Origin of the sequence: Halorhabdus salina (assembly GCF_013839425.1) — an archaeon.
GTDB lineage: Archaea > Halobacteriota > Halobacteria > Halobacteriales > Haloarculaceae > Halorhabdus > Halorhabdus salina.
This window is the reverse complement of record NZ_JACDNP010000003.1, coordinates 235,872-339,802: the sequence shown is the minus strand read 5'-3', so window position 1 is coordinate 339,802 and position 103,931 is coordinate 235,872. Positions and strand designations below refer to the sequence as shown.

120 protein-coding genes are annotated in these 103,931 nt (G+C 62.3%); 52 read left to right on the top strand and 68 right to left on the bottom strand.

What is annotated here, in order from left to right; all coding sequences use genetic code 11:
- Window positions 1-99: 99 nt before the first annotated feature.
- Window positions 100-726: an IS6 family transposase gene (locus HZR20_RS06345; protein WP_181685742.1), complete on the top strand. Its 627-nt coding sequence runs from the start codon at window positions 100-102 to the stop codon at window positions 724-726.
- 175 nt (window positions 727-901) lie between these two features.
- Here the strand turns inward: HZR20_RS06345 and HZR20_RS06340 are convergent, their stop codons facing one another.
- Window positions 902-1,825 (bottom strand): sulfite exporter TauE/SafE family protein, encoded by a 924-nt coding sequence (locus tag HZR20_RS06340; protein ID WP_181685741.1) that lies wholly within the window; start codon window positions 1,823-1,825, stop codon window positions 902-904.
- Between the two features lie 248 nt (window positions 1,826-2,073).
- Between HZR20_RS06340 and HZR20_RS06335 the strand changes: the two genes are divergently transcribed.
- Window positions 2,074-2,277 carry a hypothetical protein gene (locus HZR20_RS06335; protein ID WP_181685740.1) on the top strand — a complete coding sequence of 68 codons (204 nt, stop codon included), beginning with the start codon at window positions 2,074-2,076 and terminating at the stop codon, window positions 2,275-2,277.
- Here HZR20_RS06335 and nadC read toward each other — a convergent pair.
- Genes nadC through nadA form a run of 3 tightly spaced genes read right to left on the bottom strand, consistent with a single transcriptional unit; the run spans window position 2,274 to window position 5,727 of the window.
- Window positions 2,274-3,098, bottom strand: a complete 825-nt coding sequence (gene nadC / locus HZR20_RS06330) for a carboxylating nicotinate-nucleotide diphosphorylase (protein WP_181685739.1) — start codon at window positions 3,096-3,098, stop codon at window positions 2,274-2,276. The two genes, HZR20_RS06335 and nadC, sit on opposite strands and share 4 nt — an antisense overlap.
- Window positions 3,099-3,103: 5 nt before the next feature.
- Window positions 3,104-4,606 carry an L-aspartate oxidase gene (locus HZR20_RS06325; protein WP_181685738.1) on the bottom strand — a complete coding sequence of 501 codons (1,503 nt, stop codon included), beginning with the start codon at window positions 4,604-4,606 and terminating at the stop codon, window positions 3,104-3,106.
- A 2-nt stretch (window positions 4,607-4,608) separates the two neighbouring features.
- The gene (gene nadA, locus HZR20_RS06320) at window positions 4,609-5,727 is read right to left on the bottom strand and encodes a quinolinate synthase NadA (RefSeq protein ID WP_181685737.1); all 1,119 of its coding nucleotides are present in this window, start codon (window positions 5,725-5,727) and stop codon (window positions 4,609-4,611) included.
- Window positions 5,728-6,048: 321 nt separating this feature from the next.
- Here nadA and dpsA point away from each other — a divergent pair, with 321 nt between their 5' ends.
- Entirely contained in the window at window positions 6,049-6,597 is a 549-nt protein-coding gene (dpsA, locus tag HZR20_RS06315) for a DNA starvation/stationary phase protection protein DpsA (protein WP_181685736.1), read from the top strand.
- Window positions 6,598-6,632: 35 nt separating this feature from the next.
- Here the strand turns inward: dpsA and truA are convergent, their stop codons facing one another.
- A complete protein-coding gene (gene truA / locus HZR20_RS06310) occupies window positions 6,633-7,442 on the bottom strand; it encodes a tRNA pseudouridine(38-40) synthase TruA (RefSeq protein WP_181685735.1) in 810 nt (269 codons plus the stop codon).
- Between the two features lie 80 nt (window positions 7,443-7,522).
- On the opposite strand from truA, the gene HZR20_RS06305 reads away from it, so the two are divergent.
- Window positions 7,523-8,158, top strand: coding sequence for an HAD family hydrolase (locus HZR20_RS06305; protein WP_181685734.1), 636 nt, complete (start codon window positions 7,523-7,525; stop codon window positions 8,156-8,158).
- Window positions 8,159-8,233: 75 nt separating this feature from the next.
- Here HZR20_RS06305 and HZR20_RS06300 read toward each other — a convergent pair whose 3' ends face one another.
- The 4 genes from HZR20_RS06300 to HZR20_RS06285 form a co-directional block, all read right to left on the bottom strand.
- Entirely contained in the window at window positions 8,234-8,827 is a 594-nt protein-coding gene (locus HZR20_RS06300; RefSeq protein ID WP_181685733.1) for a DUF7411 family protein, read from the bottom strand.
- Window positions 8,827-9,183, bottom strand: a complete 357-nt coding sequence (locus HZR20_RS06295) for a DNA-binding protein (protein ID WP_181685732.1) — start codon at window positions 9,181-9,183, stop codon at window positions 8,827-8,829. Before HZR20_RS06295 ends, HZR20_RS06300 begins: the two co-directional genes overlap by 1 nt.
- 72 nt (window positions 9,184-9,255) lie before the next feature.
- A complete protein-coding gene (locus tag HZR20_RS06290) occupies window positions 9,256-9,717 on the bottom strand; it encodes a 30S ribosomal protein S19e (RefSeq protein ID WP_181685731.1) in 462 nt (153 codons plus the stop codon).
- A 63-nt stretch (window positions 9,718-9,780) separates the two neighbouring features.
- On the bottom strand, window positions 9,781-10,809 hold the full coding sequence (locus HZR20_RS06285; RefSeq protein WP_181685730.1) for a lysylphosphatidylglycerol synthase transmembrane domain-containing protein: 1,029 nt from the start codon (window positions 10,807-10,809) through the stop codon (window positions 9,781-9,783).
- 104 nt (window positions 10,810-10,913) lie between these two features.
- Here HZR20_RS06285 and thiL point away from each other — a divergent pair, with 104 nt between their 5' ends.
- A complete protein-coding gene (gene thiL / locus HZR20_RS06280; RefSeq protein WP_181685729.1) occupies window positions 10,914-11,792 on the top strand; it encodes a thiamine-phosphate kinase in 879 nt (292 codons plus the stop codon).
- Here the strand turns inward: thiL and HZR20_RS06275 are convergent, their stop codons facing one another.
- Together HZR20_RS06275 and HZR20_RS06270 are read right to left on the bottom strand one after the other, a co-directional pair.
- Window positions 11,793-12,941: a site-2 protease family protein gene (locus HZR20_RS06275; RefSeq protein ID WP_181685728.1), complete on the bottom strand. Its 1,149-nt coding sequence runs from the start codon at window positions 12,939-12,941 to the stop codon at window positions 11,793-11,795.
- A gap of 135 nt (window positions 12,942-13,076) precedes the next feature.
- Window positions 13,077-13,337: a DUF7123 family protein gene (locus HZR20_RS06270; protein WP_181685727.1), complete on the bottom strand. Its 261-nt coding sequence runs from the start codon at window positions 13,335-13,337 to the stop codon at window positions 13,077-13,079.
- Between the two features lie 342 nt (window positions 13,338-13,679).
- On the opposite strand from HZR20_RS06270, the gene pyrH reads away from it, so the two are divergent.
- From pyrH to HZR20_RS06250, 4 genes are all read left to right on the top strand, one after another.
- Window positions 13,680-14,372 carry a UMP kinase gene (gene pyrH, locus HZR20_RS06265; protein ID WP_181685726.1) on the top strand — a complete coding sequence of 231 codons (693 nt, stop codon included), beginning with the start codon at window positions 13,680-13,682 and terminating at the stop codon, window positions 14,370-14,372.
- A 60-nt stretch (window positions 14,373-14,432) separates the two neighbouring features.
- Window positions 14,433-16,073 carry a lysine--tRNA ligase gene (gene lysS / locus HZR20_RS06260; RefSeq protein ID WP_181685725.1) on the top strand — a complete coding sequence of 547 codons (1,641 nt, stop codon included), beginning with the start codon at window positions 14,433-14,435 and terminating at the stop codon, window positions 16,071-16,073.
- A gap of 47 nt (window positions 16,074-16,120) precedes the next feature.
- Window positions 16,121-17,827, top strand: a complete 1,707-nt coding sequence (locus HZR20_RS06255; protein ID WP_181685724.1) for a site-2 protease family protein — start codon at window positions 16,121-16,123, stop codon at window positions 17,825-17,827.
- 105 nt (window positions 17,828-17,932) lie between these two features.
- Window positions 17,933-19,699, top strand: coding sequence for a site-2 protease family protein (locus HZR20_RS06250; protein ID WP_181685723.1), 1,767 nt, complete (start codon window positions 17,933-17,935; stop codon window positions 19,697-19,699).
- 305 nt (window positions 19,700-20,004) lie between these two features.
- Here the strand turns inward: HZR20_RS06250 and HZR20_RS06245 are convergent, their stop codons facing one another.
- Entirely contained in the window at window positions 20,005-20,313 is a 309-nt protein-coding gene (locus tag HZR20_RS06245; RefSeq protein WP_181685722.1) for a DUF7521 family protein, read from the bottom strand.
- The gene (locus HZR20_RS06240; protein ID WP_181685721.1) at window positions 20,310-20,663 is read right to left on the bottom strand and encodes a winged helix-turn-helix domain-containing protein; all 354 of its coding nucleotides are present in this window, start codon (window positions 20,661-20,663) and stop codon (window positions 20,310-20,312) included. Before HZR20_RS06240 ends, HZR20_RS06245 begins: the two co-directional genes overlap by 4 nt.
- Window positions 20,664-20,790: 127 nt before the next feature.
- On the opposite strand from HZR20_RS06240, the gene HZR20_RS06235 reads away from it, so the two are divergent.
- The gene (locus tag HZR20_RS06235) at window positions 20,791-22,809 is read left to right on the top strand and encodes a heme-binding protein (RefSeq protein WP_181685720.1); all 2,019 of its coding nucleotides are present in this window, start codon (window positions 20,791-20,793) and stop codon (window positions 22,807-22,809) included.
- 185 nt (window positions 22,810-22,994) lie between these two features.
- On the top strand, window positions 22,995-23,345 hold the full coding sequence (locus tag HZR20_RS06230) for a hypothetical protein (protein WP_181685719.1): 351 nt from the start codon (window positions 22,995-22,997) through the stop codon (window positions 23,343-23,345).
- A gap of 10 nt (window positions 23,346-23,355) precedes the next feature.
- On the opposite strand, the gene sufU is transcribed toward HZR20_RS06230, so the two are convergent.
- Window positions 23,356-23,790, bottom strand: a complete 435-nt coding sequence (sufU, locus tag HZR20_RS06225; protein WP_181685718.1) for a Fe-S cluster assembly sulfur transfer protein SufU — start codon at window positions 23,788-23,790, stop codon at window positions 23,356-23,358.
- A 158-nt stretch (window positions 23,791-23,948) separates the two neighbouring features.
- On the opposite strand from sufU, the gene HZR20_RS06220 reads away from it, so the two are divergent.
- Together HZR20_RS06220 and HZR20_RS06215 are read left to right on the top strand one after the other, a co-directional pair.
- On the top strand, window positions 23,949-25,205 hold the full coding sequence (locus HZR20_RS06220; protein ID WP_181685717.1) for a hypothetical protein: 1,257 nt from the start codon (window positions 23,949-23,951) through the stop codon (window positions 25,203-25,205).
- A 472-nt stretch (window positions 25,206-25,677) separates the two neighbouring features.
- The gene (locus tag HZR20_RS06215) at window positions 25,678-26,994 is read left to right on the top strand and encodes a PH domain-containing protein (protein WP_181685716.1); all 1,317 of its coding nucleotides are present in this window, start codon (window positions 25,678-25,680) and stop codon (window positions 26,992-26,994) included.
- A gap of 259 nt (window positions 26,995-27,253) precedes the next feature.
- On the opposite strand, the gene HZR20_RS06210 is transcribed toward HZR20_RS06215, so the two are convergent.
- The 3 genes from HZR20_RS06210 to HZR20_RS06200 form a co-directional block, all read right to left on the bottom strand.
- Window positions 27,254-28,498: an aminotransferase class V-fold PLP-dependent enzyme gene (locus HZR20_RS06210; protein WP_181685715.1), complete on the bottom strand. Its 1,245-nt coding sequence runs from the start codon at window positions 28,496-28,498 to the stop codon at window positions 27,254-27,256.
- Between the two features lie 87 nt (window positions 28,499-28,585).
- Window positions 28,586-28,864, bottom strand: coding sequence for a hypothetical protein (locus HZR20_RS06205; protein WP_181685714.1), 279 nt, complete (start codon window positions 28,862-28,864; stop codon window positions 28,586-28,588).
- 14 nt (window positions 28,865-28,878) lie between these two features.
- Window positions 28,879-29,406: a DoxX family protein gene (locus HZR20_RS06200; protein WP_181685713.1), complete on the bottom strand. Its 528-nt coding sequence runs from the start codon at window positions 29,404-29,406 to the stop codon at window positions 28,879-28,881.
- Between the two features lie 330 nt (window positions 29,407-29,736).
- On the opposite strand from HZR20_RS06200, the gene HZR20_RS14500 reads away from it, so the two are divergent.
- The 5 genes from HZR20_RS14500 (at window position 29,737) to HZR20_RS06175 (ending at window position 34,849) form a co-directional block, all read left to right on the top strand.
- The gene (locus HZR20_RS14500) at window positions 29,737-29,910 is read left to right on the top strand and encodes a hypothetical protein (protein WP_258560370.1); all 174 of its coding nucleotides are present in this window, start codon (window positions 29,737-29,739) and stop codon (window positions 29,908-29,910) included.
- 191 nt (window positions 29,911-30,101) lie between these two features.
- A complete protein-coding gene (gene tgtA, locus HZR20_RS06190) occupies window positions 30,102-31,592 on the top strand; it encodes a tRNA guanosine(15) transglycosylase TgtA (RefSeq protein WP_181685712.1) in 1,491 nt (496 codons plus the stop codon).
- 27 nt (window positions 31,593-31,619) lie between these two features.
- Window positions 31,620-33,368 carry an archaeosine synthase subunit alpha gene (gene arcS, locus HZR20_RS06185; protein ID WP_181685711.1) on the top strand — a complete coding sequence of 583 codons (1,749 nt, stop codon included), beginning with the start codon at window positions 31,620-31,622 and terminating at the stop codon, window positions 33,366-33,368.
- A gap of 36 nt (window positions 33,369-33,404) precedes the next feature.
- Window positions 33,405-33,821 carry a VanZ family protein gene (locus HZR20_RS06180; protein WP_181685710.1) on the top strand — a complete coding sequence of 139 codons (417 nt, stop codon included), beginning with the start codon at window positions 33,405-33,407 and terminating at the stop codon, window positions 33,819-33,821.
- Window positions 33,822-33,883: 62 nt separating this feature from the next.
- Entirely contained in the window at window positions 33,884-34,849 is a 966-nt protein-coding gene (locus HZR20_RS06175; protein WP_181685709.1) for a DUF5787 family protein, read from the top strand.
- A gap of 1 nt (window position 34,850) precedes the next feature.
- Here the strand turns inward: HZR20_RS06175 and HZR20_RS06170 are convergent, their stop codons facing one another.
- The 5 genes from HZR20_RS06170 to HZR20_RS06150 form a co-directional block, all read right to left on the bottom strand.
- Complete coding sequence (locus HZR20_RS06170) at window positions 34,851-35,084, bottom strand: hypothetical protein (RefSeq protein WP_181685708.1); 234 nt, start codon at window positions 35,082-35,084, stop codon at window positions 34,851-34,853.
- Window positions 35,085-35,165: 81 nt separating this feature from the next.
- Window positions 35,166-36,044 carry an MBL fold metallo-hydrolase gene (locus HZR20_RS06165; protein WP_181685707.1) on the bottom strand — a complete coding sequence of 293 codons (879 nt, stop codon included), beginning with the start codon at window positions 36,042-36,044 and terminating at the stop codon, window positions 35,166-35,168.
- Between the two features lie 246 nt (window positions 36,045-36,290).
- Entirely contained in the window at window positions 36,291-37,388 is a 1,098-nt protein-coding gene (locus tag HZR20_RS06160; protein ID WP_258560369.1) for a Gfo/Idh/MocA family protein, read from the bottom strand.
- A gap of 67 nt (window positions 37,389-37,455) precedes the next feature.
- On the bottom strand, window positions 37,456-38,829 hold the full coding sequence (locus HZR20_RS06155; RefSeq protein WP_181685706.1) for an ATP-binding protein: 1,374 nt from the start codon (window positions 38,827-38,829) through the stop codon (window positions 37,456-37,458).
- 75 nt (window positions 38,830-38,904) lie between these two features.
- Window positions 38,905-40,683: a PAS domain S-box protein gene (locus tag HZR20_RS06150; protein WP_181685705.1), complete on the bottom strand. Its 1,779-nt coding sequence runs from the start codon at window positions 40,681-40,683 to the stop codon at window positions 38,905-38,907.
- A gap of 300 nt (window positions 40,684-40,983) precedes the next feature.
- Here HZR20_RS06150 and HZR20_RS06145 point away from each other — a divergent pair, with 300 nt between their 5' ends.
- Both HZR20_RS06145 and HZR20_RS06140 read left to right on the top strand, forming a co-directional pair.
- Window positions 40,984-42,003 carry a phosphoribosylaminoimidazolesuccinocarboxamide synthase gene (locus HZR20_RS06145; protein ID WP_181685704.1) on the top strand — a complete coding sequence of 340 codons (1,020 nt, stop codon included), beginning with the start codon at window positions 40,984-40,986 and terminating at the stop codon, window positions 42,001-42,003.
- 311 nt (window positions 42,004-42,314) lie between these two features.
- Window positions 42,315-42,536: a hypothetical protein gene (locus HZR20_RS06140; RefSeq protein WP_181685703.1), complete on the top strand. Its 222-nt coding sequence runs from the start codon at window positions 42,315-42,317 to the stop codon at window positions 42,534-42,536.
- A gap of 53 nt (window positions 42,537-42,589) precedes the next feature.
- On the opposite strand, the gene HZR20_RS06135 is transcribed toward HZR20_RS06140, so the two are convergent.
- From HZR20_RS06135 to HZR20_RS06115, 5 genes are all read right to left on the bottom strand, one after another.
- Window positions 42,590-43,564 (bottom strand): formyltetrahydrofolate deformylase, encoded by a 975-nt coding sequence (locus HZR20_RS06135; protein ID WP_181685702.1) that lies wholly within the window; start codon window positions 43,562-43,564, stop codon window positions 42,590-42,592.
- A 74-nt stretch (window positions 43,565-43,638) separates the two neighbouring features.
- Complete coding sequence (locus HZR20_RS06130; RefSeq protein WP_181685701.1) at window positions 43,639-45,519, bottom strand: NADH-quinone oxidoreductase subunit 5 family protein; 1,881 nt, start codon at window positions 45,517-45,519, stop codon at window positions 43,639-43,641.
- Complete coding sequence (locus HZR20_RS06125) at window positions 45,513-45,797, bottom strand: NADH-quinone oxidoreductase subunit K (RefSeq protein ID WP_181685700.1); 285 nt, start codon at window positions 45,795-45,797, stop codon at window positions 45,513-45,515. The genes HZR20_RS06130 and HZR20_RS06125 overlap by 7 nt, the downstream gene beginning before the upstream one ends.
- Window positions 45,794-46,333: an NADH-quinone oxidoreductase subunit J gene (locus tag HZR20_RS06120; RefSeq protein ID WP_181685699.1), complete on the bottom strand. Its 540-nt coding sequence runs from the start codon at window positions 46,331-46,333 to the stop codon at window positions 45,794-45,796. The genes HZR20_RS06125 and HZR20_RS06120 overlap by 4 nt, the downstream gene beginning before the upstream one ends.
- A complete protein-coding gene (locus tag HZR20_RS06115) occupies window positions 46,330-47,829 on the bottom strand; it encodes a complex I subunit 5 family protein (RefSeq protein WP_181685698.1) in 1,500 nt (499 codons plus the stop codon). Before HZR20_RS06115 ends, HZR20_RS06120 begins: the two co-directional genes overlap by 4 nt.
- Window positions 47,830-48,025: 196 nt before the next feature.
- On the opposite strand from HZR20_RS06115, the gene HZR20_RS06110 reads away from it, so the two are divergent.
- Window positions 48,026-48,508 (top strand): hydrogenase maturation protease, encoded by a 483-nt coding sequence (locus tag HZR20_RS06110; protein WP_181685697.1) that lies wholly within the window; start codon window positions 48,026-48,028, stop codon window positions 48,506-48,508.
- Window positions 48,509-48,514: 6 nt separating this feature from the next.
- Here the strand turns inward: HZR20_RS06110 and HZR20_RS06105 are convergent, their stop codons facing one another.
- The 6 genes from HZR20_RS06105 to HZR20_RS06080 are packed head-to-tail and all read right to left on the bottom strand — an operon-like array spanning window position 48,515 to window position 52,459.
- Window positions 48,515-48,874, bottom strand: coding sequence for a 4Fe-4S dicluster domain-containing protein (locus HZR20_RS06105; RefSeq protein WP_181685696.1), 360 nt, complete (start codon window positions 48,872-48,874; stop codon window positions 48,515-48,517).
- On the bottom strand, window positions 48,871-49,860 hold the full coding sequence (locus tag HZR20_RS06100; protein ID WP_181685695.1) for a complex I subunit 1/NuoH family protein: 990 nt from the start codon (window positions 49,858-49,860) through the stop codon (window positions 48,871-48,873). Before HZR20_RS06100 ends, HZR20_RS06105 begins: the two co-directional genes overlap by 4 nt.
- A complete protein-coding gene (locus HZR20_RS06095) occupies window positions 49,857-51,134 on the bottom strand; it encodes a hydrogenase large subunit (protein ID WP_181685694.1) in 1,278 nt (425 codons plus the stop codon). Before HZR20_RS06095 ends, HZR20_RS06100 begins: the two co-directional genes overlap by 4 nt.
- Complete coding sequence (locus HZR20_RS06090; protein WP_181685693.1) at window positions 51,134-51,607, bottom strand: NADH-quinone oxidoreductase subunit C; 474 nt, start codon at window positions 51,605-51,607, stop codon at window positions 51,134-51,136. Before HZR20_RS06090 ends, HZR20_RS06095 begins: the two co-directional genes overlap by 1 nt.
- Window positions 51,582-52,163 carry an NADH-quinone oxidoreductase subunit B family protein gene (locus HZR20_RS06085; protein WP_181685692.1) on the bottom strand — a complete coding sequence of 194 codons (582 nt, stop codon included), beginning with the start codon at window positions 52,161-52,163 and terminating at the stop codon, window positions 51,582-51,584. Before HZR20_RS06085 ends, HZR20_RS06090 begins: the two co-directional genes overlap by 26 nt.
- Before the next feature lie 5 nt (window positions 52,164-52,168).
- A complete protein-coding gene (locus HZR20_RS06080) occupies window positions 52,169-52,459 on the bottom strand; it encodes a hypothetical protein (protein ID WP_258560368.1) in 291 nt (96 codons plus the stop codon).
- Between the two features lie 272 nt (window positions 52,460-52,731).
- On the opposite strand from HZR20_RS06080, the gene purS reads away from it, so the two are divergent.
- Together purS and purQ are read left to right on the top strand one after the other, a co-directional pair.
- Window positions 52,732-52,983: a phosphoribosylformylglycinamidine synthase subunit PurS gene (gene purS / locus HZR20_RS06075; RefSeq protein ID WP_181685690.1), complete on the top strand. Its 252-nt coding sequence runs from the start codon at window positions 52,732-52,734 to the stop codon at window positions 52,981-52,983.
- On the top strand, window positions 52,980-53,654 hold the full coding sequence (gene purQ / locus HZR20_RS06070) for a phosphoribosylformylglycinamidine synthase I (protein ID WP_181685689.1): 675 nt from the start codon (window positions 52,980-52,982) through the stop codon (window positions 53,652-53,654). Before purS ends, purQ begins: the two co-directional genes overlap by 4 nt.
- A gap of 4 nt (window positions 53,655-53,658) precedes the next feature.
- Here purQ and HZR20_RS06065 read toward each other — a convergent pair whose 3' ends face one another.
- Complete coding sequence (locus tag HZR20_RS06065; RefSeq protein WP_181685688.1) at window positions 53,659-54,735, bottom strand: archaeosine biosynthesis radical SAM protein RaSEA; 1,077 nt, start codon at window positions 54,733-54,735, stop codon at window positions 53,659-53,661.
- 93 nt (window positions 54,736-54,828) lie between these two features.
- Here HZR20_RS06065 and HZR20_RS06060 point away from each other — a divergent pair, with 93 nt between their 5' ends.
- From HZR20_RS06060 to HZR20_RS06035, 6 genes are all read left to right on the top strand, one after another.
- Window positions 54,829-55,374 carry a mechanosensitive ion channel family protein gene (locus tag HZR20_RS06060; protein ID WP_181685687.1) on the top strand — a complete coding sequence of 182 codons (546 nt, stop codon included), beginning with the start codon at window positions 54,829-54,831 and terminating at the stop codon, window positions 55,372-55,374.
- Between the two features lie 93 nt (window positions 55,375-55,467).
- Window positions 55,468-56,703, top strand: coding sequence for a translation initiation factor IF-2 subunit gamma (locus HZR20_RS06055; protein WP_181685686.1), 1,236 nt, complete (start codon window positions 55,468-55,470; stop codon window positions 56,701-56,703).
- Complete coding sequence (locus HZR20_RS06050) at window positions 56,700-57,074, top strand: PIN domain-containing protein (protein WP_181685685.1); 375 nt, start codon at window positions 56,700-56,702, stop codon at window positions 57,072-57,074. The genes HZR20_RS06055 and HZR20_RS06050 overlap by 4 nt, the downstream gene beginning before the upstream one ends.
- Window position 57,075: 1 nt before the next feature.
- A complete protein-coding gene (locus tag HZR20_RS06045) occupies window positions 57,076-57,648 on the top strand; it encodes a DNA-directed RNA polymerase (RefSeq protein WP_181685684.1) in 573 nt (190 codons plus the stop codon).
- Entirely contained in the window at window positions 57,648-57,845 is a 198-nt protein-coding gene (spt4, locus tag HZR20_RS06040; protein WP_181685683.1) for a transcription elongation factor subunit Spt4, read from the top strand. The genes HZR20_RS06045 and spt4 overlap by 1 nt, the downstream gene beginning before the upstream one ends.
- A 132-nt stretch (window positions 57,846-57,977) precedes the next feature.
- Window positions 57,978-58,475, top strand: coding sequence for a GTP-dependent dephospho-CoA kinase family protein (locus HZR20_RS06035; protein WP_181685753.1), 498 nt, complete (start codon window positions 57,978-57,980; stop codon window positions 58,473-58,475).
- A 38-nt stretch (window positions 58,476-58,513) separates the two neighbouring features.
- On the opposite strand, the gene HZR20_RS06030 is transcribed toward HZR20_RS06035, so the two are convergent.
- A complete protein-coding gene (locus HZR20_RS06030) occupies window positions 58,514-58,816 on the bottom strand; it encodes a hypothetical protein (RefSeq protein WP_181685682.1) in 303 nt (100 codons plus the stop codon).
- A gap of 335 nt (window positions 58,817-59,151) precedes the next feature.
- Here HZR20_RS06030 and HZR20_RS06025 point away from each other — a divergent pair, with 335 nt between their 5' ends.
- Window positions 59,152-59,961, top strand: coding sequence for an amidohydrolase family protein (locus tag HZR20_RS06025; RefSeq protein WP_181685681.1), 810 nt, complete (start codon window positions 59,152-59,154; stop codon window positions 59,959-59,961).
- Between the two features lie 36 nt (window positions 59,962-59,997).
- Here HZR20_RS06025 and HZR20_RS06020 read toward each other — a convergent pair whose 3' ends face one another.
- Entirely contained in the window at window positions 59,998-60,900 is a 903-nt protein-coding gene (locus HZR20_RS06020; protein WP_181685680.1) for a glycosyltransferase family 2 protein, read from the bottom strand.
- Window positions 60,901-60,952: 52 nt separating this feature from the next.
- Entirely contained in the window at window positions 60,953-61,657 is a 705-nt protein-coding gene (locus HZR20_RS06015) for a class I SAM-dependent methyltransferase (RefSeq protein WP_181685679.1), read from the bottom strand.
- A 142-nt stretch (window positions 61,658-61,799) separates the two neighbouring features.
- On the opposite strand from HZR20_RS06015, the gene HZR20_RS06010 reads away from it, so the two are divergent.
- Together HZR20_RS06010 and HZR20_RS06005 are read left to right on the top strand one after the other, a co-directional pair.
- A complete protein-coding gene (locus HZR20_RS06010) occupies window positions 61,800-62,078 on the top strand; it encodes a helix-turn-helix domain-containing protein (RefSeq protein WP_181685678.1) in 279 nt (92 codons plus the stop codon).
- A 64-nt stretch (window positions 62,079-62,142) separates the two neighbouring features.
- Window positions 62,143-62,799: a YkgJ family cysteine cluster protein gene (locus HZR20_RS06005; protein ID WP_181685677.1), complete on the top strand. Its 657-nt coding sequence runs from the start codon at window positions 62,143-62,145 to the stop codon at window positions 62,797-62,799.
- A gap of 38 nt (window positions 62,800-62,837) precedes the next feature.
- On the opposite strand, the gene HZR20_RS06000 is transcribed toward HZR20_RS06005, so the two are convergent.
- Window positions 62,838-63,611: an aldo/keto reductase gene (locus HZR20_RS06000; protein WP_374057584.1), complete on the bottom strand. Its 774-nt coding sequence runs from the start codon at window positions 63,609-63,611 to the stop codon at window positions 62,838-62,840.
- Window positions 63,612-63,752: 141 nt separating this feature from the next.
- Here HZR20_RS06000 and HZR20_RS05995 point away from each other — a divergent pair, with 141 nt between their 5' ends.
- Window positions 63,753-64,151, top strand: a complete 399-nt coding sequence (locus HZR20_RS05995) for a TRAM domain-containing protein (RefSeq protein WP_181685676.1) — start codon at window positions 63,753-63,755, stop codon at window positions 64,149-64,151.
- 156 nt (window positions 64,152-64,307) lie between these two features.
- Window positions 64,308-64,556, top strand: a complete 249-nt coding sequence (locus tag HZR20_RS05990) for a DUF7123 family protein (protein WP_181685675.1) — start codon at window positions 64,308-64,310, stop codon at window positions 64,554-64,556.
- Between the two features lie 8 nt (window positions 64,557-64,564).
- Here HZR20_RS05990 and HZR20_RS05985 read toward each other — a convergent pair whose 3' ends face one another.
- Both HZR20_RS05985 and HZR20_RS05980 read right to left on the bottom strand, forming a co-directional pair.
- The gene (locus HZR20_RS05985; RefSeq protein WP_181685674.1) at window positions 64,565-65,167 is read right to left on the bottom strand and encodes a winged helix-turn-helix transcriptional regulator; all 603 of its coding nucleotides are present in this window, start codon (window positions 65,165-65,167) and stop codon (window positions 64,565-64,567) included.
- 46 nt (window positions 65,168-65,213) lie between these two features.
- Window positions 65,214-66,344, bottom strand: a complete 1,131-nt coding sequence (locus tag HZR20_RS05980; RefSeq protein WP_181685673.1) for an SPFH domain-containing protein — start codon at window positions 66,342-66,344, stop codon at window positions 65,214-65,216.
- A gap of 163 nt (window positions 66,345-66,507) precedes the next feature.
- On the opposite strand from HZR20_RS05980, the gene HZR20_RS05975 reads away from it, so the two are divergent.
- Window positions 66,508-67,629 carry a 60S ribosomal export protein NMD3 gene (locus HZR20_RS05975; RefSeq protein ID WP_181685672.1) on the top strand — a complete coding sequence of 374 codons (1,122 nt, stop codon included), beginning with the start codon at window positions 66,508-66,510 and terminating at the stop codon, window positions 67,627-67,629.
- Complete coding sequence (locus tag HZR20_RS05970) at window positions 67,622-68,764, top strand: class I SAM-dependent methyltransferase (protein ID WP_181685671.1); 1,143 nt, start codon at window positions 67,622-67,624, stop codon at window positions 68,762-68,764. Before HZR20_RS05975 ends, HZR20_RS05970 begins: the two co-directional genes overlap by 8 nt.
- 170 nt (window positions 68,765-68,934) lie before the next feature.
- Here the strand turns inward: HZR20_RS05970 and HZR20_RS05965 are convergent, their stop codons facing one another.
- Window positions 68,935-69,756 (bottom strand): purine-nucleoside phosphorylase, encoded by an 822-nt coding sequence (locus HZR20_RS05965; RefSeq protein ID WP_181685670.1) that lies wholly within the window; start codon window positions 69,754-69,756, stop codon window positions 68,935-68,937.
- A gap of 153 nt (window positions 69,757-69,909) precedes the next feature.
- Between HZR20_RS05965 and HZR20_RS05960 the strand changes: the two genes are divergently transcribed.
- On the top strand, window positions 69,910-70,197 hold the full coding sequence (locus HZR20_RS05960; RefSeq protein ID WP_181685669.1) for a DUF433 domain-containing protein: 288 nt from the start codon (window positions 69,910-69,912) through the stop codon (window positions 70,195-70,197).
- A 510-nt stretch (window positions 70,198-70,707) separates the two neighbouring features.
- On the opposite strand, the gene HZR20_RS05955 is transcribed toward HZR20_RS05960, so the two are convergent.
- A complete protein-coding gene (locus HZR20_RS05955) occupies window positions 70,708-72,480 on the bottom strand; it encodes a helicase C-terminal domain-containing protein (protein WP_181685668.1) in 1,773 nt (590 codons plus the stop codon).
- 155 nt (window positions 72,481-72,635) lie between these two features.
- Between HZR20_RS05955 and HZR20_RS05950 the strand changes: the two genes are divergently transcribed.
- Both HZR20_RS05950 and HZR20_RS05945 read left to right on the top strand, forming a co-directional pair.
- Window positions 72,636-73,841 (top strand): hypothetical protein, encoded by a 1,206-nt coding sequence (locus HZR20_RS05950; protein ID WP_181685667.1) that lies wholly within the window; start codon window positions 72,636-72,638, stop codon window positions 73,839-73,841.
- 69 nt (window positions 73,842-73,910) lie between these two features.
- On the top strand, window positions 73,911-74,774 hold the full coding sequence (locus tag HZR20_RS05945) for a YkgJ family cysteine cluster protein (protein WP_181685666.1): 864 nt from the start codon (window positions 73,911-73,913) through the stop codon (window positions 74,772-74,774).
- Between the two features lie 48 nt (window positions 74,775-74,822).
- Here HZR20_RS05945 and HZR20_RS05940 read toward each other — a convergent pair whose 3' ends face one another.
- Window positions 74,823-74,996, bottom strand: coding sequence for a DUF5786 family protein (locus HZR20_RS05940; RefSeq protein WP_181685665.1), 174 nt, complete (start codon window positions 74,994-74,996; stop codon window positions 74,823-74,825).
- A 139-nt stretch (window positions 74,997-75,135) separates the two neighbouring features.
- On the opposite strand from HZR20_RS05940, the gene HZR20_RS05935 reads away from it, so the two are divergent.
- On the top strand, window positions 75,136-75,633 hold the full coding sequence (locus HZR20_RS05935; protein WP_181685664.1) for a LabA-like NYN domain-containing protein: 498 nt from the start codon (window positions 75,136-75,138) through the stop codon (window positions 75,631-75,633).
- An 8-nt stretch (window positions 75,634-75,641) separates the two neighbouring features.
- On the opposite strand, the gene HZR20_RS05930 is transcribed toward HZR20_RS05935, so the two are convergent.
- Complete coding sequence (locus HZR20_RS05930; protein ID WP_181685663.1) at window positions 75,642-75,821, bottom strand: hypothetical protein; 180 nt, start codon at window positions 75,819-75,821, stop codon at window positions 75,642-75,644.
- Window positions 75,822-75,924: 103 nt separating this feature from the next.
- On the opposite strand from HZR20_RS05930, the gene HZR20_RS05925 reads away from it, so the two are divergent.
- From HZR20_RS05925 to HZR20_RS05900, 6 genes are all read left to right on the top strand, one after another.
- Window positions 75,925-76,386, top strand: a complete 462-nt coding sequence (locus HZR20_RS05925) for a PUA domain-containing protein (RefSeq protein WP_181685662.1) — start codon at window positions 75,925-75,927, stop codon at window positions 76,384-76,386.
- 63 nt (window positions 76,387-76,449) lie between these two features.
- Entirely contained in the window at window positions 76,450-76,830 is a 381-nt protein-coding gene (locus HZR20_RS05920; protein ID WP_181685661.1) for a nascent polypeptide-associated complex protein, read from the top strand.
- A complete protein-coding gene (locus tag HZR20_RS05915; RefSeq protein WP_181685660.1) occupies window positions 76,827-77,558 on the top strand; it encodes a tRNA (adenine-N1)-methyltransferase in 732 nt (243 codons plus the stop codon). The genes HZR20_RS05920 and HZR20_RS05915 overlap by 4 nt, the downstream gene beginning before the upstream one ends.
- A 56-nt stretch (window positions 77,559-77,614) precedes the next feature.
- A complete protein-coding gene (locus HZR20_RS05910) occupies window positions 77,615-78,316 on the top strand; it encodes a class I SAM-dependent methyltransferase (protein WP_181685659.1) in 702 nt (233 codons plus the stop codon).
- Window positions 78,317-78,385: 69 nt separating this feature from the next.
- Window positions 78,386-79,387 carry a thymidylate synthase gene (gene thyA / locus HZR20_RS05905; protein ID WP_181685658.1) on the top strand — a complete coding sequence of 334 codons (1,002 nt, stop codon included), beginning with the start codon at window positions 78,386-78,388 and terminating at the stop codon, window positions 79,385-79,387.
- 2 nt (window positions 79,388-79,389) lie between these two features.
- Window positions 79,390-79,974 (top strand): dihydrofolate reductase, encoded by a 585-nt coding sequence (locus HZR20_RS05900; RefSeq protein WP_181685657.1) that lies wholly within the window; start codon window positions 79,390-79,392, stop codon window positions 79,972-79,974.
- Here HZR20_RS05900 and HZR20_RS05895 read toward each other — a convergent pair.
- The 3 genes from HZR20_RS05895 to HZR20_RS05885 form a co-directional block, all read right to left on the bottom strand.
- Window positions 79,959-80,348 (bottom strand): type IV pilin, encoded by a 390-nt coding sequence (locus HZR20_RS05895; RefSeq protein WP_181685656.1) that lies wholly within the window; start codon window positions 80,346-80,348, stop codon window positions 79,959-79,961. The two genes, HZR20_RS05900 and HZR20_RS05895, sit on opposite strands and share 16 nt — an antisense overlap.
- Before the next feature lie 64 nt (window positions 80,349-80,412).
- Complete coding sequence (locus tag HZR20_RS05890) at window positions 80,413-81,036, bottom strand: hypothetical protein (protein WP_181685655.1); 624 nt, start codon at window positions 81,034-81,036, stop codon at window positions 80,413-80,415.
- A 3-nt stretch (window positions 81,037-81,039) separates the two neighbouring features.
- Window positions 81,040-81,360, bottom strand: coding sequence for a transcription factor S (locus HZR20_RS05885; protein ID WP_181685654.1), 321 nt, complete (start codon window positions 81,358-81,360; stop codon window positions 81,040-81,042).
- Between the two features lie 111 nt (window positions 81,361-81,471).
- On the opposite strand from HZR20_RS05885, the gene rpe reads away from it, so the two are divergent.
- On the top strand, window positions 81,472-82,113 hold the full coding sequence (gene rpe, locus HZR20_RS05880; RefSeq protein WP_181685653.1) for a ribulose-phosphate 3-epimerase: 642 nt from the start codon (window positions 81,472-81,474) through the stop codon (window positions 82,111-82,113).
- A gap of 48 nt (window positions 82,114-82,161) precedes the next feature.
- Here the strand turns inward: rpe and prs are convergent, their stop codons facing one another.
- A complete protein-coding gene (gene prs / locus HZR20_RS05875) occupies window positions 82,162-83,010 on the bottom strand; it encodes a ribose-phosphate diphosphokinase (RefSeq protein WP_181685652.1) in 849 nt (282 codons plus the stop codon).
- Window positions 83,011-83,126: 116 nt separating this feature from the next.
- On the opposite strand from prs, the gene HZR20_RS05870 reads away from it, so the two are divergent.
- Together HZR20_RS05870 and HZR20_RS05865 are read left to right on the top strand one after the other, a co-directional pair.
- Complete coding sequence (locus tag HZR20_RS05870; protein WP_258560367.1) at window positions 83,127-83,714, top strand: triose-phosphate isomerase; 588 nt, start codon at window positions 83,127-83,129, stop codon at window positions 83,712-83,714.
- 168 nt (window positions 83,715-83,882) lie between these two features.
- A complete protein-coding gene (locus tag HZR20_RS05865) occupies window positions 83,883-84,722 on the top strand; it encodes an aldo/keto reductase (protein WP_181685651.1) in 840 nt (279 codons plus the stop codon).
- Between the two features lie 18 nt (window positions 84,723-84,740).
- Here the strand turns inward: HZR20_RS05865 and HZR20_RS05860 are convergent, their stop codons facing one another.
- The 10 genes from HZR20_RS05860 to HZR20_RS05815 form a co-directional block, all read right to left on the bottom strand.
- Window positions 84,741-87,464 carry a PAS domain S-box protein gene (locus tag HZR20_RS05860; RefSeq protein WP_220132666.1) on the bottom strand — a complete coding sequence of 908 codons (2,724 nt, stop codon included), beginning with the start codon at window positions 87,462-87,464 and terminating at the stop codon, window positions 84,741-84,743.
- 144 nt (window positions 87,465-87,608) lie between these two features.
- Entirely contained in the window at window positions 87,609-88,265 is a 657-nt protein-coding gene (fsa, locus tag HZR20_RS05855; RefSeq protein ID WP_181685650.1) for a fructose-6-phosphate aldolase, read from the bottom strand.
- Between the two features lie 45 nt (window positions 88,266-88,310).
- Entirely contained in the window at window positions 88,311-89,243 is a 933-nt protein-coding gene (locus HZR20_RS05850; protein WP_181685649.1) for a transketolase family protein, read from the bottom strand.
- Window positions 89,240-90,118 (bottom strand): transketolase, encoded by an 879-nt coding sequence (locus HZR20_RS05845; RefSeq protein WP_181685648.1) that lies wholly within the window; start codon window positions 90,116-90,118, stop codon window positions 89,240-89,242. Before HZR20_RS05845 ends, HZR20_RS05850 begins: the two co-directional genes overlap by 4 nt.
- A 70-nt stretch (window positions 90,119-90,188) precedes the next feature.
- Complete coding sequence (locus HZR20_RS05840; protein WP_181685647.1) at window positions 90,189-90,635, bottom strand: ferritin-like domain-containing protein; 447 nt, start codon at window positions 90,633-90,635, stop codon at window positions 90,189-90,191.
- 114 nt (window positions 90,636-90,749) lie between these two features.
- Window positions 90,750-91,658, bottom strand: a complete 909-nt coding sequence (locus HZR20_RS05835) for an AEC family transporter (RefSeq protein WP_181685646.1) — start codon at window positions 91,656-91,658, stop codon at window positions 90,750-90,752.
- Between the two features lie 86 nt (window positions 91,659-91,744).
- Window positions 91,745-92,317 (bottom strand): UbiX family flavin prenyltransferase, encoded by a 573-nt coding sequence (locus HZR20_RS05830; RefSeq protein WP_181685645.1) that lies wholly within the window; start codon window positions 92,315-92,317, stop codon window positions 91,745-91,747.
- Entirely contained in the window at window positions 92,314-92,739 is a 426-nt protein-coding gene (locus tag HZR20_RS05825) for an aconitase X swivel domain-containing protein (RefSeq protein ID WP_181685644.1), read from the bottom strand. The genes HZR20_RS05830 and HZR20_RS05825 overlap by 4 nt, the downstream gene beginning before the upstream one ends.
- Window positions 92,739-93,917 (bottom strand): aconitase X, encoded by a 1,179-nt coding sequence (locus HZR20_RS05820; RefSeq protein ID WP_181685643.1) that lies wholly within the window; start codon window positions 93,915-93,917, stop codon window positions 92,739-92,741. The genes HZR20_RS05825 and HZR20_RS05820 overlap by 1 nt, the downstream gene beginning before the upstream one ends.
- Window positions 93,918-93,935: 18 nt before the next feature.
- Window positions 93,936-95,237 (bottom strand): UbiD family decarboxylase, encoded by a 1,302-nt coding sequence (locus HZR20_RS05815; protein WP_181685642.1) that lies wholly within the window; start codon window positions 95,235-95,237, stop codon window positions 93,936-93,938.
- A gap of 129 nt (window positions 95,238-95,366) precedes the next feature.
- On the opposite strand from HZR20_RS05815, the gene HZR20_RS05810 reads away from it, so the two are divergent.
- Window positions 95,367-96,092 (top strand): alanyl-tRNA editing protein, encoded by a 726-nt coding sequence (locus HZR20_RS05810; RefSeq protein WP_181685641.1) that lies wholly within the window; start codon window positions 95,367-95,369, stop codon window positions 96,090-96,092.
- Window positions 96,093-96,098: 6 nt separating this feature from the next.
- Here HZR20_RS05810 and HZR20_RS05805 read toward each other — a convergent pair whose 3' ends face one another.
- From HZR20_RS05805 to HZR20_RS05775, 7 genes are all read right to left on the bottom strand, one after another.
- On the bottom strand, window positions 96,099-96,710 hold the full coding sequence (locus tag HZR20_RS05805; RefSeq protein ID WP_181685640.1) for a HemK2/MTQ2 family protein methyltransferase: 612 nt from the start codon (window positions 96,708-96,710) through the stop codon (window positions 96,099-96,101).
- Window positions 96,703-97,581 carry a 16S ribosomal RNA methyltransferase A gene (locus tag HZR20_RS05800; RefSeq protein WP_181685639.1) on the bottom strand — a complete coding sequence of 293 codons (879 nt, stop codon included), beginning with the start codon at window positions 97,579-97,581 and terminating at the stop codon, window positions 96,703-96,705. Before HZR20_RS05800 ends, HZR20_RS05805 begins: the two co-directional genes overlap by 8 nt.
- Entirely contained in the window at window positions 97,578-98,144 is a 567-nt protein-coding gene (locus HZR20_RS05795) for a DUF655 domain-containing protein (protein WP_181685638.1), read from the bottom strand. Before HZR20_RS05795 ends, HZR20_RS05800 begins: the two co-directional genes overlap by 4 nt.
- Before the next feature lie 84 nt (window positions 98,145-98,228).
- Complete coding sequence (locus HZR20_RS05790; protein ID WP_181685637.1) at window positions 98,229-98,585, bottom strand: RNA polymerase Rpb4 family protein; 357 nt, start codon at window positions 98,583-98,585, stop codon at window positions 98,229-98,231.
- A 3-nt stretch (window positions 98,586-98,588) separates the two neighbouring features.
- On the bottom strand, window positions 98,589-98,885 hold the full coding sequence (locus HZR20_RS05785) for a 50S ribosomal protein L21e (protein WP_181685636.1): 297 nt from the start codon (window positions 98,883-98,885) through the stop codon (window positions 98,589-98,591).
- 49 nt (window positions 98,886-98,934) lie between these two features.
- Window positions 98,935-99,201, bottom strand: coding sequence for an elongation factor 1-beta (locus HZR20_RS05780; RefSeq protein WP_181685635.1), 267 nt, complete (start codon window positions 99,199-99,201; stop codon window positions 98,935-98,937).
- Between the two features lie 36 nt (window positions 99,202-99,237).
- Window positions 99,238-99,417, bottom strand: coding sequence for an HVO_2753 family zinc finger protein (locus HZR20_RS05775; RefSeq protein ID WP_154551258.1), 180 nt, complete (start codon window positions 99,415-99,417; stop codon window positions 99,238-99,240).
- Window positions 99,418-99,563: 146 nt separating this feature from the next.
- Between HZR20_RS05775 and HZR20_RS05770 the strand changes: the two genes are divergently transcribed.
- A complete protein-coding gene (locus tag HZR20_RS05770) occupies window positions 99,564-99,848 on the top strand; it encodes a DNA-directed RNA polymerase subunit L (RefSeq protein ID WP_181685634.1) in 285 nt (94 codons plus the stop codon).
- Between the two features lies 1 nt (window position 99,849).
- Here HZR20_RS05770 and arcD read toward each other — a convergent pair whose 3' ends face one another.
- The 3 genes from arcD to hisF form a co-directional block, all read right to left on the bottom strand.
- Complete coding sequence (gene arcD / locus HZR20_RS05765; protein WP_181685633.1) at window positions 99,850-101,334, bottom strand: arginine/ornithine antiporter ArcD; 1,485 nt, start codon at window positions 101,332-101,334, stop codon at window positions 99,850-99,852.
- A gap of 112 nt (window positions 101,335-101,446) precedes the next feature.
- Window positions 101,447-102,268, bottom strand: a complete 822-nt coding sequence (locus HZR20_RS05760) for a hypothetical protein (RefSeq protein WP_181685632.1) — start codon at window positions 102,266-102,268, stop codon at window positions 101,447-101,449.
- Window positions 102,269-102,345: 77 nt separating this feature from the next.
- Complete coding sequence (gene hisF, locus HZR20_RS05755) at window positions 102,346-103,161, bottom strand: imidazole glycerol phosphate synthase subunit HisF (protein WP_181685631.1); 816 nt, start codon at window positions 103,159-103,161, stop codon at window positions 102,346-102,348.
- A gap of 161 nt (window positions 103,162-103,322) precedes the next feature.
- Between hisF and HZR20_RS05750 the strand changes: the two genes are divergently transcribed.
- Complete coding sequence (locus tag HZR20_RS05750) at window positions 103,323-103,511, top strand: DUF7550 family protein (RefSeq protein ID WP_181685630.1); 189 nt, start codon at window positions 103,323-103,325, stop codon at window positions 103,509-103,511.
- Window positions 103,512-103,931: the final 420 nt, after the last annotated feature.

Genomic DNA, 103,931 nt, shown 5'->3' with positions numbered 1-103,931 from the left:
GTCATCATTTTTCCTATCGGACACATGAGGCTTTTGATCGATAAGAGGGCGGTGTTCAGTAAGGATTGAAGGGTGAGGCGTGGCGTTTTCGAAGTGTCTATGCCCGAAAACACACGCCTCAGCGGTAGTATCGACCAGATCGACTTAGAGTTTGTGGAGCGAGAAGCGACACCGCGATTTTTGATGAAGCTCAGTATTCAGCTACATCTTGCTGGATTGTCGCTTTCGAATACTGTTTCGATTCTTGAGATATTTGGTGTCGAACGTGCGAGATCAACTGTTCATAACTGGGTTCACAAGGCCGATCTACAGCCCGAAACTGGACGAAGCCCGGATCACGTTGCGGCCGTGATCCGACTCGACAATGAGCGATACTGGCTGTACGCTGCCGTCGATCCTGAAACAAATGAATTACTCCATACAAAGCTTGAACCGACCACAAATTCTGCTATCGCTCACGCGTTCTTCCACGAGCTCCTTGAGAAACACGACGTTGAACGCGCGATGTTTCTTATCGATGGATCGCACTCGTTGAAAGACGCTTGCAACCGACATGGCCTCGATTTCAAATACGAACGCTCTGGAAATCGGAACAGTGTCGAACGTGTCTTTCGTGAGGTAAAACGTCGGACATCTTCGTTCTCAAATTGTTTCAGTCACACCGCTGTAGAAACAGCTGACGACTGGCTCAGATCTTTCGCCTTCGCATGGAACCAGCTTATCTGAACACTACCGATAAGAGGGAAACAACGATGATTCCAGTTTTCAGCTTAACAGGAAGTACACTCCAAAATTATACTATCAATAAACTTATAATCATTCATTGGAGATGAGGTGTGAGTATATGTGACAGTGAAATATACAATAATTGTCTATTCCGCGTGTATATCATTGGTCTCTTTTATAGCAACAGCGCCGGGATCGTCTGTCGGAAGATATTGAGCGCGATCACGAACAGCAGTGCAACTACGAACCAGTTGAACCGCTGTTCGTCGATTTCCAGCCGCCGGAGGTAGGTTCCGACGAACAGTCCGATGAGCGTCACGACGGCGATGACCGACCCCAGCCACAACCGGTAGGGCGTCATGAGATCGGTGAACAGCACCATCTGGAGGATACGGACGGTGAAGATCGCCCCCAGGACCATCGAGAGCCCGCCGATGTATCGCTCGGTGTCGCGCTCGAATGTATGGAAGTAGGCGGGCAGGAGCGGCCCGAGGTTCGCGACCGCCAGGAGGAACCCCTCCAGCGCACCGGCGATGCTCATTGCCACGGGATGGTGGGCCTTCTCGACGGTCACGAAACCCTGCCCGACCTGGAAGAGGACGTATCCGAAGACGACGAGGCCGATCAGGAACGGGACGAGCGGGCCGGTCTCGACCGCATCGAGGACGGCAACGCCGACGACCGCGCCGGCGATCGCGAGGACGAGCAAGAGCCATTCCTCTCGAATGAACGCCATGCCGGTGTCGGTCTCGCCAACCTGGAACATGTTGAGCATCCACGGCGGGATCGCGAGGACCACAACGGCGAGCGTCGGGTCGATCACCGACGCGAAGATCGGCGTTGCGATCAGTGCGTACCCGAACCCGATCATCCCCTTGATCGCGCCGGCGAGGATCGCCACGCCGACGAAGACGACCAGAATCTCCGCCGAAACGTCCGACTGGAGGCCACTGGTCATCTCTCCACCGCCAGGGAAGAAGACGATCGAACCGGCAATCACCGATAGCGTCGCCAGCGCCATGGTCACCTCCCGGTACTGGAAGGCCCGGAGGTCTTCGAGGAACTGGCCCGGATCGATGTGGGACTCGCTGGGAGACATCTAAATCTGCTCTGAAGTGGTATACACGTCCAGTCCGGTTGGGGGTTGAGACGGCGGTAAGACCCGCACTGACGTTGGTTGCATGGATTTGACGAAATTTGCCACAGACCGTCGCATACGCACCATTCCCGCCGACTTTCCTGGTACCACTCTGTCATAGCTTCCGGGTCTTGCTGCCGTGTTTTCGATCCCGGCTTGGAATCGTTGATTCGGGGACGTTTTGTCGCTGGCCGTCGAATCCCGTTCCAATGACTGACGACGAGTCCAGCGTCCCGATCGTCTGTGACGAATGTGGGACCACTGCCCAGATCCCGCTGTCGGATCTGGCTGACCAACTCGAGGCCCACAACGAGCGGATGCACGACGGCGAGCCGGTCGCGGAGGTTGATCCCGACGTGGCCGACCAACTGGCTGATCTGGTCGCCGACGAACTCGGCTTGCTGGATGGCTAATCCTCGTCCGTCCGGAAGGAGAGATCCACGGCCGGGGCGGAATGGGTCAGCGACCCCATCGAGATCACGTCCACGCCAGTCTCCGCATACTCGGGGACGGTCTCGATCGTAATTCCGCCGCTGGCCTCCGCGAGCACGTCGCCGTGGTTGTTTTCGGCGAGAAGCTCGACGGCTCGTGCACACTCCTGGGGAGACATATTGTCGAGCAGCACGATGTCCGCCCCCGCCGCGGCGGCTCGCGGTGCGTCGTCTGGTGATTCGACCTCTGCCTCGATCTGCGTCGCGAAGGAGGCGCGCTCGCGGACGTGTTCGATCGCCCCACCCAGTCCCATCTTGGCGACGTGATTGTCCTTGACCATCGCCATCTGAGAGAGATCCAGTCGGTGTGTGTCGCCGCCGCCCGCCGCGACCGCACGCTTCTCGACCCCGCGAAGGCCGGGTGTCGTCTTCCGCGTGCCAGCGATCGAGACGTCGTCGCTCATTTCCCTCGCGGCGTCGGCTGCCTGGCGGGTCTTCGTCGCGATTCCCGAGGCATGGGCAGCAATGTTGACGGCCGGACGCTCACCTCGAAGGACGTCCCGGGTCGGCCCTGACACGGACAGCAACACGTCGCCCGACTCGATCGAGGTCCCGTCCGCAACAGCAGACTCGACCGTACAGTCCAGGTACTCGAAGACGGCACTCGCGGCGTCGATCCCCGCCGCGACCCCGCCCTCAGTGGCAACGAGACGGCCCGCTGTCTCGCCCGGCAGGTCGTTCGTCACGTCGTGGTGGCCCACGTCCTCGCGCAGCCAGGTCTCGATCGTCGAATCGGTGAGCATGAATCTCACTCCGCGAGCGGGGCGTCGGGTTCGATCAGATTGTGCGTCCCGACGCTCTCGTCGTTTTCGGCTGCGGCGCGTGCCACCAACAGGGCCACGACGCTGGCGTTGCGGAGCTCGTAGAGGGACCGCGACGTTCGCGTGCGGGCGTAGGAATCGACCTCGCCCTTCAGTCGCCGGAGTACCCCGAGCGCACGATCCAGTTCCGCCGGATTTCGCTCGATGCCGACGTACTCGTTCATGACACGGCGAAGTCGGGTGAACTTCTCGCGGGCGAACGAGTCAGGGAGGGACGGATCGCGGTCGTCTAGGGCTGGGACATCCATCGGCGCGGGGTCACGACCGACCGCCGCTTGACCAGTCCGCAGCCCCCAGACGAGCCCCTCCAGTAGGCTCGTACTCGCGAGTCGATTGGCCCCGTGGACGCCGGTGTGGGCACATTCACCGGCGGCGTACAGTCGATCGAGCGAGGTTCGCCCCCGGTCGTCGACAGTGACCCCACCACAGAGGAAGTGCTGGGCCGGCTGGACGGGAATACCCGACTCCCAGTCGATCCCGCGGCGTTCACACTGCTCTCGGAGGTCTGGGAACCGATCGGCGAAGTCAACGGGCGAGACGTCAAGATATACCTCGCCGCTCAGCTGGCGTTCCCGTTTGACTGCCCGTGCAACCACGTCGCGTGGGGCGAGTTCGGCGGCCTCGTCGTAGGCCGGCATGAATCGCTCGCCGTAGTCGTTCCGGAGGATCGCGCCCTCGCCTCGGACGGCCTCGCTGATCAGCAGCGTCTCGCCGTCCTCGACGTAGACGGTCGGATGGAACTGGACGAACTCCATGTCCGCAACGTCCGCGCCGGCCAGTGCTGCCATCGCGATTCCATCGCCGGTCGACCCGGTCGGATTCGTTGAGGCGGGGTAGAGGTCGCCGATGCCGCCAGTCGCCAGCACGGTCGCGCCGGCGAAAACCGGCCAGACTTCGCCATCTGATTCGAGATATGCCCCGCGGACCTCTCCTTCGTGGGTGATGAGATCCAAGGCGGCGGTGTCGTCGCGGACGCGGATGTCCGGGTGGTCGTCGACGAACGCGAGGAACCGTTCGAGGACGTAGGTCCCCGTCGAGGCGTCGACGTGGAGGATACGATCCTCGTCGTGGGCGGCCTCGCGGCCGAAGTCGAAGTCTTCGTCGGTGTCCCCTGCCGTATCGAATGGCACCTCCAGCGTCTCGACGAGGACGTCCCGGACGGCGTCGTTGGCATTCTCGACGAGGACGTCCGCTGCATCGGGGTCGGCGGTGCCAGCGGAGGCGTCGATAATGTCCTGTTTAAACTGTTCGGGGTCGTCCCGGGAAATTGCGATGCCACCCTGTGCCCACCACGTCGAAGCGTCCTCTGGCCGGCGGGCTTTGGTTGCTAACGTGACGTCAGCACCGTCGCGAGCCCCTGAAAGTGCGGCCGCACACCCCGCGATACCGCCGCCGACGACCAGCACGTCGGTGGATTCCTGTTCCTTCATGGTTACAGCTCCAACATTCGATCGAGTGCCGTTTCGGCGCGATCGGCCGTCGCCGGATCGACGTCGATGACGTTCTGCTCGCGGCCCTCGACCAACTCTTCGAGGACCCACAGCAGGTAGTTGGGATCGATCTGGCGCATGGCGTTGCAGTCCATACAGGCGTCGCCACACAGCGGAACGACCTCTACCTCGGGGTGCCAGCGATCGAGGTGCTTGGCGAGGTGAATCTCGGTGCCGATCGCCCACGTCTCGCCGGGCTCGGCCTCCTCGACCGCGTGTGTGATGTCCGCTGTCGAGCCGACGTGACCCGCCGCTTCGACGACCTCGCGGCGACACTCCGGGTGGACGATCACGTTCGCGTCGGGTTGGTCTGTCCTGACGTCCTCGATGTGCTCGGCACGGAAGCGCTCGTGAACCTGGCAGTATCCCTCCCAGAGGATCACGTCGTTTTCGCGGATCGCCTCGCTATCGGTATCGTCGGCCCAAGGATCCCACACGAGGATGTCGTCTTCCAGCCCGAGCTCGTGGGCGGTGTTCGTCCCGAGGTGCTTGTCAGGGAGGAACAGGACCTTCTCGCCGCGCTCGAAGGCCCACTCGAAGGCGTCGGCGGCGTTCGAGGAGGTACAGACCAGCCCGCCGTGCTCGGCACAGAAGGCTTTGAGGTCTGCATAAGAGTTCATGTAACAGATTGGGATGACCTCGTCGTCGGTCGCCGCCGTGAGTTTCGCCCACGCCGAATCGACCTGCAGGGCCTCGGCCATCCCCGCCATCGGGCAGGACGCTTCCATGCTCGGGAGGATGACTTGCTGGTCGTCGTCGGTGATGATGTCCGCCGACTCGGCCATGAACGTCACGCCGCCGAAAATAACGTACTCGGCGTTGGACTGTGCGGCCTCCTTGCTCAGTTGGTAGGAGTCACCGATAAAGTCTGCGTGCTCGACGATCTCCTGTCGCTGGTAATTGTGGCCCAGAATGACCACGTCGTCGCCGAGTTCCGAAAGTGCCGTTTCGATCCGTCGCTCCCGCTCGTCTGCCTCAAGGTCCCGGTAGGTCGGTGGCAACTGCGAGAGATTGTCGTATTTGAATAGGCTGAGATCGGTATCGATGTCAGCCGTTTGCATGTCGGGCACAATGGATCACCGTGTGTAGGATGATCCTATAGTACCAGGTATTGAAAAACATTTGCGTTCAAAGAAGTTATTCGAACCAGGTATCACACATGAATTGCCGGAAACAGTGGGTTTGGGTTATCAGTGTCTCAGGTACCGGTTGCTCTCGACAGTTTTTGGGAGTATCATCGCCGAAACGTGACAGAGGGCCGTCCGGTAGTACGAGGTGAGCAAACATTAGAACGGCTATTTACGAACGAATATTTTTGGGATGGGAAAGATAATTTTCGAACGAGAAATCTTTAAGTGGGTGGCGCTGGAATGGATGCGTGTATGAGTAGTCACAAACGCGTACTCAAGCAGGAAGGGGAAGTCGAAGGCTCCGAAGGCCTTCGGATGGACGAGGAGCGAGCCGAGGAGATCGTCGAGGCACTGAACACGGATCTGGCGGCGACGTTCGTCCTCTATCACCAGCTACGCAAACACCACTGGAACGTCGAGGGTGCTGAGTTCCGGGACCTTCATCTGTTCCTGGGCGACGCCGCGGAGAACGCCGAGGCCTTTGCCGACGAACTCGCCGAGCGCGTTCAAGCACTCGGTGGCGTTCCCCACGCCAGTGGCGCGACGCTTGAGGCCGAAGCGCCGGTCGAACCCGAGGACGAAGACGTCTACGACATCCGGACCTCTCTCGAAAACGACCTGAAGATGTACGGTGACATCATCGAGACGCTCCGGGAACACGTCGAACTGTTCGACAGTCTCGGCGACCCGACAACGGCGGAGATCATCCGCGAGAATATCGTCACCGTCGAGGACGACGCCCACCACATCGAACATTACCTCGAGGGCGACACGCTGGTCACGGCTGACGCGATGGAATAGCGACCGCACAATCTTTTCTCGCTTTTTCCGGACGCTTAGTAGTCAATACCGTCGGCGATCGAGCTCGCGACTCGGGCGTTCGTGCGGTGATCGATCGCCAATCGGTCGAAGATGTCACGGGTGCTGTCGACGGCGGCCGGCTCGCGCTCGAACGTGCGGTCCGGATAGACGACATCCGTCAAGACGAGTGGCTCCGGCGGTGCCGGGGCGACGCCATCCGGCCCCTCGACGGGGTCCGGGCCGAGCAGTTTCTCGATTCGCTCGTGTCCGGCGACACCCCGTGCCACCGTCTCGACGACGGTGAGGAGCCGTCGGACGAACTGTCGCGGAAACCCGTCTGATCGGACCGTGACGACCAGGAACTCCCCGTCTCGCTCGACGTCACTAGTGAGGTCCCGGACTGTTCCCGTCTCGTCCGGGCTGAAGTTGTGGAAGTCGTGCTCGCCGGACAGCGTCGACAGTGCCTCTCGGGCGCGAGACAGTGACGCCGCTGGCGCGTGGAGGTGGTACGTGTACTCGCGTTCGACAGCGTCGTGGGTTGCGTGGAAGTCGGCGGGGACGTCGGCGCTTGCCCAGGCACGGACGGCCGCTGGCAACTCGCTGTTGAGCGCGGCGGGTGAGAGCCACGCTGGCCCATCGATCGTCACAGTCTGGGCCAGCGCCGAGACGCCAGCGTCGGTCCGACCGGCGGCAGCGTACCAGTGGGGGACGGTTTCTTCGATCACCTCCAGGGAGCAGAGCGCGTCGAGGATCGCATCGGAGACGGTCGCCACGTCGGGCTGGCGCTGGAAGCCGTGAAACGAGCGGCCGTCGTAGGCGATCCGGAAGGCGCGTCTCGCGGTCACGGACTAGATTCGACCGTCCCTGGCTTTGGGCTTTCGCCTGTCCGGTGGGCTTTTCGCCGTCACGGCCGGAGGCCCTGACGATGAACGTCGGCTTCGACCTCGACGGCGTCTTACTCGATTCGGCGGCCGATCTCTCGTGGCTCGATCGTGGGCTCGACGATGCGCTCGCGGAACTCGGGATCGCCCAAATTGAAGCCAATCGACAACAACTCTATCCGGCCGCCGTCGCCGACCTCCAATCGGTCGCTGCCGACTTTGGTGTCGATCCAGACCGGTTGTGGGAGGTCCGGACCCGCAACTATACCCAGGCGAAAGTCGAGGCGATTCGAACCGGCGAGATCACCCCGTACGATGATCTTGCTGCCCTTGATCGAGTTACGGACGAAACCCTGTTCTGCGTGAGCAACTCGCCACAGGCAGTCCTCGACGCCTTTCTCGAAACGACTGATTTGACCGACCAGTTCGCCGTCGCAGTCGGGCGCGGCCAGTCGCGGGCGGCACTGGCGCAGCTCAAACCCGATCCCGCGATGTTCGACCCCGTTGCCGACGCGCTCGGGGACAGCGAGTACGTCTACGTCGGCGACCGCGACAGTGACCGCGAGTTCGCCGCCCGGACAGGAATGAACTACGTCCATCTCGACCGTCGTGAGCGAACCCTCAACGATGCCGTCGATGACATCCTGAACGAAGGTTGGGAGATTCCTAGAAGTGATTGACGGGGCTGGTCACGCTTTGCTCGGATCGTCTCTGTCGACTCGAATCGACTCCCGAACTGACCGTACTGTCTTCGATCACGCCCGGCGACCGCGGACGACGGACTGGGTGTGTTCGGGGAAGATATCCTCGACGACGGTCTCGCCGTGTTCGCTCGCCAGTAGCGTCCGGAGTTCGTGTTCGTAGTCGCCTTTGGCCAGCGATTCGCTCGGCCCCGTCTCGATTGCCAGTCGCTCGGCTGTGAGGGTATCGATGGCGCTTCGGCCGTAGCCAGCCAGCGGCGCCACGTACTCGATGTCGTGGCGGTCTTCGAGACTCTGGGCGACGGCCCGCGATATCGTCGGCGCTCGATCGTCCCGTCGGGTTCCGTCTCCGACGGCGCCGACGCCCGTCTTCGCGACGGCTTCGAGGGTCGCTTCGTGGACGTGTTGAATCCCCCTGCGTGGATAGCCATCTTCGACCATGCGTTCGACCGCTTCCTCGGCGATAGCTCGATCGAGGACTACTGTCTCGTGGTCGAACTCGAGTGCGCTGGCGGCCTCGCGAGCGTGTTCGGCGGCGTCGGTGAGGCCAAACGAGACCGTAACCAGCGTCACATCGAAAAACGGGGCAGCGAGCAACGCGGCCAGCGCCGAGTCTTTCCCCCCGCTGAAACACAGCGCCAGGTCCATTACCGGCGCTTGATGTCGAAGCTCTTCGAATCGGGTGTCATTTCCTGTAACAGTTCTCGCATTTTGTCGCCGTCGATCTTGCCCTGGATACGACCGCTTTTGGCGATCGCCACGATCTGGCTCTCGACCTGCTCGGCAACCTGTGGTTTGGACATCTTGAGGGTGTTGAGTCGCTTGCGGGCGTCGTCGGTCAGGTGTTTCCGGAGGACAGCCTTCTTCTGGGCCTCGGCGCGCTGTTGGGCGGCTTCACGTCCACCGCCCCCACCACCCTCTTGCTGGTCTGCCTGCTCGCGTAGCTGCTCCATTCGCTCCTCCCGGAGTTGCTGCATTTCGTCGTCGGATGGCTCTTCGCTCATGGTATGTGACTGTTATCGGGTATCGGCCAAAACGATTACGCTACCGCGACAATAGTTGATCGACGGCGTCGATCAGGCGTACCGTTCGAGTGCGGGATCGTCGAGATCTTCGAGGACATCCTCGGCGACCTCGTCGAGCAGCGCACGACCGTCGGCGGTGATCCGTCGCCCCTCGCCCTCAGCCGTCAGGACGTAGCCGGCGTCTTCGAGCTGCTGGAGGGCCGTTCGGACGATGTTGCGACTGCCATCAGCCTGCTGGTTCGGGCGGACCTGATAGCGGTTCGAGCCTTGCTTGGTGCCACCGTAGGCGGTCGCGAGCGTCCCAACGCCGACGGGCCCATCGACGGCCACCTTCCGCAGGAGACTCCCGGCGCGGCGCTCCCAGAAGTCGTCCTGTTCGGGTGCCAGTTCCTTCCCCGTCCCGGTCGTGGTGTACTCCAGCCACTCGGGGGCTTCGATTGGGTCTGCTGCCTGTAGCTCCTCGGCAACGGCCTCGATGAGGTCCTCGGCCGGAACGTCGTAGAGTGTCGCCATTACCGTCTTCTTCCCCGTGGCGTCATTTAAGCGCATCGTCTCGTGAAGATGGGTCCTGAAGCCTCACTCGGACTGGCGGCGTCGTTCACCTAACATCGCCGCGGTGGTACCACCGACGGCCACCGGTAACCAGTACGTTGCGAGACGATAGATCACGATCGCCGCGCCAGCGACGGGTGTAGTGACACCAGTCGTCGAGATGAGCAACCCGATAAACGCCGCTTCGGTGCCGCCCAACCCGCCGGGCAGCGGTGTGATCGCCGCAACGGAACCGACTGGGACGACGACTAGGGCAGCGACGAACGGAACGGCGTGGCCCAGCGAAGCCAGCGAGAGCCACAGTGCCGTCGATAACGAGAGCCAGCCGGCCGTCGAGTACAGCGACGCGAGCAAAATCGTCCGGCGACTGCCGGCGACACGATCGATCGCGGTGAAAAACCCTTCCACACTCTGTTTGACGTCCTCACGCGTCGGCGGTTCCAGTCGTGGGAGTACTCCCCATAGCCACTGGACCAGAGGGGTGACGACACGCACCACCGTCTGTTCGATCTCGTAGCGGTAGCGCCAGCCCAACAGCGCACCGCCGAGGAACACCGTTGCCAACAGGCTCACGGCGGTTGCAGCGAAGTAAAGATTCCGACCCAGCGAGACCGAGCGCACGGCAAACGCTCCGAGGCCGATCGTCGCCAGCCCGATTGAAGGCACGAAATGGAGCGTATCGACGCTCGCGATCGCCGCCAGTCCAGTTTCGTACTCGCTGTCGGCTGCTTCGGAGATCAACAGCGCCGACACCGGCTCCCCGCCAGCCTGGCCGAACGGCGTAATGTTGTTCGAGAACACAGCCGCGGTAAACACCAGGATTGCCGAGCGCGCGCGAATCGACGAGCCCAGTGCATGCAAAATCGTGTGCAGTGACATACCCCAGCAGCACATCCACAGCACCGCAAAGGCGACCACAGCAGCCACGTAAGGGAGTTTGGCCTGGGACAGTATCTGGGTTATCTCGCCGATGCCGACGAACCAGAACAGGACCGCTAAGACGAGCAGTGCACCGGCAAAGCCGGCGATCGTGGTCCGTCGGTCGCCGTCCATATCCACGGTGAATGGCGGGCGGCGATTTGAAGGCTCCGGATCAGGACGACACGCCGCCACAGTGGACCGCCGGGTGTTTGTACCGCAGCCCTCCAACCACAAATATGGACGAGCGGACGGCACTGACGATGCTCGCTGAACGGCTCGGCCCCGTCGGTGACGACGCGGCCGTCCTCGACGGTCTCGTGGTTACCATCGACATGCTGCACGCGTCGACTGATTTCCCGACCGGAACGACGCGGTACACCGCCGGCTGGCGGGCTGTCGGGGCGTCGCTGTCGGACGTCGCGGCGATGGGTGCCGAACCCGTTGCAGCAGTGGCCGTGTACGGTGCGCCGGCCTTCGAGCGCGAAGACGTACTGGCGTTCGTCGACGGGGCCAGAGCTGTCTGTGAGGTCGCTGGCGGCGAGTACGTGGGCGGCGATCTGGACGAACACGCGGAGTTTGTGGCGGCGACCGCTGCCGTCGGTCGAACGGACACGCCGGTAACGCGGTCGGGTGCCCAACCGGGGGACTTCGTCTGCGTGACCGGGACGCTCGGCCGGAGTGGCGCTGCGCTCCGATTGTTCGAGGCCGGCGATCACGATCGGGCAAACGAACTGTTCCAGTTCGAACCACGGACTGGGGCGGGGCAGGCGCTCGCGACGCACGCGAGCGCGATGATGGACTCAAGTGACGGTCTCGCCCGATCGCTCCATCAGCTAGCCGAAGCGAGCGACGTCGGCTTTGCCGTCGACCCCCCGCTCCCGATCGACGATGCCGTCGAGGACGTCGCTACCGGCCCCGAGGACCGCCTGGAACTGGGGGCGTTTTGCGGTGAGGACTTCGAACTCGTCTGCACCATTCCCGAATCGTCACTCGAAGCTGCCCGGGACGCCGTCTCGATCCCGTTGACGCCGATCGGTCGTGTCACCGACGCTGGTCACGGTATCACGTTCGACGGCGATCCGATGCCGGATCGCGGCTACACGCACGGTGAGTGATCACGCCAGCACGATCTCGACCGGCACCGGCATGAAACACAGCGCCCCCAGCGCGAAGGTCAGCGCGGCCAGTCCCCATCGCCACGGGCCGATCGGCGCTTCGTCGAGTGGTGTCGCCGACCCCGCCCGGACCATGACGAACGCGATCACACCCCAGATCGCCCACAGTACGACTGAATGTGAATAGTTCGTCAGGAAGTACAGCCCGGCCGCAAGCGCAATTAGCAGGCCTGGAATGGCCGCCGCGACGGTCTCGTGGCGGTTCCCGAGTGCGGCACGAAGAATGTGCCCACCGTCGAGTTGGCCGACTGGGATCAGATTCAGGAATGTCACGAACATGCCGACCCAGCCACCGAAGACGACCGGGTTGACCGCTCTGGTCGGGTCATCAACGTAGTCGGTCGGCTGCCCGACCAGATCAGCCAACAGCTCCATCAACAGTGGATCGTTGAACTGGATATAGCCGCCCCCCTGACTGGCTGCCTGGGCGACCGATCCCGGGACGGTGATGGGATCCATTTGCAATCCAATCACCGTCACAACGATTGTCGCGGCCAGACCGGCAAGCGGACCGGCGATGCCGATATCGAACAGTGCCTTCCGCGTGGGGATACGCCCTCGCATTCGGATGATCGCTCCCATCGTCCCGATCGGCGGCGGCACCGGAATGAAGTACGGGAGACTGGCATCGACGCTGTAGTAGCGGCTGACAACGTAGTGGCCGAGTTCGTGAGTTACGAGGACGCCCAGGACAGCCGCGGTAAAGGGCCAGGCCTCGACGATCGCCAATGGATCGCCTGCCAGATCGATATGATACCACCACGTGCCCGCGTACAGCGTCGTGGCCACCGTGAGAACGAACATGAGCACGTTCCCCCAGGGGACGCCGTTGAAGCCGACTGATTCGGGCTCAGCGACAATCGCGTAGGGGGCCGGTGCGCCCCGCCGCTCGTTGCGTCGCTCGACGGTGATTTCGTAGCCACGACGGGCAAACTGTGGGGCGAGTTCGTCACCGAGCTCCCGTAGTGAGACCAACGGCTCACCGATATATCGTACCGTCTCCCCATCGCGTTCGACGCGATATGTATGGAAGACTGACGCGAGGTCGGCGACATCAGGTGGATCCTCGGACGACTCCTCGGCGGACATCAGTGTTCGAACAAGGAATTTCGCACGTAAAACACCGACGCCCTGCTGAGCCGGAACAGCACACGAGCACTGCCTGGCGGGGGGACCATTCGGGCGGTCGTGGTGGACAGGTCAGACGTGGTTATGGTGGACGCTTCAGGCTGGTTCGACGCGCCAGGTGGTGGCGCTCGTGTACGACCACTTCTCGACGGATAGGTCACTCGCCGACTCACGCAATTTCACCATGAGTGCTCCGATCTCCTTTGGTGAAAGGTTAACCTCGTCGGCAATGAACTTGCTCTTGAAGTACATCTCTCCGTCGGCGGCTTTCTGCTTGAGGAACGAACGGAGTCGCTCTTCTTTGGTTGCTGTTGAGGTCTCGCCACGTTCCCCGGAGGGCCGGATTTCTGCGCTCATTTGAGTTACCTCACTACCCTGTACTGGATAGACGGGTATATATAGGGGTGAAGCTTCGAGTTGGTTCGGGACGTTTTAGCATTCGATGGAGTGGACTGGCACATTTTATAGCGTTTTCAGAGGCACTAAAAAATTTTATAAAGGACTTTTAGAGATTATTTCTTATGAACACTATAGTAAATATGTGGCACTGATGACACGCAAAACGTCGAAATTCCACAGATTATCGACAGATTCACAGTGGAAGAAACGAATTTGCCACCCATCGAGCGGTCGGTTCACACGGACCGTAGACACACTGCTTGACAACCCTTAAGAGTGAATCGAAGCTACGGCGACCCAATGAAAATAGTCGTCTCGATCGGTGGGAGTGTACTCGCGCCCGATCTGAACGAAGCACGCGTGGCCGAACACGCGGAAGCCTTGACTGAATTGGCGGCTGCTGGCCACGAGGTCGGCGCTGTCACTGGCGGTGGCAGCGTCGCCAGGGACTACATCGGGGCAGCGCGGGTACTCGATGCCAACGAGATGGAACTCGATCACATCGGGATCGCGGCGACACGGCTGAACGCCAGGCTGTTGATCGCAGCGTTAGGCGATCGGGCCGCTCCCGAACCGATCGAAAGCTACGAAACCGGACGTGAGGCCCTTCGACGGGGCGACCTGCCGGTGCTGGGCGGCATGGTTGCCGGTCAGACGACCGACGCCGTGGGTGCAGCTTTCGCCGAGTACGTCAATGCGGATGTGCTCGTCTACGCGACGAGTGTTCCAGGCGTGTTCAGTGCCGATCCGGACGTCGATCCCGACGCCGCGAAGTTCGACGAACTGTCCGTCGGCAAACTGGTCGACGTGATTGCCGGTATCGAGATGAACGCCGGGAGCAACGCACCTGTCGACTTACTGGCTGCCAAACTCATCCAGCGATCCGGAATCCGGGCGATCGTCCTCGATGGCAACGATCCCCAGCGAATCGTCCGTGCCGTTCTGGACGACGACCACGACGGGACCGAGATCGTCCCGGACAGCGAGTCGTGATGTGTGCGATGTATTTGAACGTAAACGCAGTACGTGATTGCCACCGATTCACACGAGACGATGACTGATCACGATCCATACACGACAATCGAGGAGAGCGATCGCGCATTCTGGGGCGAGGCTGTCGCGGACGCCATCGAGTCCCGCGAGCCGACGGAACCGATTGTGATCAAGGGCGGTGTCTCGCCATCCGGCGTCCCCCACATTGGCCACCTCAACGAAATCGTCCGGGGGTATGTCGTCGCGGAAGTCCTGCGCGATCGCGGGCACAACGTTCGGCAGGTGTTCACGAGTGACGACAAGGACCGACTGCGGAAACTTCCCCGCCGACTTGCCGATCTCGACTGGAACGTCGTCGAACTCGGCGAAGTCGATGCAGGCGCGCTCGGGCGCAATCTAGGCAAACCTTACACGGCGATCCCGGATCCGTTCGGTTGCTGTGACTCCTACGGCGAGCACTTTACGACGCTGCTGGCTCGCAGTGCGGACCTGCTCGACATTCCGATCGACGTCGTCTCGAATACCGACCTCTACGCGGACGGGACGTTCGAGGATATTACTAAGTACATCCTCGACAACCAGCAATCAGCGCGTGAAGTGCTGGCCGACTACCAGAACAGTGTCGACGCGGCCTACGTCCCGTTCCAGGCCGAGTGCCAGTCCTGTGGGATGCTCACGGACGGCATCACCGATGTCGATCCCGACGCAGGGACAGTCTCGTATACGTGTCAGGACGTCACTGTCGGCGAGGAGACCATCGATGGGTGTGGCCACGAGGGGACAGTCAGCCTGCGAGAAGGGAAGCTCCCCTGGCGCTTCGAGTGGCCTGCCCAGTGGAGTGTTCTTGACGTCGACTTCGAGCCCTTCGGCAAGGATCACGCCGAAGGCTCTTGGCCGTCGGGTGTCGACATCGCCCAGAACGTACTGGACGTCCAGCCCCCAGTCGCGATGGTGTACGAGTGGTTCACGCTCAATGGCGACGCCCTGTCTTCGTCGGCTGGAAACGTCGTCACGGCCGAAGAAGTGCTTGATCTACTCGAATCGGAGGTCTTCCGGTATTTCTTCTGTAAAGATCCCCGGAAGCAGCGCGATTTCAACGTCGCCCACATTGACCAGCTCGTCGACGAATTCGACCGCCTGGAACGGGTTTACTTCGATGAGATCGAGGCCGACGCCGACGAGCGTGAGCGGGCCGAGCAGGTCTACCCGATCGCTGTTGACGAGCCACGCGAGGGGCGTGTTCGGATTCCCTACACGTTCGCCGCCGTTCTGGCCATGACCGACGACCCCGAACTCCGCGAAGAGATCGCCCGGCGCGAAGGCCACATTCCCGATGATGCGCCGGCGTGGGCCGTCGAAGACGCACTCGCTCGCGTCGAGAAGGCCCGGACCTGGGCGCGCCGGACGGACAACGCCTTCAATTACGACCTCAAGCGCGAGGAGCTCCCAGCCGTCGATTTCGATGCGGATACGGCGGCTGCTCTCGATGCCCTCGCTGACTTCGTCGCCGACGGCGCAGACGGTGAGGCTATCCAAGGCCGGATCTACGAACTTGCCGACGAATACGATCTGGACGTCGGTGACTTCTTTTCGGCCGGCTACCGATTGTTGTTCGATCTCGACGAAGGGCCGAAACTTGGCCCATTCCTCGCGACGCTCGATCGTGAGTTCGTCGTCGGTCGATTGCGGCGCGATCGCTGACCGCGAGCGGAACGTACTTTACAACCGGGCCGTTCCAGTTCGATACGATGGTCGGGACGCTCACGCTGGTACTGGTCGGTATCCTTGCGTACTCGATTGCCGCGATGGCACTCCAGCAGTGGGGATATCTCCCCTCGTACCTCCGCGTGTCGGGACCCATCACGACGCTCCATACCGAGCGTGGCAAGGCATTCCTCGACTGGCTGGCTCGTCACCGACGCGTATGGCGGGCCTGGGCCAACGTTGGCCTCGGGTTTGGCCTGCTCGTGCTCGTCGGTATGTTTGGCACTGTCGTTCTCTCAGGGGCCCTCGCCCTCCAACAACCGGCGGCCAATCCGATCAGGGAACCGACCGACGCCCTCGTCATTCCGGGCGTCAACGACTTCCTGCCACTGGCAGCGGCCCCCGAGATTATCTTCGGACTCGCTCTGGGACTGATCGTCCACGAGGGGGGCCACGGACTGCTGTGCCGGGTCGAAAACATCGACATCGATTCGATGGGACTGGCACTGTTCACCATTATTCCGATCGGGGCGTTCGTCGATCCAGATAAACAGAACCGCCAGGATGCCGATCGTGGTGCCCAAATGCGGATGTTCGTCGCAGGCGTGACCAACAATTTCGCACTGACAATTCTCGCCCTGATGCTGTTGTTCGGGCCGGTCGCCGGGTCGATCCACGCTGTCGACGGTGTTGCAGTTGGGGGAGTTCTCGCGGGGTCGCCGGCCGACCAGACCGGGATCGAACGCGGAGACGTTATCACGGACCTCAACGAGACGACGGTCACGCTCCGGGAGAAGGGGACAGTCACGCTCGAACGGTCCGTTATCGTAACAAGAGCGGTCGTCAACAGCCCCTTCGACCTCACAGCCAACGACACGATCGCCAGTGTCAATGGGACCACGATCAGGACCCTCGGAGACTTTCGCAAAGATGTCGGGAACCGGACAGTTGCGACACTCCGGACCGCAAACGGCACCGAGACGACCGCACCAGTCGGGGCATACGTCAGTACAATCCTGGAAGGCGAGCCGTTTGCAGCCGCCGGTGCCTCTCCTGGAAGGGGGGCCGTAATCACCCACGTCGACGGGGAACGGACGCTGCACAGGCAGGACCTGCTCTCGGCGTTGAACGGCACGGCCCCCGGTGACGAGATCACGGTCGAAGCGTTCGTCGACGGCGATCGGTCGAGTTATGCTGTCACACTCGGTGAACACCCGGAAGACGGAAGTGCGTTCCTCGGCGTTGCGGGGCTCCAGGCTGGCTTTTCGGGCCTTACTGTCGACGACTTCGGGTTCGGCGTCCAGCAGTATCCGACCGAACGGAATCTCGCGGTTCTTGGTGGTGAAGGGGCTGGGCCCTCGTTTTCGTTTGCCGAGCAGTTCCTCTGGTTTCTGATGGTGCCGTTCATCTCGCTGCTTGATCCAAGTGCATTTGGCTTCGCCGGCTTCCTGGGTCCGTTGACGAACTTCTATACAGTTTCCGGTCCGCTCGCGTTCCTGGGCGGGGGCGTGTTCACGTTGGCAAACATCCTCTTTTGGACCGCCTGGATCAACGTCAACGTCGGCTTGTTCAACCTCATCCCACTGTTTCCACTCGATGGCGGCCATCTGTTGCGGGCAAGTACAGAGGCAGTTGTCGCCCGGACGCGGCTGAACGAGCGCTGGGCGGTCCGGGCCGTGACGGTCTCGGTGGGGCTGGTAATGTTCGCCAGTCTCATGGCGATGTTGTTCGCGGGGCAAGTGCTCGCATAGAAAGCTTCATCAGGTACTGGCCGGGCATCCCACACCGGCGTACCAAATGGAGATAGAAGCGGGAGGACGCAATTCTCTTGCCTGGTGAACCCGTCACTCCGGTAGATGGTCGATACGCTCACGCTAGTCCTCGCTGGCGTTCTCGCCTATGTCGCTGGGATGGGTGCCCTCCGACGCCGCGGGTATCTACCCTCGTTTTTGCATGTCTCTGGGCCGATCACGACGGTTCACACCGAACGTGGGAAAGCACTGCTCGATCGGCTGGCTCGCCACCACCGGTTCTGGCGAGCCTGGGCCAACGTCGGCGTCGGCTTTGGCCTGCTCGTCCTCGTCGGCATGTTCCTGACGATCGTGTTCTCTGGGATAATGAGCCTCCAACAACCGGGCACGAACCCGATCCAGGAGCCGAAAAACGCGCTGGTGATCCCAGGGTTCAACGACTTCCTGCCACTGGCAGCGGCCCCCGAGATTATCTTCGGACTGGTCCTCGCACTCGTCGTCCACGAGGGGGGCCACGGGCTACTGTGCCGGGTCGAAAACATCGACATCGATTCGATGGGACTGGCACTGTTCACCATTATTCCGATCGGGGCGTTCGTCGAACCTGACGAACAGGACCGCCAAGACGCCGATCGCGGTGCCCAGACGCGAATGTTTGCGGCGGGCGTCACCAACAATTTCGTGCTGACGATCCTCGCTCTATTGTTGTTGTTTGGTCCCGTCGCCGGATCGATTCAGGCCGTCGGCGGTGTGGCTGTCGGCGGCGCGATTCCCGGTTCGCCGGCCGAAACCGCAGGTCTCGGGCAAGGTGACGTGATCACCGGAGTCGACGGAACACCAGTCTCGAACAGTACTGACCTGACGGCAGCACTCGCTGACGCCGACGAACAGACCGTTTCTCTCTCTGTACACGACGGCCAGTCCGTCCAGATCGAGCGGTCTATCTTCGTCACATCGGCGCTGGAGAACGGGCCACTCGCCGTGGACAGCGGCGATCGAATCGTAGCCGTCAACGGCACACCTGTCTCGACGGTGGCTGAGCTGACAGTCGCACTCGAAAATCGAACGGTTGCGACACTCCAGACGAAGAATGGTACCGAAACTGCCGGACCGATCGGTGCATACGTGAGTCGCGTCGCTTCGGACAAACCGCTTGACAGAGCGGGCGCACCGGCCGGCGGCGCGCTTGTCATCACATACTTCGATGGAGAGCGAATCATCTCTCAGACTGATCTCGCAGACGCCCTCGATCGGACGGTTCCCAACCAGTCAGTTCAGGTTCGGGCGTACGTTGAGGGGCACCCCGACACGTTCTCCGTCAGACTCGGAAAGAATCCGCGCGACGACACTGGATTTCTCGGTGTCACCGGTATTCAACCGGGGATCAGCGGCATTGCCATCGACGACTTCGGTATCCGCGAGTACCCTGCAGAGGCGTACTTGACGATTCTTGGCGGCACTGGCGGAACGGATATGGACCTCCCCTTGGGCCGCCAGATCCTCTCGATTGTCACGCTCCCCTTTGCCACCGTCGCGAATGCAGCGATTCCGTACAACTTCGCCGGTTTCCTCGGCCAGATAACCAACTTCTATACGATCTCCGGGCCGTTCGCGTTCCTGGGCGGGGGCGTATTCACGTTGGCGAACCTCCTCTTTTGGACCGCCTGGGTCAATGTCAACCTGGCTGTATTCAACTTAATCCCACTGTTCCCGCTCGATGGCGGCCACTTGTTGCGGACGAGTACGGAGGCGATTGCCGCTCGGACGCCGCTTGCCAAGCACTGGGTAGTCCGGGCCGTGACGGTCTCGGTGGGGCTGGTGATGTTCGGGAGCCTCATGCTCATGCTATTTGGGCCGCTTCTGCTCTCGTGAACGTATTTAAACCCTTCCCCGATCTGCCTGGCCGGAAGGTCGGGTTCGTGTACTAAGGGGAAACAGACGCAACGATAGATTGCCGGATTCACGCTGACGCGATCGGCCCTCCACTCGATCGATCGTCCGCCCCGTCCGTCGACGATTCGACGGACTGCCTGTGCCCGCTTTTCGATCGAACTCACCAGTTGTGACCGGCTGGTTTGGACCGGTGTGATTCATACAGCCGTTCCAGTCATGCTCCAGAATGAGCGCATGCGACGTCAATTTCAGCGGCCAAAGGGCGTGCCCAACCCGAGTGTGCACTATGGGCGTCGATAGAGCGAGTACGTGATCAACGCCAGGCCGGCGAACTGCGTGATTCGGGCGACGAGCAGTAGTGGCGTCTCGGCAGAAAAGGGCAGGAGCCGCCAGCGAATGAGCAGCGTCCCGAAAGCTGCAAGCGAGTACGAGACGGCCGTCAGCAGTATCAACCCGAGCGAGAGGTATCGCATCGACGGGTTGTCGTGGCGACGAAAGCCGCGATACGCTTGGTAGCCGATTATCAGGCCAAGAGCGGCCGAGGCAAGCGGAATCGAGATCGTAGCTATCTCGACGGGGACAAGCTCGGTCATAGGTCTTGCCACATCCTGGTGAACCGGTCCGCCGGATCCTCCTCGGCGGGTTGGCGTCGTTGCAGGTCGATCCGGTAGTCACCGTCATCGAAGGTGACGGTTAGCGACTGGAGCCGTGAAACGTAGACGCTGTAGTGGTGGCCATCCGGATCGATCCGCGTCTGTTCGTCGATCAGATCGTGGTCTTTCAGGCGGTCGACGCGCCGGTAGATCGTCGAATCCGAGGCGTCACACCGCTCGCTGAGCCGTTCGGCTGACATAGGTTGGGCACTCGTAGCTGCGAGGATCGCTCGGGCATAATCGTCCTCTAAAAGGGCGAGCAACTCCCCGTCGTCGCAGTCCTCGCTCACGGTCCAGCCTGACGCCGTCGGCGGTTAAAACCCTCCCCTCGACTGCAGCCCGAGCAGTCGATCGGAAGGGGGCGGCTTTGTCGGGAGGGCAAGGTTCCTTACCAAGAGGCCCGAACCATCGAATACCATGAGTAGACGAAAAGCACCGCCCACCGCAGAAGGGTGGTACGTACTGCACGACTTCCGGACGATCGCATGGGACAACTGGCGGGACGCCCCCCAACGAACGCGGGATACGGCCCTCCAGGAAGGCCAGGAGCACCTGGAAGAGGCACTTGCGGTTACCGACGCTGAAGAAGGAGCATCGGCGGTTTACGGCGTCCTGGGTCACGAAGCCGATCTCATGTTCGTCCACCTTCGACCGACGACCGCTGACCTCGACCACCTGGAGCGAGCTTTCGAGCAGACGACGCTTGCCGGCTTCACCGAGCGAACTGATTCGTTCGTCTCGGTGACGGAAGCATCGGGCTACTCCGAGCGCGCCCGTGAGTTCTTCGAGGGAGATCTCGACGAGAGTTCTGGCCTCGCGAAGTACATGCGCTCGCGGATCGAACCCGATATTCCCGACGCCGAGCACGTCAGTTTCTATCCGATGGACAAACGGCGCGATCCGGAGTACAACTGGTATGACCTCCCCTTCGAAGAGCGGGCCGAACACATGGACGCCCACGGGGATATCGGCCGGGACTACGCTGGCAAGGTCACCCAGATGATTTCCAGTGCGATCGGCCTGGACGACTGGGAGTGGGGCGTGACGCTGTGGGCCGACGATCTCACCGACGTCAAGGATCTCCTCTACGAGATGCGCTTTGACCCGTCCAGCTCGAAGTACGCCGAGTTCGGCCCCTTCACGGTCGGTCGTCGACTGGCTCCCGAGGATCTCGAATCATATCTCGCCGGGGATCCGATCGCCGCCGGGACAGGCGACGCTGCTGACAGCCAGGCTGGGCCTGCGACGCCGGCCGATGCCGTCGAGAACGACGACGAGTCGTCGGGTCACCCACACGGGGAGACGACAACCGACGACCATCCCCACGCCGAACCGACCGGCGACGACCACCCCCATGCCGAACCGGACGATGACGACGGCGGGGGAGCCGACGAACACCCGGGGGGTGGTGCTCGCCCTGACGTCTCGGACGCCGAGTACGCCACCATCGACAACCTCGAACAACGGCTGTTCCAGCTTGGCATTCGGGAGGGGGAGGATTACGAGGGCGGGGAGTACGGACTCCTCTTTTACTCCAACGCCGACGCGGCGGAACTGGCTGACGACGTCGCCGGGCTGCGTGAGAACTTCGATCACTACGATCGACACGTCGCGACGCTCGTCCGGGCGTCGAGCGGGCGGTCTGCCGTCGCATCGCTATGGACGGCTGAGGAAGCCGCCGAAACCGCTGCCGGCTTCCTGGGCGACCTTCCGGAGATCAGCGAACGGTATGGTGGTGGTTTGGAACCTCACGATGCCCCGTCTGCCCAGAACGCTAAAAGTGCCACAGGCGACGACCGCGGGACTGACTCCGACAGCGAAACGGACACTGCGGCTGTCAGGCGCGAACTCGCCGAACATGACGTCTACGCGGGCCAGCCCCACGGCGAGGACGTCTACGCATTGGTCGTCTATTCGACGGCCGGTATCGAGTCACTGACGGCTGACGTCGCTGACCTCCGTGAGACCTTCCGGACAGACGACGACCACGTCGAGACGGCTGTCTATGAGACCGGGCCAGGTGAGATTGCGGCCGTCGACGATAGCGAGCCGACGGCGATCGTCAGTCTCTGGGAGACTGAATCGGCGGCCCAGGCGGCCGGTGATGCCCTCGCCGACGTGCCCGGCGTCGTGGGTCGGGCCGACGAGGCTGAGGGCTTTGGTACGATGGGGATGTTCTACACCGTCAAGCCGGACTACCGCGAGGAATTCGTCGAGACCTTCGAGACTGTCGGTGAGAAACTCGCGTCGATGGACGGCCACTACGGGACCGCCTTGCTGGTCAACCACGAGGACGAAAACGACATGTTCATCGCCTCGAACTGGGCCAGTCGCGAGGACGCGATGGTGTTCTTCCGTTCGGATGATTTCCGCGAGACCGTCGAGTGGGGGCGTGAGGTATTGGCCGATCGGCCGCGCCACGTTTTCTTGGCATAGTAGCGCGAGCGACGGTTGGAGCGAGCGCTTTTTTGGGCCAGATTTTTGCGCGAGCGGTAGCGAGCATAGCGAGCCACCCGACGGAAAAAGGTGGTCGTTGGAGGTATTGGCCGATCGACCACGGCACATCTTTCTTGCCTGACAAACACGATAGCCCTCAAGTGCTTGCCTCACTAGGCTGAGATATGACTGATGACGACGACCTTGGGACCGATCCGGACGTTGTCGACGACCTGCCCACCGTCACCTGCGAGCGCTGTGACCGCGAATGGGAACTTGAGTACGAACTCGAAGAGATGGCCGTCGGCAACCAGGCACTCGAACAGTTCGCACTCGATCATCAACGGCACACCGGCCACTTCCCGGATGGCCTTGCCGTCTGGCAGGCCGATTGTCGGCACTGTCCCGAATCAGTACAGCGCTTAGAAGAACGTGGGGCCCGTCGCTGGGCCACTACGCACGCGCGTCACACGAACCACGACGTCACGCTCGTCGGTGACGACGGCGAAAAAACGGTGGTCGACTCCTCGGACTGACTCACGCTGGCTATTCGGGATCGTCGTCCTCGGTGGTCGTCTCTTCGAGATCCTTCTCGCCGAAGTAAATCTCCGCGCCGTCTTGGGCGACCTTTTCGGCCAGGACGGCACACTTGACGCGCATCGGAGAGATGTCGACGCCGAGCATGTCGATGACGTCGTCACGGTCCATCGTCTCTAGCTCCTCGATCGTCATGCCCTCAAGCCGTTTCGAGAGCATCGACGCCGACGCCTGGGAGATCGCACAGCCATCTCCCTGGAACGCGATGGCTTCGATAGTCTCTTCGTCGTCGTCGAGGACGACATCCATCTCGATAGTGTCGCCACACATCGGGTTCTCGCCGACGTGGGTGAACGTCGCGTCCTCGATCTCGCCGTAATTGCGTGGGTTCTTGTAGTGATCGAGGATTTGCTGTCGATACATATCGCTGCCGCCGATGCCCATTGGTACGTCCAGATTAGCGATACCGGCGGAAAAGCGTTCCGCGGCAAAACCTATCATGAGAAATCTGAGTCACGGCGTCGTAACATAAATCCCATCAGTAATATTATAGCCCCCCGGACACTTTATCACGTTATTGCTTACAAAGAAGGGGCATGTGAATGTTCGATAGCATACAGGAGTTGCCGGATACAGCACTAGGGAGCGTTGCTACGACTGGTTCGGGAAACGGTCCGATAGAAGGATTACTGAAAGAACACGAGCAGGCCAGGGACGTCTTGGTGGGTGAAAGCGTCGAATATGCGACGGCAGAACGAACGACCACAGTTGAACCCGACGGTGAGTATCATGCCTATCTGATCGCAACCGATGAGCGCGTGTTGGTCGTTCTCGGAGAACAACCCTCTGACTGCGAGATCGAGTTTGAGTTACGAGCAATATCACGAGCAGCAGTCGACAGCGGATTGCTAAATACGACTCTGGTAGTCGAGCAAGGAGAGCAGTCGATCCGGGTATCCCCCACACATGGCGATGCGGAAGCGGTCGCAGAATACATTACGGTGATGGCAGAGGCGTACTCTGATGTCGAAGACGCTATCTCGTCGGCCAAGGAAATGACCGAGGAACTCGAATCGAAGGTCCGTGAGGGCGGAAAGATCGGATATCTTCGCCTCCAGATCCAATCAGAATTATCCGACGCACGCCAGTCAGTCACACGAGAGAAGGTTCAGACAGATCGGCTCCTCGAGCGGATTGAAACCGTCGATGCGGAACTCAACCGACGGTATGCCGACGCTTGGATCGACCGCGTTAGCGACACAGTCGAGCGGGCCGAGATGGCGCTCGAACAGAACGAGTACACGACATTCTGCGAAGCGTACGTCGAGGCCGTAGACGCGCTGGATTCGGTGCGGGATGTGCTTGCTGACCTCGATACTCCGTCTGGAGGAGTGACTGACGAGGTTACCGAGAAGGCCAACGAGGTTGAACAGTTCGCTGTGGCGTATGTCGATTCAACCCGTACCGCACACGAGAACGCAACAGAGAGTGACGACCCTGCGGTGACTGCCGACTCCTGGCTCGAAACCTACCGGCGCGTGACGGCCGCTCGTAAAGCCCACTGGAAGACGGCAGTCGATTCGCTTTCCCTGCCGCTCTCGGAGATCGAACAGATCGCCGAGGCGACAGTCGACGCGTTAAAGCGCCACGCCGACACCCTCCAGGCAGCAGGTGAGCGACAACTCGAGACCGATACCGCTGAAGCCCGGAGTCACTTCGAGCAGGCGATAGCGCGCCTCCGCCAGGCCCGGGAGATCGTCGAAACACAGCCAGTCGGCGAGAGTACAGCTATCGACCGGCAGCTCACAGACCTCAAAGAGAAGGTCGAAGTCACTGAGTGGGAGTGGGGAAAAGACTGAGCACTCGCAGTGGCTGCTCTGTTCGACCAATCACAGGCCATAGCCGCCACTGGGCAGTCCAGGGGCCTTCCAGTCGGCCCCCAGAGATCGAGCCGGGCCAGGGAGCCACACAACGGAGACATACAGACACGTGTGTCACGGGCCGAGTCACTAAGATCCAGCAGCGTCAGTTCCTGGCCGCTGCTGTAAGTCGTTCCGGTACCGTCGGGGCTGTATCCTGAGAAATACCAGAGCTGCTTTCCTCGATTGCACCGTAATGGTGTGGGCTCGTGTCGTGATTGGGGATCTGCTGTCAGTACATACTGCTGCCGCCGATACCTCTGGGACGTATCTGTAGGCGTTGCCGAAAAACGCCCCCAGCAAGCGAGTGCAGCAGTGGCCAGATTCTTCGTACGGTACCCACCGAAAGGCGCACTATTAATATCCCACGTCTGTACAGTTTGGGGTAAGCAATGACGATCGTCAAGTGACTATGTTCGAGAAAGTAAACGACCTTTCGGGATCGTTAATCGGTGGGACCGACAGCGAGGCCGAGTTGGACGCCGGCCCCTTCGCCGAATTACTCGACAACGGGGAACGCCCCAAGCACGTCTTGGCCAGCGATAGCGTCGAGCATACGACTGAAGGCCGAACGACAACAGTCGAGCCAGAGAGTGACCACGATGCCTATCTTGTCGTGACCGACGAGCGACTGCTGGTTATACTGGGCGACCAGCCCGAGGCCGTCGAAATCGACTTCGATTTCGAGTCGATCACGACATGTCATTTAAAGAGTGGCTTTCTGAACACCAAACTTGTCGTCGGCCACGACGAGGAGTCGATTCACTTCTCGCCAACGGAGGGAGACGCCGAAACGGTCACGGAGTATATCCAGAGCGTTGCTGACGTATACCGATCCGTCGAGCAGTCCATTTCGGCTGCTCGGGATGTGATCGACACGCTGGAATCACAGATTCTAGGGGAGTCAGAGCAGCGATTCGCAACCACCGCGCAAAACGACCTCCGCCTGCGCGTACGATCGCAGCTCTCGGAGGCACGCCATCACGTTAGCCGGCTCGACGATGCTCATCCACTCGGTAACGAGGGCGACGACGTGCTAGCCAAGAAACTCGACGAACGCATCGAATCTGTCGCCCGGGAGTGCGATCGTCGGTACGTTACCGTCTGGCTGGACCGCGGCGAGACCGACATCGATCGGGCCGAAGACAGGCTAGTAGCCGAAGACTTCGAGACGTTCTGTAGAGCGTATACGACAGCTTCCCGGGCCGTTTCGACACTCCGTGAGGCGATCGACAACGTCGAGTCAACGCCCGAAACCGCTGGCGAGCGGATCGACTCGCTGGCCGATCGCGTCGAGGGCCTCGACGAACAATACGTCTCGGCGACGACCAAGACGGTCGAAGTTGCCCAGGAAGCCGATCAGCCTGACGCCGCTGCGACACGCTGGCTCGACGCGTTTCGCCGGATCAGCGCCGCTAGCGAAGCGGGCTGGAATCGGACCGATGGCGTCGCGACGCTCGACGTGGCTGTCGACCTGTCGTCGATCGCGGCCTCGACAGTCGGGGCGTTAGAGACCCACGCTGAGCAACTCGAAACCACGGGCGAGAAACTCGAAGACGAGGATGCCGAGGACGCCAGGGAACACTACGAGCGAGCAGTCGATCGCCTGCAGGAGGCCCAGTCTGTGGCCGAGACGGCATCGTCGATCGACGCCGCCGACTACGAGAAGCAGATCGACGCGATCGAGGAAAAGATCGACCGGACCAAGTGGGAGTGGGGCGGCGACTGAGCGTCGTTTGGGGTCGTGGCCAGCCGTTCGATCTTCCGTCGATTCGGTCTATCCGAACAGCTCTCTGGCGTCGTCTATCGCCTCGCCACCTTTTTCGGCCTCGGGTCGCCGAAGGCGACCGCGTGGCGGTTTCACCGCCACGTCATTCGGTTGCGGGCCGATCGGCCCGCAACCCGCTCGCGGCAAAAATCTGGACCAAAAATCCGATCCCTCGGCACCGCCTCGGGATCGGCGAAACGCGGCCACAGGCCGCGTACGTTCAGGCAAACAGTTCCCGGGCGTCGTCCATGGCGTCGATCAGCACGTCGATCTCCTCGCGCGTGTTATAGATGTAGAACGAGGCTCGGGCCGTCGCGGCGACACCGAGTTTGTCGTGGAGCGGCTGGGTGCAGTGATCGCCCGCCCGGATCGCGACCGCGTAGTCGTTGAGGATCGACGAGAGGTCGTGGGCGTGGACGGTGCCCAGGTTGAACGAGACGAGACCGCCACGCTCTGTGCCCGCAGGCGGACCGAACGTCTCGATGTCGTCGAATTCGGCGAGTCGGTCGAGCGTGTACTGGGCGAGTTCGTTCTCGTGGCGGGCGATCGCCTCCATACCGATGTCATCCAGATACTCGACGGCTTCCGCCAGCGCGATCCCCTGGGCGATTTTGGGCGTCCCGGCCTCGAACTTCCAGGGCAGGTCGTTCCAGGTGGCGTCATCGAAGGTGACCTTCGTGATCATGTCGCCGCCGTAGTTGAACGGCTCCATGGCTTCCAGAATGGCCTGTTTGCCGTACAGCGCGCCGATCCCGGTCGGGCCGGCCATTTTGTGCCCGGAGAACGCATAAAAGTCCGCGTCGATGGCCTCGACATCGACCGGTCGGTTGGGAACCGCCTGGGCCCCGTCGACGAAAATCAACGCGTCGTGTGCGTGCGCGAGGTCGGCCAGGTCCGCGACGGGGTTGATCGTCCCGAGGGTATTCGAGACGTGTAGCACCGAGACCAGTTTGGTATCGGAGCCAATCAACTTCTTTGCGTGGTCCAAGTCGAGGTGGCCGTCCTCAGTCACCCGAATATATCGCACCGTCGCGCCGGTTTTCTTCGCGATCTGCTGCCAGGTAACCAGCGAGGCGTGGTGTTCCATCTCCGTCAGGACGACTTCGTCGCCGGGCCCAAGTTCGTTCAGGCCCCAGGCGTAGGCCACCAGATTCTCGGACTCGGTGGTGTTGCCGGTGAAGATCAGTTCCTCGCGGCCCGCGGCACCGACAAATTCAGCGACGGTGTCGTGGGCTTCCTCGTAGGCGATCGATGCCTCTTGACTAAGCTGGTGAAGGCCCCGATGGACGTTGGCGTTGTAGGTCTCGTAGTACTCACTGATGGCGTCGATGACCTGCTGGGGCGTCTGGGTCGTCGCCGCGTTGTCGAGATAGACCAGCGGCGTGCCGTCGAACTCCCGGTCCAGCACGGGGAAATCCTCGCGTATCGACGCGACATCCAGCGCACCCGGTTCACTGACAGTCATTACGTCCTGGTCGGGGAGCCAGACAAAACTGTCCTTCGGTCCGCCTAAAAGAGGTGGGCGACCGCAAAACGGGGAGCGAACGGGCGATCAGTCGAGATGCTGTTTCGTCGCGAACGCGTAGATCGCGAACAGCATGAGGATGGCCGCACCGATAGTGATCAGCACCGCCCGGATGTACGGATCGATCGTGACTCCTTCGGCGACGACGATCGTTCCATCTTCGAGTGTCGAGGTCGGGCTGTACGGACTTCCGCTGAAGACCTCGATGATCCCGGTGATAACGACACCAAGGATCATCAGGCCGCCGCCGAGCCCCATTGCGATCTGGTCGGCCAGCGTTTCTTCCGTGTTAGTGTTAGTTGACATATCTTGTCACCTCCTTAGCCGAGTAGGTACCGCAGTCGGGGGTAGTTCTGGACAAAGCTTGTCTTCTCTAGGAACGCGTCGATACCCCAGATCCGACCAGCGGCCAGAACGATCATCGCGACGAACAACAGCAGCCCCATCATGTCGCTGTTGACGAACCCGTGACCCCAACCGCGGTTGGTGGTCACGAAGAAGATCATCAGGAACGCGCCGAAGAACGACGCGAGCCTGACGAGACACCCGACCAGGATGCCGAGGCCGATCAAGGTCTCACCGACCGGAATCATGAACTGGACGATCCCATACGGGATGCCCGACTGGAAGAGGTTCATGATCGGCGAGAGTACGAGCCCCTCCTGGGCGACGAACCAACTGGCGTTGTAGGAGACGCCGCTCTCCAGTATCTTCGTGATGCCGGCGTGGAAGAACCACCAGCCGACCATCAAGCGTAACAGGAACGTGAAATACGCCAGCCATCGGCCATCTATCTCGTACGATACGTCTGTCCCGAACAGGGTCGTATCCACCTCGGTGTTTACCATTCGTATCTACCTCACGTACAGACGTTCGCCAGTTTCGTATATTAATGGGACCCGTGATTTTCACGTTCTGAGAACTATCCCACCAGCAGTATTTGGACAGAGACATTATTTGGCAGTCCAAAAACCCGAGTATTTCGACACGTTCGTGCACCTACCTTCAATCTGTTTATCTGATTGATGGATATATGACGGATTTGAACAATACAAACTTACAGTATGTTCCTCGTTGTTTATTGCTAACGGAGAATGGATTTTCAATGTAAATCTCACGATCCGCGCCAGTGTTCGGTGTCCGGATAAATCGACGTGTGTGGAGCGCGATGGCCCCACATGAGAGACGTGATCCAGCCAGACCGCCTACTCCTGTGGGGGTTCGCTATCGTGCGGGAGACCGTCGAACTACCCGACGGGACCAAGACCGAATTCGACGATCTGGCGGAAGGTGAGAGCGTCGTGATACTCCCGCTGACGACCGATGGAATCGTGGTCGTGATCGGGAAATAGCATCAGGCCGTCAGTCGGGTCAACGACGGGTTGCCCGCCAGCAGTCTCGAACCCGGCGACGACCCGGCAGCCGCCCGTGAGGCCGAGCTCCGGGACGGGCGGACGATGCCTGACGTCCTGTACGACACGCTGTTCGAGCGATAAGCTGGCGAAACGGAATCCTTAGGCCCGCCGACTTCCGACGGGCGGTCATGCGTGAGCACTTCGAACTCCAGGGGTACGACGCCGGTGGGCGGTTGGGGGAACTGACTGTCCCGCGGGCAGACCGCACCGTCGAGACGCCGGCACTGTTACCGGTGATCAACCCGCACCACAAAACCATCGCGCCCGGCCGTCTCGGGGAGTTCGGAGCCGAGATGCTCATCACCAACAGCTACGTCATCTACGGGAGTGACGAGGTCCGAGAGCCGGCTCTCGAAGACGGCTTACACGATCTCCTCGGATTCGACGGCCCGATCATGACCGATTCGGGGTCGTTTCAACTCGCCGAGTACGGCGAGATCGACGTCACGAGTCCGGAGATCCTCCGGTTCCAACACGAGATCGGATCCGATATCGGAACCCCGGTCGACCTCCCGACGCCGCCGGATGTCGGGCGTGAACAGGCTGAATCGGAACTCGCCACGACGACCGAGCGGATCACAGCTGCGACCGAGATGGATCTCGGTGAGATGCTGCTCAACGCGCCAGTCCAGGGCTCGACGTATCCCGACCTCCGTGAGCGAGCGGCTCGGGACGCCTATGCGAGCGGGCTGGACGTGTTTCCCGTCGGGGCGGTCGTCCCGCTGATGAACGAGTATCGATTCGCGGACATGGTCGACGCTGTCGCCGCGGCCAAGCGCGGACTGGGGGCTGACGCGCCGGTTCACCTCTTCGGGGCGGGCCATCCCATGATGTTCGCGCTGGCGGTCGCGCTCGGATGTGATCTGTTCGACTCGGCGGCCTACGCGCTGTACGCCCGAGACGGGCGATACCTGACCGTCCGCGGCACGAAACACCTGGACGAACTCGAATACTTCCCGTGTGAGTGTCCGGTCTGTTCGCGGTTCACTCCCGAGGAAGTCCGTAATCTCCCCGAGGACCAGCGCGTCGAGAAACTGGCCGAACACAACCTCCACGTCTCCTTCGGTGAGATGCGCCGGATCAAACAGGCCATTCGGCGGGGAGAACTGCTCGAACTCGTCGAGTCCCGGGCGCGCGCCCACCCGACGATGCTGGACGGCTACCGCGCGCTGCTCGATCACGCAGACCAGCTAGAGACGACTGATCCAGCTTCGAAAGACGCGATGTTCTATCTCTCGGCGGAGAGTGCCCGGCGGCCAGAAGTCGAGCGGCATCACGACCGTCTCGGACGCGTCGCCCCGGACGGCGACCTCTTGCTGGTTGCCGAGGACGCGCCTCGACCGGACGGTACATTCGACGAGACGTGGACGGTCGTGCCGCCGTTTGGTCCCGTCCCGCCGGAACTGGACCAGACGTACCCGCTGACGGCCGAGCTACCCGATCGGACCGACCGGGCGGCCTACCGGGCAGCAGTCCGGGGGATCGAGCGACTCGCGACCGCCGGCGAGGCGTCGATTACACTCGCTCACGATGGGTGGCCCCCAGCTGCTCTCGCGTCGGTGCCGGAGGCAGTGACGGTGCTGGATACGAGTGTCACGACTGACGACAAGGAAAGATAGTTCATCGCTGGGGCCGTCCGGATGGCCATGACCGAGTATTTCGAGGTGATCGACCGCGACGGGGCCGCCAGGATCGGCGACCTCAGACTCGCGGATTCGCTCACCACACCGGCACTGCTCGACGACGTTCTCGAAGAGGCCGGCAGTCTCTGGAGCGACGAACAGGCCGTCCCCGACGGCGACGAGTCGACGCTGTCGGTGTTGCCCCATCGCGCGTTCCCGGCTGGAACGCCCGCGGAAGTCCAGGCGGCCTTCGAACCGAACTATCCGGACGTTGCGTTCCCGAGTGCGGCCGTCGTTTCGCCGGAGACAGCTGCCGATCAGGGCACAGACGCCTACGTCCTTGCCGGTGCATCCGGATTCACGGGCCACAGTGCGGCTTTCGTCGAAGCGATTACTTCGACCCGGGAGTCAATCCCGCCGGACGCTGGACTGTACCTGCCGGGAATCGCGACGCCGGGCAACGTTGCCACGCTCGCCTACATCGGCGCAGATCTCTTCGACACCGACCGAGCCGTCATCCGCGGAACGCAGGGCTGGTATCTCACGTCCGACGGCGAGTACCGACTCGACGACCTTGAGGAACTGCCCTGTGCCTGTGAGGCCTGTCAGCAGAGGATCGAGACCTTCGATCGGGAGGACTGCGTCGAGCACAACGTCGCCACCCTCAAAGCCGAACTCCGGACCGTCCGCAATCGGATCCGACAGGGGCGACTGCGGGACTACCTTGAAGGGCAGGCCCGCCACGAGCAGTGGCTGACAGCCACGATGCGGCGACTCGACGATCAGTATGCGTATCTCGAACAGCGGACACCACTCGTCCGGAAGAGCGAAATCACCGCCGCGAGCGCCGAGACGCTCGATCGCGTCGAGATCCAGCGCTTCGCCGAGCGGGTCACCGAGCGGTACCAGTGTCGCTTCGACACGCCGCTGGTGTTGCTGCCGTGCTCGGCCAGCAAGCCCTACAGCGACTCCCAGAGCCACAGTCAGTTTCAGGATGCCATCAACTTCCGGGCTCACGTCGCTTCGATGACCTCACCGATCGGCGTCGTCCCCCAGGAGTTAGAACTCACCTACCCGGCACAACACTACGACAGCGTCGTGACCGGTCGCTGGTCGGCGACGGAGGTCGAATTCGTCGCCGACGTACTCGAATCGTATCTCGAAGCAAACGACTATCCGCGCGTGATCGCTCACATCCCCGAGGACTATCAGGCGATCACCGAACGCGTCGAGGAACGTCTCGGAGAGACCTTCGAGTACACGGTCACAGATCATCCGACGACGGACGAATCGCTGGAGAACCTTGCAGCGACGCTGGCTGGCGAACCGAAGTATCGCAAACGCGAGCGCCAGCACAACGCCATCCGGGCGATTGCGGACTACCAGTTCGGTGCCGGTGCGGGCGAGGCGATCTTCGATGACTTGCAGGTCGAGAGTTTTCACCCCAAGCTCCGTGCGAAGGCCGACAACGGCGAGCAACTCGCGGCGATGGTCCCCGAATACGGCGTCCTCTCGTTGACGCTTGCCGGTGCGCGCCGGTGGATCGATTCGGACGTCCCGACGAAGCGAGTCGAGATCGACGACTTCGTCCCGCACGGCAGCGTCCTCGCGCCGGGCATCCTCGACGCCGACGAGTCGATCCGCGTCGGTGACGAGGTCGTCTTCGAGGGTCCCTCGGCACTCGCGGTCGGCCGGGCGAACATGAGTGGCCCGGAGATGGCTGGGAGTACGCGTGGCATTGCCAGCGACATACGGCACGTGACCGAACGCTGAGAAGGAGTTTTGTCCGCGCCCCCGGAATACCGGGATATGTCGGGCCTGTTGGGTGGCGTTCCCCGGACCGTTCGATGGCTGCTCGCGGTCGTCATCGCGGCGGTGATTTTTCTCGGCTCCGTCCTCGACCCGGGGGCTGGTATCGCTCGCTCCGGCCCGTTCGGCCTGGCCAGCCGGGCGACGTGGGCTCATCTCGGTGGGTACGCGGTTCTGACGTTTTCCGTACGTTACGCACTGCTTGACAGTCGTTTCGAAACAACCGTCTCGACCGCCATGGCTCCGATCGCGGTGATCGTGTTCGGCGTGCTTATCGAATTCGTCCAGGCGACCTTGGCATATCGGACGTTTGCCGTCGGGGACATGCTCACGAACGCCGTCGGTGCCCTTCTCGCCACGGTCGTTTGGTCGCTCGCTCGGCACGCGATGGGTGTGCTCGAAGTTCGCCGTTCGTGAGACGAGGATGCCGCGGCCGTCCGGGCGAGACGTTTTTGCGCGTCGCTACCGGAGCACGTGGCGTGCGCGAGTACGCGTTCGAACTGGCACTGTGTGGGGCAATCGAGGACGAGGAGACGCTCGTCGCTCGCCAGCTGGGCGCACACGTCCACGGCCGTCGCATTATCGATGTCGTCGCTATCGATCCGGGACCAGCGTTCGATCGCCGGGCAGCGATCACCGAGGGGACGATCCCGTCGGCCGCGATCGGGGCACCGGTCGGTCCGGGGACTGCCCGTCGGGTCCGGGATGTCTTTCCCGACCGTCGTCCCGAACAACGCCGATGGATCGTCGATCGCGCTGTTGCGGCGGGCTTTTTCGAGCGCGAACGGGTCGACGGGGATCCGGCGGTCAGGCAGGTGTCTCGGTACCCCGAACGGTGGTTCGATCGCCTCGTCGGCATCGAGAACAAACCCGATCTCGATCGGCCTGGTGACCTCCAGGCCCAACTCCAGACCGACGTCTCGCTCGGGCTGTTCGATGCGGTCGTCCTGGCGACGGCTTCCCACGTGACCGGCGCCCATCGGAATCGTCTCCCCGAGGAAGTCGGCATCTGGCGGTTCGATCCCGAGTCGGGCGACCGGGCTGTTCTCAGAGAGTCGACGCCCCTTGAGACCGACAGTCAGGGCGTCGAAATCATCGAGCAAACGCCGGGCACGACTGACATCCGAACCGTCTCGCCAAGTGAGAAATCCCGGGCACGTCGGCGACTTGCTGAACGTGCATACGGGAAAGGGTGGCGCACGTTCGACTATCCGGGTTGTGAACAGTGCCAGCCTGGGGCGGGATCGACTGAGACGGCCCCGTACTGCGAATGGGCCGGTCGGATCGTCGACCCGGCAAGCGAGTGCGGGCCTGACTGTGCAGGCTTCGATGCGGGCGACTCGCCGGCTGTCGATCTTTCGGCAGTCCGGGCCGACCGAAGCTCATGGCGGCCGGATCCAGAAGGGCGAACACGTCGACAGGCGGGGCTCGATCGCTACGGGTGAGTTACGATTCTGACGCCTGGAACTGACGTCGAAGGTACAGAAAGGCGACGTAGACACCAGTGAAAACGATTCCGAACGCGGCCGTCTCGACGAGTTCGACCGCCCCGTCCATTGCCAGCTGGATCGCCAGGTAGACGACCGTCGCGACGACGGCGGCCAGAATGATCGCCACGATTGGCCGCTGTGCGGGCAACCCCTCGATCGTTATCGGATCGAGCTCCGAGTCGATGTCCATGCGGTGGCTTCGGTCGCCAGCACAAAGGCTTTGTGCCGGCAATCACTCTCCAGACGCAGCCCATCGTCCACAGGATCCGCCTCACAGCGAGAACCGTTCGCCGTCGACGCCAAGCGGGCGATCGAACGCTGTTTCAGCCGGGAGATAGTGTGAGAGGTGGACGATGCGAGTTTCGGTTGCGTCGAGCTCATCGGCCAGCGATTTCGCACCCTCGATGGTCATGTGCTTGGTGCCGTAAGTCATCGGGACACCGTTCTCGTCGTAATCGGCCCCGCCGGCCGGATGGGAGTCACAGCGATCCGCCGGGAGAATCCCGTCGGCGACGAGCAGGTCCGGATCGGCCAGTGCGTCTTTCGAATCCGCCGGGATCCGATACCTCGTATCGCCCGTGATCGAGAGTTGTCCGCCGGTCTGGGGATCTTCGATCACGACGCCATAGGTGTCGAGGGGCGGATGATCGACGGGCACCAGTCGGACTGTAAACCCACAGATGGAAAACGACTCGAACGGTTGGCGAGCCTGGACGTCGAGTGGGTCGAGGTAGTCGTAGCGATCCCGGACGTGCTCGGCGACGCTGTGACCCATTTCTGGGTCGACTGCCCCTGACGCGTACACCGGTAGCTCCCGGCAGAGCCGATAGACGTTGCCCAAACCGTCCAGGTGGTCGAAGTGGACGTGCGTGATAAGGGCGGCGTCCGGTGGTTCGAGGTCCTCACGGAGGAACTGCGTCCGAAAGTCCGGGCTGGCATCGATCAGCAGCGTCTCGTCAGTTCGCTCGTTGCGGACGTGGATCGAGAACCGCGTTCGCTCGACGCCGCGAGGGCCGACCGTGACGCCCCGCTCGTCCAGTTGATCGACGAGAGGCTCGTCTGGGTTCCTGGCACGCTGACAGACCGCACAGTCACAGCCGACCGTTGGCGTCCCCGTCGTGTCGCCCGTTCCGAGGAGGGTAACTTCCATCGGGGCGTGCCACGCTCTGGAATCGCCTAAAGTATACGATTGGAGAACACGTGCACTCTTCGCGGAGCGTCGCCACAACACCCTTCGAACGCCTCGGCGAACGGTCGATCGACGGTCTAGAAGACCTACGCGGACTCGGACCGAGCCGTACAGAAAGGCTGGGCCTGCTAGGAGCCAAACGTTTCCCGGGAGTTCCTCACAGATCGATAGCAGTCGATTCTGAGCGCTCGGCGATCTCCTCGCTGGTCAGTTCCCGGCCGGCATCTGCCGCCAGGTAGATCCTTCCATGATCCGCATGGCGTTCAGCGCCAGCCCGGCCGTGTCGATCGGATTTTCGGCCCGGCCGTCGATCGTCTCGATCCAGTGGTGGAACTGGCCGATGTCCCGCTCGAAGTCGTAGCCACTCTCACTCTCTAAGAGTGCCTGGCGGGCCTCGTACCCGTCGAGGTCGATCGAAACCGTCGCCTCGTAGTCCTCGGTCGTCGTGTAGAACTCGAAGGGATCGAGCTGGAGCCCGCCCTGCGTCCCGGCGATGACGTTCGGGCGATCGGGCAGGAACATGTGCCAGGCGGCCCGGAGTTCCAGTACCGACCCGTCTGCCAGGTGGGCCCACCCGACGCCCGCATCCTCGACGTCGTAGCCCGACGAGGCCAGCCGGTCGGTATATTTCTCCTGATTCTCGCCGACGAGGTCGGCGTCGTAGGTGGCCTCAGTGTGTTCGAACGTTTCCCCGCCAACCCGTTCGACGCGGGCGTTTCCGAGCAGGTAGAGCAACTGGCCAAGGACGTAGGTCCCGACGTCGATGACAGGGCCACCGCCGGCCGATTCCTTCGAGACAAATGCCGGCGTGCCGTAGCCATCGACGAACGGTCGGCCGCGCCGCCGAGAAAAGACACCGCGAGCGTAGTACGGCTCACCGAGATCACCCCCCTCGATGAGCGTCTTTCCGGCACGCGTCTCGGGCGAAAACAGCTCGTTGTTCTGGACGCCGAGTTCGATTCCCGCATCCTCGGCAGCGTCGACCATCGCCGCGGCGTCGGCGTACGTCGCGGCCAACGGTTTCTCACAGAAGGCGTCGACGCCGGCCGCGGCCGCCGCTTCGACGATGGGCCGATGCAAGTTGTTGTGTAGACAGACACTGATCGCGTCGAGGGTTGCGTCGTCCAGCATCGCCAGCGCGTCCTCGTAGACGGCCGGAACGTCGAATTCCCCGGCGAGTTCGATTGCTGCCTCGCGGTCGACATCGGCGACGGCGACGACCGAGGCCGCCTCGAGTTCCTCGTACTCGCCTGCATGGTGGTGACCGCGATCGCCGGCACCGACGAGACCGATCTCGATTGCCATAGCCAACTCACCCGGGCATCGAGAATAAGCGTTGGGTCGGCGTGAGACTCATCGCTCCCGGTTTCGATCAGTCCTGGGCGGGGTCTGCGTGCTCGACGTGGTCGTGATCGTCGTGCTCGTGGTCGTGTTCGTCCTCACTCGCATCCGGGGTTCCGCCCGCGACCAGCGCGTCGTGATCGCCCTCGATCATGTCGAGGTTTTTGAGATTGTCCCGCTCCTCGAAGTTGGCGACGGCGTCTTCGAGGTCAGTCTGGGTGAGCGTCGTCCGCTCTTCGGTCAGTGCGTTCAGGACAGCTTCTCGGAGAACGAGTCGAAGGTCACTGCCGGTCAGGCCCTCGGTCATGGCCGCGAGTCCCGCGGGATCGAAGTCGTCAATCTCCATGTCGCGGGTGACGACCCGGAGGATATCCGCTCGCATCTGGTCGTCCGGTTTGGGGAAGTTGACAATCTCGTCGAAGCGTCGCCAGGCCGCGGCGTCGAGTTGATCCGGGTGATTGGTCGCACCGATCAGGAGCACGTCGTCCTGGATCAGACTCACCTCGTCGATCGATTTCAGGAGCGTGTTCACAGCGCGCTTGATCGCGGCGTGTTCGTCGCTGGCCCGGGTCTTGGCGACGAAGTCGAACTCGTCCATGAAGAGGATACACGGAGAGAGGCGCTTGGCCACCTCGAAGGTCTTCTCGACGTTTTTGGCGGTCTCGCCGAGGTACTGGGAGGTAATCATCGAGAGTTTGACTTCGACGAACGGCAGGTCGAGGTCGTGGGCCAGCGCGCGGGCGACACTCGTTTTCCCTGTCCCTGGCGGGCCGACGAACAGAAGTTTGCCGATCTCCCGGAGCCCGATCTTCGCGAGATACTCGCGGTGTTCGATGGCCTTGACAAGTTTGTTGATCTCGTCTTCTTGGTCCGTCGTGAGGACGAGTTCGTCGAGGGTCATCTCGACTTCCTCTGGGGCGCGGATCTCCACCAGATCGAGCATCTCCTCCTCTTCTTCCTCGGCGAAATACTCTTCGAGCAGGCTGTCGATCCAGGCCCGATCGGCCCGTGCGGGGCGGATCTGTTCGCGGGCACGCTCGTACGTCACGTCTTCGAAGCGATCCTCGAAGGCCGCTGCAAGCGTCGGATTCTCGAGCAGGTCTTTGGCGTCAATGCGCTTTTCGAGCCACTCTTCGGCCATCTCTCGATCGGTAAATTCGATCTCGCCGGTGAACTCGTCACGGTCGGTGAACATCAGTTCCGAGACGGCCGCCCAGGGTCGCTCGACGCCGGCCGCTTCCCGTGCCGCTTCAGCGGTCGCGACGACCGGTCGCTCGATCGTCCCATCTTCCCAGAACACCGCCCGATATTCGGGTGGCAGATCGTCGGGTTCGAGGTCATCCTGATCGGTGTAGATGGCTGCTGTCAGGACGAACTCGACGACGTCACGCTCCGGATTGGTCATCTCCGGGCCATTGTAGCGCGATCGACATAAGCCACTCGAAGCGGGACGCGATGCCTACCGCGGGTAGTGGCCCAGTCAGTCGCCGGCTCTCGTCGATTCCAGACCAGTGAATTCGAAGCGGACGCCCCCTTGCTCGCATTCACTCACGTCGACGCTCCAGCCGTGGGCCTGGGCGACTGATTCGACGATACTCAGCCCCAGTCCTGAGCCACCCTCCCGGGTCGAGTATCCTGCCTCGAAAACGGCCTCTCGGTCTGCCGGTGGGATCCCTGGGCCGTCGTCGGCGACGAAAAACCCGTCCGGGCGGTCACCGACCACGACAGTCACGCCGGTCTCGCCGTGCTCCACGGCGTTTCGGTAGAGATTCTCGAGTAGCTCCTTGAGTCGTCCCGGATCAGCCTCGATCTCTCTGTCTGTCTCGATTCGCAATGTCGCGTCGGCCGTACTCACTGTCTGCCAGCACGCTCGCGCGACCGACGCCAGTTCGAGGGTCTCGATGGCCTCGGGATCGACGGTTTGGCCTTTTCGGACGAGCGTCAGGACGTCTTCGATGATCTCGTCGATCCGGGCAAGCGCTCGGTCGGCGGAGGCCAGGTGGTCGGATTCGCTGTCTTCTCTGGCCAGTTCGAGTCGGCCCATCGCCACTTCCAGGGGCGTCCGGAGATCGTGACTCAACACGCTTGCGAACTCTTCGAGGCGCTCCTTTTCGGCTTTGAGTTCCTGTTCGCGTGCTTTGCGGCCGGTGATGTCACGGGCGATGGTGACGCGATACGTGTCGGTCCCGGCCGAGACCGTCGACGCCACTATTTCGACGGGTATCTCGCTGCCGTCCTTGCGTTCGTGGGTGGTTTCGACGTGGAGGCGTTGGTCATCATCCTCCCGCCCGATGTACCGCTGGAACGCCGATTGGTCTTCGAAGAAGGTCGAAATTTCCCAGGCCCCAGCCCCCTCCAACTCCGAGCGTTCGTATCCGAGTCGGTCGCAGGCGGCCTCGTTGACGTCCTCGATCACGCCCGTTTCCGCATCGATAACGAAGATTCCGTCCTGGGCGTGGTCGATCATCTCCCGGAAGAGTTCCAGTTCGGACTGTCGTTCCCGTCGTCCCGTGATGTCTTCGAAAACCGTGGCGAACTGATTTCCGTCCGGTGCGTACGCGGCTACGCTGAACCACGATTCGAACGGCTCGAAGTACGTCTCGAATGTCACGGATTCGCCAGTCTCGACGACATCCGCATATTGATCGAGATACGGTGGTGGGTCCTGCTCGAAGAATGTCGACGCATGGGCCGGCAACGCCCGTGGCGAATCGATATCGAGCATATCACGGCCGGCCGGGTTCACCTCCATCAATTCGTAGTCGATTGGTGTTCCGTCGTCGTCTCTAACCAGCCGATGTAATGCGACCCCCTCGTTGATATGTTTGAACAGCCGCTCGTATTCGCGGCGGTCTTGGGCGGCCTGTCGCTCGGCGTTGCGAGCCATGATACTTTCGTCGATCGCTGTAGCCAGTGAGGATACGTCGTCTTCGACCTCCTGGACTCGGCGAAATCGATCGGCACCGGCGTTCAGCGCGTCTATCACTGTCTGCTCGGCTGGATTGTCCACGACGAGAACGAACGGCGTCGGGTCGGTAACTCGCGACCGGAGACGGCGGAGAAATGTGATTCCGGCACCGCTCCCGTCGTCCACGGTGACGATACAATCTATATCGCCAGCCGTGACGGCTTCTAGGGCCGGTTCGATGCATGTCTTCGTAAGCACGTCGTATCCGTCGATATTGGCGAGTTGCTTCCCGATCTCCCGATCGGCAGCGGGAGCAGGAACGTGGAGTATGTGAACGTCTTGGGAGCTCATTGTAGAACGGGGCGATATGCGATGAGTGCGCCTATCGATCTCGATAACAAAAGCCACTTGTATAAATGTATCTCACGTTTCAGCCAGTCCGTTCGAATAGATAAAGCTGTAATGACCGCTTGGTTTTCTAACGCCCTCTCGTGATCCAGGGCAACACACGCGTTTGTGATGGGATAGGCAGTTACCGCTCGAAGCTGTTCCGGAGACGCACATGCGTTGAACGGGCGTGCACTCGACGGCGATGTGCCCGGCCGGTAGGATGTGCAACCTCTAAGGGTGCCGGCCCGGAACGCCGATTCGATGACCAGCGTCAAGGAGTTCCGGATCGACGAGGAACCGACGGCGACCGGGTTGGGTCGGGGCGCGTTCGTCTTCACCGACGACTACTCGGTGTTCGACTGGGGGAAGATGCCCGACGAAATCCCCGGAAAGGGGGCGTCACTCTGTACGATGGGGGCCTCTAACTTCGACCAACTGGACGCAGCTGGCATAGGCACTCATTACGAGGGTGTCGTCGTCGATGGCGAACAGATGGCCCTCGAAACGGCCATCGAGGCCGGAAAACAGCCCCGCGAGATGGCTATCAGTCTGACACAGGTCCCGGATCTGCCACACGAGACAGGCGGCTACGACTACGATGCCTATCACGACGCGGCGGGCGAGAACTACCTCATCCCGCTGGAGATCGTCTTCCGCAACACCGTCCCCGTCGGTTCGAGCCTTCGGAAGCGCTCGGACCCGGCCGACCACGGTCTCGATTACGAATCGTGGCCCGAGGAGGCCGTCGAACTGACCGACCCGATCGTGGAATTCTCGACGAAGTACGAGGAACAGGATCGGTACCTCTCGGCGGCGGCGGCCGACCGGATCGCCGGCCGTGCCGATATCGATGCTCTCGAAGCTGTCGCCCGCGAGGTCAACGACCTGCTCAATCGCCAGGCTGCCGAGGCAGGCTTCGTCCACGAAGACGGCAAAATCGAGTGTCTCTACTACCAGGGCGAGATCCGGGTCGCTGACGTGGTGGGCACCTTCGATGAGAATCGGTTCTCCTACGATGGGCAGGAAGTCAGCAAGGAAGTCATTCGACAATATCACAAGCGGACCCAATCGGACTGGGTCGGGGCCGTCAGCGACGCGAAGGCGGTGGCGAACGAGCGCGGCGTGGCCGACTGGAAATCACTGTGTGAGCGCCAGCCGGAACCGCTCGAAGAAGATATTATCGACGCCGCAAGCGACCTCTACCAGGCGGGGACGAACGCCTATGTCGGTCGGGATGTCTTCGACGCGCCAGCTATCGAGGACGCGATCGAGCGTGTCTAGGATCTCTGAGCGGACTGTTGCTGTCGCGACTCAGGCGAGCGTCCCGCCACAATCGCCACAGTAGGCGTGATTGCGGTAGGTCGTGGTTGCTTCGAGTTCACAGCCACAGTCCTGACACGTATCGTAGTGGGAGACCTGCATACCCCGACAGCAGGGACGGCCCCGTTTAGCCCTTCCAGAAGGGGCGGGTTCTGCCTGTTTTTAGGCCGGCCAAAAACGAGGGCTTGCGTCGGTCCGTTCGGTGGAATCAGCGTCGAAAATCCATGATGTAGCAATCTTTTTGGGTAGTTCGCGTGTAGCTGTATCCGACTATGGAAGCTGACGAACTACAGGAGTTGCTCGAAACGAACGGTGAACTGATGATCGCGGTCGCGGACTTCGGCCAGCCGCTTGAACTGCACCTTCACGACACGGAGATCGACGGCGACACCGTCCGGCTGGAGCTGACCGACGGCGTCATCACCTTCGATACTGACGCGATCGCTGGCGCGTGGCAGCACACGCACTCGCTGGCCGACCTCGGTCTGGAATAACTCGTTTTCTCCGCTGGAGCGTTATTATCGGCCGATTGGGTTCCAACTGGTCGTCAGTCGTCGGCCTCGCCACCCGTTGAAACAATTTCACCTAACCCATCGATCGGTCGATCGGGATTGAGTTCGTCGATCTTTTCGGGGGCGCCCAGTTGGGCGTCGGTCTCCTCGGGATCGCGCAGCCGAGTCCGACCACGGTGGACGTAGATCTCGTCGTTGAGGTGGAGATCTATCGCCTCCAGTAGTGCCTCGGCCTCTAATGGCTGGCCGATCTGCTGCAGTTCTTCCTCGGTCGCTTCCGGAGGAACGTTGAACACCCGCTGGGTGATGACCGGGCCCTGATCGAGGTCAGTTGTCACGTAGTGGGCGGTCACGCCGGCGATCCGGACTCCCTCCTCGATGGCCTGCATGTACGCCGACGCACCGGGGAAGGAGGGAAGTAGCGAGGGATGGACGTTGATGATCCGACTTTCGTACCGGAAGACGACGTCCGGGCTGAGGATGCGCATGTACCGCGCGAGGACGATCAGGTCCGCGTTGTACTCGGCGAGCAGATCTAAGAGTTCGTCCTCGTCGGGCGTGCCCTTCTCGTCGCCGATGTCGTGGAAAGGGACATCGTACTTCTCGGCGAGCGGTTGGAGATCGGAGTGGTTGCCGATGACCACCTCGACGTCGGCGTCGATATTCCCGCTGGCCCAGGCCTCGAAGATGGCTTCCAGGCAGTGACTCTCCTTGGTCACGAGAACAGCGATAGACTGGGTCTCACGGTCCTCGGGGAACCGGACCGTGATGTCGACTCCGAGATCGTCGGCAAGGTCCTGGAGATCCTCCCGCAGGGTCTCCTCGGTGACGATCATCTCGCTGGTGTCGACCATCGTCGTCATCCGGAAGACGCCCTCCCGGACCGCCTGATCGAGGTCTTCGATGTTGATCCCGCGCTCGAAGAGGAGGGAGGTAACCTCGGCGATCAATCCCGTGGCGTCGTCGCCGACGACGGTGATCTCGGTAAACTCGCGGGTCACGGCCACCACCTCACAGGTCGCGCTGTCGGGCTCATTGTCCAGTCATGGCGGCCACGTGAGCAAAAAGGGTGCGTTTTCGGCCGTCAGATGACGAGCACCACGGCGGCGAGCACTAACGCGACAACGATCCCGACCGCGTTGTAGTTCACGTCACCGGTCTGGATGATGCGCGTCCGGGTACACCACCAGCGGTAGGCCGCGACGAGCTCCTTGTAGAGTCGATCAAAGCCGTAGCCAGCGTCGAGGATGGCAAGCAGCCCGTTCGGCGCGGCGACGTTGATCGGCTCCCGGAAGCGGAACCCGACATAGCCAAAGCCGAGGATCCCGGCCGTCAGGACAGCTGTCCGGGGCGTCAGCGTGTGCTCGAGGAATTCGACGAGCGTGTAGGCGTGGAGGTGACTTGCCGGGAAGTACGTCGCCAGCCCATCGGAGAGCGGTCCGATGGCGAGCCAGGAGGTAACCGTCAGCCCAGCCAACACGGCCAGCGGCCCGGTCATCGCGAGCGGCGATTCCTCGGCACTCGCCGTCGGCTCGGCGACGAACACCAGATAGTAGATCCGGATCGAGTAGACGGCCGTCAAGACGGCCGTGATCGCCAGGACGCCGAAGGCGACCTGCTCGATGGCACTGCCCTCCAGTGCCGTCGAGAGGATCAACTCCTTGCTCCAGAAGCCGTTGAACCCGGGGACGCCGATCAGCCCGAGGATACCCACGAGGAAAGCCGCGTTGGTCAGGGGCATCTGCTCGCGGTTCCCCACGCCCCTATACTCGACCATGTCGACGTGTTTGTGTACCGTCCCACCGATCCCGTAGATGACCGAGCCAGCTGCCAGGAACAGCAGCGCCTTGAAAATCGAGTGGCTCAGGAGGTGATAGCTCGCGGGCAGGACGCCGCCGGCCAGACCGATGGCCGCCGTGACGTACCCCAGCTGGCTGATTGTACAGTAGGCCAGCGCGCGCTTGAAGTCGTTCTCGACGGTTGCGAGCACGGCCGCGAGGAACGCGGTAATCGTCCCGATGGCCAGCACGGCAGTCGCCCACCAGGACACCCCCTCGAAGATGGGGCGCGTCCGAAGCAGGAGGTACAGTCCGGCGTTGACCATACAGGCGGCGTGGATCAGCGCCGTGCTGGTCGTCGGGGCCTCCATCGCGTCGGGTAGCCAGACGTGTAAGGGGAACTGTGCCGATTTGCCCACTGCCGCGAGGATGAACAGCGCGCCGGCGGCGGTAAGCGTCCAGGTCGGCAGCGCGCCGCTTGCAGCCTGGTCGATCAGGCCACGGATCGAGAACGTTCCGCCGCCGACCCACAGCACGGCGATGCCAGCCAGCAGGCCGATGTCGCCAAAGCGGGTCGTGACGAAGGCCTTCACGCCGGCCGCGAAGGAGGTCTCGTCCTCCAGACAGAACGCGATCAGGCCAAACGAACACAGTCCCAGCACTTCCCAGAAGGCGTACAGCGCGACGAGGCTGTCGGTCAACACGAACCCGATCATCCCGCCGACGAACAGCAACGTGAGCGCGTAGTACCGCGTCAGCCCCCCTTCACGTTCCATGAAGCGCGTCGAGAAGACAAGCGCAAGCGCGCCGACGATGCCCGCGATGGTCGCCATTAGCACGCCCAGAACGTCGATATAGAGGCCGAAAGACACGTCGGCCGCCGGCACCCAGGCGACGTCGTACTGGACAACGGCTGGATCACCGGACAGCGCGCGCGGGACAAGCGACAGCGTCAGGCCCGCAGTGACAACCCCGATCAGGACGGCCGTCCCGTTCCGGACGCGATCGCCCGCGGTCGCGACGAACGGCAACACGGCTGCGCCGACAAGCGGTAGGACGATCGCGCCGAGGGCCAGGACGGCCGGTGTCGGCTGTCCGGGTGCCATGACTGCAACGGCGACAAGCAGTGCGCCGGCGACCAGCACGCCGGGCGTCGATACGAGCAACGTCCGTCGGTTCGTTACCATGTCAACCTCCCGAGGGCATCGAGATCAAGCGTTCCGTACTGTCGATACGCCGCGACGGCCACGCCCAGCAGCACGGCGACGACGACGGCATCGATCACGATGAGAATCACGACGATCCCCTGACTGCCGGCTGGATCGGTCGCCACAAAGTTCACGAGGACGCCTTTCGAGGCGAGTTCGACGCCGATCAGCGTCTTCACCACGTTCCGACCGGCGACGATGCTCGCCAGGCCGAGTACTAACAGTGCCACTGCGACGCCATAGGCGAGTGCAGTCATGACTCTCCCTCCTGTTGGCCGCTGGCTCGGTCACCCGGTTGCGTCGCTGTCGTGTCGGTCACGGGGTCGAGCCGTTCAGCCGTCAACCGGACCACGGCGAGGACGCCGACGAACATGAGTATTGTGACGGCGAGCAGATCGACTGACCGACCACTCCACAGTGCCTGGGCGAACGTCGTCCCGGTGGCTGCTTCGCTGGCAACGGGATCGAGGAGTGCCCAGACAGCGATACCGACACCGAGGAGGCCCCCGAGTGCCAGCCCCACCACCGTGAGTTTCCCGCGTTCGATGCGCTCGGCGGTATCAGCCTCGGTCAGGCTGATCACGAACAGGAAGAGGACGGTTATCAGCCCGGCGGCGACGACCGCCTCGAACACCGCTGCGATCGGTGCCCCTGCCAGGAAGAAGTACACCGCGAGAGCGACACTCGCCCCCGACAGCGAGAGGATCGAAACCAGGAAGTCCCGTGCGGCGACCGCGACCAGCCCAAACAGGACCGTAAGGCCGAGGACAGCCGTGGGCAGTTGCTCGATCATGGTGTCACCTCCAGGCCATGCTGCAAGACGTCAGCCGCTGGCCCGACCAGGTCGAGCCCGAAGGCCGGGGCGAGTCCGAGCAGGATCGTCCCGGCAGTCATCGCCAGGATTGGCACGGCGAGTCGCGTGGGCGTCCGGTCGAGCGACGATACGGCGTCAGTCGGGCTATCGAACAAGGCTCCGAGCACCGGAAGATAGTACCCAAGCGACAGGAAGGAGTTGCCAACCACGATGACGGCGAGACCGACGCCGACTGCGCCCGATACCTCGGCGCTCCCGAGGACGATGAACAGTTTGCCCCAGAAGCCCGCGAGCGGCGGGACGCCAGCGAGTGCCAACACGGCGACGGCGATCGCGCCTGCGGCGACCGGCATCCGGTAGCCCACGCCGGCAAGCGCGTCGAGCGTTCGATGCTCGCCCTCGACCCCGGCAAGTCGATAGCCGATCGCGCCAACCGCGAGGAAGGCACCGCCCTTCATGAACGCGTTCGCGAGGACGTGGAACAGGGCGCCGTCGAAGGCGACATCGAACCCGCCGTAGAAGCCGACGCCGAGCCCGAAGACGATGTAGCCGACGTGCGGGATCGACGAATAGGCGAGCAGTCGCTTGAGATCGCGCTGACCCAGCGCGAGGAAGTTGCCGACGGTCATCGTCAGCGCGCCAAGCACCAGTAGCAGGAGACCGACCGAGACGCCATCAGGAACCACCGAGAGCGCCTTGCCCATCGCGACGATCGCAGCCGGCGTCGCCAGGGCTGCAAGCAGTGCGCTCGCGCTCGCCGGCGACTCCGTGTAGGCGTCCGGAAGCCAGGTGTGTAGCGGGACGACCGCTGCCTTGACGCCGAATCCGACGACGAGGAAGAGGACCGCCGCCTCCAGGGGCCCCGGGCCGGTCGTTGCCGTCAGCGCCCCGGACAGTGCGGCGAAGTCGAGAACGCCACCGGTGTGGGCGTAGACGAGCGAAATGCCGAAGATTGCCAGCAGCGAGCCCGCGGCGTTCATGATCACGTATTTGAGACCTGCCTCGACGGCCGTTGCCCGATCGACCGCGAAGGGGACCAGCGCGTAGGTCGCGACGGCCATCACCTCGAAGAAGACGTACAGCGAGAACAGGTCCGCGGAGAGGCCGATCCCGACGACGCCGGCGACGGTCGCGAGAACGAGCGGGAAGTACAGGTCGGCGGCGTCATCGCTGTCGTCACTCCCCATTGCGTGGACGGTCACAGCGAGGCCGACCATGCACGCGATCGTCGAGAGAAAGACACTCAGTGCGGTGACGCGTACGCCGACACCCTCGCCGAACAGGGCGTATTCGATCGGGAGCGATCGCGTCCACAGCAACCAGGTCGACGCCAGTGCGAGCACCAATGCCAGCGCGGCGACGACGCCAGGCCGGGTCGCCGATCGGCCACGCGTGGATCGGCCAGCCAGATAGGCCCCGAGTACACCGCCAAACAGCGCGATCAACGGTGCGATGGCGAGATGTGTGCCACTCACACGACTGCCCTCCCGGAAGTATACATACCGGCAAGTTTGATCGGAATCGGCCTTGAATTATTCGAATTCAGCCGGTACCTTCGTCGGCATCTGTGGAGATATCTATCGTGATGGACTGGCCCAGGACGACTCAGAGACTGTCTTCAATCCGTGGTCTATCGGATCGCTTTAGAGGTTGTGTGCCGTTTCGAGCAGTGTGGCAGAACCACCCTCGATCGATTCAAGCGAGCGCGTCGCCGTCCTCGGGATCGGGTCGGCACTGCGTGGTGACGACGCCGTCGGCCTCGAACTGCTCAGGCGATTGGAATCGCGGGCAGCACCCTCCGAAGACGACCGGCTGCTGTTCGTCGAGGGCGGGGTCGCTCCGGAGAACCACACCGGCGTAATCAGGCGATTCGATCCGGACTGGATCGTCCTCATTGATGCCGTCGCGTTCGACGCCGATCCCGGCTCGGGTAAGTGGGTCGATCCGGATGACCTCGGCGGTGAATCGTTCTCTTCGCATAAGTCGACGCCAGCGATGTTACGAACGTTTCTCGCACGCGAGACCGGGGCCCAGGTCGTGCTGTTCGGCGTCCAGCCTGCGGCTATTGAATCGGAGAGTGAACTGTCATCGGCGCTGACAGAATGTCTCGGCGAACTAGTAGAACGGCTGGCCCAGGCGATCGAGACGGGCTGATACCGCTCACCGATCGAACGTGTAGCTTTCTTCGAAACTCGGCTTTTCACTGTCGGCCAGTTCGAATTTCTGGCCCATGACGATCGCATCGGTCGGGCAGGATTCCTCACATTGGCCACAGAACATGCACTTGGCGACATCGTAACTCCAGGTGACGTTGCCGTCCGCGTCGGTCTCGACCGTGATCGCGTCGGCCGCACAGTGGCGTTCGCACATGCCACAGCCCGTACAGGGTTCGGGCTCGAACTCGACGGCCCCGCGGAACCGATCGGGCATCGTCCGCTTGTTCTTCGGGTACGATACGGTCGCGCGGTCTTTGCCCAGCGTTTTGAGTGCTTCTGGGATGAGTTTGCCTGGAATGCTCATGGGATCAGTCCCTCCGTGTACAGTCCGACCAGCAGGACGACGGCGATCTGGGAAAGCGCCACCGGGACGAGCACCCGATAGAAGACGCTGACCATCTGCTCGATTCGTAGCCGGGCGACGACGGCCTTCAGCACCGTCAACAGCGCGATCACCGCGAGGGTCTTCACGAGGAAGACCACCACGCCAGCGGCGACCCCCGCGAACCCTTCGATCGACCCTGCCGGGTACGGGCCACCGAGGAACAATGCCGACAGCAGCGCCGCGCCCACGACCAATTCGACGTCTTTCGTGAGGCGGAACAGCGCCAGTTTCCGGCCCGAGTACTCGACGAGCGTCCCCGTCGCCAGTTCCGTCTCGGCTTCGGGAATGTCGAAGGGGATGCGTTCGAGTTTGGCTTGCAGGGAGAGGAGGGCGATCGCAAAGGCCGGCAGCAGGACGAGGACGTACCAGGGGTTCGCGCCGATGAACGCGGTGATCTCGGAGGTCGACAGCGACCCGGCAGCAACGGCGGGCGCAAATGCCGCCAGGAAGAACGGGATCTCGTAGCCGAACAGTTGCGTGATCGTCCGGGTGGTCCCGATCCGGCTGAAGACGTTCCCGGAGTACCAGCCGCCGAAAAACAGCGAGAACGACGGCAACGAGAGGAGGAAAAGGACGACGACAAGGTCGCCCTCGAAGGCGAAGGCGGCCTGTTCGGTCCAGACTGGGATGTACAACATCGCGGTGAACACGCCAGCTAGTCCCGTCAACGGGGCGGCGTTGTAGATTCGGGCAGTCGCGTTATCGGGGACGACCGATTCCTTCGAGAGTAGCTTCAGGAAGTCCGCGAGTGGCTGTAGCGGCGGCGGGCCGACGCGATTTTGCAGGCGCGCGTACAGCTTCCGGTCGAGGAACTCCGCGGTCAACCCGTAGGCGAACAGGAACGCGAACCCGGGAAACACCAGCAGGTAGAGCAACCCGGTCGCCAGATCGAGTTCCAGGCTCACGGTCGCTCACCTTCCGTGCCGTCGGTTGCCGTTCGGCCCTCGCCCGCTGTCGACGGTCGCTCGACGTTGCCGCGCTCGTCGTACCAATCGATGCCGTACTCCCGGAGTTCGTCCAGATCGAAGGCGTTCTCGCCGCCGTGGCTGCCGTCGGTCTCGACGCCGATCCGGGAGGTACAGCTGATACAGGGGTCGATCCCGGCGACGACGATCGGCGTGTCGGCGATGTAACTCCCCTTCAGGGACTCGACGACGGTCGGCCAGTTGGCCAGCGTCGGCACGCGAATGTGGACGCGGGCGGGCGTGTCCGTCCCATCCGAGCGGATGTAGTGGATCAACTCCCCGCGGGGTGCCTCGTAGCGGCTGACGGCGTCGTCTTCGGGCACCTGGGCGAGCAATGCCTGGGGTGGTTTTGCGCTGGCTTTGAGGTCACCCTCCGGGATCCGTTCGGCGACCTGTCGGATGATCCGAATCGCCTGGGCAATCTCGCCGATCCGGACGACCGTCCGGGCCAGCAGGTCGCCCCGGTCGTCGGTGATCACGTCGAAGTCCACGTCGTCGTAGGCGGCATACGGCGCGTCCTTGCGGACGTCCGTGGGGACGCCAGAAGCCCGACCGACGGCCCCGACCGCACAGTATTCGCGGGCAAGATCCTTCGGGACGACGCCGACGTTCTCACAGCGCATCCGGACGGTTTGCTCGTTCGGGACCGTTTCCTGGTAAAAGTCGATCCGTTCTTGGAGATCGTCCATGCCCGCAAGGATCGTCTCACGTTGGTCGTCGGTCAGATCCTCCCGGACGCCGCCGATCGTGTTGATCGAGTAGTGAACCCGGTTGCCCGTAATTTCTTCGAGGAGATCCATCACGATCTCCCGATCGCGCCAGGCGTACTGCCAGAGCGTGTCGAAGCCGATCTCGTGGCCGGCGACGCCGAGCCAGAGCATGTGGCTGTGGATGCGCTCGAGTTCGCCGATCAATGTCCGGATGTATCGGGCACGGGGTGGCACGTCCAGATCCAGCAGTTCCTCGACGCCCTGCGTGAACGCAGAGGTGTGGGCGTGTGAGCAAATCCCACAGATCCGTTCGAGGAGATAGATGTTCTCGATGTAGGAGTTACCCAGCACGGCTTGCTCGATGCCGCGGTGATTGTACGAGAGTTTCATCTCCGCGCCGGTGATGACCTCGCCGTCGACGTTCAGGGTGAAGTTTGCAGGCTCTTTCAGCGAGGGGTGCTGGGGGCCGACCGGAATCTCCGTGCCCGCTTTCTGCTCGGACATTAGTCGGTCACCTCCACGTTCTCGGCCCGAAGCGGTGGCCCACCGTCGTAGTCGTCGGGCAACAGCAGCTTCTTGGGGTTGGGATGGCCCGTCACCTCGACGCCGAGCATGTCCATTAGTTCACGCTCATAGAGGCCGGCGGCCGGAATCTGGTCGGTGATCGTCCCGATCGTCGGGTCGTCGTCCGGCACGATCGCTCGGAGTGTGAGTTCGACACCCTCACTCAGATCGCCCGCGTCGTACTCGCCGTACTTGAGGAAGTGATACAGGACGTCGACCTGTTCGTCGCTGTCGACGCCGGTGATCGTGATCAAGTGCGTAATTCCGGCGTCCCGAAGCGTGGCGACGGCGTCATCGAGGTCTGTCCGGTCGCCGAGAACGAACTCCAGACGGCCGTCATCGCGCTCGCTCGAGGCGGCGATTATGTCGGCCAACTCCTCGTCGAGGTTACGCTTCAACTGGCTCTGGTTCATCTGTTCCCTCCTCCGGATTGTCGTCTGTGTCGATTTCGGCGGTCGATTCGTCGGCGGCCGGGACGGCCTCGTCGATCCGAGCGCCTTCCTCGACGATCTCGGGTTTGGCCTCGGCAAGCCGTTCGGCCTGTGCGTCCTGGCCGGCTTCTTCGAGTAGTTTGACGATTCCGTCGATCAGTGCCTCCGGCGAGGTTGGACAGCCAGGGACGTACATGTCCACCGGGATGACATCGTCGACGCCCTCGTGACAATTGTAACAGTCATGGAAGACACCGCCCGTCGAGGCACAGGAACCGGCGGCGATCACCAGCTTCGGCTCGGGCATTTGCTCATAGACACGCTTCAGCCGGGGTGCCATCTGTTTGGTGACGGGACCAGTCGCGACGAGGATGTCGGCATGTCGCGGTGTGTCTTTCTTGAGGATGCCGAACCGCTCGATGTCGTAGCGCGGCATCAACGCATCGAGAGTCTCGATATCACAGCCGTTGCAACTCCCGCAGTTGAGGTGGAGTATCCACGGCGATCGGTTCCGTGCCCAGTCGATAATGCGTCCCATATGTGTTACCTCTCTGGTTGTGGTTTGTCAGAATCGAGCAACGCGAACAGTCCAAGCCCCACGACCGCCAGCAGCGGCATGGCCAAGACAGCGCCCTCGACGGTGACGGGAACCGTCCCGACCAGCAAGACCGCGACGTGGATGATCGTAAATCCAATCCCGATATGATACATTCGATATTGGGGCTTGTTTGCCCGGTCGGGATGGGCCTCGCCACTCGCCCACGATGCCCCAAGCGCACTGTCCGGATCCGCCCGATCAGCCGAAATAGTGGCTCCGACACGATCAATAAGCATCGTTATCAGTAAAAACAGTCCAAACGCAACCGGGGGAACCAAAAGAAACACAGCCTCCATAATGCCTAAAAATCGCTACGTAGCGCAGATAAAGGTTCCTTCGATTACAAGCATATAGGTTCCCTCAAAGGTAATAGAAGGAGGCCGGCAAAGCGCCCACGAAGTGGAGAGAGCACACGAGCCGTGCGGGAATATTCGCCCGCCACCGATAGCACGGCGATGCCAACGGCGTTCCACAAGAGTTTTCGCGGGTGGCCTCTCCCGTTCAGGCGATGACTGGCTATACGGCGATCGTCACTGTCAGGCTCAAATCGGGAGTCCTCGATCCCGAAGCCGAGACGACCCAGCATGCCCTGGAACGGCTTGGCTTCGAATTGGAGTCATTGCGCTCAGCCGAGCGCTTCGAGATCGATATCGAGGCCGCGGACCACGAAACGGCTCGCGAGCGTACCGAAGCGATGACCGAGCGCCTGCTGGCGAACCCGACGATTCACGACTACGAAATCGACATTGAGCAACGATGACGGTGGCTGTAATCCAGTTCGGTGGGAGTAACTGCGACCGAGACACCGTCCAGGCGCTCGATTCAGTCGGCGTCGAGGCGGAATTGATATGGCACGAAGACGGACTTCCAGCGGGGATCGAAGGGATTGTCCTTCCCGGTGGGTTCTCCTATGGCGACTTCCTCCGTGCAGGCGCGATGGCAGCCCAGTCGCCGATTATGGACGACGTTCGGTCAGCCGCCGACGCGGGAACGCCCGTTCTGGGCATCTGCAATGGGGCCCAGATCGGCTGCGAGGCCTCGTTGACCCCCGGCGCGTTCACGACCAACGAGAGCGATCGATTCCAGTGTGAACACGTCCATCTCCGGGTCGAAAACGCCGACACACCGTGGACGCGAGCCTACGAGGAAGGGGACGTCATCCAGTTGCCCATCGCCCACGGCGAAGGCCGCTTCGAGATAAGCGACGACCGACTCGACACACTCGAAGCCGACGATCGGATCCTGTTCCGGTACTGTGAACCGGATGGGACGGTCACGCCCGAATCGAATCCCAACGGCTCGAAACACAACGTCGCCGGCGTCACAGGTGAGCGCGACTCAGTGGCCGTCATGATGCCCCACCCCGAGCGGATGTCCCTTCCGGATATCGGTCCGACGGACGGTCGCGGCGTGCTGGGCGCATTTGCTTGAGGTCTTACTGCGCCAGCGGCAGCGAGTAACTCCGCTCCCGATCCCGAACCCCGTCCCATGTGCGTTCACACGCACATTCGACCTGTGCGAAGACACTCTCGGCCTGTCGGAGATTGAAATCCTTGATCGCAGTCTGGACGCGATCGTCACACTCCCCACAGTTATGCGGCCCGCGATCGGAACCGTGCCCGACCGGATCGGAGACGACCGTCACGTCCAGATCAGCGGTCTCGCTGAGCACTTCGACGACGCTCCAGAGCCACGGCGGGCGGTATCCGCCATCGAAGTAGAGTTGCTCGACCATCGTGTACCGCTGGACGTTCGTCGGGTTCATCGAAACGGTGTGACAACCGTCGACGGCCCCGCATCGCTCGATAGAGGAGATCATGTCCTCGATCGCCTCGCTTTCACTGAGGAAGGGCGGCTTCATGAGGAGGTATGCCTTCACGCCGGCGTCGGCGGCGAGTGCTTCCTCGCAGGCGGCCTCGAAATCGGCAAAGTCGAAGTACTTGTTGATGCAGTCGTGACGGACCCGATCGGTGGCGGTCTCTAAGCCGATCGCAACGTCGGTCTTCAGGTCCTGTTCGCGGAAATCGGCGATCTTCTCGCGGTCGACGAAGTCGGGCAGGGATTCGACGACAATCCGATCGCGATCGCCAAAGCGCTCGGCAATAGCCCCTCGTGTCTCGGCGGGGACCTCCCGTTCGTCGAGGAAACTGCCCGAAGTGTAGATTTTGACCTGCCGGCAGGTGCCCTCGTGCATCTCTCGTTCTTGCTCTAGGGCAGTGTCGATCTGGGCGAGTAAATCTTCGTGAGCGACCGTCCCGCCCTCGACGCTTTCGGCGACGTACCCACACATCGTACAGCCCCCGGCCCGTGCCCAGCGGCAGCCGCCGGTGTTGAGGACGATCGTCAACGAATCGAGGACGCCGTCTGGCGTGTTGTCCTCGTCGATCCAGACCTTCGTCGGTTCGTCGGGTTCGTATGACGCGTCGTTGCGGGCCCGAATCTCCCGCATCACCTGGTTGTGGGCGTCCATGCCCCGATCGCGCTCGTAGACCTCCGGACTCGGTTGGCTCATTGCACTCGGGTAGCCCCTGGGGGCCTAAAGCCCCTGCGGGCCGGGGGCGATCGTCGCCCTAGCCTTTAGTCGCCGATCGCGCAAGCACGTGGTATGCGTCCACTCTTGCCACTGAACGTCGTCGAGACAACCGTCGAGTCATTCCGGACTGGACTGGTCGAGGCGCTCCCGAAACTCATCGCAGGCATCGTGTTCTTGACCGTGGCCTACGTCGGGATCAAGCTCGCGTTAGGCGTCCTCCGGGGCGTTCTCGAACGGGTGTATCCCGCCGAGCAGGCCCTCATCGTCGACTTCTTCGTCATCGTCGTGGCGGCGTTCATGTGGTTTGGTGCCGCGCTCGTCCTCTTGAATATCGTCGGTCTGGGGGCCGTGGCAGCGAGCCTGGGGACGGCCGCTGGCTTCATCGGTTTGGGCATCTCCTATGCACTATCGAATATGATCGCCGACACCGTCGCCGGCGTCTATCTCCTCCGGGACCCCGATTTCAACCCGGGCGATACGGTCACCGCCGAGTCCGTGACGGGAACCGTCGTCGACATCGGCCTCCGGAAGAGCCGGGTCCGGACCGAGGACGGGCTCGTCGTGCTGGCGAACCGCAACGTCGAGTCTCGCTGGACGCGCCGGACGCCCGAGGAGTGACGCGCCGCTCGTGGCGGACAGTCGGTTCAGCGAGGTGAGAACAGTAAGTTTATCTTCGCCACGGGGGAAGGTTCGGGCACGATTACTGTGGAGATGACGGGAACACACGGACAACCGGAGGTGAACATTGGACTGGTCGGGCACGTCGACCACGGCAAGACCACGTTGGTCGAGGCCCTGAGCGGGGAGTGGACGGACCAACACTCCGAGGAAATGAAACGCGGGATCTCGATCCGGCTCGGGTATGCCGACGCGACGTTCCGGAGCTGTCCGGACTGTGGGCAGCCGGCCGGCTACACCGTCGCCGAGACGTGTCCGGATCACGACGCCGAGACGGACGTACGTCGGACTGTCTCGTTCGTCGACGCGCCGGGCCACGAGACGCTGATGGCGACCATGCTGGCCGGCGCGGCCATCATGGACGGTGCCGTCCTCGTCATCTCAGCGACCGAAGACGTCCCGCAGGCACAGACCGAAGAACACCTGATGGCACTGGACATCATCGGGATCGACAACATCGTCGTCGCCCAGAACAAGGTCGATCTGGTCGATGCCGAGCGCGCCCGCGAGAACTACCAGCAGATTCAGGAGTTCGTCGAAGGGACAGTCGCCGAGGACGCGCCGATCGTCCCGATCAGTGCCGGACAGGGCGTGAACATGGATCTCTTGATCGAGGCTGTCGAGGAAGAGATCCCGACGCCCGACCGCGATCCCGACGCCGATGCCGAGATGCTGGTCGCTCGCAGCTTCGACATCAATCGCCCGGGCACGACGTGGGATTCGCTGATGGGCGGCGTCCTGGGTGGGAGCCTCGTCCAGGGCCGCCTGGGGCCCGACGACGACCTGGAACTGCGACCCGGTCGCGAGGTCGAGGAGGGTGGCCAGTCGGAGTGGCGGCCGGTCACGACCACGGCCCGATCGTTGCAGGCTGGCGGCGAAAGCGTCGAGGAGGTAACGCCAGGCGGCTTACTGGGCGTGGGCACCGGCCTCGATCCGTCCCTCACGAAAGGCGATGCGCTGGCGGGACAGGTCGCTGGCCCGCCCGGAACGCTGCCGCCGGTCCACGACAGCTTCACGATGGACGTCCAGTTGCTCGACCGGATCGTCGGCGAGGAGACCGACGACGTCGAGGAGATTTCGACCGGTGAGCCGCTCATGCTGACGATCGGGACGGCGACGACTGTCGGATCGGTCACGAGCGCCCGCGACGGTGAGGCCGAAGTCGCCCTGAAGCGGCCGGTCTGTGCTCACGATGATTCGACGATCGCGATCAATCGTCGGGTCGGCGCGCGCTGGCGGCTGATCGGCATCGGACGGCTCCGTGGATGACTGCTGTACTGGATACAAACGCCCTGATGATGCCTGTCGAATGTAACGTTCGGGTTTTCGACGAACTCGATCGGCTGCTGGGTGCCGGCGAGCGGCTGGTTCCCCAGGCCGTCGTTGTCGAGCTCGAAGATCTCTCTACAGGTGCGTCCGAAGAAGCCACGGCGGCGAGCGTCGGCCGGGATCTCGTCGATCGCTGTTCGATCCGCGATCACGAGGCTGACTACGCCGACGATGCGGTGCTGGAACTCGCTACCGCCGAGGACGCCTACGCCGTCACCAATGACGGGCCGCTCAAGAAACGGCTGCTCGCCGAAGCTGTTCCAGTAATTGGTTTAAGGGACCGGAACAAACTCGCGATCACTCAACCATAACATGTACAAACGGGTTCGTCTCCGCGATACGGTCGAGGTACCGCCCGAGCATCTGGCGGACGTGACGCCGGAGCTGGTGAAGAAACTACTGCAAGACAAACTAGAGGGCCGCATGGACGAAGACGTCGGCAGCGTCGTGAGCGTGACGGAGGTCCACGATATTGGCGAGGGGGCGGTCGTCCCCAACGAGCCCGGCGTCTACTACGAAGCCGAGTTCGACGCTCTCACGTTCGACCCCCAGATGCAGGAAGTCGTCGACGGCGAGATCGTCGAAGCGGTCAGCTTCGGCGCGTTCGTCGGGATCGGGCCGGTCGACGGCCTGTTGCACGTCTCCCAGATTTCCGACGAGTATCTGGCCTACGACGAGGCAAACCAGACGCTTGCCTCCCGGGACTCCAATCGGTCGATGACGGTCGGTGACAGCGTCCGCGCACGCATCGTCACCAAGTCTATCGACGAACGCAATCCCCGCGATTCGAAGATCGGCCTCACCGCAAAACAGGTGGGGCTGGGCAAGCACGGCTGGCTCGACGAGGAACGCAAGGAACGCGAGAAAGCCGCGGGTGAGGACTAATGGCCGATCGGTACGTCTGTCGGGAGTGCCACCGCGTTCAGGATCAGCCGGAGGTCGAGATCTGCCAGGCCTGTGGATCGAGTTCGCTCACCGAAGACTGGGCTGGGTATGTCGTGATTGCCCATCCCGAAGACAGCGAGATCGCCGAGGAAATGGACGTGGCCGAAGCCGGCAAGTACGCGCTGAAGGTCAGATAGATCGTGACAGAAGACCCATCTACTGACGTGGAAAGCGGTGCAACCACCGACGTCAAGCGCACCGGATCCGATCCGGAAACCGAGATCGTGCTTGACCTTCCAGACGCGTTGCGACCCGAACTCAAGGATTCGATGGGACCTATTTTCGAAGACCCGGCTGCCCTGCTTTCAGTCGCCGGTGAGCCGGTGATTGCCGTCGGCGACATGGTCACGTATCACCTCGTCGAGGCCGGCAGACCGCCAGACGTGGCATTCGTCGACGAGCGGAGCGAGCGAGCGGCAATCGACAACGGTGTCAGAAAGGCTATCGTCGGCAACGGGGACTCGTGGTTCGATCGTCGCTTCGATGTCGCCAATCCCTCAGCGACGCTGACGGCGTCCCTGCTTGAGGCACTCGTCGCAGCGCTCGACGGCGGCCCGCCGACCATTGTGAACGTCTACGGCGAAGAAGATCTAGCAGCACTACCAGCGATTGTGGCCGCGCCGGACGGGGCAAGCGTCGTCTACGGGCAACCCGGAGAAGGAATGGTACATGTCGAGGTGGAGACGGCCGTTCGGGAGCGCTGTCGGTCACTACTCGAGCGGATGCACGGCGATCCCTCGCGGGCACTGGCGATTCTCGCCAACTAAGCCTCTCCACAGACGGCAGGGCTACGCCACCGGTGGTTTCAACCGCCCTGGTGTTGTACCTCGACGGCACAGACACGATCACAGTCACCGGCGATACCGGATGCATCGGCACGGCGATGCTCACTGATTTCGATGGCAACGGGCACCACACGGTCACTCTCGCTCGGAGGGGCCAGCGTGAGTCCGTCTCCAACGACAGTTGCGCAATTGACGTATGCGACGCTGTTTCCGTACGTACACATCGACGATGCCGCGACTGTCGCCAGACTGGCCATCGAGGAAACCATTGCCGGCCACGACCAGTTCTGGACCATCGCCGCGGGCACGATCCGTGGCGACACCGTCCGAGCAGGTCGTTGGCGAATGTTATCCGAAGGCAGACCGGTAGTGCCCCCTTGACACTGAAAACCTCAGTCGCATCGAGAAAGCCCGGACGATGCTTGGCCGGGAACCAGCACACCTTGCGTGACCGCTGAAGGGACAAGCTATCACGAATTCCCGCTGTCACGGAATAGTGAACTCACAACGCAGACCGGACCGAGCAGAGTTTCGATGTCGATGCTATCCCCCGAGTTCGGTGGTCACGAAGCGAAGTAACAGGGCCGACACCAGTAGCTGGTTGAGAGGCCGGTCGGTAGCGATGATTTAATACCCCATCCTGTGGTAGTTCGGGGAGATGCTGGAGTTGGAACACGAGTTCCGGGTGGTCGACGTCCACGCTAGACTCGAACCAGACGCCGACAGCCGATCGGGTGAGGCCGCCGGCAGTCCGGAGCGTCTAGAGCGCGAGATGCACCAGGCAGGGATCGTTCGCTCGCTGGTGTTCCCGGACACCCAGACAGACGACTATCTGAAGGCCAACAACGCGATCGCCAGGATGAGCGTCGGGCGCCCGTTCGTGGCCGTCGCCCGCATCAACGGGCCGCGGGACCCAGGCGAGGGACCGGGATCACGCCTGCGAAATCTCACTGCGAGCCGCGAAGACGAACACACGTCACCCGATGACATCGAACAGTACGCCTACGACGACCGATTTGTCGGATTCAAACTCCATCCCGAAAAAGACGGCCTCCCCGACGAACCCGTCTTCGAAGCACTCGAAGATGCGGGCCTTCCGCTGATCGTCCACGGCGGCGATTCCTTCCCCCCGGCATCCATCGAAGAGACAATTCTGTCTTATGACATACCGACGATCGTCGCCCACTTCGGCGGCTACCCGCTTCGACGAGACCGCATGGACGAGGCGATCGCACTGCTCGACCGGAACGATAAGTGCTATCTGGACACGAGTTTCGTCCGATTCCGGGAGCCGATCGAGCGTGCGCTTCGGGAACACCCGGACCGAATCATGTTCGGGAGTGGTGCGCCGTGTGCGCATCCAACCGTGGCGATCATGGAGATACTGACACTCGACGTGCCCGAGGACGCGATGGTGAAAGTGCTCTCGAAAAATCCGAGCCGCGTCGTCGACGCACTGGCGCGGTGAGGGTCGGCGACACCTTCGAGTCTCCGATCGCGTTCGTCACCTGGCGTCGTAATCGGCGACAACCCGGTTACGGTTTACCGACCGCCCGTGTGGATTACGCCGGGGCGTGCGATCTCTGGCCCGGGCTACCAGTCCGTCTTTGAACCCGGTAGCGACGCCAACGAGGACATCACGCCCACTGCCGAGCCACGCCGAAGCACGACGCTCACCGTCGAGAAGGTCCCGGAACGTGTCGAGGGCATCGCCAACGGCGTGGCGGCCGAGGCGACCCACGATCGAGGGGCGGGCCCCGTAGTTTTTCGCGAGGCGATAGGCGAGCGAGCGGTACTTCCAGCCCCAGTCCGCGTCCGGGCTGCCGCCATCAGCGCCGACTAGTTCCTCGACGGCCATCCGACGTTCGAAGGTTACATCTCGATCCATCCCGGCGATGCGGTGTGAGAGATCCCGTGCGCCACCAACCGCCAGATATTCGTCGAATCCGTCGAGGTCGTCGATCAATTTCCGCGTGACAGCCAGATTTCCGGGGTTGACGTACGTGATTGAGCGGCCACTGATGGTGCGTGTTTCGGCATCTTCAGTCGTCTTTCCGGCCCGGACCGGCCGATGGGTCGGCCCGGTGACGACAGGTGCACGCTGGAAGCCAGATTCGAGGGCATCCAACCAGGAACCGGTCAGCGACAGTCCCTGGTTGAGAAGGATAATGGCGTCCCCCGAGGCGTACTCGATCCCAACGTTCCGTGCGGCGTTGACCGACCGGTCCGCAATTTCGACGAGGCTATCGACATCGTCACGCTCGCGAACCATACCTGTCGTGCCGTCCGTCGAGGGTCCGTTGACGACGATTACCTCGGCATCGGGCGCGTTGGCGGACAGCGATTCGAGCGTTGCCGCCAGTTGTTCGCGCCCATTGAGCGTCGGGACGACCACGGACAGGTCCATAGTACGCTATAGCGCTATGGACGACTAAAAACGTCGCGGGATTGGTTCGCGTTCAGACCCGACACTCCCAGTAAGACACTGACGACAGTCGATCGCCACCCGGGATCGCACTGACTGCCCGATCGACGCTCCGGAACGCCGACGCGAGCCCGTCCGGGATCGCCCGATAGAACCCATACGGCACGATGAAATCGTGATTGGCTCCGACGAGTTCGAGGTCAGCCTCGTCGAGCAAGCTGTTGACTTCCCAGCGGGAGTACAGCCGCGATCCCATTGGGAGCGCCCAGTTGTAGATCGATCGAGCGCTAAAGCGATTGAACGTATCGAAGAAGACGATGTCTTTCGAAACGCGACGCATCTCCTCGAGATACGCGACCGGCGTATCGGCAAGGTGGAAAAACCGCATCGCCAGCACGGCATCAAAGTGATCGTCGGGGAACGGCAGTCGCCCGGCGTCGCCCCGGAAAAACTGGAGATGCTCATCGACGCCGGCCGCGCGGGCCTTCTCCCGGCCTTGCTGGAGCATCGGCGTCGAGATGTCCAGCCCAACGACGTCAGCTCCGCGTTCGGCGAGCATGACGGTAAACCGGCCGGTCCCGCAGGCAATCTCAAGGACCCGCTTGTCCTCGACTGGGCCGATCGCTTCGAGTACCGCTCGCTTCTCGCGGCGATCGATAAGCCGGCCGCCACCTGAGAATCGCTTGTCCTCGTAGGCCTCGGCGATCTCGTCGGCCTGGTACCACTCCTGTCCTTTCACGCTACTCCGTGTTCATCTCGGGGTGACTAAAACGGTATTGATCGCTATCGCCCTCGACCGGCCGGATATCCTTAAACAAATTAAGGAATTATGTCCTCCATATAGACAAACTTTACCAGTACCTCGCGGTGACGTGGTAGACATGAGCACGACAGTTGAAGACGGGTCCCGGACGGAAGTCGTCCTCACGGCCACGGAGTTCCGTGAGCGCCTGCGCGAGTTGCCACCCAGTGCGAAGTTGGTCGCGAAAGTTCTGGAGATGGATCAGCCCCTTTCCCAGGGTCAACTTGCGGAGGAGTCATTGCTGCCGGATCGGACTGTCCGGTACGCGTTGAACCGTCTGGAGGATGCCAACCTCGTCGACGCCCGATACAGTTTCCGGGACGCTCGCAAGCAGGTCTACTACCTGACCAGCGAGTGAGTACGCCAAGTACAGTTTGATCGCGGCCCGACGCGTTTTTCTCTGCTGATCAGGTAGCGGGTGTATGGATCTCGAAGCTGAATTGGCCGCCGCCCGCGAGTTGGACGTGGCGGTGATTGCCGACGCGATTGCCCGAATCGGTTTCGAGTGTACGCGCTGTGGGCACTGCTGTCGCGGGATGGACGAGGAGCACACGGCGACGGTCTTTCCCGATGAAGTGCGGGCGATTCAAGATTCCGGTGAGTACGACTGGCGAGATGTCGCCCGACCGATGCCCTTCGGACTCACGGACGACGACCACGACCCGAGCGGCGAGACGTTCGAGTGGGCGCTCCAGACCGACGACTGCCGTGACTGTACGTTCTACGACGTCGACGGCGAGGCGTGTTCGATCTACGACGATCGGCCACTCATCTGTGAAACCTACCCGTTCAGCATCGCTCTCGGCGAGGACGGTGCCGGCACGAGCGAACCGATGGGCAGCGTCGTCGATAGTGACGGCCCAGTCCGCGCTCACGAGTGTGAGGGGCTCGGGCGGGACATCTCCCAGGACGAAGCCCGGGAACTGGCGGCAACGCTCAAGGAACGGGCGATTCGGGAACTCGAGGAAGCCATCGCGGTGCGGGACAACTACGAACCGGTCGACGCTGATGGCGTGGTCGTCCACGATTCGGAGGGCCAGAAGCGACCGGACGGAACATCACTGGCAGATCAGCAGTAGTCGCCGTCACTGGACGCCGACCCCTCTTCAAACGTCTCTCATTCCGGGAAGATTTCGTCCTCGCGTTCGATGTCATCGACGGCGGCGTGGTCTTCGGGATCGAGCGTCAGGTCGGCGGCGTCGCGGTTCGCACGCAGGTGCGCCTCGCTGCTGGCTTTCGGGATCGCGATGAGGTTGTCCTTGGCCGTTAGCCAGGCCAGACAGACTGCCTGGGGCGTCACGTCGTGCTTCTCGGCAATCTCGACGACTTCGGGGATGTCACCCGCCCGGCCGTTGGCCAGCGGCGAGTACGCCACGAGATAGGAGTCGTGGGCCTGGGCGTCCGCGAGGGCATCGGTCGGCTGGTAGAGCGGGTGGTACTCGACCTGGTTGGCGAAGATCGGTGCTTCGAGGTGGTCCCGTGCGGTTTCGAGTTGGTCGACCGTGAAATTCGAGACGCCGACGTGTTCGATCTCGCCACGCTCCCGGAGTTCGTCGAAGGCTGGCAACGTCTCGGCGGGGTCGTAGTCGCCACGGGGCCGGTGGACGTACAGCAGATCGGCGTACTCCAGTCCGAGCCGGTCCAGACTCGCTGCCGTCGATTTCTCGACGTTTTGTGGCGCAAGCTTGTCGATCCACACCTTCGTCGCTACGAACAGCTCGTCCCGGTCGAGTGTCGAGCGCTCGATACCCTGGCCGACGACCGCCTCGTTGTCGTAAATCTGGGCTGTATCGAGGTGGCGATAGCCGAGATCGATCGCCGTCTCGATCGTCGGGGGGTCGTCGATACCCATCGTCCCGAGGCCAACTGTCTGGCGTTCGTCCATGCTCATACGTCGTCGAGTCGTCCCAAAAGTGCACCGACAGGTTCGGGAACGATGCGGTCTCGACGCAGTCTATTCATCTCCCAGACGGAGCGGGCCGTCGTCAAGTTCTTTAGGGAGGCCGCCGACGCCGCGAACGGAGGATTGACTGTGGAAATCTCAGAGAAGCTCTTGTGTCTGTTCAGTGCAGAAGTGACGGCCGAAGACGACCGCTACGTCGTCGAAGTCCCTCGCCGAGAAATCGAGACTGGCTCGATCGAGCCCGGGGACACCTACCGGGTTGCGGTCATCTCCGGCGACGCGGAACCGGCCGAAGAACAGCCGACCAGTGAGGGGCCACCCTCGGAGCCCCAGCCACCGGTCGAGAACGGCGAAATCAGGTACGTCGAGATCGAAGATATCGGCAAGCAAGGCGACGGCATCGCCCGCGTAGAGCGTGGCTATGTCATCATCGTCCCCGGTGCTAACGTCGGTGATCGTGTCAAAGTCGAGGTCACCGAAGTCAAGTCGAACTTCGCCGTCGGCGAGATCATCGAAGAAGACATCTAGGCCCTCCTCCTGTTTTCCCGCCTGTACCAGACGGCCCCGAGCCACGGGTCTCTCACCCCCGGTGACCGCAATATCGTCGGCCAAGATCGACAGACGGCGATCGCTTTAACCGACTGTACCAAATCCCCTAAACCGTTCTCGACCAGAGTGATAGATATGAGTGTCCGAACCGTCGGTGACAACGAAACGCAGCCGCTCTCGAAAAAGCAGCGCCGAATCCTCGAGTATCTTCGTAGTAACGCCGACGACCAGACGTACTTCAAATCGCGCCTCATCGGCGAGGAACTCGGTTTATCGGCCAAGGAAGTTGGGACGAACATGACGGCAATCGCGGACGGCAACTTCGATATTTCCGTCGAGAAGTGGGGGTACTCTTCGTCGACGACCTGGATGGTCGACGCCTGAAGCTGTCGTTATTTCTTGTACGTGATATGCTCGTCGGCAGCGGCGGCAAAGGCGATCGCGTCCGGGCCGAACGAGTCCGCGTATTGGACGACGAGTAACAGTAACGTCTCCGGGTTTCGGAGTTCGTAGCCGTCTTCCCGCGTCAGGAGGCCGGCGTCTTCGAGTCGTCCTGCATATTTGCTGACGGTCGGGTTCGAGACGTCAAGGCGATCGGCAACCTCGCTCGCGGTCGCATCTGGTCGTTCGAGGAGGGTGACGATCATACCCCTGGGCGTCTCACGACGGAGATACCCGAGGGCAGTCCGCTCGAAGGCCTCAAAGCGGTCGGCCGGGAAGAACCGTCGATACTCTCCGTCGCGCTCGCTCTCGATGGTCTCTTTGGTGAGTAACTGGCGAAGGTGGTGCTGGGTTTCGCCCGTCCCGAGTTGCAAGTCATCGCGGATCTTCGAGAAGTGTGCCCCGGGTGTCCGCGAGAGATACCCGGCGATGGCGTCCGGCGCGGTGCTGTCGCTCCCTGAATCAGCGAGGGCAACGAGCGGGCTGGCGGCCCCCAGTGCCGCGAACCGACGGAGCGTCGCCCGTTTGCTCTCATCGACTGGCTCCTCACCCATTAGGCGAGAACACGGTACCGAGTGACAAAACGGCTTCGCCTCTCTGTCAGTTCTCCTCGCCCTCCAGGTCGGCGTCCATCTCTTCGATCACGTCGTCGGGGTTCTTGATATCGGCCGTTTCCGCCCCGGACTTGACTGCTTGGGCTTGCTCTTCCATCTCCTCGACGTCGACCTCGGCTTCCTGGTCGATCTGGCCGAGGATCTTCTCGATGTCGTCCAGGCCGAGCATCTCGCGGGTCTCCTCGTCGAAGTCGAGCCCTTCGAGAATCTCGCCGTCGGTCCGGGTGTCCGAACCGGTCAGGTGCTTGCCGTATCGACCGACAAGTGACGTCAGTTCCTGTGGCAGGACGAACTTCGTCGACTCGCCCTTGCCGATCTCCTCAAGGGTTTCCATCCCGCGCTCGATGACTGCTCGTTCGCCCATCGCCTCGGCGGACTTTGCGCGGAGGACGGTCGAGATGGCGTCACCCTGCGCTTCGAGGATCTGGCTCTGCTTTTCACCCTGGGCGCGGATGATGTTCGATTGCTTCTCACCCTGGGCCTCCTCGACGGCGGAGCGACGTTCACCCTGGGCTTCCAGAATCATGGCACGGCGGCGGCGCTCGGCGGATGTCTGCTGTTCCATGGCCTGCTGGACGTCTTTGCTCGGGTTGACTTCCCGGACCTCTACGCTCTCGACGCGGATCCCCCACTCGTCTGTGGGCTCGTCGAGTTCACGGCGGATCTTGGCGTTGATCTCCTGGCGCTTGTTGAGCGTGTCGTCCAGTTCCATGTCGCCCAGTACGGCCCGTAGCGTCGTCTGGGCGAGGTTCGAGACGGCCCGCTTGTAGTCGTCGACTTCGAGGTAGGCCTTCTTGGCGTCCATTACCTTGATGTAGACGACGGCGTCGGCGGTGACCGGTGAGTTGTCCCGCGTGATCGCTTCCTGACGCGGGACGTCTAAAGTCTGTGTCCGCATGTCGAAAGTGTGAGTTGCCGAGACGAACGGCGGCACGAACGCGATCCCGGGTTCGAGGAGTTTCCGAAACTCCCCGAGGACCGTCAGGGCCTTCTTCTCGGTCGCGTCGGTGATGACGACCATCTGCCAGACGGTTACCACGGCGATGGCCAACAGTATCAACCCGACAATGGGGACGATTCCTGCGTCCCCGAGTTGGAGGGGAATAATTGGTAGCATACGGGTTGACTTTGCCCGAGCGCACCAAAAGTGTTGGCCTCACAACTGAAGCGGAACTGATCGAGTTCTTTCGTGACACTGCCAGTCGGTCCATCGGGTAGGTTTGAGTCGTGAGCGGGCGATAACGCGTCGCTTTTACAGAGCTGGGACCTACGTCCGTCCAATGACGCGATCGGGTGCGTTCTGTCCGCGCTGTGGCGATCCTATCGAGAGTGATCCAGGCGACCGGCCGACCCATCCGGAGGCCCGTGATCCCGACAGCGTGCTCTGTGATAGTTGCTACTTCGAGGAATTCGATCTGGTGGACGCGCCCGACCGGATCGAGGTGCGAGTCTGCTCCCAGTGTGGGGCGGTCCACCGAGGGAATCGGTGGGTGGACGTGGGCGCGGAGGACTACACTGACGTCGCCGTCGACGTGACTAGCGAGGCCCTCGGCGTGCACATGCAGGCGACGGACGTCTCCTGGCAGGTCGCGCCCGAACAGGTCGACCGAAACACGATCCGCATGCACTGTACGTTCACGGGCGTCGTCCGCGGCACGCCTGTCACCGAAGAAGTCGTCGTCCCCGTCAAGATCTCTCGGGAGACGTGCCAGCGGTGTGGCCGGATCGCCGGTGGCTCTTTCGCCAGCGTCGTCCAGATCCGGGCCGTCGATCGAACGCCGACTGACGAGGAGGAAGAACGCGCGGAGGAAATCGCGCGCGAGATCGTCGCCGAGATGGAGGCAACGGGTGACCGCGACGCGTTCGTCACCGACGTCGGGTCGGTTGAGGGGGGACTGAATATCAAAGTCTCGACGACGAAGATCGGGCTCAAGATCGCCCAGCGCCTCGTGGGGGAGTTCGGCGGCTCCTTTTCGGATTCGGAACGACTCATCACCGAAGATGAGGACGGCGAGAAGGTCTACCGGGTTACCTATGCGGTCCGGCTGCCCCCCTATTCGCCGGGCGAAATCATCGATCCCGAGGACGGTGACGGGCCGGTCCTGGTCAGGAGCGTTCAGGGAAACCTCAAGGGGACGCGGCTGGCCACCGGCGAGGACTACGAGGCGAGTTTCGAGGACGGTGACGCGCCGGACGCGACGCGGCTGGGCGACCGGACCGACGGCGTCCAGACGACGCTCGTGGCGATCGAGGACGACCACGCCGTCCAGGTGCTCGACCCCGACACCTACGAGACGAAATCGATCCCGCGACCGGACCACCTCGACGAAGATGCCGACGAAGTCCCCGTGTTGAAGTCACGGGCTGGACTGTACGTCCTGCCGGAGGGCGAGGATGAGTGACCCGCCAGCAGCAGACCGTACCCACACGGACAGTGCCGACGATCCGGGTGAGGCCGACACAATCGAGGCCATCAGTGCCGAGGGCGATCTGGCCGTCGTCGTCGATCGACCACGTGCCCAACACGCTATCGACGCTCTCCAGGACGCGGGCGTCTACGATGCCGACCGGCACGTCCGGGCCTACGGCGACAGCGGTGTTTCGATCCCGGTGACGACGGTGCCAGAGACTGTCGCGTTTCACGACGTCGTCCGGCAGGTCGGCGACCCCCGCCTGCGGACCCTCGACGATCACCTCCGTGAGCAAGGCTGGTCCGACGACGAAATCGCCCGGGCACCGTCGTCGTGGGCCGTGATCGGTAGCGTCGTCCTCGTCGACATTGCGGAGGCACCTCGCCCGCACGAAATCGGCGAGGCGTTGCTCTCGATCCACGGCGAGGCTGATACCGTCCTCGATCGCGGTGGGATCACCGGCGAACATCGCGAACCCGACGTCGACGTGATCGCCGGCGAGGGTGACACGGAGACGATTCACACCGAGCACGGCACGCGCTACGCCCTCGATCTCAGCGAGGTCATGTTCTCGCCCGGGAACAAGGAAGAACGTGCCCGAATGGGCCGCGTCGTCGGGGGGAACGAGACGACGGACAGAGCGAGCAGTGCAACCGCGAGCAGGGCGGTCGAGGATAACGAGACTGTCCTCGACATGTTCGCCGGGATCGGCTACTTCACGCTCCCGATGGCTCGGGCGGGCGCGGACGTGACCGCCGTCGAACGTAATCCAACCGCCTTCCAGTATCTGCTCGAGAACGCCCGGCTCAACGATGTGACCGACCGCCTTCGGCCGTACCGGGCGGATTGCCGGGACGTGGTCGGCGGCGTCGAGGCCGAGCGCGTCGTCATGGGCTATTATGACGCCTACGAGTATCTCGACAGCGCGCTCGACGCACTCGAACCCGGTGGCGTCGTCCACCTTCACGAAGCTACGCCCGAGGCGCTGGTCTTCGAGCGGCCGATCGATCGCCTGCGGAGGGCAGCAGCCGAACGCGGCCGGGCCGTCGAGATCCTCGACACCCACGAAATAAAGACCTACAGCGAGGGTGTCGTCCACGTCGTGATCGACGCGCGAGTCGACTGACAGGCTGGCAGCGAGGATAACACCTTTCTCTGCGGGGTGACGACTGGCAGGTATGGACCGTCAGCAACTTATCGCGATACTCCTGGTCGTGTTGATGATCGGATCGTCAGTCGGCTACGCTGCCATCAGTATCATCTGAAGAGAACTGTATCTACGCCACGACGCAGACGTTACGCGTCGATTCGTTCTAAGAGCGTCCCAACGTACGTCCGAAGGTCGTCCTCGATCTCGTCGATCGTGGCAACGACTTCATCGTGGGAAAGTGGATCGCCGACGACCCCGGCGGCGTAGTTCGTAATGGTGGACATCCCAACGACATCCATCCCCACCTGGTTGGCGACGATCGTCTCCGGTACCGTCGACATGCCGACGGCGTCCGCACCGAGCGTATCGAGCATTTCTATCTCGGCCGGCGTCTCGTAACTGGGCCCCATCATGCCCGCATAGACGCCACCGTCGTGGATCGTCAGATCGGAGTCAGCGGCCAGGTCGCGGGCCTCTGCGAGTAGGTCCGGACTGTAGGCGTTGGTCAGGTCCGGGAACATCGGGCCGTCACCCAATCCAGCACGGCCAAGCAGTGGGTTCGTCCCCATCATGTTGAGGTGATCCTCGATGAGCATCACATCGCCCGGCTCGAAGTCGGCGTTGACCCCGCCGGCGGCGTTCGTGATGACGAGCCGTTCACAGCCGAGTTGTCCGAGCGTCTGGATCGGGGCCACGATCGGAGCCATGTCACCGGACTCGTAGTAGTGGACGCGGCCGTCCATCGCCAAGACGTTGACGTCGCCAACTGTCCCGACGACGAACCGGCCCACGTGCCCTTCGACGGTCGAGGCCTCGAGTGTCGGGACCTCCTCGTAGGGGATCGATAGCGAAATGTCCATCTCCGCGGTCATGCCACCGAGTCCAGACCCGAGCACCATCGCGGTCTCGGGCGTCGATAGGTCGTTTGCCTGGAGTTGTTCTTCGAGGTAGTCGACCGGTTCCGTCATACGTCCTTTTATACTGGTTCGGTATAAAAAGGGTGTGGTCATGGATCAGCATCCGGTTCGGGAACGGGCGCTCACGAACGGGAGTGGAGTCGATTGAGACAGGGGCGAGGATCTCCCGCAGATTGAACTAGCTGAGAGAGGCACTCTGCATAGATGTCCCAACAGAGCGCTCGAATCGTTCGAGATCTCCTTGACGAGCCCCACATCCAGGACCGGCCCATCCCGGTCCTTACCATTATCGAGCGCGTTGAGGGGCGAGGGCTGGATCCGCAGACTGTCGCGGATCGGCATGATCTCGATGTCGGTGACGTGTACGCCGCGGTGCTGTACTACCACGAACGTCCCCGAGAGTTCGAGGAACCCGGGCGCGAGCGCGAGGCGATCATGGACGAGATTGAGCGTGATATCAACCGGGCGGAAGACGTCACAGCCACAGAGTAAACGATGCGCTGGGCGTTCCTTGTCGATTCAAATTTGGAGCCAAGATCGCTGAGATCATTCGCTTCGAAGGCTATCGGGCCAAACACTCCGATCAGAATCTCGGTCCCGCTGCTGACGTCGAGGCCGACATCCTCCCGTACGTTCGCGACGACGAGCCGGACTGTCTCGGTGCGCTCGTCAAGATTGGGAGTCGTACCGATGATACAGAGAGATACTGTTGGCTGGAACGCCGATATCACAATCAGTCCAACATACATGGAAAACCCGTGCTAGGGGCAGAAAACAGCGTAGCAAAGGTTTGACTGTCGCTAAAACCAAATTGAATTGTAGCACATACCGCCAAATCTACAGTTCATTTGTCGAGATTGTTCGGCCCCGTTGATCACTATGCACCACCCAGACACGTGAGTGAGAACGTTCACGTGTGAGTGGGCGTTTACCGGCGCTGTCCTCAGGCTGAGATGCAACGTGTTGATGCAGCTGACCCGTCACTCTAACTCCGCCAGGCGACTATTCCGTGTCCCAGACGTCCGCGACGGGATTCGAGCCGGATCGTGAGCGCCGGGAGCTACGTGAGTTCGATCGGCGGGAGTCGCTCGCCTCGGACTTCCCGGCAGGGCTACTCGACCCTCTGGCCGACAGTCCGGCCAGTGCCGCCCCGGGATCGGGCTCCGGCAGGTCGGGTCGCTCCATCCGGTCGACCTGCTCTTTGAACCACTCTGGCATGTCCCCGCGAGCGCGTTCGAAGCAGTCAGTCAGGCTCACGTCGGCGAGATACGTCGCACCGTGGTCGTCCGGCGAGCGGACGATCCGCCCGCAGGCCTGGATCATCGTCCGAAGAGTCGTCCGGTAGTACCAGCCCCAGTCGCCGTCCTCCAGCCGGCGGGCCACCCGCGAGTCTCGCGTGTTCGGATACGGCGCTTTACAGAGCAGTTGCCACCGACAGAGATCACCCGCCAGATCCAGCGCCTCTTCCATCTTCACCGAGAGAAAGACCGTCGGCTCGTCGCTGCGCTTCCAAGCGGCCAGCTGGCCGTCGCGATCCTCGCTGTCGTGCGTTCGGAGCCGATCGCCAACGCCCCAGTCCGTGAGGGTGTCGGCGAGTGCATCCTGAATCGCATAGGAGTGACAGTGCACCAGCCCGGCCTCGTCGGGATGGCGCGCCATCAACGAGACGAGTGTCTCGGCAACCTTCGGCAACGTCGTCTCGCGCTCGTCGTAGGTCATCTTGCCCTGTGTGACGTCGTAGAGTGGGCGGTTCTCGACCGGGAACGTGTGATCAAGCGAGACCAGCGCCACGCGGTCGGGATCGAGCCCCACGCTGGCACAGAAGGCGTCTTTGTTCAGGATCGTCGCCGACAGCAGCGCGAACTTGTTGCCCCGATCCCAGACGGTGTGGGCCAGGTATCGCTCTGGATTGAGCGGCTTGATGGTGACGCGTGTCCCATCGCCGTCCGGCTGGTCGAGGACCCAAGTTGTGGAGCTTTCGGGGTCGCTGTACACCTCACGGAACCACGCCAGATCCGACTGGAGTTCCGTGAGTCGATCGCGCTCCTGGGCCTCGTCAGGGTCGAGTTCGGCTTGGGAGCGGAGATCAGTCAGGCGTCGGTCGCACGTCCGGGCCAGTCCGGCAGCGTAGTCGGCCGCCGCGTCGAGATCGTCGATCGCTGGCGGCGGTCGCTCGTCGAACACCGGCACTGTGTCGGGCGACAGTTCGATGCTCGCATACATTTCGGCCCACTCGCCCAGGCCGTGGGCCTCGTCGATGACGACGACATCGCGTTTCCCAAAGACATCCGAGCCAGCCGTCTGCATGAAGTAGGCAAGCGTCATCGCTGCGATCGACTGGTTGGCCGCAATCTCCCGGTCCGAGAAGTACGGACACCGGTGTTTGACCTCGCAGTCGAATTCCCGCTCGCGGACGCACGGCGCGCCGTTGACGGGTGTATCGGTCTCGCCTGGCAGAATACACTTGTAATTTGACTTGCCGCGAACGATCGCCAGATCCGAAAGCAATGGATCGGCCGCGACGTCATCTAGCTGGGAAACCTGTGGCGTCGTGTAGTAGGCACCGATCGCCTCGGTTGTGCTAGCTTGGCTGCCCGGGCGAGCACAGCCAGCGATCGCGCGGGCAAGCAGAGACTTGCCGCTGCCGGTCGGTGCGCGAACGAGTACGATATCCTTGCCGCTGTCGAACGCGTCGCGAATTCGATCGAGGGCGACAGCCTGATTGCCCCGGTATTCGGGAGCAGGAAAGGCATCGACAATGCGGGACGGATCCACGATAGTGGTCAATCCGTGATTAGGGTTAACCCTACCGATCGGACGTACGATCGCCCCGCCAGTGGGCCGGGTACCGAACAAACCGCACTGCTGTCGCCGGTTCTACGTTGGCCGCCTCCAAAAGTTTCACTTTCGTGGGGGTTGGGGAAGTACATATGTGCGGGTGGAGACGTCGGGACGTACTCCGGGGCGTTGGGTTGGCCAGCGTCGCGGGAACGCCACTACTTGGCGGCTGTCTGGATGGGGGGCTCTCGGGAGTTATGGGATCGAACTCACTCTCGTGGGTCCCGTCGCCGGACGCGCTGGGGACCATCGAGCAGTTCAATCTCTTGATGATGACGCCAACAGCGTTGGAGCGCTCTGGAGCCGCCCCTTCGGACGTTCAGGACGACTTCTCCGCGAGTCTCGCCCGTGCTGTCGACATCCTCGATATCTCGTTTACGGATCTGTCCGGCGTCTACCGGATCGGTCACTTCGCCGCTGTCCTCGAATATTCCGTTGCAGCCCAGCGAGCCAAAGAGAACCTCCGCGCCGCGGGATTTCAGGCGGCGGGCGAGTACGAGGGGTACGGCCTGTACGCGTCTACGGATGATAGCACGCACGTCGCAGTTTCAGACGAGGCGATCGTGTTCGGACCTGGCGGTGCCGATGGGAGCGGCGTCGTCGAAACAGTGATCGACGCGAAGGACGGTGACCGACCGCGCTATCGTTCGGCCGACGAGGCGTTCGCTGATCTGACGAAGGTACTGGGCGATGGCGATATCATCGTCGGACAGACTGGCGGGGCAAAAGTTCCACGTTCGAACGTCCAGGCGACGGGCGCAGCCTGGCGGTTCGACCAGCAGCTGGCAAAAGTCACGTTTGCGTTCGTCTTCCCGCCGGGTTCGAACGTGCCGACCGACGAGATCGAACGGCTGGCCAACGCCGGGACACTCTCCGAATACGACGGCGTCGACATCGGACAGCGAGGGCGCGTCGGCGTTGTCACAGCGACGATATCGGCACTCACGCGCGACACACTGACGCCACTCCCTGCCCTCGAACACGCGCTACAGACGACGCCCACGGTGAACTTCAAGGCAACCTACGGGCCCGACAAGCGGGCGGCCACGATCGTTCACGCCGGGGGCGATGCGATCCCAGGAACGCGACTCTATCTGTGCGGGGAGGGATTCCGGGCTGACACGTCACTCGACCAGGACGACCCAGGCCGCTGGGCGGGCGGGACATCGGGTTCGATGAGTGCAGTCGCGCCCGGCGATACAGTCACAGTTGCCGTCAAACCAGGGGCGAGGCTCCAGCTCCAGTATCATCCGGTCTGCGAACGAGAGGGGCGGACGCTCGCGACCTTCGAGGTCTGAGCGCTCAGGAGTTGGCTCCCTCTCACCGATGGCCGACGATTTTTGCGTTCGTGGTACCGATGAACACGCATGGAGGTCGATTGCGAGGGGTGTGCCGGGTGTTGCATCGACTGGCGTCCGCTCGCTGCTGGCTCGCTCGATCACGAACGAAGCGGGCCCTACGAGCCACTCGACGACGCCTACAATCTGGTATCGCTCCGTCGCGAGGAAGTCCGCGGATTCGTCGAGGCGGGGCTGGCCGACGCGTTGACCCCGCGCCTGTGGGCGGGGGAGGGGGACGGCGTCACTGTCGATGGGATCGAGCTGGCAGCTATTGATGGACAACCGACGTTCCTGATTGGCCTCCGCCACGTGCCAAAACCAGTCGGCCCGTTCGGTCAGGAGCCGACCTGGCTGTCGACGTGTGTTTTTCTCGATCCCGAGACGCTGCAGTGCCGGATTCACGCGGACGATATCTATCCTGCAACCTGCCGGATCTATCCCGGTTCGAATCTCCTGCTCGACGCCGAAACCGAGTGTGAACGAGTCGAGCGCGAACACGGCGGCCGACGGTTACTGGAAGCCGACGCGCCGCCGGATGCCGAGCCGATGTTCGGACCAGGGGCGCTGGGGACTCGGGTGTTCGCCCACCCGGATCCCGATCGAATCGAGGCGGCAGTTGCGCGGATCCGAGATGGCGACGCGACGGCCCGGGACCGGGCCGAGTTTGTAGCCGTCGCCGCGGCGGCGAGTCCGGGGACTGTCGAGATCGAAGCGCGCTTCTACGAACAGACGCGCGAGCGAGTGTTCATCGCCGATTCCTGGATCGGGGATGCCATCGAGGACTGGCGGCGACGCGCACATACCGAGGTGCCCGACCCGTCGCTGGCCGAATCGATCGAGACGGTACGTGGTGCACCCACAACGTCAGGTTGGAGTGACTCCTCCGGCTAATAGTCCGGCTGTCGTCCAGTACACTGGGTCATAACGAGGGAACCGAAATCAGTCGGACTGGATCTCCTTGTACGTCTCGAGGAGCTCTTCCGTCGAGTCGTCGCTCTCGTACTCTACACTGCCGTGATAGACCGTCCGGTCGTCGTCGAAACTGGCGTCGACCGAACTGTTCTTTCGCTCACGGCGCTCGTGTTCTTCCTCATCGAAAGAGCCCATCGACATTGTGTACCACACCGAACGTTCACGATATTCCCTCATCAATGTAACGGTTCCCACGATATCTAATAGCACGCATGGGCCGGCATCTCAGACAGGGACAGTCGCCACAAACCCTTTGCGCCCACCGGCCGGAGGGTGAGCAATGACGGATATCCACCCAGACCAGCGGGTCGCCGTACTGGCGGACTCCCAGAATCTCTATCACACGGCCCAGAGCCTATACTCACAGAACATCGACTACGAGTCGCTTCTGTCGGCAGCGGTCGACGACCGGCGACTCACGCGGGCAATCGCGTACGTCATTCGGGCGGACACCGACGACGAGCAGCGGTTCTTCGAGGCGCTGATCGATATCGGATTCGAGACAAAGATCAAGGATCTCAAAACCTTCGCGGACGGGTCGAAGAAGGCAGACTGGGACGTAGGGATGAGCCTCGATGCGGTATCGCTGGCCCCCCACGTCGATACACTCGTGTTGTGTACCGGTGACGGTGACTTCTCCCGGCTGGTCTCACACGTCAGACACGAGGGTGTCAAAGTAGAGGTGTTCGCGTTCGGCGAATCGACCTCAGAGGAGTTGATCGACCGCGCGGAGGCATTTACGGACCTGAGCGAGGATACGAATCGTTTCTTACTGTGAGTGGTTGTTTACACTGGCCGGCCTTGCTCTGCCGTGCCGACGAGTAGTGCGCCCGCGGCCAGCCCCAGAGCGGCTGGTGCGCCAGCCATCGCCGGAATGACGTCGGTGACGCCACCAGCGAGAATAACGACGCTCGAAACCGCCAGTAACCCGAAACCCAGGAGTTGTTTCTGTGAGTCGACAGCCATATGCGCCAATATCACCCCCGGCCGCATAAATCGAGCACTACCCGGTCTGGATTGCCGTGGCTGATAGCAGCGGTTAAATCGTCGCATCGACAACCATCGGTCGATGGACGAATGGCGTCGTCTCTCGCGGATCGCGGAGTATCAGTTCGGTAGCGGTGCCGGCAGGGCACTGTTTGCCAATCGGGAGGAGCTAACGATCTCCCGGTCAAAATCGGGTCGCCCGCGCCAGATTCACGGCCCCGACGGACGGCTCCTCACGCTGGGCCTGGACGGTCGATTCACCCTTGGCTACGCCGGGGGACAGCGACTCACGGCCGCGACCGAGGAGTTACGCAACCGCGTCGTTGTCGGCGAGGAAAGTGATCCGTACGTGCGTGACGGTCGCAATGCCTTTGCAAAGTTCGTGACCGCGGCCGATCCGGCAATCAGAGAAGCCGATGAGGTGCTCGTGGTCCGTGAGGACGACACGCTGCTTGCGGTCGGGCGCGCGGAACTCCCGGCCACAGCGATGGCGGACTTCGAGACCGGGATGGCTGTCGCCGTTCGGGACGGTGCCGACGACTGAGACCGGCAGGCAATCGAACCTGACGTCGCCAGGCTTTTTATTGCGCGTAGCTGACGCCAGTGTATGTTCGGAGGCGGCGGCGGGGGCCTGAATCCTCGCAAAATGAAGCAGATGATGGAACAGATGGGAATCGACATGGAAGACATCGAAGCTGAGGAGGTCGTCATCAAAACGCCCGATGGCGATCTGGTCTTCGACGACGCCGAGGTCCAGCTGATGGAGGCACAGGGCCAGAAGACCTACCAGGTCGTCGGTGAACCAGAGCAACGCGAAGGCGGCGCGAGCGGGGACGCCGACACGGCAGCCGACGATGTTGACGCAGGGGTCCCACAGGCTGACGTCGATATCGTCGTCCAGCGGGCTGGCGTCGACGAAGCGACGGCTCGTGAGGCCTTAGAAGAGGCCGACGGCGACCTCGCGGCAGCGGTCGCCAGCCTCGAGTGAGCGTTCTCCTCGTCGGGGAGGGACGGGAGTACCTCCGCGAACGTGGCGAGACCTTAGAGACCGATCTCGGTGTTCTGGAGATCCCCGAAGACGCCCAACCGGGCGACACGCTGGAGACGCATCTCGGGACCGTCTTCGAGGTGCGCGCGTTGCGGGGTCCGGATCTGTTCGAGCACTTCCAGCGGACCGGCGCGCCGATGATGCCCCGGGACGTGGGCCTCATTCTCGGTCACACTGGCATCGCTGGCGGCGATCGCGTGCTGGACGTGGGCACCGGGACGGGCGTCCTCGCGGCGTACGCGGCTCGAACCGGCGCGTCGGTCGTGACCTACGAGCAGGACGGAGACTTTGCCGAGGTCGCTCGAGAGAACATGGCGCTTGCTGGTGTTGCAGACGCTGTTGACGTGCGGACGGGTGATGCGACCGAACGCCTGGACGCCCTCCAGGATGACGCGCCTTTCGACGTGTTGACGCTTGATACCGGCGACGCCCCCGCGCTGGTCGAGCATGCCCCCGACCTGCTGGCTGACGGTGGGTTCGTGGCGGTTTACTCGCCGTTCGTCGAAAGCTCCAAGGCAGTCGTCGAGACGGCCCGCGAGGTCGGACTATCCGAGATTGAGACCTTAGAGACGATCCAACGCGAGATGGACTTCGATTCGCGTGGCTCGCGACCCTCGACCGCCGGCGTCGGGCATACGGGCTATCTGACGTTCGGGCGGCTAGTCTAAGCCAGCCCCGAATCCGAATCGAAACCAATTCCTAGCAGGCGAAAGCGGGCCTTGGCATGCCCGAACGGTTGTACACCGACCACCCGGAACTGTACGACGCCATCCAGTCCGAGTGGGACTACGACCGGGACGTGTCGTTCGTCACCGATGCCCTCGATCGTTTCAACGTCGACGGAGAGCGACTGCTGGAGATCGGCTGTGGGACGGGCGAGCACACCAGGCGGTTCGTGGCCGCCGGGTTCGACGTGACGGCGATCGACAAGTACGACGGGATGCTCAACGTCGCCCGCGAAAAGTGCGACGCTGACTTCCGACGAGAAGCGCTCCCTGATCTCACCGTCGAGCGCGAGTTCGACGTCATCGTCCTGATCCGTGGTGTCCTCAATCACCTTCCGCCCCAGGATCTACAGCCCGCAATCGACGCCATCGAGACGCGCCTGGCCGCGGGCGGCGCCCTCGTCTTCGACAACTCCCCGCTCCCACCTGATGGGAATCACCCAGCGCTCGCCGTTGGGACCACGGACCAGGGGGATTACGCACGGATTTCCCAGCACGTTGCCACCGGTGAGGGCCGCCTCGACTGGCGATCGATGACGGTCACGCCCGACGGCGAGTTTTTCGTCGATTCGCGTTTGATGACGCCGTTCGATGACGCCACGATCGCCGACGGTCTCGATGAGGCGGGTCTTGCAGTCGAGGCCGTCGATGGCTATGGCCCTGGTGACGAACGGACCGTGTTCGTCTGCACGCAAGCGTAACGGTGTCGCGGCGGTCTGCGGATCGGAGTAGCCAGCTATTAACCTCCGTGGTGCGTGACTCCGTCAACGATGCAGCAGTATCTCGATCTCGTCGAACACGTCTTGGCGGAGGGCACGTACAAGCCCAACCGGACCGGCGTCGACACGCTCGCGGCGTTCGGGTACAGCTACGATGTCGACCTCCAGGAGGGCTATCCGCTACTCACGACCAAGCAGATGGACGGCTTCCGCTGGAATTCGATGCTCCACGAGGTACTGTGGTACCTTTCGGGCGAGGAGCACATCCGGACTCTCCGAGAAGAGACAGGCATCTGGGACGACTGGGCCGACGAGGAAGGCCACCTCGATACCGCCTACGGGCGGTTTTGGCGGCGCTATCCGATCCCCGAGGGGGATGAGCGTCTTCCGGGCGAGTCCTGGCCCGACGAGGGCCACCGCTGGGTGAACGACGAGGGGACCTTCGACCAACTGCAGTACGTCATGGACCAACTCCAGGAGAACCCACAGTCCCGGCGGCTCGTCGTCAACGCCTGGCACCCCGCCAACGCGGCCGTGAGCACGCTCCCACCGTGTCACTACACGTTCGTGTTCAACGTCCAGGGCGACCAGTTGAACGTCCATCTGACCCAGCGCTCGGGCGACGTCGCGCTGGGGATCCCCTTTAATATCGCCGCTTACTCACTGCTAGCTCACATCGTTGCCGACCGGACTGGCTTCGAAGTAGGGCGGTTCTCCCACACCGTCGTCGACGCCCACATCTACTGTGGCGAGGGCGAGCGTGGCGAGTGGTACGACGAGAACCGTGCGGAACTCGCCGATCGCGTGGCCGCGGTCGAGGACCGTAGCGAGTACGCCGACGTGAAAGCATGGATTGCGTCCGAAGCGCCGCCGGAACCCGGCACTGAGAACGCCGATCACGTGCCAAATCTCCTGGAACAACTGACTCGCGAGCCTCGCGAACGGCCGACCATCGACGTGGCCGAGAAACCGCTTGCTGCACTGGACTTCGAGGACATCCAGCTCCGCGAGTACGAGTCGGCACCCGGGCTCGAATTCGCCGTCGCGGAGTGATTATGTCGGAAGACGAGAGCCCTGCGGGAGCGACACCGCAACGCGCCGATGATCCGACGATTGTCCTCCTGGCCGCGGTTGCCGAAAACGGTGTTATCGGTGCCGACGGAGAAATCCCGTGGTACTATCCCGAGGACCTGGCGCATTTCAAGGAAACAACGATGGGTCACCCCGTCATCATGGGCCGGCGCACCTACGAGTCCATCGCCGAGCGAGTGGGCGGCCCACTGCCCGGTCGGACGAATGTCGTCCTCTCACGGTCGGGATTTTCGCCGGACGAAACGGACGCGGACGACGACACAGCGACCATCGTGGCCGAGAGTGTCACGGACGCGATCGCGAGCGCAGCCGAACGGGATGCAGACGTCGCGTACGTCGCCGGTGGCGCGACGGTCTACAAGCAGTTCCTCCCGCTCGCCGATCGGCTGGTCGTAACCGAAGTGCCCGAGTCACCCGACGGCGACACGTACTTTCCCGAGCGGGATACCGACGACTGGACGGTCATCGATCGGCGGGAAACGGACGAGCTAGCGTTTCTGACGTACGAGCGGACGGGAACCGGCCGAACGGATCACGGGACGTCGTAGGTTGCAAGAACTGACGCCTTCTCACCGTCAGGTGATTCCCAGACAACCCGGATCGCATCGCCGCTTTCGAGTTCGGTAACCGTGATCGAATCCCCGGCGGCGATCTCGTCGTCCGGCCACTCGCTGACAGTACCGGGACTCCGCACTTCGAGCGCTGATCGGGGGACCATGTCACCACCTTCGTGGGTAATAACGACTGCACCCGAGTCGTCGGATTCGAAGCCGAACACTGCCTGTGGCGGTACGCTTGCCTCTCCCTGGGAGGCCCCCATCTCCATCACGAACGTTCCAAAGATGGCACCGACAATCAGCAGTAGGATACCGAGGATCGATATCACACCGCGCTTGTTTGGGAGTCGAACTGACGATTGCATGTATCGTCCATTTGTGACAGTCAAATTATGAGTATTGTCGGACCTCAATCGTGACGGCTTGTGATCAATACTCGACGCTGCGAATCAGCGAGCGTAATTCCTGGCGATTGTCGTCCGGTGCGTCATCGAGGGTTGGGAGGTCCAGCACGTCAGCCAGCGACACCGCCGGATGGAGCCCACCGGCCACCAGTATCGCGTCGTCGTGCCAGATGCCGATCCAGCCTTCCATCGGCACCTCGCGTTTGCCGTTGTCCGTCTCGACCGGCAGCGTTGCGTCGTAGCGCGTCAGTTTCGCTTGCGTGCCCGACTCGGTCTCGATGTCCACCGCCTCACCCTGCTCGACGTCGATCAAGCCTTCCTCGCGGAGTTGATCGCCGAATTCCGCCCGAGCGGCGCTGCGGACTTTCGGGAGCGCCATCGCCGGCCCGAATGCGGGGGGAAGCGACGGGGTGAACGTCAGCCGCGCCGCGTAGAAGAGCCGCCAGAGGTGATCCGGGCCGCCAGCAGTTCGGACCTGCTCGCGCAGCGCATCGTCTTCGTAGCGGCGTTCGTGTGCGTGGACGGTGACGCCCATGATGCGGGCCCGAACCTCGAGGCGCTCGTCGCGAAGCGCCCAGCCACTGTCCTCGAGACGGTCGAGTGGGACGGTCGGATACCGGGCGTCGATATCCGGCGTTTCGTCCGACACGGGTCAGTGGTCGTCTTCGCGCCACTTGTGGTCGCACTCGGTGCAAGTGAAGAACCGCGTTTCGGATTCGTCGGCGGCCCGGATCTGTTTCAGCTCCCAGAACGCACGGTCATTGTCACACTCCGGACACTGAATATCGGTCGTCGGCCGGGCGTCCTCCTCGCTCTCGCTGAGGTCGACGATCTCGCCTTCTTCCTGGCCCTGGGTCGTGACCATGCCGCTCTCTGCATCTGATTCGCGGGGTTTTTCGGCACCGCAACTTCCACAGACCCACCGGTCGCCTTCGGTCTTCATCATCGAGCCGCAGTCGTCGCAGAATTCCATGTCCGGCGTAAGCCCGCAGAGTGACTTAAGCGCCCGGATTCGATGCAGCGCCGGACGGACCCTGCCCCGATGGATACCGTTTTACTGCCTCGATTTCAATCCCAAGTCACCATGCGTATCGCACCGTCAATCCTCGCGGCCGACTTCGCCGACCTGTCCGGCGAGGTCGAAGCAGTCGACTCAGTCGAACTGTTGCACTTAGACGTCATGGACGGCCACTTCGTGCCGAACATCTCCTTTGGGCCGCCGGTCATCGAGTCGCTCCGATCTCGGACGGACGTCTATTTCGACACCCATCTCATGATCGAACAGCCCGAACGCTATGTCGACACGTTCGAGGCGGCCGGAGCCGACAGGCTAACTGTCCACGCCGAAGCCTGTGAGGACACAGCGGCCGTCGTCGACCAGATACACGACGCAGGTTTGGACGCAGGCGTTGCGATCAATCCAGACACGCCAGTCGAGACGATCGAACCGCTTCTGGAGGACATCGACCTGGCCCTGGTGATGACCGTCCAACCCGGGTTCGGCGGGCAGTCGTTCATGCACAAAACCGTCGAGAAAGTCGAAAAAATCGCTGCAATCAGCGACGTCGAGATCGAAGTCGACGGTGGCGTCGACGCTGAGACGGGACCACAGTGTGCCAAGGCGGGGGCCGATACCTTCGTCATTGGCTCGTCGCTGTTCGGCCGTGATGACGCGTCGGCGGCCTTGTCGGAACTCCGAGCGGCGATCGGTATCGACGCCGAGTAAGCAATCTTCTACCGGAGCGCCGATATACAGGAATGCGTCCGAAGCGGCTTACTCCGCCAGCGCGTCAGCGATTGGCTTGGCAGCGCTGACCTGACTAATCGAGCGATCGATCGTGTCGGTAGCGCACAGCGACTGAACGCCAGCGCGGTGGAGTCGACTGAGCGCGTTTCCGACGAGCAGCGGGTGGATGCAGGTGACGTAGACTCGACCAGTGTCCTGATTGTCGAGGATGTTGACTGCCTCGCTCATCGTCCCGCCGGTCGCGATCATATCGTCGACAAGCACGATATCGCTGCCCGAGAAGTCTTTGTCCTCGGCCGTCATCTCGACGTCCGTCGCAGAGTGGCGGACCTTGTCGAAGTTGTCGACGTACCCCTCGCCGTAAGTGTCTCGGACAGAATTGGCGAGCCATTCAGCGTCTTCGTCGGGTCCCAGGAAGACGGGATCGGCAAGGTCGTCCGGCAGGGGTTCGGCCAGTTTCGGGGCGGCGTCGACGGGTGCCGAGGGGACATCGAAGTAGTCTAGCACGGAGATATTGTGCGGGTTGACCGAATAAACCCGATCGGTGCTTGCGTTGATAGCGCGTGCGACCGCTCGTGCCGAGATAGCTTGCCCCGGTTCGAACAGCTTATCCTGGCGAGAATACCCCAGGTAGGGGAGTACCGTCACAACCTCGTCCGGATCAAAGGCGTTGGCTCGTTCCTGGAGTTCAATCAGTTCGAGGTGAGCCCGCGCAGTGGTCGTCGAGCCAATCACGACGATCCGATCGTCGCCGGCAACCGTCACGCCGTCAGCCGTCACGGCCGTCCCATCGGCCTCGAAGTCGACCAGCGGTTCGTCTAGCTCATCCGAGACACCCGTCGCGATTGCCTGCGCAGTCGACGTACCCGTAATCATGTATCGAACTCTTCTCGGGAGAGGCAATAAGACATTTCGGTTCGACCCGTCGATCGCCGGTTTGACCCACTGTACCGTGGAAACCGTTGTGTCTCTCGCCCGGCAATCCCGGCAGGATGGGGTTACCGTATCCACATTGCCAAATCAGCTACAAGGACTACCGCGGCACAGATGGGTTCGAAGGCCTCGAACTGGCCAGGACAATCGAGCGGATCGCCGCCGAGACTGGCAGGACATTCGCCCGCACACCCCAACTCCCCGACATTCGTTTGCTGTCACGGGAGACGACGCTGCCGATCATCGCCCCGTCGGTCGACCCCGTCAGCCCAGGGCGTGCCACGGGGAGAGTCCGCCCGGAAGCGCTTTCGGATGCGGGCGCAGTGGGGGCCGTGATCAACCACACTGAGAAGCAAGATACGCTCACGGACGTCCAGCAGAAGGTCGAGCGCTGTCGGGACGCGGGACTCGACACGATTGTCTGTGTCGACAGCGTTGAGACCGGCCGGGCCGTTGCCCCGTTCGAGCCGGATCAATCCTGTTTGAGCGCCCCGACGACATCGGGGGCCAAGCCCCGCTCACGCGTACCCATCCCGAACGAGCCGAGCCGGTTCTCGACCTGCGCGACGCGAACGCCCCCGAGGCAGCAGTGCGGATCGGAAGGGGTATCGTATCCGCCAAGGACGTTCGCCGGGCGGTCGACCTAGGCGTTGATACCGTCGACGCGGCGTCGGCGATCGCGACTGCCAAGAACCCCGGCTCGAACCTTCGAGCAATCGGTGCGGTCGTTGCTGAGCAGTGACCCGGATCGGCCGGTGGTCATCGCAATCGAGCGGGCACGTTAAGACCAGCCCGATCAAAAATCGGGCCTGACTATGTCTGTCCCGACCACCACGCTGCCGAGCGGTGACGAACTGCCAGTCGTCGGCAAAGGAACCTACGAGTTGGAGCGCGAGGCCGTCAAAGCGCCGGTCGAGATCGCTCTGGAGACTGGATACACGCACATCGACACCGCCGAGGGCTACATGAACGAGGCAGCTCTGGGCGAGGCCCTCGCCGGGCACGACCGCCAAGAGGTCTTTCTCACCTCGAAAGTTCTCCCGAAACATCTCAACTACGAATCAGTGATCGAGGCTGCGAAGTCGACCCTTGTGGACCTCCAGACGGACTTTCTGGATCTGTACCTGATCCACTGGCCCAATCCGGCGATCTCCATCCGGGAGACGATGGACGCGATGGCGACCCTGAAATCGGAGGGACACGTCCGCAACGTCGGTGTGTCGAACTTCGATCTGTATCAACTCAGCGCGGCCCAGCACGTCAGTTCGGTTCCGATCGCCGTCAACCAGATCGAGTTCCACCCCTACTTGCAGCGGCCCGACCTCGTCGAGTATTGCCAAGAGAACGACATCGTCGTCGAGGCCGCAGCCCCTCTCGCTCGGACCGAAGTGCTCGATGACCCCGTAATCGAGAAACTCGCCGAGAAGTACGACCGAACGCCGGCCCAGATCGTCCTTCGGTGGGCCATCGAGAAGGACGTCGTTGTCCTCCCGCGCTCGACTTCTCGGGGCCATATCGAACAGAACATCGATCTCTTCGACTTCGAGCTCGGAGCGGAGGATCACGCTCGCATCGACGAGCTCGATCGCGACGAGCCAGTCTACGACGACCGTGCTCGCTCCTGGGACGACGACGTCTGGGGCATGGCGGAGTGACCTATTGCCGGGTGCAAATTACTCCCCAACCACATCCACTTCGGTGAACTCAAAGCGCGCGCCGCCGTCCGTTCCGTCGGTTACTCGAACACGCCAGTCGTGAGTGTCGGCGATCGCCTCGACGATCGCAAGCCCGAAGCCCGTCCCGTCTTCGACTGTGGAGTGACCCGGTTCGAACACCGATTCGTGGCTCTCTTCGGGGATGCCTGGGCCGTCGTCTGCGACGTAGAAGCCGTTTTCGAGCGCTCCAACTGTGACAGCAACGTCGTCGCCAGCGTGAGTTATCGCGTTCGAGAAGAGGTTCGAGAGCAGCTGTCTCAACCGGCCCGGATCGGTGTCGATCGTCTGATCAGTCTCGACGGAAAGAGTCGCCTCAGCCGTCATCACCGTTTGCCAACTGTCCGCAGCCGCCTGAGCGAGTCCGACGGGTTCTGTCTCGATTGCGGCCATCCCTTCGACAGTGAGCGTCCGGAGGTCCGCAATCAGCGAGATGCTTCGCTCGACGGCCGTCGCCGCGTATTCGAGGTGGACACTGTCACACTGTTCGATGGCGAGTTCGAGTCGGCTGCTGGCGACGTTCAATGGGTTCCGGAGGTCGTGACTGACGACGCCCGCGAACTGGTCGAGGCGGTCGTTTTGCTGTTTTAGGCGCTGTTCATTGCGCGTCCGCTGGGTGACGTCCCGGTACAACCAGAGATTGGCCTCGCCGTCGGGTAGCGTATAGGGGACATAATCACGTTCGAGGACGCGTCCGTCAACGAGCTCGAATCGCTCGTTTTCGACGAGGTCACGGGCGGCGATCCGCTCGTCGATCCCGTCGATAAACCCTTCGGGATCAGCGAAATCGGCCTTGAAATGTTCGGCAGCCAGGGTACAGTCCTGGCCGATCAACGCGTCAGTCGAAGACGGGGCACCGAAGAGCGAGAGCAACCGCTCGTTGACCAGTAGAACGTTACGGTCAGCGTCCTCGACGAGGACACCCACCGGCAGATTCTCGACGATCGTCCGCAAAACCGTATTGGCCTGGTCGCGTTCTCGTTCGCGCTCTTTGCGGTCGGTAACGTCGACGTTGATCGCAACGAAGCGCTCGATCTCACCCTCGTCGTTGGTGACCGGTGTGATCGTCTGCTCGACGACGTAGCGCGTCCCGTCGCGACGTTCGTTGAGGAGTTGCCCGTCCCACGTCTCGCCGTCGAGGATTGTCTCCCAGAGAGTGGCGTAGAACGCTTCGTCGTGTTCGCCGGATCTGAGGATCGACGCCTCACGGCCGATTGCGTCTTCGGCTGTATATCCGGATTGGGCCTCGAACGCCGGATTGACGTACTCGATGGTGCCCTCGGGATCTGTCCAGTAGACCGCGTGGCCGACATGTTCGACCGCCTGGCGGAACGACCGGAGCTCACGCTCGCGTTCGCTCCAGTTCGTAACGTCCGTGTACCAGACGTAGTTGCCATCGGGCGAGCCGTCGTCCAGCCCGAACGGAATGATGTGGATGATGAACTCCCGGATCCCGTCGCGTGTCCGCCGTTCGACGCTTTCGGTGATGGCCTCTCCCTTGGCGGTTCGTTCACGAAACTCAACGTGTTCGTCATGATGTGCGTCGGGAACGAGGACGTCAGACACTTCCTCGCCAACGATGGCATCGCGGTCGAACCCGAAGACCGCCTCGAAGGCCTCGTTGACGTCCGTAATGTACTGCTGGTCGTCATCACGTAGAGGGCGAGAGGCGGCCACTGGCGTGGGCGCGTTCGCGAACAGCGCCTCCCGGCGGTCACGCTCCTCCCGACGCTGTTCGTCGATCGACAGTGAGTGCAGCGCGTGGCCGATGTCAGCACCGAGTTCCGCGAGCAGGTCGCGCTCGTCCTCATCGAAGGGGTGGGGCTGGTCCGCATACAGCGTGAGCACGCCGCCCAGCGTCTCGCCGTGTTCCAACGGGACGGCCGCGATCGACTCGAACCCGTATGCGGTCACTGTTTGCACCCACCGATCGAGCGCCGGATCAGCCGCGATGTTCTCCGAGACAGCGACGTGCCGGTCGCGGGCCGCAGTCCCGGCAGGCCCCTGTCCAGTCGGGCTGTCGTCTGCCGTGACTGTGATCTCTTCGAGATACCCCTCTGCCTCTCCGGCCGCCTCCCGCGGGACGAGTCGGCTCGTCTCAGCATCGACGGTGCCGATCCACGCGAGCGCGTAGAGATCAGTCTCGACGATTCGCTCACACACACGAGCCTCTACCTCGGCCCGGGAGTCTGCCCGTACGAGGATCTGGTTGATGTCGCTGGCGAGCGATCGGATCCGATCGAGTTTCGCTGCCCGCTGCCCGGACCGGTATTGAGCAACGGCGTTGTGGATCCGGTTTTCGAGCAGATCGTACTGTTCGGTCCCTCCACCCTTCTGGAGGTAATCGGTCGCCCCGGCGGTAATTGCCTCGCTGGCCACCTCTTCGCTCCCCTTCCCCGTATAGAGGATGAACGGGAGGTTGGGATGTGCTGCCCGAACCGTCTCGAGGAACTCAATGCCGTCCATCTCCGGCATCGCGTAGTCCGAGACCAGACAGTCGAACCGGCCGGCCGAAAGCCGATCGAGCCCCTCGCTTGCACTCGTGGCTGTCTCGACGGCGATATCACTATCGCGCTCGAGCATATCAGCCACCAGCGCCACGAGATCCGGCTCGTCGTCGACGTGCAGAACGTCGATCTGCGCCAGTTCACCTGTCACCACAGTTACTTCTTGGGTGGCGTGCATCAAAAGACTATGGTAACTGGCCACACATATTTCAGGTTCGGACGCCAGTGCTCCCGATTCACGGAGCCAGAACAGCCATCTCAATTAGATCGTGACTGCGACATGGCGAGTCGAAACTGCGACAAATCCGAAAAACTGAGCGGGTTACTTCAGTGCTGGACTCTCGCGGTCGCCCCAGTCGTCGAGGAAGGCTTCGAGGCCGCCGTCGGTGCGGGGGTGATCGAACATCGAGTCGGCAACCTCGGGCGGCAGCGTTGCGATATCCGAGCCTGCTTTGGCGACTTCTTGGACGTGTCGCGGGTTACGAATCGACGCCGCGAGGATGTCCGTCTCGAAGCCGTAATTGTCGTAAACCGTCCGGATATCTTCGATGAGGCCGACACCGTCGTGGCCGTTGTCGTCCAAGCGACCGATGAACGGCGAGACCATCGTTGCGCCGTTCTTCGCTGCAATCAGGGCCTGGTTGACCGAGAACACGAGCGTGATGTTCGTCTGGATGCCCTCATCGTAGAGCGTTCGGAGCGCTCGCATGCCGTCGCGCGTCATCGGCAACTTGACCGCGATATTGTCGCCCCAGGTGTCGTACTCTCGGGCTTCTTCGAGCATGTCCTCATAATCCGTGGCGATCACTTCGACGCTGATCGGTCCTTCAACGAACTCGTCGAGCTCGTCGATGATATCACGATACTCTCGATCGGTCGAAGAGACGAGCGACGGATTCGTCGTTACCCCGTCGACCAGCCCTAGTTCGTCAGCTTCTCGAACCTCGTCGACGAACGCAGAGTCAATGTACGTGCGCATGGATACGATTTATTAGCCGACTGCTACAAAAAGGCCTTTCGCTATTTAGGCAAGCAGCTCTTTTGCCTGTTCGGCGATCGCGTCGCCGGTGAAGCCGTAGTACTCGTAGAGATCGAGTCCGTTACCGGATGTCCCGAACTCGTCTTCGATGCCGACACGCTTCATCGGCGTCGGCCGTTGCTCGGCCAGCACTTCCGCAACAGCACTACCCAGCCCACCGATGACGTTGTGGTCCTCGGCGGTCAGAACTGCACCGGTCTGCTCGGCAGATTCGACGACCAACGCTTCGTCTAAGGGCTTGATCGTCGACATATTGATCACGCGAGCGTCGATCCCATCCTCGGCCAGGATCTCGGCGGCTTCTTGGACGACATGGACCATCGCGCCGTGAGCCATCAGCGTCACGTCCGACCCGTCACGCAGAACCTCGCCCTTGCCGATCTCCGGCTCGTACTCCTCGGCGTCGTGGATGACAGGGATCGATTCCCGGGCAAGGCGGAGGTAAGCGGGCTCGTCGTCGTCAGCCAGCGCCGTCACCAAAGCGTTTGCTTCGACAGCGTCGGCGGGCGAGATCACACGCAGGTTCGGCAAGCCACGATAGGCCGAAATATCTTCGATCGTCTGGGCACTTGGGCCGTCCTCGCCGGTGATGACGCCGGCGTGACTGCCGACGACCGTCACGTTTTGTTTCGGCCGAGCGATCTGCTGGCGAACTTGCTCGAAGCCACGCTCTGAGAAGATGGCGAACGTATTCGCAAAGACCGGATGGCCGGTCTCGGCGATCCCTGCAGCGGTAGCAAAGAGGTCTTGCTCGGAGATGCCGACGTTGATCCAGCGTTCGGGGAGTTCGTCACGGAACCACCCGCCACGGGTGGATTTCGCCAGGTCGGCGTCCATGACGATGAAGTCCTCACGCTCCTCAGCCTCGCGCAACAATCCGTTCCCGAAGCCGTTCCGGGTGGAAATCTTCTCGCTCATTGGTCCACCTCCGTGTCTGCTGCGTTGTATCCGAGTTCTTCCATCGCCTCGTCGAGTTCCTCGTCAGTGATCGCACCGGCGTGATAGCCGTTAGGCTGGGCTTCCATGAAGTCGATCGGATGGCCCTTGACCGTATTGGCGATCAACAGGCGCGGGCCGTCCGTGGCGTTGATTTCTTCGAAGGCCGCGGCGATCTCGCCGAAGTCGTGGCCGTCAACTTCCCAGGTGTCCCAACGGAAGGCCTCGAATTTTTCGGCCAGCGGGTCGATCTCCATCGTCTCGGCGACGGGCAGATCGTTTTGCTTCTTGTTCCGATCGACAATCGCGACGACATCTAATTCTTTCTCGCCGGCGGACATCGCCGCTTCCCAGATATTCCCTTCCTGAACTTCACCGTCGCCCAAGATGGTATAGACGTCGAAATCGTCGTCGTCATAGTCGGCACCCAGTGCTTGCCCGTTCGCATAGGACAGGCCCTGGCCGAGCGATCCTGACGGAAACTCAACGCCGGGGACCTTCGGCGAGGAGTGGCCCGGCAATTCCCCACCCAGGCGACGGAACTCCTCGTTGGGATCACAATCGATGAAGTCGTAGCGAGCCAACAGTGCATACAGCACGGGGCAAGCGTGGCCTTTGCTGTAGACGAGTCTGTCTCGGTCCGGGTCGTCCGGATTCGCCGGATCGACGTTCAGTTCCTCGTTGTACAACCAGAGTAAAACCTCGACGGCCGACAGCGACCCGCCGGGATGACCCGACTGGGCTGCATAGACCATCTCGATAATGTCCTTGCGGACTGCCGGTGCCGTCTGGCGATAGGACTCTATTCGATCGGCAAGGTCGCCGTCAGGCGCTTGATCAATAGACACGGAATTCACCGATACCGGGTAGCCACTCTCTGGAGTAAAATCTTCCCTTTACAGTATTTCGTAATGGATGCAGGTCGATTCAGGCGAAGTCCTGCCGATAGCTGAGGAATTCCGCCCGGTGAGCCTGTTCGTCTGCCAACAGCTCCGTCGCCAGATCTTCGGTGACGGGATCGTTGGCTTCCTCGGCGGCCTCGATCAACGCCTCGTAGGTCTCGATGGCGTCTTCCTCGGCCTCGATGACACCGTCGATAACCGTGAGCACGTCGCTGCTCTCGGCCGGGGGCTGGAGTGAGTCCTGATTGACCTCGAAATCGGCCGATGCCGGCGGCACTTCCCCATAGTATCGGAGCCGGTAGCCGAGCTCCTCGGCGTGGTGGAGCTCCTCGTCGACGTCCTCTTTGAGGGATTCGGCGACCATCTCGCCCCGGACCGTCGCTAGGTATGTCCCGTTGGCAAGATAGTTCATCGCAGTCTCGATCTCATCCAGGTACGCCTTTCGCAACAGGTCGACAACGTCGTCTGACATACAGTTGGAAAACGAAGCGAATGCATATAAATGGAAACCGTCCGCTCCCAGCGACTGAGAAAGATGGACACGACGACAGAACATGTTCGGCCGTCGAGACGGCAAGAGAGCGACTCACGGAACAAGGGTGATCAACGCCGAAAGCGTGACTGCCGAGGCCACTGTCGTGAGGAAGACGTTCACGGAGGCTACTCGGCGATCACCACCCATCTCGGTGACGTAGACGAACGTCGAGACAGCCGCCGGTGCCCCAAACATGACGACGACTGTGCGGAGTTCCCAGGGGGTGGCCCCGATGGCGAAAAAGACCAGCCAGGCGACAGCGGGCATGACGAGCAGTTTCAGTGCCAAAACACTCCCGACGATCGAGCGATCGAAGTCGATCGATTCGAGTTCGATCGAGCCCCCCACACAGAGCAGCGCGATCGGCAGGGCCGCCTCGGCAACCAACCCAATGCCTTCGGCAGGCTGGCCAGTCACCGCGAACGGTGCCTGGGAGACCGCGAGTCCGATTAGCAACGCGATCAGGACAGGATTGGTCACCAGCCGTTTGATTTCATCTCGGACGTTCGTCCCAGCACCGGTGATCCGAACAAGCAGCGTGACCGTCAACGGGATTTGGACGAGCGCGCCGATCCCGAGGACGACGCTGCCGATCGCCGCCGCCTGGTCGCCGAGCGCACTCGCCACGATCGGGAGGCCGATGTAGCCCAGATTGGTGTGATAGGACTGGACCGTCGCCGCGGCTCGCGCGGAGGCCGATTCGAGCCGTCGGTGAACCACCATCGCGATCGCCGCCGTCACGGCCACGAGCACGACGACGCCGAGAAGTAGTCGTACCGAGACGATCTCGCCTAAGGGCTCGGCGTGCGTCGAGTCGAACACCAGCGCCGGCAAGACGACGTAGAAGGCGACGCTGTTGAGCCAGCCCACGCGGGTCGCCGTCAGGATACCGCCCGTTCGTAACCCGACGCCGACCGCAAGCAGGCCGATCATCACGACGAGGCGCGTCAGCACGTCCATCGCCTATCACTCGACGGCGGAGACGCTTGGGCCTTGCCAGTCGAGACCTGTGAGCGAGTCACCGGAGCGCGTCAGGGCCCACCTGCTCAGTCGGGATTCCAGGCGTCGTAACAGTCGTGATCGAGACCGAACCGTTCGAGGATCTTCCCGACGATGTGATCGACGAAGTCATCGGGGTCCTCGGGATCGAAGTAAAAGCCGAGAACGGGGGGCACGACGTCGACACCCAGCTCCGCGAGTTTCGTCAGATTTTCCAAGTGAATCTGACTCAGCGGTGTCTCCCGGGGAACGACCACAAGCCGGCGGCGTTCCTTCAGCGTGACGTCGGCGGCCCGGGTCACCAGCGAATCCGAGCGACCGGTGGCGACGGCCGCGACGGTGTTCATCGAGGCCGGGACGATTACCATCCCGTCAGTGTCGAACGAACCAGAGGCGATCGGCGCGCCCACTTCGCTCTCCCCGTAGAGTTCGGCTGAAGCCTCCTGTAGCCGATCCATCGTCGCTTCGCGCGAGCCAGACTCGTGGGCCATCACCGACTCGGCGGCGTCGGTGACTACCGTGTGGACCGCGCCGTGTTCAGCCAGGGCCTCGACTGTCCGGATGGCGATCGGGATCCCCGACGCACCCGTCACGCCGACGACGAAACGCGTCTCGGTCATTGTCGCCGAATCACGCCCGCGTCGGCGTCGACCTCGACGGTCTCGCCGTCTTCGAGCGTTTCCAGATCCATCTCCGGGGAGTCAAGACAGGGAATCTCCCCGAGGATCGCGCCCGTCGCGACGATCGTTTCGGTCTCCTCGTTGACGATCGCCGCCGGCGCACAGCCGTTGTTTGCCAGTCCGTACAGGACATAGGAGCCGACTGTCGAGCCCTTCCCGCGCGGGAACACCAGCACCTTGCCCGCAATGTTCTCGCCCTCCAGGGGATGGCCGTCCTCGATGAACTCGCCCGTGTCGGGTTCGACCGCGCCGTAAAAGCTGATCGGGACGGGCGAGCGGAGGACTTCCCCGCGGCCGGTTCCTTCGGTGATCGGCTCGGCTGTGATTTCGGTCGCTGCTCTGGCGGCGTCACTATCCGTCATCACTCGGTCACCTCCGCGAGCAGCGTCTCCTTATCGTTGAACGCCACGTCCTGGTTGCAAAAGCCTGGCAGATACGTCGCGGCCTTCGCCGAGTCAGTCGCACTGGATTCATACCCCAGTTCTTCGATCGGCGAGACGACGTTGCAGGTGTCCGCCAGTACCTTGCCGCCAGCCGCCTCGATGGTTTCAGTCAGCCCGTTCCGATCGGCCCAGGTCTTGACCGAAGCGCTCGTACAGACCCACAGATCGCTGGTGAGAGACTTGCCCTCGACGGTCGCCGCGACGTCCTGGATCTCTTCGGGCGAGCAGTGTGGACAGCCGATGACGACGAGTTCGGGATCCTCGGCCGTCGTGAGTTCGTCGTACTCTGCCTGGAGTTCGCCCTCGCCGAAGGTCACCGTCTCGACGTTTTCGGGGGGTTCCATCTCGGTCGTGACGCCCTCGACGAAGTGCAGTGCGACCGCGCCGGTGGCGGCCATCGCTGCCCCCAGGGCCTTCAGATGGTCCGTCCCGCCCGCGTCGATCCCCGTGAAGTACGGTTTGCCATCCTCGACGAGTCGGCCCGTCCACGATCCGAGGGCTGCGAAGTCTGCTTGACTCTCGATGTCGGCTTCGACATCGATCCGGTAGGTTGGCTGGCGATTCTCTTCGAGGTGGAGCCCGTATTTCGGCGTCCGGCCGGTGATTGACGCCGCCAGCGCCGAGGGACCGCCCTCGCGGTTGGTTCGAGCTCCAACCACACTGTTGACAAAGGAGACGGCCGAGGATTCGGCCCACGCGACGTGCTGGCCGCGCCGCGGGAGATTGCCCGCGAGGTAGGGCGTGCAGGTGAACGAGAGGACGATTCCCATCTCCTTGAGTGCGTCGCGAATGCGGAACTGCTGTTCGGCGAACTCGTCGTCGATGCCCAGCTCCTCCCAGCGTTCGAGGTCCATTCCGGCCGGGTTGGCAAAGGTCGGGACCGACGCTTCGGCGCCCTCGTCGGCGAAGCCTTCCAGAAACTCGACGCCGGGGTCACCGATCGACTTGTACGAGATGCCCGAGGCCTGGGCGGACTCGATCTCGATCATCTCCTCGGCACCGTAAATATCCCCAAGCTTGACGAGCAGTTCCATCGCCTTCCGGACGGCCGAATTGCTCGATTCGAGTAAATCTTCCTCGTGTTGTGTCAGGTGCATAGTTGGTCGTCTCCTGTGTTATTGGTAGTCCGTGAGGTCGATTTCCTCGGCTTTGGGCACTGTCACCTCGGCGAAGTCGCTTCGGTCGCGGTCGCCGGGCACGGTTGCATCGACGATCCACTTTGCGAGCGTCCCGCGATCGTAGTCCTGGGAGGGATCCAGGGAAGACCCCTTGGCGTTCTCGATGACTGTGATATCCTCGTCAGGCTGCATTCGCGTCGCGGTCGCCCATTCGACGGATTGCGGATCGGCCGGGTCGATATCGCTGTCGACGACGGTTACCTTCTTCATCGAGGGGTGGCCCGCCAGCGCGGCCATGCCGGCGTTCTTCGGATCGCCCTCGCTGCGCTTGTCGAGCTGGACCACGCCGTGCAGCCACGAGCAGCCGCCGGGCGTCAACACGACGTTCTCGACCGTCGGAACAGTGTTTTCGACGATCCGGTAGATCCGGGGCTCCTGCGGGATGCCCATCAGGTGGGCGTGTTCGGTGCGACCGGGGACGATGATCCGCGCGTAGGGATCGGGCCGCATGTAGAGATCCGCCACTTCGACGACGGGTTGCTGACGCGTCCGATCCCACGTCCGGGAGAGATCGACGAAGGGCCCCTCTTCGCTTCGCTCGTCGGTGATGGTCGGTCGCATGACGATTTCGGCGTCTGCGGGCACGTCGATCCCGTCGACCTCTGTCGTTGCAAAGGTGCCATCGAGCAGTCGATTGGCAAGCGCAAGCTCACTCTTTTCCGGGGCGAACGACGTTGCGGCGGCCAGTTCGACGGCCGGATGGACGCCCATCACGATCGCAACCTCCAACCCGCCTTCAGTACGGGAGTAGATGTCGTGGAGGTGCCGTTCGACGAGGCGCATCACGAGCCGGTTGCCCGAATCGAACATCATCCGGTGAAAGGATGCGTTCTGGACGCCAGTCTCGGGATCCTTGCTGATCACGACCGAGGACGCGAAGTACTGTCGCTCGTGCTCGTCGTAGAACACCGGAATCGGCACGTGGTCGTCGATCGTTGGCTCGCTTGCGACGTGCTCGAAGGATGGCTCGGCCGTTTTCTCGACGGGCAGCGGATCGTTCATCGCCGAGCCCATCGCGTCGACGATTGCCGACGGCTCCACATCGAGTGCCCGGCCGATCATCTCGCGGGAGCCGAGCGTGTTGGCCACTGCGCGCACGTTCGGGTATTCACCGACGGTCTCGAAGACGGTCGGTTTCGACTCGTCTTGGACGGCCAACGCCGGGAGTTCGAACCGCGCGTCGACGGGTTCGGTGAGCGTCGTTCGGGCCTCCTCACGCAGAAAGTCTCGCAAACCCATGATAGGCGGTGATTGCACGTCGACCTATTCATGTGCTGGGGTCTGCTCCCGGCAGTTGGGAACGCCCGTCAGGACAGGACCAGTCGTCAGATCGGGGACTTTGTAGTGATCGGCCCCGAACCAGGTCATATGACTGAACTGCGCTACCTCCCCGACGAAGACGACGTGACCGAGTTCGAGGCGACCGTTGTCGAAACGACCGACGACTCGATCGTTCTCGACGGCACTTACTTCTACTCGGAGGGCGGGGGACAGCCCGCCGATAACGGGACGTTAGAGTGGGACGGTGGCAGCGCATCAGTCGTCGACGTCCGGAAGGACCACGGCGATATCCATCACGAATTGGGTGACGTCGAAGGGGGGCTTCCGGGCGAGGGCGAGACTGTCACCGGACGCATCGACGAGCAGCGCCGTGAGGCTCACCGACGGATGCACACCGCCCAGCACATCCTCTCGCGGGTCGTCTTGGAAGAATACGACGCCACAACCGCCGGCAACCAGATCCACACCGACTTCTCGCGGATCGACTTCGAGCCCGCCGACTTCGACGACGAGGATCTCGAAGTCATCGAGGAACGGACCAACGCGGTAATCGAGCAGAACCTCCCGGTCGAGAAAGACGAACGACCGCGCGAGCGCGTCGAGGACAACGTCGCCGAGGGGCGGTCGAACCTCGATTTACTTCCGGATCACGTCGAAGAACTGCGCGTCGTCGAGATCGGCGACTTCGACATGTGTCCCTGCGGCGGGACGCACGTCGACCGGACAGGTGCGATCGGGGCGATCGAGATCACGAACCGCGTCTCGAAAGGGGCCGACGTCGAGCGAATTGAATTCGAATTGCGCGAGGAGTGACGGGACTCACTCGACCGTCAACCGCAGCACGACCAGCCGCTCGAACGGGAACGACTCCTCGGCGACGATCGACGAATTGAGCCCTTGCTCGCCGGCAAATTCCGTCACGTCGTCGATCCCGGTGAGACTGCTGACCAGCAAGAATGCCCGGCCGTCGTCCTGAAGCACTCGACCGACATCCGCCAGAAACGGATCGACCACCGCACGGCCGTCTTCGCCACCCGAGAGGGCCGCTTGCATCCAGTCGCCCCACTCCGTCTCGGGATCGGTTGGGAGATACGGCGGATTGAAAACCACGAGATCGACGGCGTCCGCACGGATCGGATCGAGCAGATTCGCGCGCACGGCCGAAATTCCAGCCTCGTGTACCTGCCGACAGGCCGCCGGATTCAGGTCCGTTCCAACCACGTCGACGCCAGCCTCGGCAAGCGCGCCCGCGACGTAGCCCGAGCCAGTCCCGATGTCCAGCGCGCGCTCGCCCTCCTTGGCCCCTTCGACGGCTGCTTCCGCAAGCAAGTGGGAGTCCTCGCTTGCCCCGTAGACAGTGTCGACGCCACGCTGGTCGGCCAGGGCTGGGCGGTCGACGTCCAGTTCGGACGACTGCTCGTCGTCAGTCATCGTTAGCGAGTCCCACTTCGTGGGCCAGACTCGCCAACGCCGCGAAATCTTCGGGCGCAAGCTTGCCGGCCCGCTTGCTCAACAGTTCCTCGTCGGCCGCTTCGACGACCGCGTCGGGATCGTCGAGTCCCGAGATGTGGGCCGTGTTCCGGATCCCGTTCCGGACGGTCTTGCGTCGCTGCGTGAACACGGCTTTGACGAAGTCCAGGAAGAACTCGTCGTCGGGAACGGTGTAGTCGGGATCGCGCGGGAGCGCCCGAACGATCGCACTATCGACGGCCGGCGGCGGCGAGAAGGCGTCCGGCGGGACTGGCTCGACGAGTTCCACGTCGGCATAGTGGCCTGCCGTCACCGAGAGTCGACCGTACTCGTCGCTGCCTGGTGTGGCGGCCATCCGCTCTCCGAACTCCTGTTGCACCATCGCGATCACGGGCTTTCCGTCCGGGAGCAATCGGAAGAGGATCTCGCTGGACGCGCCGTAGGGCAGATTCGAAATCGATGCAGTGTGATCGGGGAGGTCCACCGCCAGGGCGTCGCCTTCGATCACCGTCAGGCGACCGTCAGCGATCGCGTCCCCAAATTCCTCACGCAGGAACGCCGCCAGGTCTGGATCACGCTCGATTGCCGTGACGCGATCGGCGACAGCGAGTAGTCGATCGGTCAGCGCCCCGTTCCCTGCACCGATCTCCAAGACGTGATCGAGATCGATCTCGACATCGGCCGCGTACGTCGGGATCCGATCGAGGACCCGATCGTCGACGAGGAAGTGCTGATCGCGATCGGGATTGCCGGCGGCCCCGGCCCGCGAGAGCAGCGCGTCCGGGTCTCGGTGCCCGCCCGCCGCCACGTTCGTCTCGTTGCCGTCGCTCATTCCTCGCGACGGGCGAACGTCCGATATTTGAGGTCTTCTTCAGAAATCTCTTCCATAATCCGGTCGGCGAGCACCTCCTGTGGATTGTGCAGGCCATCGACTCGGTCGGCCAGTTCCTCGAAGCTCTCGAAGGGCTTGCGCTTGCGCTGATCGAGGACCGCGTTCCGGAGTTTCTTCCCGATCCCGGGGAGGAGATTCAACGCGTGGAGGCGGGTCGTGATCGGCTGGGCGTCGTTGAAGAAATCGACGAAGCGCGGCTCATTGTCCTCGATTATTTCCTCGATGGCGTAGTCGAGTTCTGACTGTGCACCACCCGAGAGGTCCTCGTACTCGACGTCCCGAATGACGTCGATCATATCCGTCTCAATGGAGATCCGGTCACCGATCGAGAGACTCGCATCCGCGAGCAGGGTCAACTCGACCAGCCGGAAGTTCTCGGTGGTTACCGCGTAGGCGAGAGGCTGTTTCTGGTATTGGGGGCGGTCGTCTTCCGAACGACCGTGTGGGAGATGATCGAGAATTACGGCCCGGGCAGCATCCGAGTCGCTTCCGTCGGTACTCATGTCCCATCGCTACGGTGAGGGGGCACTTAAAATCACGCGGGCCGCCCGGCGTCTTGACAGTTTCACCCGATTGCCGGCAAGAGGTCAGACGTACTTTGCGACGACGTCAAGAATGTCGTCGAGTTCGTCGCCATCCAGCGTGTATCGCTCTTGGGCGTAGATCGCACGGAGTTCGTCTCGGTCGCGTGGCTGGAGATTGACGATCTTGTAGGCAGTCGGTTCGTCGACTTTCTCCAACTCGAGCACTTCGTCGGCGAACTCCTGGGATTCCTCGGGATCGAGCGTCGCAAAGCGGTTGACGTGCTCGATCGCGCGGGTGAGCTCGTAGCGCATCTCCCGCTCTTCGTCGGCCGCGCGCTCTTGCTCAATGTCTGCGAGGAGTTCCTTCGCCTCGGCGAAGGTGAGGTACTCCTCACTGACCTTCTCCTTGAAGATCGTCATCCCTTACTCCTCGGTCTGCTCGCGCAGGTGAGCGGGCTTGGCGATGATGGTCTTGTCCTTGCCGCCGTCGTTGATCTGTACTTTGTAGGCTTTCCCCTGTTCACCGGTAACTTCGCCGGTGTGGCCCGAGAATCGGGGGTGGAAGCGACCATCAGCAACGCTTGGGTCGATCGCCAGGTGGACCATCTGGCCGACTTCGAACGATTCGACGGCCTGGTCCGGCGGCGAGGTACCGCGCTCTCGCGGGTCGTTTTTGAGCTTGTTACGCGTGCCTTCGAGTGGTCCGTTTGAACTGGGCATTCTTGGAGTGCGCTAATCCGGTTGGACTTATAAAACGTGCGTTCCGGCCCTACAGGCGACCGACGTCCTCGACGGAGACGCTCTCGACGTCGTCGACGTCGGAGAAGGCCTCTTCGACGGCCTCGGTCCCGCCAGCGTCATCAGGGACAACGACTGTCGGGATAAGCGCGACGAGGCCGAACGCGACATCGTCGCGGTCGAACCCGTTGATCTTCGCGCCTTCGGGGAGGGACTGTTCGAGGCGATCCTCGAGAGAGTCCAGGTCAACTTCGGGGCTTTCCGGCATAACCTTGATCGCGGCTGCTACTTTTCCCATGGATATGAGTTGCGGTAGGTAGTTATGTGCGTGTCGTTACGGGCCCGTGAACCCGCATTCGGGACATTCGTACAGCGTACTCTGCTTGCGACAGGTCGGACACCGGTAAATCCGGCGTCCACAATCGGGACAGTCGAACGCAGCGGCGTTGGTCCCCGAGATATTGATTCCGCAGGAGACACACTTCTGCGTACGTTTTTGTTGGCTCTCACTCATACTGTCCCGTTCCCGGCCCCGACGTTTAACCCTTACCAAGCTATCTCGTCCCCAACTACCTGTCCGGGCCCGTCGAACCTGGCGCGACAGACGACCGTTCGGACCTGTAACGTAACGTTGATGCGCGCGAGGCCATAGGTTCGAGCATGGAACTACGGGTTATCGAAAAGGGCGATACCTCCCTGTCGATCGAGGTCGCGGGCGAGGATCACACCTTCATGAACGTACTGAAGGGTGCGTTGCTGGAGACTGATGGCGTTGCCGCCGCGACATACGACATGAACCCTGAACAGTCCGGTGGACAGACCGATCCCATTCTTACGATCAAAACCGAAGACAACACGGATGCGCTCGATGCACTCGAAACGGGTGCCCAGCGCGTCGTCGAGAAGGCCGACGCCCTCGAAACGGCCTACAACACCGCAGCGTAATTCAATTGCTGTCGACGTTCGGCGAGGTTTCACCCACTGACGGCGTGGCAGGTTCCCCGACGTCTTCTTTGAAGCGAATCTGCCAGCCAGTCAGCCCCATCACGATCAACACGAGCGGTGAGAGAAAGCCGAGTAGGTAATACGGCGCATATTCGAGCGTGGGGACGCCGAGCACGCCGGCCATGTAGATCCCGCCGGTCGTCCAGGGGATCAGTGCGCTGGTGGTCGTGCCTGCCGCCTCGATCGCTCGCGAGAGATTCGAACTGTCCAGGTCATACTCGTCGTAGAGGTTTCGGAGCGTCAGTCCCGGGACGACGATACTCATGTACTGCTCGGCAGCGAGGACGTTCATCGAAAACGCCGAGACGGCGGTCCCGATCGTCAGACTCCCGACTCCACGGATCGTGCGTGCGAGGCCGTGGGCAAGGACCGCGAGGATGCCCATCCGCTCGAAGAGTCCGCCAAGCGACAGCGCGATCATCACCAGTGAGATAACCCACATGGCACCCGAAAGCCCATCAACTGCAAGTCGTGTGTCGATCGACTTGACGCCAGTCGAAGGCTCAGTCCCGAAGTGGATCGCCTGCCAGGCATCGATGGGTGCAAGGCCCTGCACGACCACGGCCGTCCCGGCACCGACGAAGACACCGGCCAACAGTGCTGGGATCGCTGGATACCCACGCAACGCGAGTGCAAACGTGACGACAAAGGGGACGAACGTTAACGCAGAAATCGTGTACGATCCTTCGAGTCCCGTAATGATCGTCTCAAGTTGCCCGACGGGAATCTCACCGCCTGCTTGCAAGCCCAAGACGACATAGGCGAGTACCGAAATGCCAAACGCCACCCCGGTCCCGACACGCATGGCACTGACGTGATCCATAAGGTCGGTGTTTGTTACGGCGGCCGCGAGGTTCGTTGTGTCTGACAGCGGCGAAACCTTGTCGCCGGTATAGGCCCCGCTGAGAACAGCCCCGGCCGTCATCGGCTCGGGGATACCCAACCCAGTCCCGATCCCGATGAACGCGACGCCGAGCGTCCCGGCTGTCGTCCAGGAAGAACCGACGGTGAACGCGGTCGCAAAGGCCAGTACGGCCGCGACAGGCAGGAATACCGATGGAGTGAGCACTTCTAGCCCGTAGACGATCAGGGTCGGGATCGTCCCCGCAGCGATCCAGGCCGCGATCAGCATGTAGACTATCATCAGGATCAAAATCGCTTGCATGCCCATCTGTAGCCCGTCGACGATCCCCTCGTAGAGTTCGTCCCAACTGCGGTCGAACCACAACCAGCCGATCAGGCCGGTAAACGCACCACTCCACAGCAACGGCATGTGCGGACTCGGCTCCTCGATCGGGAGGAATACCATCCACAGCGTCAGCAAGCCCAACATACCGACGATCGGGACGATCGCCTGCGTGAGCGTGGGTCGTCGATCGGGCGACAGTTCCTCGTACGTGACCGGTTCATACGATAACGACGGCATTCAGGCGACTTTTTCCGAAGGTTGGTATGGATGTTTCTATTCTTTCTTACTCGATCAATCAATTGACCGATTGTCTGTATTGCTCGTTTTCGAGTGCGATCGCGATTACTGGTCAGCAGATGACCTGGGTGACAAATAACGTTCCGTCGGGCGCGTAATGCATGTCGATGCCCGTCCGACTCGCTGTCCGCTGGAAGCTGTCGGTTTCATCTGCTAGCCGATCAGTGGCCAGTGTTTCACCAAGCGACCGCGGAGACGCAGACGCAGTCCAATTTGGCTGCAGCGGTCTCAGTGGGTACATTTTCGCCGAACACTGCACGTCGAAGGACTCCCCGAGCTCTGCCTTGGAGGGCAGAGACCCATCTCCGTAGACAGCTCTCACCCGGTGCTGGTTGTAGTACGTGGCAAGGGAATCGAGCGTCTCGGATCGCTCGAGTGTGGTGCTCCCGGCGGCCCCACGGCGGTCGTTGAGTGCCTCCAGATACGCAGTCTCGACGTCACCGAGGGACAGTCCGTCAGCTACGGTCGCGTTACCCGGTACGTTCTCGACAGTCGGCGGCCCTTGCGGCGTAAGGCCGGGCACCGTCACGATCCCGGTGATCGCGAGTGCCCCGATGGCGAGTAATCCGACCAGTACGCCGATAGCTGCCAGTTCCTGCCGGCCGATCAAGTCCAGGTAGCCACGGGTTGACAGATCGACGTCATTGTATTCGAGCGGTTGTTTCTCGAACGTACCGTGTCCACAGCGAGCACACGGGGGGTTGTTCCGCTGGTGCTGTCGGCCACATTCTACACAGCTCCAGACGAATGACTCTCGATCGCTTTCGGGTGCCCCAGGAACGACCGCCCGTTCGAAGTCGTGATGGCCGCAGTTGTCACACGGCGGGTCATTGCGGTCGTGTGGCTTGCCACACTGCGGACAGCGCCACTTCATGTCTTCACGGCCGACTTACACGTACAAAACTCCCGTGACTTCCGCCACAGTACCACCCAGTCTGTCAGGGCACCCATTTACAGCCGAATTGGGACGCCTCGATCGTCCAGATACGCCTTGGTTTCGTCGATCGAGTACTCGCCGAAGTGGAAGATCGAGGCTGCAAGCCCTGCATCTGCGCCGGCTTCGGTGAACACCTCGTACATGTCCTCCGGAGCGCCACAGCCCGAGGAGGCGATCACAGGCGTGTCGACGGCATCACAGACCGCCCGGGTGAGTGGGATGTCGTAGCCGTCTTTGGTCCCGTCAGCGTCGATCGAGTTGACGAACAGCTCGCCCGCACCACGTTGTTCGGCCTCCCTGGCCCACTCGATAACGTCGATCCCTGTGCCTTCGCGGCCACCTTTGACGGTGGCCTCGAACCAGACTGACTCGCCGTCGACTTGCTCGTAGTGTTCGCCCTCTTCGTCGTAGCGCCGCCGGGCGTCGACGGAGATGACGATGCACTGATTGCCAAAGGCGGTCGCCCCCTCCTCGATGAGGTCCGGGTTTTCGATTGCGCCAGTGTTGATCGAAACCTTGTCCGCGCCGGCCCGCAGTGTCTCCTTGATATCCTCGCGGGTACGGATCCCGCCACCGACCGTGAGCGGAATGAACACTTCGTCGGCGACTGCTTCGACGGTTTCGAGCATCGTCGCCCGCCCCTCTGCGCTGGCGGTGATATCCAGAAAGACGAACTCGTCAGCGCCCGCCTCGTTATATCGCTTTGCCATTTCGACGGGATCGCCCGTATACGTGAGGTCCTCGAAGTTCACGCCCGTGTAGACGGCCGCATTGCCGTCCTCGTCCAAGTCGACATCGATACACGGGATGATCCGTTTGGTGAGCGTCATCTGGCTTGCCCTACACAGGGCGGCATCAAAAGCAGTCCGCACGAGCGGCCTCACTTCAATCTGAGTGGGTTCTCGCCCCGTCCGATTGCTCACGACTCGGGAACCGTACCGACGTTGCTCGTTCCGGTACTTCGAAGTACTCCCTACACGAACGGATACGCATGTCCGACGAGCACGACGAAGACCGTCCAGCGTACGACCCGACCGAGCCCACGCCGCCGTCGCGGGAGCCACCACGCCGGAGTACTGCCCCTCAGAGTACGTACACGACGAGTCAGGTCGCGATGGGATGGGCGATCGCCGTCACTGGAGTCGTGTTGACGTTCGGTCTCCCCGTGCTGGTCGCATAAGGAACGGCGGTGGTCACGTTGAGATCTCCTCTCGACGGTGGTGGATTCGATGCAATCTCTCTGTATCCATCGCGTCAACGAGTCCGACCGAGTCGCCTGCCGGGTGTGTGACCGAGAAACTATCGATTCTCTACAATGCTCCCATCTGACTCTGAACTCGGTTCCACCCCGTCGTGATTCCGTCGAAGGTAAAGAAAAGTGACACAAAGCGGCCGTCGGAGCAAAATAAACACCCAGCCCCCCTTCACGAACAGTTCTGCGCAGCCAATATGCAACGATCCACAATCTTGGATGCCGTCTCTAGACTGGGCTAGTCGATTGGAGACGCTAGCCAGCTTCCAGGGCTTTCACACAGGATTGATGAAACTCCGTACTTCGCGGGTCAAGCCGCGCAAAATAACTCGCCAGGACGAACAAGTT

What these genes read in the sequence shown, in the direction of transcription:
- HZR20_RS05790 (WP_181685637.1), bottom strand. Translation starts at nt 98,585, where the DNA reads ATGACGATCTTCAAGGAGAAGGTCAGTGAGGAGTACCTCACCTTCGCC.
- pyrH (WP_181685726.1), top strand. Translation starts at nt 13,680, where the DNA reads ATGAAAATAGTCGTCTCGATCGGTGGGAGTGTACTCGCGCCCGATCTG.
- dpsA (WP_181685736.1), top strand. Translation starts at nt 6,049, where the DNA reads ATGAGTAGTCACAAACGCGTACTCAAGCAGGAAGGGGAAGTCGAAGGC.
- HZR20_RS05960 (WP_181685669.1), top strand. Translation starts at nt 69,910, where the DNA reads ATGTCCCAACAGAGCGCTCGAATCGTTCGAGATCTCCTTGACGAGCCC.
- HZR20_RS05925 (WP_181685662.1), top strand. Translation starts at nt 75,925, where the DNA reads ATGGACGAATGGCGTCGTCTCTCGCGGATCGCGGAGTATCAGTTCGGT.
- HZR20_RS05885 (WP_181685654.1), bottom strand. Translation starts at nt 81,360, where the DNA reads ATGGAATTCTGCGACGACTGCGGCTCGATGATGAAGACCGAAGGCGAC.
- HZR20_RS05785 (WP_181685636.1), bottom strand. Translation starts at nt 98,885, where the DNA reads ATGCCCAGTTCAAACGGACCACTCGAAGGCACGCGTAACAAGCTCAAA.
- HZR20_RS06025 (WP_181685681.1), top strand. Translation starts at nt 59,152, where the DNA reads ATGCTGGAGTTGGAACACGAGTTCCGGGTGGTCGACGTCCACGCTAGA.
- sufU (WP_181685718.1), bottom strand. Translation starts at nt 23,790, where the DNA reads ATGGGCATCGGCGGCAGCGATATGTATCGACAGCAAATCCTCGATCAC.
- HZR20_RS05990 (WP_181685675.1), top strand. Translation starts at nt 64,308, where the DNA reads ATGAGTGTCCGAACCGTCGGTGACAACGAAACGCAGCCGCTCTCGAAA.
- HZR20_RS05795 (WP_181685638.1), bottom strand. Translation starts at nt 98,144, where the DNA reads ATGAGTACCGACGGAAGCGACTCGGATGCTGCCCGGGCCGTAATTCTC.
- HZR20_RS05810 (WP_181685641.1), top strand. Translation starts at nt 95,367, where the DNA reads ATGACTGAACTGCGCTACCTCCCCGACGAAGACGACGTGACCGAGTTC.
- HZR20_RS06000 (WP_374057584.1), bottom strand. Translation starts at nt 63,611, where the DNA reads ATGAGCATGGACGAACGCCAGACAGTTGGCCTCGGGACGATGGGTATC.
- HZR20_RS06105 (WP_181685696.1), bottom strand. Translation starts at nt 48,874, where the DNA reads ATGAGCATTCCAGGCAAACTCATCCCAGAAGCACTCAAAACGCTGGGC.
- HZR20_RS06215 (WP_181685716.1), top strand. Translation starts at nt 25,678, where the DNA reads ATGTTCGAGAAAGTAAACGACCTTTCGGGATCGTTAATCGGTGGGACC.
- HZR20_RS06125 (WP_181685700.1), bottom strand. Translation starts at nt 45,797, where the DNA reads ATGACTGCACTCGCCTATGGCGTCGCAGTGGCACTGTTAGTACTCGGC.
- HZR20_RS06130 (WP_181685701.1), bottom strand. Translation starts at nt 45,519, where the DNA reads ATGGTAACGAACCGACGGACGTTGCTCGTATCGACGCCCGGCGTGCTG.
- HZR20_RS05780 (WP_181685635.1), bottom strand. Translation starts at nt 99,201, where the DNA reads ATGGGAAAAGTAGCAGCCGCGATCAAGGTTATGCCGGAAAGCCCCGAA.
- HZR20_RS05935 (WP_181685664.1), top strand. Translation starts at nt 75,136, where the DNA reads ATGACGGATATCCACCCAGACCAGCGGGTCGCCGTACTGGCGGACTCC.
- HZR20_RS05805 (WP_181685640.1), bottom strand. Translation starts at nt 96,710, where the DNA reads ATGACTGACGACGAGCAGTCGTCCGAACTGGACGTCGACCGCCCAGCC.
- lysS (WP_181685725.1), top strand. Translation starts at nt 14,433, where the DNA reads ATGACTGATCACGATCCATACACGACAATCGAGGAGAGCGATCGCGCA.
- HZR20_RS06275 (WP_181685728.1), bottom strand. Translation starts at nt 12,941, where the DNA reads ATGTCCGCCGAGGAGTCGTCCGAGGATCCACCTGATGTCGCCGACCTC.
- nadA (WP_181685737.1), bottom strand. Translation starts at nt 5,727, where the DNA reads ATGCAAACGGCTGACATCGATACCGATCTCAGCCTATTCAAATACGAC.
- HZR20_RS06300 (WP_181685733.1), bottom strand. Translation starts at nt 8,827, where the DNA reads ATGGACCTGGCGCTGTGTTTCAGCGGGGGGAAAGACTCGGCGCTGGCC.
- prs (WP_181685652.1), bottom strand. Translation starts at nt 83,010, where the DNA reads ATGATTACGGGTACGTCGACTGCGCAGGCAATCGCGACGGGTGTCTCG.
- HZR20_RS05950 (WP_181685667.1), top strand. Translation starts at nt 72,636, where the DNA reads ATGTGCGGGTGGAGACGTCGGGACGTACTCCGGGGCGTTGGGTTGGCC.
- HZR20_RS05985 (WP_181685674.1), bottom strand. Translation starts at nt 65,167, where the DNA reads ATGGGTGAGGAGCCAGTCGATGAGAGCAAACGGGCGACGCTCCGTCGG.
- HZR20_RS05800 (WP_181685639.1), bottom strand. Translation starts at nt 97,581, where the DNA reads ATGAGCGACGGCAACGAGACGAACGTGGCGGCGGGCGGGCACCGAGAC.
- HZR20_RS06285 (WP_181685730.1), bottom strand. Translation starts at nt 10,809, where the DNA reads ATGGACGGCGACCGACGGACCACGATCGCCGGCTTTGCCGGTGCACTG.
- HZR20_RS06210 (WP_181685715.1), bottom strand. Translation starts at nt 28,498, where the DNA reads ATGACTGTCAGTGAACCGGGTGCGCTGGATGTCGCGTCGATACGCGAG.
- purS (WP_181685690.1), top strand. Translation starts at nt 52,732, where the DNA reads ATGACTGGCTATACGGCGATCGTCACTGTCAGGCTCAAATCGGGAGTC.
- HZR20_RS05830 (WP_181685645.1), bottom strand. Translation starts at nt 92,317, where the DNA reads ATGACCGAGACGCGTTTCGTCGTCGGCGTGACGGGTGCGTCGGGGATC.
- HZR20_RS06055 (WP_181685686.1), top strand. Translation starts at nt 55,468, where the DNA reads ATGACGGGAACACACGGACAACCGGAGGTGAACATTGGACTGGTCGGG.
- HZR20_RS05945 (WP_181685666.1), top strand. Translation starts at nt 73,911, where the DNA reads ATGGAGGTCGATTGCGAGGGGTGTGCCGGGTGTTGCATCGACTGGCGT.
- tgtA (WP_181685712.1), top strand. Translation starts at nt 30,102, where the DNA reads ATGCGTGAGCACTTCGAACTCCAGGGGTACGACGCCGGTGGGCGGTTG.
- HZR20_RS06120 (WP_181685699.1), bottom strand. Translation starts at nt 46,333, where the DNA reads ATGATCGAGCAACTGCCCACGGCTGTCCTCGGCCTTACGGTCCTGTTT.
- HZR20_RS06340 (WP_181685741.1), bottom strand. Translation starts at nt 1,825, where the DNA reads ATGTCTCCCAGCGAGTCCCACATCGATCCGGGCCAGTTCCTCGAAGAC.
- thiL (WP_181685729.1), top strand. Translation starts at nt 10,914, where the DNA reads ATGGACGAGCGGACGGCACTGACGATGCTCGCTGAACGGCTCGGCCCC.
- HZR20_RS06335 (WP_181685740.1), top strand. Translation starts at nt 2,074, where the DNA reads ATGACTGACGACGAGTCCAGCGTCCCGATCGTCTGTGACGAATGTGGG.
- HZR20_RS05760 (WP_181685632.1), bottom strand. Translation starts at nt 102,268, where the DNA reads ATGAAGTGGCGCTGTCCGCAGTGTGGCAAGCCACACGACCGCAATGAC.
- HZR20_RS06255 (WP_181685724.1), top strand. Translation starts at nt 16,121, where the DNA reads ATGGTCGGGACGCTCACGCTGGTACTGGTCGGTATCCTTGCGTACTCG.
- HZR20_RS06250 (WP_181685723.1), top strand. Translation starts at nt 17,933, where the DNA reads ATGGTCGATACGCTCACGCTAGTCCTCGCTGGCGTTCTCGCCTATGTC.
- HZR20_RS05860 (WP_220132666.1), bottom strand. Translation starts at nt 87,464, where the DNA reads ATGCACGCCACCCAAGAAGTAACTGTGGTGACAGGTGAACTGGCGCAG.
- HZR20_RS05900 (WP_181685657.1), top strand. Translation starts at nt 79,390, where the DNA reads ATGTCGGAAGACGAGAGCCCTGCGGGAGCGACACCGCAACGCGCCGAT.
- HZR20_RS05820 (WP_181685643.1), bottom strand. Translation starts at nt 93,917, where the DNA reads ATGCACCTGACACAACACGAGGAAGATTTACTCGAATCGAGCAATTCG.
- HZR20_RS06140 (WP_181685703.1), top strand. Translation starts at nt 42,315, where the DNA reads ATGGAAGCTGACGAACTACAGGAGTTGCTCGAAACGAACGGTGAACTG.
- HZR20_RS06200 (WP_181685713.1), bottom strand. Translation starts at nt 29,406, where the DNA reads ATGGTAAACACCGAGGTGGATACGACCCTGTTCGGGACAGACGTATCG.
- HZR20_RS06245 (WP_181685722.1), bottom strand. Translation starts at nt 20,313, where the DNA reads ATGACCGAGCTTGTCCCCGTCGAGATAGCTACGATCTCGATTCCGCTT.
- HZR20_RS06345 (WP_181685742.1), top strand. Translation starts at nt 100, where the DNA reads ATGCCCGAAAACACACGCCTCAGCGGTAGTATCGACCAGATCGACTTA.
- HZR20_RS06005 (WP_181685677.1), top strand. Translation starts at nt 62,143, where the DNA reads ATGGATCTCGAAGCTGAATTGGCCGCCGCCCGCGAGTTGGACGTGGCG.
- HZR20_RS06295 (WP_181685732.1), bottom strand. Translation starts at nt 9,183, where the DNA reads ATGAGCGAAGAGCCATCCGACGACGAAATGCAGCAACTCCGGGAGGAG.
- HZR20_RS05965 (WP_181685670.1), bottom strand. Translation starts at nt 69,756, where the DNA reads ATGACGGAACCGGTCGACTACCTCGAAGAACAACTCCAGGCAAACGAC.
- fsa (WP_181685650.1), bottom strand. Translation starts at nt 88,265, where the DNA reads ATGCGCACGTACATTGACTCTGCGTTCGTCGACGAGGTTCGAGAAGCT.
- HZR20_RS05970 (WP_181685671.1), top strand. Translation starts at nt 67,622, where the DNA reads ATGAGTGACCCGCCAGCAGCAGACCGTACCCACACGGACAGTGCCGAC.
- HZR20_RS06085 (WP_181685692.1), bottom strand. Translation starts at nt 52,163, where the DNA reads ATGGGACGCATTATCGACTGGGCACGGAACCGATCGCCGTGGATACTC.
- rpe (WP_181685653.1), top strand. Translation starts at nt 81,472, where the DNA reads ATGCGTATCGCACCGTCAATCCTCGCGGCCGACTTCGCCGACCTGTCC.
- HZR20_RS06230 (WP_181685719.1), top strand. Translation starts at nt 22,995, where the DNA reads ATGACTGATGACGACGACCTTGGGACCGATCCGGACGTTGTCGACGAC.
- HZR20_RS06035 (WP_181685753.1), top strand. Translation starts at nt 57,978, where the DNA reads ATGGGACCTATTTTCGAAGACCCGGCTGCCCTGCTTTCAGTCGCCGGT.
- HZR20_RS05815 (WP_181685642.1), bottom strand. Translation starts at nt 95,237, where the DNA reads ATGGGTTTGCGAGACTTTCTGCGTGAGGAGGCCCGAACGACGCTCACC.
- HZR20_RS05775 (WP_154551258.1), bottom strand. Translation starts at nt 99,417, where the DNA reads ATGAGTGAGAGCCAACAAAAACGTACGCAGAAGTGTGTCTCCTGCGGA.
- HZR20_RS06235 (WP_181685720.1), top strand. Translation starts at nt 20,791, where the DNA reads ATGAGTAGACGAAAAGCACCGCCCACCGCAGAAGGGTGGTACGTACTG.
- HZR20_RS05870 (WP_258560367.1), top strand. Translation starts at nt 83,127, where the DNA reads ATGGGGTTACCGTATCCACATTGCCAAATCAGCTACAAGGACTACCGC.
- arcS (WP_181685711.1), top strand. Translation starts at nt 31,620, where the DNA reads ATGACCGAGTATTTCGAGGTGATCGACCGCGACGGGGCCGCCAGGATC.
- spt4 (WP_181685683.1), top strand. Translation starts at nt 57,648, where the DNA reads ATGGCCGATCGGTACGTCTGTCGGGAGTGCCACCGCGTTCAGGATCAG.
- HZR20_RS05920 (WP_181685661.1), top strand. Translation starts at nt 76,450, where the DNA reads ATGTTCGGAGGCGGCGGCGGGGGCCTGAATCCTCGCAAAATGAAGCAG.
- purQ (WP_181685689.1), top strand. Translation starts at nt 52,980, where the DNA reads ATGACGGTGGCTGTAATCCAGTTCGGTGGGAGTAACTGCGACCGAGAC.
- HZR20_RS06080 (WP_258560368.1), bottom strand. Translation starts at nt 52,459, where the DNA reads ATGCTTATTGATCGTGTCGGAGCCACTATTTCGGCTGATCGGGCGGAT.
- HZR20_RS05840 (WP_181685647.1), bottom strand. Translation starts at nt 90,635, where the DNA reads ATGTCAGACGACGTTGTCGACCTGTTGCGAAAGGCGTACCTGGATGAG.
- HZR20_RS06160 (WP_258560369.1), bottom strand. Translation starts at nt 37,388, where the DNA reads ATGGCAATCGAGATCGGTCTCGTCGGTGCCGGCGATCGCGGTCACCAC.
- hisF (WP_181685631.1), bottom strand. Translation starts at nt 103,161, where the DNA reads ATGACGCTCACCAAACGGATCATCCCGTGTATCGATGTCGACTTGGAC.
- HZR20_RS06010 (WP_181685678.1), top strand. Translation starts at nt 61,800, where the DNA reads ATGAGCACGACAGTTGAAGACGGGTCCCGGACGGAAGTCGTCCTCACG.
- HZR20_RS06165 (WP_181685707.1), bottom strand. Translation starts at nt 36,044, where the DNA reads ATGGAAGTTACCCTCCTCGGAACGGGCGACACGACGGGGACGCCAACG.
- nadC (WP_181685739.1), bottom strand. Translation starts at nt 3,098, where the DNA reads ATGCTCACCGATTCGACGATCGAGACCTGGCTGCGCGAGGACGTGGGC.
- HZR20_RS05835 (WP_181685646.1), bottom strand. Translation starts at nt 91,658, where the DNA reads ATGGACGTGCTGACGCGCCTCGTCGTGATGATCGGCCTGCTTGCGGTC.
- HZR20_RS06155 (WP_181685706.1), bottom strand. Translation starts at nt 38,829, where the DNA reads ATGACCAATCCGGAGCGTGACGTCGTCGAGTTCGTCCTGACAGCAGCC.
- HZR20_RS05865 (WP_181685651.1), top strand. Translation starts at nt 83,883, where the DNA reads ATGTCTGTCCCGACCACCACGCTGCCGAGCGGTGACGAACTGCCAGTC.
- arcD (WP_181685633.1), bottom strand. Translation starts at nt 101,334, where the DNA reads ATGCCGTCGTTATCGTATGAACCGGTCACGTACGAGGAACTGTCGCCC.
- HZR20_RS06305 (WP_181685734.1), top strand. Translation starts at nt 7,523, where the DNA reads ATGAACGTCGGCTTCGACCTCGACGGCGTCTTACTCGATTCGGCGGCC.
- HZR20_RS06090 (WP_181685693.1), bottom strand. Translation starts at nt 51,607, where the DNA reads ATGAACCAGAGCCAGTTGAAGCGTAACCTCGACGAGGAGTTGGCCGAC.
- HZR20_RS05940 (WP_181685665.1), bottom strand. Translation starts at nt 74,996, where the DNA reads ATGTCGATGGGCTCTTTCGATGAGGAAGAACACGAGCGCCGTGAGCGA.
- HZR20_RS06220 (WP_181685717.1), top strand. Translation starts at nt 23,949, where the DNA reads ATGTTCGATAGCATACAGGAGTTGCCGGATACAGCACTAGGGAGCGTT.
- HZR20_RS05980 (WP_181685673.1), bottom strand. Translation starts at nt 66,344, where the DNA reads ATGCTACCAATTATTCCCCTCCAACTCGGGGACGCAGGAATCGTCCCC.
- HZR20_RS06290 (WP_181685731.1), bottom strand. Translation starts at nt 9,717, where the DNA reads ATGGCGACACTCTACGACGTTCCGGCCGAGGACCTCATCGAGGCCGTT.
- HZR20_RS06045 (WP_181685684.1), top strand. Translation starts at nt 57,076, where the DNA reads ATGTACAAACGGGTTCGTCTCCGCGATACGGTCGAGGTACCGCCCGAG.
- HZR20_RS05750 (WP_181685630.1), top strand. Translation starts at nt 103,323, where the DNA reads ATGTCCGACGAGCACGACGAAGACCGTCCAGCGTACGACCCGACCGAG.
- HZR20_RS06150 (WP_181685705.1), bottom strand. Translation starts at nt 40,683, where the DNA reads ATGAGCTCCCAAGACGTTCACATACTCCACGTTCCTGCTCCCGCTGCC.
- HZR20_RS06065 (WP_181685688.1), bottom strand. Translation starts at nt 54,735, where the DNA reads ATGAGCCAACCGAGTCCGGAGGTCTACGAGCGCGATCGGGGCATGGAC.
- HZR20_RS06270 (WP_181685727.1), bottom strand. Translation starts at nt 13,337, where the DNA reads ATGAGCGCAGAAATCCGGCCCTCCGGGGAACGTGGCGAGACCTCAACA.
- HZR20_RS06020 (WP_181685680.1), bottom strand. Translation starts at nt 60,900, where the DNA reads ATGGACCTGTCCGTGGTCGTCCCGACGCTCAATGGGCGCGAACAACTG.
- HZR20_RS14500 (WP_258560370.1), top strand. Translation starts at nt 29,737, where the DNA reads ATGAGAGACGTGATCCAGCCAGACCGCCTACTCCTGTGGGGGTTCGCT.
- HZR20_RS06060 (WP_181685687.1), top strand. Translation starts at nt 54,829, where the DNA reads ATGCGTCCACTCTTGCCACTGAACGTCGTCGAGACAACCGTCGAGTCA.
- HZR20_RS05930 (WP_181685663.1), bottom strand. Translation starts at nt 75,821, where the DNA reads ATGGCTGTCGACTCACAGAAACAACTCCTGGGTTTCGGGTTACTGGCG.
- HZR20_RS05975 (WP_181685672.1), top strand. Translation starts at nt 66,508, where the DNA reads ATGACGCGATCGGGTGCGTTCTGTCCGCGCTGTGGCGATCCTATCGAG.
- HZR20_RS06095 (WP_181685694.1), bottom strand. Translation starts at nt 51,134, where the DNA reads ATGTCCGAGCAGAAAGCGGGCACGGAGATTCCGGTCGGCCCCCAGCAC.
- HZR20_RS05850 (WP_181685649.1), bottom strand. Translation starts at nt 89,243, where the DNA reads ATGAGCGAGAAGATTTCCACCCGGAACGGCTTCGGGAACGGATTGTTG.
- HZR20_RS06205 (WP_181685714.1), bottom strand. Translation starts at nt 28,864, where the DNA reads ATGTCAACTAACACTAACACGGAAGAAACGCTGGCCGACCAGATCGCA.
- HZR20_RS05895 (WP_181685656.1), bottom strand. Translation starts at nt 80,348, where the DNA reads ATGCAATCGTCAGTTCGACTCCCAAACAAGCGCGGTGTGATATCGATC.
- HZR20_RS06170 (WP_181685708.1), bottom strand. Translation starts at nt 35,084, where the DNA reads ATGGACATCGACTCGGAGCTCGATCCGATAACGATCGAGGGGTTGCCC.
- HZR20_RS05770 (WP_181685634.1), top strand. Translation starts at nt 99,564, where the DNA reads ATGGAACTACGGGTTATCGAAAAGGGCGATACCTCCCTGTCGATCGAG.
- HZR20_RS06050 (WP_181685685.1), top strand. Translation starts at nt 56,700, where the DNA reads ATGACTGCTGTACTGGATACAAACGCCCTGATGATGCCTGTCGAATGT.
- HZR20_RS06325 (WP_181685738.1), bottom strand. Translation starts at nt 4,606, where the DNA reads ATGAAGGAACAGGAATCCACCGACGTGCTGGTCGTCGGCGGCGGTATC.
- HZR20_RS05825 (WP_181685644.1), bottom strand. Translation starts at nt 92,739, where the DNA reads ATGACGGATAGTGACGCCGCCAGAGCAGCGACCGAAATCACAGCCGAG.
- HZR20_RS06180 (WP_181685710.1), top strand. Translation starts at nt 33,405, where the DNA reads ATGTCGGGCCTGTTGGGTGGCGTTCCCCGGACCGTTCGATGGCTGCTC.
- HZR20_RS05910 (WP_181685659.1), top strand. Translation starts at nt 77,615, where the DNA reads ATGCCCGAACGGTTGTACACCGACCACCCGGAACTGTACGACGCCATC.
- thyA (WP_181685658.1), top strand. Translation starts at nt 78,386, where the DNA reads ATGCAGCAGTATCTCGATCTCGTCGAACACGTCTTGGCGGAGGGCACG.
- HZR20_RS06145 (WP_181685704.1), top strand. Translation starts at nt 40,984, where the DNA reads ATGACCAGCGTCAAGGAGTTCCGGATCGACGAGGAACCGACGGCGACC.